Origin of the sequence: Erwinia sp. MMLR14_017, from assembly GCF_033657285.1 — a bacterium.
Taxonomy (GTDB): Bacteria; Pseudomonadota; Gammaproteobacteria; order Enterobacterales; family Enterobacteriaceae; genus Erwinia.
In genome coordinates, this window is record NZ_JAWVWP010000011.1 from 57,672 (window position 1) to 173,014 (window position 115,343).

General features: G+C 52.2%; 109 protein-coding genes, 3 tRNA genes and 1 pseudogene (2 of these 113 cut by a window edge). 61 read left to right on the forward strand and 52 right to left on the reverse strand.

What is annotated here, in order from left to right:
• From npr to SD961_RS17125, 11 genes are all read right to left on the reverse strand, one after another.
• On the reverse strand, positions 1–138 hold the 5' portion of the coding sequence (gene npr, locus SD961_RS17075; protein ID WP_318791543.1) for a PTS phosphocarrier protein NPr. The gene continues 135 nt to the left of window position 1, outside the view; 138 of the gene's 273 nt are visible here — the first part of the coding sequence; the start codon lies at positions 136–138; its stop codon lies beyond the left edge, outside the window.
• The gene (rapZ, locus tag SD961_RS17080) at positions 135–986 is read right to left on the reverse strand and encodes an RNase adapter RapZ (RefSeq protein WP_318791544.1); all 852 of its coding nucleotides are present in this window, start codon (positions 984–986) and stop codon (positions 135–137) included. The genes npr and rapZ overlap by 4 nt, the downstream gene beginning before the upstream one ends.
• A 100-nt stretch (positions 987–1,086) precedes the next feature.
• Positions 1,087–1,569: a PTS IIA-like nitrogen regulatory protein PtsN gene (ptsN, locus tag SD961_RS17085; RefSeq protein WP_318791637.1), complete on the reverse strand. Its 483-nt coding sequence runs from the start codon at positions 1,567–1,569 to the stop codon at positions 1,087–1,089.
• 195 nt (positions 1,570–1,764) lie between these two features.
• Positions 1,765–2,052 carry a ribosome hibernation promoting factor gene (gene hpf, locus SD961_RS17090; protein ID WP_318791545.1) on the reverse strand — a complete coding sequence of 96 codons (288 nt, stop codon included), beginning with the start codon at positions 2,050–2,052 and terminating at the stop codon, positions 1,765–1,767.
• 22 nt (positions 2,053–2,074) lie between these two features.
• On the reverse strand, positions 2,075–3,508 hold the full coding sequence (rpoN, locus tag SD961_RS17095) for an RNA polymerase factor sigma-54 (RefSeq protein ID WP_318791546.1): 1,434 nt from the start codon (positions 3,506–3,508) through the stop codon (positions 2,075–2,077).
• A gap of 48 nt (positions 3,509–3,556) precedes the next feature.
• Positions 3,557–4,282, reverse strand: a complete 726-nt coding sequence (gene lptB / locus SD961_RS17100) for an LPS export ABC transporter ATP-binding protein (protein ID WP_318791547.1) — start codon at positions 4,280–4,282, stop codon at positions 3,557–3,559.
• Positions 4,283–4,288: 6 nt separating this feature from the next.
• Positions 4,289–4,837 (reverse strand): lipopolysaccharide ABC transporter substrate-binding protein LptA, encoded by a 549-nt coding sequence (gene lptA, locus SD961_RS17105; RefSeq protein WP_306210170.1) that lies wholly within the window; start codon positions 4,835–4,837, stop codon positions 4,289–4,291.
• Positions 4,815–5,384, reverse strand: coding sequence for an LPS export ABC transporter periplasmic protein LptC (gene lptC / locus SD961_RS17110; protein WP_318791548.1), 570 nt, complete (start codon positions 5,382–5,384; stop codon positions 4,815–4,817). The genes lptA and lptC overlap by 23 nt, the downstream gene beginning before the upstream one ends.
• Entirely contained in the window at positions 5,381–5,947 is a 567-nt protein-coding gene (gene kdsC / locus SD961_RS17115; RefSeq protein WP_318791549.1) for a 3-deoxy-manno-octulosonate-8-phosphatase KdsC, read from the reverse strand. Before kdsC ends, lptC begins: the two co-directional genes overlap by 4 nt.
• Before the next feature lie 17 nt (positions 5,948–5,964).
• Entirely contained in the window at positions 5,965–6,951 is a 987-nt protein-coding gene (gene kdsD / locus SD961_RS17120) for an arabinose-5-phosphate isomerase KdsD (protein WP_318791550.1), read from the reverse strand.
• A gap of 15 nt (positions 6,952–6,966) precedes the next feature.
• Positions 6,967–7,947, reverse strand: a complete 981-nt coding sequence (locus tag SD961_RS17125) for a calcium/sodium antiporter (RefSeq protein WP_318791551.1) — start codon at positions 7,945–7,947, stop codon at positions 6,967–6,969.
• Between the two features lie 223 nt (positions 7,948–8,170).
• On the opposite strand from SD961_RS17125, the gene mlaF reads away from it, so the two are divergent.
• The 7 genes from mlaF (at position 8,171) to murA (ending at position 12,975) form a co-directional block, all read left to right on the forward strand.
• Positions 8,171–8,986 carry a phospholipid ABC transporter ATP-binding protein MlaF gene (gene mlaF, locus SD961_RS17130; RefSeq protein WP_318791552.1) on the forward strand — a complete coding sequence of 272 codons (816 nt, stop codon included), beginning with the start codon at positions 8,171–8,173 and terminating at the stop codon, positions 8,984–8,986.
• 3 nt (positions 8,987–8,989) lie between these two features.
• Positions 8,990–9,763, forward strand: coding sequence for a lipid asymmetry maintenance ABC transporter permease subunit MlaE (gene mlaE, locus SD961_RS17135; protein WP_306210182.1), 774 nt, complete (start codon positions 8,990–8,992; stop codon positions 9,761–9,763).
• Between the two features lie 4 nt (positions 9,764–9,767).
• Positions 9,768–10,316: an outer membrane lipid asymmetry maintenance protein MlaD gene (mlaD, locus tag SD961_RS17140; RefSeq protein WP_318791553.1), complete on the forward strand. Its 549-nt coding sequence runs from the start codon at positions 9,768–9,770 to the stop codon at positions 10,314–10,316.
• 11 nt (positions 10,317–10,327) lie between these two features.
• Positions 10,328–10,963, forward strand: a complete 636-nt coding sequence (gene mlaC, locus SD961_RS17145) for a phospholipid-binding protein MlaC (protein ID WP_318791554.1) — start codon at positions 10,328–10,330, stop codon at positions 10,961–10,963.
• Complete coding sequence (gene mlaB / locus SD961_RS17150) at positions 10,963–11,259, forward strand: lipid asymmetry maintenance protein MlaB (protein WP_318791555.1); 297 nt, start codon at positions 10,963–10,965, stop codon at positions 11,257–11,259. Before mlaC ends, mlaB begins: the two co-directional genes overlap by 1 nt.
• A gap of 124 nt (positions 11,260–11,383) precedes the next feature.
• Positions 11,384–11,638, forward strand: coding sequence for a BolA family iron metabolism protein IbaG (gene ibaG, locus SD961_RS17155; RefSeq protein ID WP_318791557.1), 255 nt, complete (start codon positions 11,384–11,386; stop codon positions 11,636–11,638).
• Between the two features lie 74 nt (positions 11,639–11,712).
• The gene (gene murA / locus SD961_RS17160; RefSeq protein WP_306210193.1) at positions 11,713–12,975 is read left to right on the forward strand and encodes a UDP-N-acetylglucosamine 1-carboxyvinyltransferase; all 1,263 of its coding nucleotides are present in this window, start codon (positions 11,713–11,715) and stop codon (positions 12,973–12,975) included.
• 51 nt (positions 12,976–13,026) lie between these two features.
• Here the strand turns inward: murA and SD961_RS17165 are convergent, their stop codons facing one another.
• Together SD961_RS17165 and ispB are read right to left on the reverse strand one after the other, a co-directional pair.
• Entirely contained in the window at positions 13,027–13,284 is a 258-nt protein-coding gene (locus tag SD961_RS17165; protein WP_318791558.1) for a helix-turn-helix transcriptional regulator, read from the reverse strand.
• A gap of 324 nt (positions 13,285–13,608) precedes the next feature.
• Positions 13,609–14,580 (reverse strand): octaprenyl diphosphate synthase, encoded by a 972-nt coding sequence (gene ispB / locus SD961_RS17170; protein WP_318791559.1) that lies wholly within the window; start codon positions 14,578–14,580, stop codon positions 13,609–13,611.
• 255 nt (positions 14,581–14,835) lie between these two features.
• On the opposite strand from ispB, the gene rplU reads away from it, so the two are divergent.
• From rplU to cgtA, 3 genes are all read left to right on the forward strand, one after another.
• Positions 14,836–15,147: a 50S ribosomal protein L21 gene (gene rplU / locus SD961_RS17175; protein WP_024966679.1), complete on the forward strand. Its 312-nt coding sequence runs from the start codon at positions 14,836–14,838 to the stop codon at positions 15,145–15,147.
• A 15-nt stretch (positions 15,148–15,162) separates the two neighbouring features.
• Complete coding sequence (gene rpmA, locus SD961_RS17180) at positions 15,163–15,420, forward strand: 50S ribosomal protein L27 (protein ID WP_306210199.1); 258 nt, start codon at positions 15,163–15,165, stop codon at positions 15,418–15,420.
• A 317-nt stretch (positions 15,421–15,737) separates the two neighbouring features.
• Positions 15,738–16,925 (forward strand): Obg family GTPase CgtA, encoded by a 1,188-nt coding sequence (cgtA, locus tag SD961_RS17185; RefSeq protein ID WP_318791560.1) that lies wholly within the window; start codon positions 15,738–15,740, stop codon positions 16,923–16,925.
• Positions 16,926–17,027: 102 nt separating this feature from the next.
• Here the strand turns inward: cgtA and pmrB are convergent, their stop codons facing one another.
• Genes pmrB through dacB form a run of 3 tightly spaced genes read right to left on the reverse strand, consistent with a single transcriptional unit; the run spans position 17,028 to position 20,181 of the window.
• Complete coding sequence (gene pmrB, locus SD961_RS17190) at positions 17,028–18,083, reverse strand: two-component system sensor histidine kinase PmrB (protein WP_318791561.1); 1,056 nt, start codon at positions 18,081–18,083, stop codon at positions 17,028–17,030.
• On the reverse strand, positions 18,080–18,742 hold the full coding sequence (gene pmrA, locus SD961_RS17195) for a two-component system response regulator PmrA (protein WP_318791562.1): 663 nt from the start codon (positions 18,740–18,742) through the stop codon (positions 18,080–18,082). Before pmrA ends, pmrB begins: the two co-directional genes overlap by 4 nt.
• A 5-nt stretch (positions 18,743–18,747) precedes the next feature.
• The gene (gene dacB, locus SD961_RS17200; RefSeq protein WP_318791638.1) at positions 18,748–20,181 is read right to left on the reverse strand and encodes a serine-type D-Ala-D-Ala carboxypeptidase; all 1,434 of its coding nucleotides are present in this window, start codon (positions 20,179–20,181) and stop codon (positions 18,748–18,750) included.
• A gap of 247 nt (positions 20,182–20,428) precedes the next feature.
• Between dacB and greA the strand changes: the two genes are divergently transcribed.
• Complete coding sequence (greA, locus tag SD961_RS17205) at positions 20,429–20,905, forward strand: transcription elongation factor GreA (RefSeq protein ID WP_306210207.1); 477 nt, start codon at positions 20,429–20,431, stop codon at positions 20,903–20,905.
• Positions 20,906–21,024: 119 nt separating this feature from the next.
• Here the strand turns inward: greA and yhbY are convergent, their stop codons facing one another.
• Entirely contained in the window at positions 21,025–21,318 is a 294-nt protein-coding gene (yhbY, locus tag SD961_RS17210; RefSeq protein ID WP_158782080.1) for a ribosome assembly RNA-binding protein YhbY, read from the reverse strand.
• 128 nt (positions 21,319–21,446) lie between these two features.
• Here yhbY and rlmE point away from each other — a divergent pair, with 128 nt between their 5' ends.
• The 17 genes from rlmE (at position 21,447) to SD961_RS17290 (ending at position 39,564) form a co-directional block, all read left to right on the forward strand.
• Positions 21,447–22,076, forward strand: a complete 630-nt coding sequence (gene rlmE / locus SD961_RS17215; RefSeq protein WP_306210211.1) for a 23S rRNA (uridine(2552)-2'-O)-methyltransferase RlmE — start codon at positions 21,447–21,449, stop codon at positions 22,074–22,076.
• Positions 22,077–22,131: 55 nt separating this feature from the next.
• A complete protein-coding gene (gene ftsH / locus SD961_RS17220) occupies positions 22,132–24,066 on the forward strand; it encodes an ATP-dependent zinc metalloprotease FtsH (protein WP_318791563.1) in 1,935 nt (644 codons plus the stop codon).
• Between the two features lie 111 nt (positions 24,067–24,177).
• Complete coding sequence (gene folP / locus SD961_RS17225) at positions 24,178–25,014, forward strand: dihydropteroate synthase (RefSeq protein ID WP_318791564.1); 837 nt, start codon at positions 24,178–24,180, stop codon at positions 25,012–25,014.
• Positions 25,015–25,018: 4 nt separating this feature from the next.
• Positions 25,019–26,353: a phosphoglucosamine mutase gene (glmM, locus tag SD961_RS17230; protein WP_318791565.1), complete on the forward strand. Its 1,335-nt coding sequence runs from the start codon at positions 25,019–25,021 to the stop codon at positions 26,351–26,353.
• A gap of 362 nt (positions 26,354–26,715) precedes the next feature.
• Complete coding sequence (gene secG, locus SD961_RS17235; RefSeq protein ID WP_013204019.1) at positions 26,716–27,048, forward strand: preprotein translocase subunit SecG; 333 nt, start codon at positions 26,716–26,718, stop codon at positions 27,046–27,048.
• A gap of 53 nt (positions 27,049–27,101) precedes the next feature.
• Positions 27,102–27,188: transfer RNA gene (locus SD961_RS17240), tRNA-Leu, on the forward strand.
• Between the two features lie 59 nt (positions 27,189–27,247).
• Positions 27,248–27,324: transfer RNA gene (locus SD961_RS17245), tRNA-Met, on the forward strand.
• A gap of 213 nt (positions 27,325–27,537) precedes the next feature.
• The gene (gene rimP / locus SD961_RS17250; RefSeq protein WP_306213042.1) at positions 27,538–27,990 is read left to right on the forward strand and encodes a ribosome maturation factor RimP; all 453 of its coding nucleotides are present in this window, start codon (positions 27,538–27,540) and stop codon (positions 27,988–27,990) included.
• A gap of 24 nt (positions 27,991–28,014) precedes the next feature.
• Positions 28,015–29,502 (forward strand): transcription termination factor NusA, encoded by a 1,488-nt coding sequence (gene nusA, locus SD961_RS17255; RefSeq protein WP_306210220.1) that lies wholly within the window; start codon positions 28,015–28,017, stop codon positions 29,500–29,502.
• 24 nt (positions 29,503–29,526) lie between these two features.
• Positions 29,527–32,214 (forward strand): translation initiation factor IF-2, encoded by a 2,688-nt coding sequence (infB, locus tag SD961_RS17260; RefSeq protein WP_318791566.1) that lies wholly within the window; start codon positions 29,527–29,529, stop codon positions 32,212–32,214.
• A 68-nt stretch (positions 32,215–32,282) separates the two neighbouring features.
• Positions 32,283–32,696 carry a 30S ribosome-binding factor RbfA gene (gene rbfA / locus SD961_RS17265; RefSeq protein WP_318791567.1) on the forward strand — a complete coding sequence of 138 codons (414 nt, stop codon included), beginning with the start codon at positions 32,283–32,285 and terminating at the stop codon, positions 32,694–32,696.
• Positions 32,696–33,640: a tRNA pseudouridine(55) synthase TruB gene (gene truB / locus SD961_RS17270; RefSeq protein ID WP_318791568.1), complete on the forward strand. Its 945-nt coding sequence runs from the start codon at positions 32,696–32,698 to the stop codon at positions 33,638–33,640. The genes rbfA and truB overlap by 1 nt, the downstream gene beginning before the upstream one ends.
• Positions 33,641–33,748: 108 nt before the next feature.
• Positions 33,749–34,018, forward strand: a complete 270-nt coding sequence (rpsO, locus tag SD961_RS17275; protein WP_024966694.1) for a 30S ribosomal protein S15 — start codon at positions 33,749–33,751, stop codon at positions 34,016–34,018.
• A 302-nt stretch (positions 34,019–34,320) separates the two neighbouring features.
• Positions 34,321–36,456, forward strand: coding sequence for a polyribonucleotide nucleotidyltransferase (pnp, locus tag SD961_RS17280; RefSeq protein ID WP_318791569.1), 2,136 nt, complete (start codon positions 34,321–34,323; stop codon positions 36,454–36,456).
• Between the two features lie 120 nt (positions 36,457–36,576).
• Positions 36,577–37,461 (forward strand): lipoprotein NlpI, encoded by an 885-nt coding sequence (gene nlpI / locus SD961_RS17285; RefSeq protein WP_318791570.1) that lies wholly within the window; start codon positions 36,577–36,579, stop codon positions 37,459–37,461.
• 104 nt (positions 37,462–37,565) lie between these two features.
• On the forward strand, positions 37,566–37,622 hold the full coding sequence (gene yrbN, locus SD961_RS21740; RefSeq protein ID WP_106382000.1) for a protein YrbN: 57 nt from the start codon (positions 37,566–37,568) through the stop codon (positions 37,620–37,622).
• Between the two features lie 16 nt (positions 37,623–37,638).
• Positions 37,639–39,564: a DEAD/DEAH family ATP-dependent RNA helicase gene (locus tag SD961_RS17290; protein WP_318791571.1), complete on the forward strand. Its 1,926-nt coding sequence runs from the start codon at positions 37,639–37,641 to the stop codon at positions 39,562–39,564.
• A 131-nt stretch (positions 39,565–39,695) separates the two neighbouring features.
• Here the strand turns inward: SD961_RS17290 and SD961_RS17295 are convergent, their stop codons facing one another.
• The 3 genes from SD961_RS17295 to ubiU form a co-directional block, all read right to left on the reverse strand.
• Entirely contained in the window at positions 39,696–40,703 is a 1,008-nt protein-coding gene (locus SD961_RS17295; protein ID WP_318791572.1) for a luciferase-like monooxygenase, read from the reverse strand.
• 227 nt (positions 40,704–40,930) lie between these two features.
• A complete protein-coding gene (locus SD961_RS17300; RefSeq protein ID WP_318791573.1) occupies positions 40,931–41,809 on the reverse strand; it encodes a U32 family peptidase in 879 nt (292 codons plus the stop codon).
• A gap of 10 nt (positions 41,810–41,819) precedes the next feature.
• Positions 41,820–42,815 (reverse strand): ubiquinone anaerobic biosynthesis protein UbiU, encoded by a 996-nt coding sequence (gene ubiU, locus SD961_RS17305; RefSeq protein WP_318791574.1) that lies wholly within the window; start codon positions 42,813–42,815, stop codon positions 41,820–41,822.
• 206 nt (positions 42,816–43,021) lie between these two features.
• On the opposite strand from ubiU, the gene ubiT reads away from it, so the two are divergent.
• Both ubiT and SD961_RS17315 read left to right on the forward strand, forming a co-directional pair.
• Positions 43,022–43,549: a ubiquinone anaerobic biosynthesis accessory factor UbiT gene (gene ubiT, locus SD961_RS17310; protein ID WP_318791575.1), complete on the forward strand. Its 528-nt coding sequence runs from the start codon at positions 43,022–43,024 to the stop codon at positions 43,547–43,549.
• Positions 43,543–44,049, forward strand: a complete 507-nt coding sequence (locus SD961_RS17315; RefSeq protein WP_318791576.1) for an N-acetyltransferase — start codon at positions 43,543–43,545, stop codon at positions 44,047–44,049. Before ubiT ends, SD961_RS17315 begins: the two co-directional genes overlap by 7 nt.
• Here the strand turns inward: SD961_RS17315 and SD961_RS17320 are convergent.
• A complete protein-coding gene (locus SD961_RS17320) occupies positions 44,033–44,332 on the reverse strand; it encodes a GIY-YIG nuclease family protein (RefSeq protein ID WP_318791639.1) in 300 nt (99 codons plus the stop codon). The genes SD961_RS17315 and SD961_RS17320 overlap by 17 nt on opposite strands.
• Positions 44,333–44,416: 84 nt before the next feature.
• Between SD961_RS17320 and SD961_RS17325 the strand changes: the two genes are divergently transcribed.
• The gene (locus SD961_RS17325) at positions 44,417–44,845 is read left to right on the forward strand and encodes a YhbP family protein (RefSeq protein ID WP_318791577.1); all 429 of its coding nucleotides are present in this window, start codon (positions 44,417–44,419) and stop codon (positions 44,843–44,845) included.
• A gap of 32 nt (positions 44,846–44,877) precedes the next feature.
• On the opposite strand, the gene SD961_RS17330 is transcribed toward SD961_RS17325, so the two are convergent.
• Complete coding sequence (locus SD961_RS17330; RefSeq protein ID WP_318791579.1) at positions 44,878–45,399, reverse strand: type 1 glutamine amidotransferase domain-containing protein; 522 nt, start codon at positions 45,397–45,399, stop codon at positions 44,878–44,880.
• A gap of 168 nt (positions 45,400–45,567) precedes the next feature.
• Between SD961_RS17330 and SD961_RS17335 the strand changes: the two genes are divergently transcribed.
• Positions 45,568–46,203 carry an NAD(P)H-binding protein gene (locus SD961_RS17335; RefSeq protein ID WP_318791580.1) on the forward strand — a complete coding sequence of 212 codons (636 nt, stop codon included), beginning with the start codon at positions 45,568–45,570 and terminating at the stop codon, positions 46,201–46,203.
• A 68-nt stretch (positions 46,204–46,271) separates the two neighbouring features.
• Here SD961_RS17335 and nrdG read toward each other — a convergent pair whose 3' ends face one another.
• From nrdG to SD961_RS17350, 3 genes are all read right to left on the reverse strand, one after another.
• The gene (gene nrdG, locus SD961_RS17340) at positions 46,272–46,736 is read right to left on the reverse strand and encodes an anaerobic ribonucleoside-triphosphate reductase-activating protein (protein WP_318791581.1); all 465 of its coding nucleotides are present in this window, start codon (positions 46,734–46,736) and stop codon (positions 46,272–46,274) included.
• Positions 46,733–48,865 carry an anaerobic ribonucleoside-triphosphate reductase gene (nrdD, locus tag SD961_RS17345; RefSeq protein WP_318791582.1) on the reverse strand — a complete coding sequence of 711 codons (2,133 nt, stop codon included), beginning with the start codon at positions 48,863–48,865 and terminating at the stop codon, positions 46,733–46,735. Before nrdD ends, nrdG begins: the two co-directional genes overlap by 4 nt.
• A gap of 213 nt (positions 48,866–49,078) precedes the next feature.
• Positions 49,079–49,819 (reverse strand): 3-oxoacyl-ACP reductase family protein, encoded by a 741-nt coding sequence (locus tag SD961_RS17350; RefSeq protein ID WP_318791583.1) that lies wholly within the window; start codon positions 49,817–49,819, stop codon positions 49,079–49,081.
• 106 nt (positions 49,820–49,925) lie between these two features.
• On the opposite strand from SD961_RS17350, the gene SD961_RS17355 reads away from it, so the two are divergent.
• Both SD961_RS17355 and SD961_RS17360 read left to right on the forward strand, forming a co-directional pair.
• A complete protein-coding gene (locus SD961_RS17355) occupies positions 49,926–50,552 on the forward strand; it encodes a TetR/AcrR family transcriptional regulator (RefSeq protein ID WP_318791584.1) in 627 nt (208 codons plus the stop codon).
• Positions 50,553–50,643: 91 nt separating this feature from the next.
• Positions 50,644–53,220 carry a DEAD/DEAH box helicase gene (locus tag SD961_RS17360; RefSeq protein ID WP_318791585.1) on the forward strand — a complete coding sequence of 859 codons (2,577 nt, stop codon included), beginning with the start codon at positions 50,644–50,646 and terminating at the stop codon, positions 53,218–53,220.
• Positions 53,221–53,225: 5 nt separating this feature from the next.
• Here SD961_RS17360 and treC read toward each other — a convergent pair whose 3' ends face one another.
• Positions 53,226–54,884 carry an alpha,alpha-phosphotrehalase gene (gene treC / locus SD961_RS17365; protein WP_318791586.1) on the reverse strand — a complete coding sequence of 553 codons (1,659 nt, stop codon included), beginning with the start codon at positions 54,882–54,884 and terminating at the stop codon, positions 53,226–53,228.
• A gap of 215 nt (positions 54,885–55,099) precedes the next feature.
• Between treC and SD961_RS17370 the strand changes: the two genes are divergently transcribed.
• Complete coding sequence (locus SD961_RS17370; RefSeq protein WP_318791587.1) at positions 55,100–57,490, forward strand: beta-N-acetylhexosaminidase; 2,391 nt, start codon at positions 55,100–55,102, stop codon at positions 57,488–57,490.
• A gap of 85 nt (positions 57,491–57,575) precedes the next feature.
• On the opposite strand, the gene ridA is transcribed toward SD961_RS17370, so the two are convergent.
• The 5 genes from ridA to argF form a co-directional block, all read right to left on the reverse strand.
• Positions 57,576–57,962, reverse strand: a complete 387-nt coding sequence (gene ridA / locus SD961_RS17375) for a 2-iminobutanoate/2-iminopropanoate deaminase (RefSeq protein ID WP_318791588.1) — start codon at positions 57,960–57,962, stop codon at positions 57,576–57,578.
• 94 nt (positions 57,963–58,056) lie between these two features.
• Positions 58,057–58,521: an aspartate carbamoyltransferase regulatory subunit gene (gene pyrI, locus SD961_RS17380; protein WP_318791589.1), complete on the reverse strand. Its 465-nt coding sequence runs from the start codon at positions 58,519–58,521 to the stop codon at positions 58,057–58,059.
• A 12-nt stretch (positions 58,522–58,533) separates the two neighbouring features.
• A complete protein-coding gene (gene pyrB, locus SD961_RS17385; protein WP_318791590.1) occupies positions 58,534–59,469 on the reverse strand; it encodes an aspartate carbamoyltransferase in 936 nt (311 codons plus the stop codon).
• 11 nt (positions 59,470–59,480) lie between these two features.
• Positions 59,481–59,678, reverse strand: a complete 198-nt coding sequence (locus SD961_RS17390; RefSeq protein ID WP_318791591.1) for a hypothetical protein — start codon at positions 59,676–59,678, stop codon at positions 59,481–59,483.
• 80 nt (positions 59,679–59,758) lie between these two features.
• Positions 59,759–60,766, reverse strand: a complete 1,008-nt coding sequence (argF, locus tag SD961_RS17395) for an ornithine carbamoyltransferase (protein ID WP_318791592.1) — start codon at positions 60,764–60,766, stop codon at positions 59,759–59,761.
• 159 nt (positions 60,767–60,925) lie between these two features.
• On the opposite strand from argF, the gene rraB reads away from it, so the two are divergent.
• Together rraB and miaE are read left to right on the forward strand one after the other, a co-directional pair.
• The gene (gene rraB, locus SD961_RS17400; protein ID WP_318791593.1) at positions 60,926–61,345 is read left to right on the forward strand and encodes a ribonuclease E inhibitor RraB; all 420 of its coding nucleotides are present in this window, start codon (positions 60,926–60,928) and stop codon (positions 61,343–61,345) included.
• A gap of 124 nt (positions 61,346–61,469) precedes the next feature.
• Positions 61,470–62,231, forward strand: coding sequence for a tRNA isopentenyl-2-thiomethyl-A-37 hydroxylase MiaE (gene miaE, locus SD961_RS17405; protein WP_318791594.1), 762 nt, complete (start codon positions 61,470–61,472; stop codon positions 62,229–62,231).
• A 26-nt stretch (positions 62,232–62,257) separates the two neighbouring features.
• Here miaE and SD961_RS17410 read toward each other — a convergent pair whose 3' ends face one another.
• The 4 genes from SD961_RS17410 to pepA all read right to left on the reverse strand — a co-directional run bounded on the left by SD961_RS17410 (position 62,258) and on the right by pepA (position 67,747).
• Complete coding sequence (locus SD961_RS17410; protein ID WP_318791595.1) at positions 62,258–62,761, reverse strand: GNAT family N-acetyltransferase; 504 nt, start codon at positions 62,759–62,761, stop codon at positions 62,258–62,260.
• Positions 62,762–62,912: 151 nt separating this feature from the next.
• A complete protein-coding gene (locus SD961_RS17415; RefSeq protein WP_318791596.1) occupies positions 62,913–65,768 on the reverse strand; it encodes a valine--tRNA ligase in 2,856 nt (951 codons plus the stop codon).
• Positions 65,769–65,773: 5 nt separating this feature from the next.
• Positions 65,774–66,229, reverse strand: a complete 456-nt coding sequence (locus SD961_RS17420; protein ID WP_306210280.1) for a DNA polymerase III subunit chi — start codon at positions 66,227–66,229, stop codon at positions 65,774–65,776.
• A gap of 6 nt (positions 66,230–66,235) precedes the next feature.
• Positions 66,236–67,747 (reverse strand): leucyl aminopeptidase, encoded by a 1,512-nt coding sequence (gene pepA / locus SD961_RS17425; RefSeq protein ID WP_318791597.1) that lies wholly within the window; start codon positions 67,745–67,747, stop codon positions 66,236–66,238.
• A 268-nt stretch (positions 67,748–68,015) separates the two neighbouring features.
• On the opposite strand from pepA, the gene lptF reads away from it, so the two are divergent.
• From lptF to SD961_RS17445, 4 genes are all read left to right on the forward strand, one after another.
• On the forward strand, positions 68,016–69,116 hold the full coding sequence (gene lptF, locus SD961_RS17430; RefSeq protein WP_318791599.1) for an LPS export ABC transporter permease LptF: 1,101 nt from the start codon (positions 68,016–68,018) through the stop codon (positions 69,114–69,116).
• Positions 69,116–70,192 carry an LPS export ABC transporter permease LptG gene (gene lptG / locus SD961_RS17435; protein WP_318791600.1) on the forward strand — a complete coding sequence of 359 codons (1,077 nt, stop codon included), beginning with the start codon at positions 69,116–69,118 and terminating at the stop codon, positions 70,190–70,192. The genes lptF and lptG overlap by 1 nt, the downstream gene beginning before the upstream one ends.
• A gap of 562 nt (positions 70,193–70,754) precedes the next feature.
• Positions 70,755–71,168 (forward strand): DUF2382 domain-containing protein, encoded by a 414-nt coding sequence (locus SD961_RS17440; RefSeq protein WP_318791601.1) that lies wholly within the window; start codon positions 70,755–70,757, stop codon positions 71,166–71,168.
• Between the two features lie 22 nt (positions 71,169–71,190).
• Positions 71,191–72,306 carry a YsnF/AvaK domain-containing protein gene (locus SD961_RS17445; protein ID WP_318791602.1) on the forward strand — a complete coding sequence of 372 codons (1,116 nt, stop codon included), beginning with the start codon at positions 71,191–71,193 and terminating at the stop codon, positions 72,304–72,306.
• Between the two features lie 10 nt (positions 72,307–72,316).
• Here SD961_RS17445 and SD961_RS17450 read toward each other — a convergent pair whose 3' ends face one another.
• Positions 72,317–73,618: a DUF445 domain-containing protein gene (locus tag SD961_RS17450; RefSeq protein ID WP_318791603.1), complete on the reverse strand. Its 1,302-nt coding sequence runs from the start codon at positions 73,616–73,618 to the stop codon at positions 72,317–72,319.
• A gap of 173 nt (positions 73,619–73,791) precedes the next feature.
• Entirely contained in the window at positions 73,792–74,106 is a 315-nt protein-coding gene (locus tag SD961_RS17455) for a helicase HerA-like domain-containing protein (RefSeq protein ID WP_412916698.1), read from the reverse strand.
• 141 nt (positions 74,107–74,247) lie between these two features.
• Between SD961_RS17455 and SD961_RS17460 the strand changes: the two genes are divergently transcribed.
• Positions 74,248–74,868, forward strand: coding sequence for a LysE family translocator (locus SD961_RS17460; RefSeq protein ID WP_318791604.1), 621 nt, complete (start codon positions 74,248–74,250; stop codon positions 74,866–74,868).
• A gap of 268 nt (positions 74,869–75,136) precedes the next feature.
• On the opposite strand, the gene SD961_RS17465 is transcribed toward SD961_RS17460, so the two are convergent.
• Positions 75,137–75,643, reverse strand: a complete 507-nt coding sequence (locus SD961_RS17465) for a DUF2501 domain-containing protein (RefSeq protein WP_318791605.1) — start codon at positions 75,641–75,643, stop codon at positions 75,137–75,139.
• Positions 75,644–75,964: 321 nt separating this feature from the next.
• Here SD961_RS17465 and SD961_RS17470 point away from each other — a divergent pair.
• Positions 75,965–76,049, forward strand: a tRNA-Leu gene (locus SD961_RS17470).
• Positions 76,050–76,181: 132 nt separating this feature from the next.
• Positions 76,182–77,879 (forward strand): annotated as a pseudogene (locus SD961_RS17475) (primase-like DNA-binding domain-containing protein); the annotation flags it as partial.
• A 344-nt stretch (positions 77,880–78,223) separates the two neighbouring features.
• On the opposite strand, the gene SD961_RS17480 reads toward SD961_RS17475, so the two are convergent.
• Complete coding sequence (locus tag SD961_RS17480; protein WP_318791606.1) at positions 78,224–79,282, reverse strand: ParA family protein; 1,059 nt, start codon at positions 79,280–79,282, stop codon at positions 78,224–78,226.
• Between the two features lie 495 nt (positions 79,283–79,777).
• Entirely contained in the window at positions 79,778–80,821 is a 1,044-nt protein-coding gene (locus tag SD961_RS17485; RefSeq protein ID WP_412916701.1) for a type I restriction endonuclease, read from the reverse strand.
• Between SD961_RS17485 and SD961_RS21745 the strand changes: the two genes are divergently transcribed.
• From SD961_RS21745 to SD961_RS17545, 13 genes are all read left to right on the forward strand, one after another.
• Positions 80,763–80,885: an AgrD family cyclic lactone autoinducer peptide gene (locus tag SD961_RS21745; protein WP_412916702.1), complete on the forward strand. Its 123-nt coding sequence runs from the start codon at positions 80,763–80,765 to the stop codon at positions 80,883–80,885. The genes SD961_RS17485 and SD961_RS21745 overlap by 59 nt on opposite strands.
• Positions 80,886–82,401: 1,516 nt before the next feature.
• Positions 82,402–83,334, forward strand: coding sequence for an HrgA protein (locus SD961_RS17490; RefSeq protein ID WP_318791608.1), 933 nt, complete (start codon positions 82,402–82,404; stop codon positions 83,332–83,334).
• Positions 83,335–83,709: 375 nt separating this feature from the next.
• A complete protein-coding gene (hsdR, locus tag SD961_RS17495; RefSeq protein WP_318791609.1) occupies positions 83,710–87,222 on the forward strand; it encodes a type I restriction-modification system endonuclease in 3,513 nt (1,170 codons plus the stop codon).
• 73 nt (positions 87,223–87,295) lie between these two features.
• The gene (locus SD961_RS17500; protein WP_318791611.1) at positions 87,296–88,885 is read left to right on the forward strand and encodes an N-6 DNA methylase; all 1,590 of its coding nucleotides are present in this window, start codon (positions 87,296–87,298) and stop codon (positions 88,883–88,885) included.
• Positions 88,882–90,363 (forward strand): restriction endonuclease subunit S, encoded by a 1,482-nt coding sequence (locus tag SD961_RS17505; protein ID WP_318791612.1) that lies wholly within the window; start codon positions 88,882–88,884, stop codon positions 90,361–90,363. The genes SD961_RS17500 and SD961_RS17505 overlap by 4 nt, the downstream gene beginning before the upstream one ends.
• A gap of 226 nt (positions 90,364–90,589) precedes the next feature.
• Positions 90,590–90,922, forward strand: coding sequence for an endoribonuclease SymE (symE, locus tag SD961_RS17510; RefSeq protein WP_318791613.1), 333 nt, complete (start codon positions 90,590–90,592; stop codon positions 90,920–90,922).
• Positions 90,923–91,059: 137 nt separating this feature from the next.
• Positions 91,060–91,383 (forward strand): DNA-binding transcriptional regulator, encoded by a 324-nt coding sequence (locus tag SD961_RS17515; protein ID WP_318791614.1) that lies wholly within the window; start codon positions 91,060–91,062, stop codon positions 91,381–91,383.
• A 68-nt stretch (positions 91,384–91,451) separates the two neighbouring features.
• On the forward strand, positions 91,452–91,658 hold the full coding sequence (locus SD961_RS17520) for a hypothetical protein (protein WP_318791615.1): 207 nt from the start codon (positions 91,452–91,454) through the stop codon (positions 91,656–91,658).
• A gap of 600 nt (positions 91,659–92,258) precedes the next feature.
• On the forward strand, positions 92,259–92,999 hold the full coding sequence (locus SD961_RS17525) for a carbonic anhydrase family protein (RefSeq protein ID WP_318791616.1): 741 nt from the start codon (positions 92,259–92,261) through the stop codon (positions 92,997–92,999).
• A 605-nt stretch (positions 93,000–93,604) separates the two neighbouring features.
• On the forward strand, positions 93,605–94,414 hold the full coding sequence (locus SD961_RS17530) for a winged helix-turn-helix domain-containing protein (RefSeq protein ID WP_318791617.1): 810 nt from the start codon (positions 93,605–93,607) through the stop codon (positions 94,412–94,414).
• Positions 94,411–94,905, forward strand: a complete 495-nt coding sequence (locus SD961_RS17535) for a FidL-like protein (protein WP_318791618.1) — start codon at positions 94,411–94,413, stop codon at positions 94,903–94,905. Before SD961_RS17530 ends, SD961_RS17535 begins: the two co-directional genes overlap by 4 nt.
• A 288-nt stretch (positions 94,906–95,193) precedes the next feature.
• Positions 95,194–95,760 carry a YfaZ family outer membrane protein gene (locus tag SD961_RS17540; RefSeq protein WP_318791619.1) on the forward strand — a complete coding sequence of 189 codons (567 nt, stop codon included), beginning with the start codon at positions 95,194–95,196 and terminating at the stop codon, positions 95,758–95,760.
• 478 nt (positions 95,761–96,238) lie between these two features.
• Entirely contained in the window at positions 96,239–96,457 is a 219-nt protein-coding gene (locus SD961_RS17545) for a hypothetical protein (RefSeq protein WP_318791620.1), read from the forward strand.
• Here SD961_RS17545 and SD961_RS21750 read toward each other — a convergent pair.
• The 12 genes from SD961_RS21750 to SD961_RS17600 all read right to left on the reverse strand — a co-directional run bounded on the left by SD961_RS21750 (position 96,410) and on the right by SD961_RS17600 (position 108,421).
• Positions 96,410–96,667, reverse strand: coding sequence for a DUF1090 family protein (locus SD961_RS21750; RefSeq protein ID WP_412916699.1), 258 nt, complete (start codon positions 96,665–96,667; stop codon positions 96,410–96,412). The genes SD961_RS17545 and SD961_RS21750 overlap by 48 nt on opposite strands.
• Before the next feature lie 91 nt (positions 96,668–96,758).
• Positions 96,759–97,193, reverse strand: coding sequence for a DcrB-related protein (locus SD961_RS17550; RefSeq protein WP_318791621.1), 435 nt, complete (start codon positions 97,191–97,193; stop codon positions 96,759–96,761).
• Positions 97,186–99,363, reverse strand: coding sequence for a peptidase domain-containing ABC transporter (locus SD961_RS17555; RefSeq protein WP_318791622.1), 2,178 nt, complete (start codon positions 99,361–99,363; stop codon positions 97,186–97,188). The genes SD961_RS17550 and SD961_RS17555 overlap by 8 nt, the downstream gene beginning before the upstream one ends.
• A 16-nt stretch (positions 99,364–99,379) precedes the next feature.
• Positions 99,380–100,639 (reverse strand): HlyD family secretion protein, encoded by a 1,260-nt coding sequence (locus SD961_RS17560; protein WP_318791623.1) that lies wholly within the window; start codon positions 100,637–100,639, stop codon positions 99,380–99,382.
• A 25-nt stretch (positions 100,640–100,664) separates the two neighbouring features.
• A complete protein-coding gene (locus tag SD961_RS17565) occupies positions 100,665–101,987 on the reverse strand; it encodes a TolC family outer membrane protein (protein ID WP_318791624.1) in 1,323 nt (440 codons plus the stop codon).
• A gap of 36 nt (positions 101,988–102,023) precedes the next feature.
• Complete coding sequence (locus SD961_RS17570) at positions 102,024–102,680, reverse strand: response regulator transcription factor (protein ID WP_318791625.1); 657 nt, start codon at positions 102,678–102,680, stop codon at positions 102,024–102,026.
• Positions 102,681–102,741: 61 nt separating this feature from the next.
• On the reverse strand, positions 102,742–103,575 hold the full coding sequence (locus SD961_RS17575) for a fimbrial protein (protein WP_318791626.1): 834 nt from the start codon (positions 103,573–103,575) through the stop codon (positions 102,742–102,744).
• Positions 103,576–103,808: 233 nt separating this feature from the next.
• Complete coding sequence (locus tag SD961_RS17580; RefSeq protein WP_318791627.1) at positions 103,809–106,400, reverse strand: fimbria/pilus outer membrane usher protein; 2,592 nt, start codon at positions 106,398–106,400, stop codon at positions 103,809–103,811.
• Between the two features lie 27 nt (positions 106,401–106,427).
• Positions 106,428–107,165, reverse strand: coding sequence for a molecular chaperone (locus tag SD961_RS17585; protein ID WP_318791628.1), 738 nt, complete (start codon positions 107,163–107,165; stop codon positions 106,428–106,430).
• A gap of 60 nt (positions 107,166–107,225) precedes the next feature.
• A complete protein-coding gene (locus SD961_RS17590; RefSeq protein ID WP_318791629.1) occupies positions 107,226–107,756 on the reverse strand; it encodes a fimbrial protein in 531 nt (176 codons plus the stop codon).
• A 113-nt stretch (positions 107,757–107,869) separates the two neighbouring features.
• Positions 107,870–108,094, reverse strand: a complete 225-nt coding sequence (locus SD961_RS17595; RefSeq protein WP_318791630.1) for a hypothetical protein — start codon at positions 108,092–108,094, stop codon at positions 107,870–107,872.
• A 9-nt stretch (positions 108,095–108,103) separates the two neighbouring features.
• The gene (locus SD961_RS17600) at positions 108,104–108,421 is read right to left on the reverse strand and encodes a hypothetical protein (protein ID WP_318791631.1); all 318 of its coding nucleotides are present in this window, start codon (positions 108,419–108,421) and stop codon (positions 108,104–108,106) included.
• A gap of 1,014 nt (positions 108,422–109,435) precedes the next feature.
• Between SD961_RS17600 and SD961_RS17605 the strand changes: the two genes are divergently transcribed.
• The 4 genes from SD961_RS17605 to SD961_RS17620 form a co-directional block, all read left to right on the forward strand.
• The gene (locus SD961_RS17605; protein WP_318791632.1) at positions 109,436–110,026 is read left to right on the forward strand and encodes a transcriptional regulator; all 591 of its coding nucleotides are present in this window, start codon (positions 109,436–109,438) and stop codon (positions 110,024–110,026) included.
• A 45-nt stretch (positions 110,027–110,071) separates the two neighbouring features.
• On the forward strand, positions 110,072–110,707 hold the full coding sequence (locus tag SD961_RS17610; protein WP_318791633.1) for a helix-turn-helix transcriptional regulator: 636 nt from the start codon (positions 110,072–110,074) through the stop codon (positions 110,705–110,707).
• Positions 110,708–110,844: 137 nt separating this feature from the next.
• Complete coding sequence (locus tag SD961_RS17615) at positions 110,845–111,825, forward strand: hypothetical protein (RefSeq protein ID WP_318791634.1); 981 nt, start codon at positions 110,845–110,847, stop codon at positions 111,823–111,825.
• A 40-nt stretch (positions 111,826–111,865) separates the two neighbouring features.
• Positions 111,866–115,343: part of an Ig-like domain-containing protein coding region (locus SD961_RS17620; protein ID WP_318791636.1), annotated on the forward strand (this coding region is incomplete at its 3' end). Its footprint extends 4,277 nt past the window's final position; the window shows 3,478 of its 7,755 annotated nt.

Here is a 115,343-nt window from a genome sequence, read left to right on the forward strand (position 1 = left end):
GGCTTCCGCTTCGGTGCCGCTTTCGTTTCTCAGCAGCACTTCGGCATCAAAACTTTGTACCAGCTCAAACAGTTTCATTGCCGGGCGCGCATGCATTCCCAGCTTATTTTGGATCTCTACAGTTTGCCTGACGGTCATTTGCGTTTTTCCAGCGTACGGTGACGGGACTGCACATTTTTTCCACGTGAACGGAAGTAATCAGCCAGCTGTTCGGCAATATAAACAGAACGGTGTTTACCGCCGGTACAACCGATGGCTACGGTAAGATAGCTGCGATTATTGGTTTCCAGCATCGGCAGCCACAGCTCAAGGTAGCTTCGCGTCTGGTAGATAAAATTATGGACTTCAGTATGACGATCCAAAAAAGCGGCTACGGGGCGATCCAAACCAGTCATCGGGCGCAGTTTAGGATCCCAGTGCGGGTTCGGCAGAAAGCGAACGTCAAAAACATAGTCAGCATCAATAGGGATGCCGTGCTTAAAGCCAAAGGATTCAAACACCATGGTCAGCTCACGCTCTCGTTTACCCAGTAAACGCGTGCGCAGCATCTCAGCCAGCTCATGTACTGACATCTCTGAAGTATCAACAATCAGATCCGCTCGCGAGCGTAAGGGTTCGAGCAGATCGCTCTCTTCATCAATGGCACTTTCCAGCGAGAGATTTTTGCTGGAGAGGGGATGCAGGCGGCGCGTGTCGCTGTAACGGCGGATTAACGTATTGCGATCGGCGTCGAGAAACAGCAGCTGAGGTGAAAAACTCTCCGGCAGGCTGGTCAGCGCTTTCTCAAAAACTTCTGGGGACTCAGGCATGTTGCGCACGTCGATGCTGACCGCCGCAGAGATATTTCTGTCTGCCAGAGAGTTCGCCAGCTCAGGGAGTAAAACTACGGGTAAGTTATCCACGCAGTAAAAACCCATGTCCTCCAGCGCTCTTAAGGCGACAGACTTACCCGATCCCGATCGACCGCTGACAATCATCAGCACCATGACTCTTTCTCCCGATTTTGCCTGTTCGCAGGCTTTTCACCCGGCACCCGTGTCGGCCAGAGGCTGCCATGATGAGCCGGTATCAGCCAGCCTGGTGGCATCAGTGGCTCTCTTCAGGGCTTTCCGCCATGATTTCGTAAAGTTCTTCATCCGTCTGTGCCGCACGTAAGCGACGGCAGATGGTTTTATCCGCCAGTCGTTTCGCCACCAGCGAAAGCGTGTGCAGATGGGTTTTGCACTGATCGGCTGGCACCAGTAAAGCAAAAAGCAGATCCACTGGTTGATTATCAATAGCATCAAAAGCAATAGGCTGATCCAGGCGTATAAAAACGCCCACCGCACGCAAGGTATCTTCAACCAGCTTGCCGTGCGGAATCGCAATGCCATTCCCAATGCCGGTACTTCCCATGCGTTCACGAGTCAGAATCGCTTCAAAGATGGTCTGGTGCGGAAGGTTCAGCTGCTTAGCCGCCAGCTCGCTGATGATCTCCAGCGCCCGCTTCTTACTCTGGCAATGTACGCCGCTGCGGGTGCAGGAGACGCTCAGGACCGAGCTCAGTTCCAGTGTTAATTCATTGTTCATCATAGTTTCACTTACGTGTTCACTTCTGCCTGGCAAAATGACTTAGCCTCTTTGCCACCCCATAAGGGTGGATGGAGCCAAGGCACGGCCGATTGATTAACGGCCCGCACCTGAAAGGAAGCGAGCCGGCTATCATACGTCACCACTAATCCTTAGATAAGGGTGACGAAGAAATAATCAATGTTTGAGTGAAATTTAGTGCTGCTTCAGCTTGTCTTTGTGTTTATTGAGTTGGCGCGTCAGCTTATCCAGCAGGCCGTCGATCGCCGCGTACATATCTTTTTCTTCCGAAGTGGCATGCAACTCACCGCCATTCACATGCAGCGTAGCATCCGCTATCTGCGTGACTTTTTCGACCTTCAGAACAATGTAGACCTGGTTAATATGGTCAAAATATTGCTCCAGCTTGGCAAATTTAGTGGTGACGAAATCCCGTAAAGGTTCAGTGATTTCCACATTATGGCCAGTGATATTGAGTTGCATATGCTCTTCCTTATCTGTTCGTTCAGACCAGCTGTTTACGCTGGTTTGAGGGCGGGATGGATAAAGACTCTCGGTACTTTGCGACGGTACGGCGCGCCACCATGATCCCCTGATCGGAAAGCAGTGTGGTGAGTTTACTGTCACTCAGAGGTTTGGCGGGATTCTCCGCCGAGATTAATTTTTTCACCAATGCCCGGATTGCCGTGGAGGACGCTTCGCCTCCTCCCTCGGTATTGACGTGACTGGAGAAAAAATACTTCAGTTCAAAAATACCGCGTGGGCTGTGCAGATACTTCTGCGTGGTCACGCGGGAAATAGTGGACTCATGCATCTCTACCGCGCTGGCAATGTCGGCCAGCACCATCGGGCGCATAAATTCTTCACCCTGTTCGAAAAAGGCCTGCTGCTGATCGACGATACAACGTGTGACTTTCAGCAGCGTATCGTTTCGACTTTCCAGACTTTTAATCAGCCATTTGGCTTCCTGCAGATTACTGCGAATAAACTGGCTGTCGCTGTCATTGCGGGTAGTACCGCTAAGAGCGGCATATTGCTGATTAATCTTTAGTCTCGGCACGCTCTCTGAATTGAGTTCAACCATCCAGCGATGACCCATTTTGCGTACCAGCACGTCCGGGATGACGTATTCCGGCTCGGTAGTATTGATCGACTGACCAGGGCGCGGGTCCAGCGTCTGGATAACCTGCATCGCCATTTTTAACACATCTTCTTTCAGCCGCGTGACGCGCATCAGGCTGCGGAAGTCATGATTTGCCAGCAGATCCAGGTGTTCGCTGACAATCAGCCGTGCCTCTTTCAGGCTTGGCGCGTCCGGAGCGAACTGTGACAGCTGTACCAACAGACAGTCACGCAGATCGCGGGCGCAAACGCCTACCGGATCAAAGCGCTGAACGCGTTTTAACACCGCCTCCACTTCGTCCATGCTCAGCTCATCGTTACCGATGCTGTCCAGGATCTCTTCCAGAGAGGCGGTGAGATAACCTGTCTCGTCTACGGCATCAACAATCGAGGTAGCTATCGCCCGATCGGTTTCGGTAAAGGGCGTCAGCCCAACCTGCCACATCAGGTAATCCTGTAGCGTTTGTGTGGTTTCGCCCTGATAGAGCGGAAGCTCATCATCATGGTAATCAGTGCCGGTGCCTGAAGGCGTGCCGGCGGTGTAGATCTCATCCCAGGTCGCATCCAAAGGAAGCTCTTCAGGCATATCCTTTTGTTCCAGCGCCTCCCGGGTATCCAGCGCCTCTTTCTCCTGATACTCGCGCGCGTCCACTTCCTCATGAATGTCGGTTTGTTCAAGCAACGGGTTACTTTCCAGCGCCAGCTGAATTTCCTGCTGTAGTTCAAGCGTAGAGAGCTGCAACAGACGGATGGCCTGTTGCAGTTGTGGCGTCATGGCAAGCTGTTGGCTAAGCCTGAGTTGCAAACCTTGCTTCATATTCAGGATACTGATTCCTCGAAAATCTTACCGGGTTTTAATACCTTATCAGAGTCTGAACTCTTCGCCCAAATAGACTCGCTTAACTTGTTCATCCTCCAGAATCTCTCCTGGCGAGCCGTGTGCGATCAAATGCCCCTGGCTGACGATGTAGGCCCGCTCACAAACCGCCAGTGTTTCACGCACGTTGTGGTCGGTTATCAACACGCCCAGCCCGCTGTCGCGCAGGTGCTCGATGATTTTTTTAATATCGATAACAGAGATGGGGTCGACGCCTGCAAAAGGCTCATCAAGCAGAATGAATTTCGGGTTGGCCGCAAGTGCGCGAGCAATCTCGACACGACGACGCTCTCCCCCTGACAACGCCTGCCCCAGACTATTGCGCAGATGCTCAATGTGGAACTCATTCATTAACTCGTTGGCACGGTCTTCACGCTGCTCAGTCGTCAGATCTTCACGGATCTGCAGCACGGCCATTAAGTTGTCGTAGACGCTCAGGCGGCGAAAAATCGACGCTTCCTGGGGCAAATAACCAATCCCACGGCGTGCACGAGCGTGCAGCGGCAGAATACTGATATCTTCGTCATCAATAATGATGCGGCCCGCATCACGCGGGACAATTCCTACCACCATATAGAAGGTGGTGGTTTTACCCGCACCGTTAGGGCCAAGCAGGCCAACAATCTCGCCGGATTTGACCTGCAGACTGACATCTTCGACCACGCGTCGGCCTTTGTAAGCCTTCGCCAGGTTTTCCGCAATTAAAGTAGCCATAGCTGATTAGTTACTCTTTTTTTGTCCGGAGGACTGGGTGCCTTTATCCTGCAGCTGAGAAGGAACCAGTACCGTCGTTACGCGCTTACCGCTGCTGCCGTAAGCCTGCATCTTCTGCTCTTTGACCAGATAGGTGATCCGGTCACCCTTCACGTTGCTGTCGAGCTGCTCCAGATAAGCGTTACCCGTCAGTTCGACGAAATCTTTTGCCAGTTCATAATGCATTTTCTGCGCATGGCCTTTCACCGGTTTACCATCATCCTGCAACTGATAGAAGGTGGCCGGGTTGCCATAGGCATCCACGATGGTTTTATTGCTGTCGCCACCAGGACGCGTGACAACTACTTTATCCGCGGTGATTTTGATCGAACCCTGGGTGACAATAACGTTACCCGTAAAGGTCGCTACGTTGCCCTGCATATCCAGAGCCTGATTTTCTGAGTCAACGTTTACTGGCTTTTCGGAATCTCCAGTCAGCGCCAGGGCGGGGAGGCTGGCAGCCAGCAGCAGGCCGAGCGTCAGAAACTTAAGATTATTTTTCATTTTGGATTTCATAAGAGGTTTTGACCTTTTCAATCAACTCGGCAGTTTTCTTCCGTAAATTTCCACGCATCTTCATCCCCGTAGAGTTAAAGCTACGGCCATAAAGCGTCACCTGATCTTCCGATGTGACATCCTGCGTCACGAGGTTTACTACGGCATTATCGGTCTTAATCCGCTCAAGTTGAGCGTCTTGCGTCAGGCTGTTGACCTCAACGTGACCATAGAGATAGAGCATACGATCGTTGGTCAGTTTGGCTTTGTCGGCGCGCACGGACCAGGTCGGGATCTTATTTTCATCGTAGGTCGTCATCACCGGGTTATCGAACCAGCTGACGGCCTCTGCGGAAAAATAGGTAACTTTATCGGAGACGAGCTTGTAACTCAGGGCGCCCTGCGGGTTATAAACCACCGTATCAGATGTCTGGCTGGTATAGGTGGGTTCCTGATCGTTGCTGGCGACCTGCGACCCGTTATCGTCCGGTCCCGCCAGATTCCAGCCGATCAGCACGATGGCCACCAGCGCCAGTAACAAGGTAATCCAACGTCTGGTTTTACTCATACAGACTGCCCTTTGGCTTCATCAAACTTGTCCTGTGCCATCAAAATCAGATCGCAAATCTCACGAACGGCTCCGCGTCCACCCGCAATGCGAGTGACGTAGTTTGCGCGAGGTAGCAGAACCGGATGGGCATCAGCCACGGCGACGCTAAGACCCGATTCTGCCATTACCGGCCAGTCAATCAGGTCATCGCCAATATAAGCCACCTGTTCGGGGCGAAGTGCTAGTGTATCCAGAAGTTCACGGAAGGCCAAAAGCTTATCGGTTTGTCCCTGGTAAAGATGCGTAATCCCGAGTGTTGCACAGCGATCTTCCAGCAGTTTTGCTTTACGGCCAGTGATAATAGCGACATCCACATCAGAGGTCAGCAGGCAGCGGATACCATAACCATCGCGAACGTTGAACGCCTTCAGCTCTTCGCCATTATTGCCCTGATAAATCACGCCATCGGACATCACGCCGTCAACATCACAGATCAGCAGCCTGACGTTGCGCGCGCGGCTCATGACTTCCTGGCTTACGTCGCCATAGCAGGTTTTAACCCAGCCTGTAACAGTACTCATTTCTCTCTTGTTCCTTGTTAAACCACGCCAGCGCGCAGCATGTCATGCATATGCACAACGCCCAGCAGCAGGTCGCCATCCGCCACCATTACCGCCGTAATGTTGCGGCTTTGCATCAGGTTCAGCGCATCCACAGCCAGCAGGTTAGGGCGCACCCGAATGCCGCCAGTAGTCATAACGCTGGCAATGCTGGCCGTCTGGATATCGATACCCATATCAAATACCCGACGTAAATCACCGTCGGTGAAAATGCCTTCAATTTTCATCAGGTCATTGCAAATTACGGTCATACCCATGTTTTTACGGGTTATTTCCAGCAGAGCGTCGCGCAACGAGGCATCCCGGCTGACATGGGGGATCTCGTCGCCAGTGTGCATAATATCATTTACGGTGAGCAGCAACTTACGACCCAGTGCGCCGCCCGGATGGGAAAGGGCAAAATCTTCAGCGGTGAAGCCTCGCGCTTTCAGTAAGGCCACGGCCAGGGCGTCACCCATCACCAGCGTAGCCGTGGTGCTGGAGGTGGGAGCCAGGCCCAACGGGCAGGCTTCCAGCGGTACTTTAACACAGAGATGGATATCAGCGGCACGGCCCATTGCGCTTTCGGGCTTGCTGGTCATGCAGATTAACGACACGCGCAACCGTTTGAGTACCGGGATCAGGGCCAGAATTTCTGAGGACTCGCCGGAATTGGAGATGGCAATCACGATATCGCCTGCGCTGACCATTCCCAGGTCGCCGTGGCTGGCTTCGGCAGGGTGGACAAAGAACGCTGGAGTGCCGGTACTGGCAAAGGTAGCCGCCATCTTTTTGCCGATATGACCCGATTTGCCCATTCCCATCACCACGACTTTCCCCAGGCAGCTGTAAATGCGTTCGCAAGCCTGAGTGAAATCGTCGTTGATGTATTGGTCGAGCTGCTCAAGTCCCTGACGCTCAATGGTCAGAACCTCTTTTCCAGCCTGCTGAAAGTCAAACCCAGGCTCAAGATTGCCAGGTGCCATATTTTCCATTCCTTTTTACCAGAGGGTAGCGGAGGGCAGCCAGTAGAGCAGGGCAACCCAGGCTACAAAACCAGAAAGCAGTAGTGCGCCAGCCACGCGGCCTATACAGCGGCTGCGTTGTAAGCAGATCAGGGCAAAGAGCGCGCTGACGCCAAGCATGACCCAGTAATCACGGGCAAAAGCGTGTATATCGATATCGCCCGGATGAATCAGTGCCGGAACGCCCAGCACAATGGCAATATTGTAGATGTTAGAGCCAATCAGATTGCCGATGGCGATGTCATCTTCACCTTTCAGCGCTCCCGCTATAACCGTGGCGAGTTCAGGCAGGCTGGTGCCCACTGAAATCAGCGTCAGACCGATAACCAGTTCGCTGATGCCAAAGAAGTCTGCAATCACCGTGGCATTATCAATCACCATCCGTGTCGACATCGGCAGAATAATTAAGGCAACCGCCAGCCACAGAAACGCTACCGTGTTGCCGCTGTCATCCTGTGGCAGTTCAGCCAGCTGCTCGCGCGTCAGTGAATCATTGTTTTCGCGCTCGGCTTTCCGCGCAATTTTAATAATAAACAATAAGTAAGCGATGGCGATAGCGATCAACGCAATACCGTCATAGCGACTGAGATTATTATCAAACAGCATAACGCCGCACAACAGCGTGACCAGCAGCATCAACGGCAGTTCACGTCTGACCAGATTGGAGTGGACAGTCAGCGGGTGAAGCAGCGCGGCCCCGCCAAGAATGAGCAGAATATTGGTGATATTCGACCCCATAGCGGTACCCACGGCGATATCCATCTGTCCATGCATCGCCGCAGAGAAAGAAACAATCAGCTCGGGTAACGAGGTGCCAATACCCACCACCGTCATGCCAATAATCAAAGGGGGAATGCCCAACGCCCGACTCAAAATGGCGGCGCTGAATACCAGACGATCTGCACCATAGACCAGCAAAACTAAACCGATAACTAATAGTGCTATTGCAACGAGCATGAAATGTCCTTTGATCGGGTATAATCGTCGGCTCGCCTTGCGCGACGTGTAAAGCAAGGGCGTTAAGATAATGTGCTGATTTTGACGGTCTGAAAGCAAAAAGTAAAACTTATGCCAACTTTAGCCACGTCTGCGAGGTAAGTTTCTGTAAAAGTGTCGTGCCTGATAGGTTTTACGTTACCATCAGAACTAAATATACGCCTGAAATCGTGGAGAGATAACTATGAGCCAGACGGAAACGAATTTGGTTGATGTTCGCGGCGTGAGCTTTGCGCGTGGCGATCGGCCGGTATTCGATAACATCTCGCTGACGGTTCCAAAAGGGAAAGTGACGGCCATTATGGGGCCATCAGGCATCGGTAAAACTACCCTGTTACGCCTGATTGGCGGGCAGTTACGCCCGGATAGTGGTGAAATCTGGTTCAACGGTGAAAATATTCCCAGCCTCTCTCGTTCGCGCTTATATGAAGCGCGAAAAAAGATGAGCATGCTGTTTCAGTCTGGCGCGCTGTTTACCGACCTCAGCGTCTTTGATAACGTCGCCTGGCCGCTGCGTGAACATACGCAACTTCCCCCGCAACTGCTGCGCAGTACGGTTATGATGAAGCTGGAAGCCGTCGGGTTACGCGGAGCCGCGCAGCTGAAACCTTCCGAACTCTCTGGAGGCATGGCTCGCCGCGCCGCCCTGGCGCGCGCTATTGCGCTGGAGCCAGACCTGATTATGTTCGATGAGCCGTTTGTCGGACAGGACCCCATCACTATGGGCGTGCTGGTTAAACTCATTGATGAGCTAAACCACTCCCTGGGCATGACCTGTATCGTTGTTTCGCACGACGTGCCGGAAGTGCTGAGCATTGCCGACTACGCCTATATCATTGCCGGGCAGAAAGTTATCGCCCAGGGCACGGCTAAGGCGCTGCATGAAAATGAAGACGCACGCGTGCGTCAGTTTATCGATGGTATCGCCGATGGTCCGGTACCGTTTCGTTTTCCTGCAGGGGATTATCTGCAAGACTTAACCGGTCAGGGAGTTAACTAACAGATGTTATTACGTGCACTGGGACGGCAGGGAATCAATACCTGCGCTTCCTTTGGCCGCGCAGGATTAATGCTCTTTCACGCGCTGGTAGGCATTCCACGCTTTCGAAAACATGCGCCGCTGGTGGTAAAACAGCTCTACAGTATTGGCGTGCTTTCGCTGCTGATTATTGTGGTATCGGGTTTGTTCATCGGCATGGTGCTGGGCTTGCAGGGCTATCTGGTATTGAACACCTATGGCGCTGACAGCAGCCTTGGCATGCTGGTGGCGCTTTCGCTGCTGCGCGAACTCGGCCCGGTGGTGACAGCGCTGCTGTTTGCCGGTCGGGCTGGTTCGGCGCTGACTGCGGAAATAGGGTTAATGAAAGCTACCGAACAGCTCTCCAGTATGGAGATGATGGCGGTTGATCCTCTGCGACGAATTATTTCACCCCGTTTCTGGGCTGGTTTCATCAGCATGCCGTTGCTGACGCTGATCTTTGTAGCGGTGGGCATTATGGGAGGCGCCATCGTTGGCGTGAGCTGGAAAGGGATCGACAGCGGATTCTTCTGGTCGGCAATGCAAAATGCCGTTGATGTTCGGGCTGACGTGGTCAACTGCGTGATCAAAAGTGCAGTGTTCGCCTTTACTGTCACCTGGATAGCCCTGTTTAACGGCTATGATGCTATCCCCACTTCAGAAGGGATTAGCCGGGCAACCACTCGCACTGTGGTACACGCCTCTCTGGCGGTACTCGGTTTAGATTTTGTGCTGACTGCACTGATGTTTGGGAACTGATTCAATGCAAACGAAAAAAAGCGAACTTTGGGTAGGGGCATTTTTACTGCTGGCGCTGTGTGCGGCGCTTTTCCTGTGCCTGCGCGTGGCGGATTTGAAATCTCTGGGCAATGAGCCTACCTGGAAGCTGTATGCCACCTTCGACAATATCGGTGGCCTGAAGACCGGCTCCCCGGTAAAAATTGGCGGCGTGGTTATTGGGCGCGTCACCGATATTGCTCTGGATGACAAAACCTATTCACCACGTGTGTCGATGGATATTGAAGAAAAATATAATCAGCTTCCCGATACCAGCTCGCTGGCGGTCAGAACTTCCGGCTTGCTCGGTGAGCAATATCTTGCGCTGAACGTAGGTTTTGATGACCCGGATATGGGAACGGCTATGCTTAAAGATGGCAGCACCGTACAGGACACCAAATCGGCGATGGTGCTGGAAGATCTGATTGGCCAGTTCTTGTATAAGAGCGGCAACGGTAACGATAATAAAGATGCAGCGTCGGCGGCACCGGAAACTAACGGACAACCTGCGCCGGCTGCAACCACTACTCCTTAAGAGGACAATCAATGTTTAAACGTTTCCTGATGGTGGCAATGCTGATTATTGCCCCGGTAGCAGCCAATGCCGCTGCAGATCAAACTAACCCCTATCAACTGATGAACGAGGCGGCAGGCAAAACCTTTACCCGTCTGAAAACCGAGCAGCCGAAGATTAAGCAGGATCCCAACTACCTGCGTCAGATCGTTCGTCAGGAGCTGCTGCCTTATGTACAGATTAAATATGCCGGCGCGCTGGTGTTAGGCCGTTATTACAAAGAAGCGACACCAGCCCAGCGTGAAGCTTACTTCACCGCCTTTGGTGATTACCTGGCGCAGGCCTATGGCCAGGCGCTCGCCCTGTATAACGGTCAGACTTACCAGATAGCACCAGAGCAGCCCTATGCGGATAAAAACATCATCGCTATTCGGGTCACCATTGTGGACCCCAATGGCCGCCCGCCCGTCCGCCTGGATTTCCAGTGGCGCAAAAACAGCCGTACCGGCGAGTGGCAGGCGTATGACATGATTGCTGAAGGTGTTTCAATGATCACCACCAAACAGAATGAGTGGAGCGATACGCTGCGTCAGAAGGGCGTTGAGGGTCTGACTCAGCTACTGAAATCCTACGCTAATCAGCCGATTACTCTGGATAAAAAGCAATAATGCGCGAACAACTGAGCTGGCACCTTGAGGCGAATCAGTTACATCTTACCGGCGAGCTGCAGCGGGAAACGCTGCTGGCGCTCTGGGATCAGCGCGAGACGGTCATGAAACAGATCGATACAATCGACGTTTCGGCGCTGGAGCGGGTTGATTCTGCCGGGCTGGCCCTTCTGGTGCATTTGCGTCAGATTGCGCTGCAGCAGGGCAAAGCGCCGCTGTTTACAGGCGTTAATGAGAAACTGCTTTCGTTAATCACCCTCTATAATTTGCAGCAGATTATTGTTTCTGACCGCTAAAAAGCCCGTCTGAAACTGAACAGAACGAGCCCCTGTCCCCGCAGGGGCTTTTTGCTTGTTTAAGATAGCGGCGCTTTCCACTAATATGTGTGCCTGTTTATCATTAACCTAATTTAGAAGCCTCATGGAAACTAGTGAAATTCAATCCGTGCTGATGGACGCGTTAGCTTTGCAGGAAGTCCACGTAACTGGCGATGGCAGCCACTTTCAGGTTATCGCCGTAGGCGAACTGTTCGCTGAACTGAGCCGGGTCAAAAAACAGCAGACTGTCTATGCTCCGCTGATGGCGTACATCGCAGATAACCGCATCCATGCCGTATCGATCAAAACCTTTACCCCGGAAGAGTGGGCGCGCGACCGTAAGCTGAACGGTTTTTAAGCTTCGCTGAGACCATCGCAGAGAGCTGCGGTGGGGCGGGCGGTACTTTATTGTTAAAAAAGAGAGCTGGTGCAATGGATAAATTTCGTGTGCAGGGTCCGACCCGTCTGAGCGGGGAAGTGACTATTTCCGGCGCTAAAAATGCAGCGCTGCCGATCCTGTTCGCCGCTCTGCTGGCGTCCGATCCTGTAGAGATTCAGAATGTCCCTAAACTCAAGGACATCGATACCACGCTGAAGCTGCTGGGCCAGCTTGGTGTGAAGGCGGAGCGCAATGGCTCCGTGCACCTTGATGCCAGCAACGTGGATATTTATTGCGCGCCGTATGAACTGGTGAAAACCATGCGCGCCTCTATCTGGGCGCTGGGTCCGCTGGTGGCCCGCTTTGGTCAGGGTCAGGTTTCTCTGCCCGGCGGATGTGCCATTGGTGCTCGTCCAGTTGATTTGCATATCACCGGCCTTGAACAGTTAGGCGCAGTGATCAAACTGGAAGAGGGCTACGTTAAAGCCTCTGTTGACGGCCGCCTGAAAGGGGCTCACATCGTAATGGATAAGGTGAGCGTTGGCGCTACCGTGACCATCATGAGTGCGGCTACCCTGGCAACCGGCGTTACGGTAATTGAGAACGCTGCCCGTGAGCCTGAAATTGTCGACACGGCTAACTTCCTGAATACGCTGGGTGCGAAAATCACCGGTGCAGGTAGCGACCGTATTACTATCGAAGGCGTGGAACGTCTGGGCGGCGGTGTTTATCGCGTGTTGCCCGATCGCATCGAGACCGGGACTTTCCTGATCGCAGCGGCCATTTCTGGCGGTAAGGTGGTTTGTCGGGCTACTCAGCCTGATACGCTGGATGCCGTTCTGGCAAAACTGCGTGAAGCGGGCGCTGAAATTGAGACCGGTGAAGACTGGATAAGCCTGGACATGCATGGCAAGCGCCCCAAAGCGGTCAACTTCCGTACTGCGCCGCATCCCGGTTTCCCAACGGATATGCAGGCACAGTTCAGCCTGCTGAATTTGGTGGCTGAAGGTACGGGCGTGATCACCGAAACGATCTTTGAAAACCGCTTTATGCACATCCCTGAGCTGATCCGTATGGGCGCTCATGCGGAGATTGAGAGCAATACGGCTATCTGTCACGGTGTTGAAAAACTCTCTGGTGCCCAGGTCATGGCGACCGATCTGCGCGCTTCCGCCAGCCTGGTTCTGGCGGGCTGCATTGCAGAAGGTACAACCATTGTGGACCGCATCTATCATATCGATCGCGGTTATGAGCACATTGAAGATAAGCTGAAAGCGATGGGCGCGAACATTGAGCGCGTTCGCGGCGAAGAGTAATCTTCCTGTTAAATCAGCCTGCAAGGCGGTAGGAAACTACCGCCTTTTTTATTATCTCATCAGCTTCTTACGATCGATCAGCTGCTGGGTGTGAGGATCGTAATATCGGCTTGGCCAGATTTCAGCAGGATGAATATTCAGCGCATTGGCAATCAGCCATTCGCCTTTCGGCCATGGACGGAAAAGGGCATTTGCCAGCGTAGATGAGCTCAGCCCCGCCTCTCTGGAGACGCCAGCAAGGCTGGTTCCCCTTTTGCGCAGGTTCGCGATAATGTCTGCGTTATGCCAATCTTGCTTATCTTTACACATATGTGTTTCCTCCTTGTACACACAACAAAATTGCTATGATGGGTCTCAAACCGGGCGGGCAGAGCGCTGTGCCGGAAGGGCAGTGTGCGATAATCCGCTACAGGAAACCCGGAGGTTTTATAACAATAATGGGCTAATAATTTCCAATAGTTTCTTAATGGGGATTTGGATTTGTGCCCAATCGCGCAAAAGTTACGCAACCCTTTAAGCCGTTACATTCAGGCAGAGCGCGCGCCAGGCGTCGGGGCGCAGAGGAAAAGGGAGAACAAAAAAGGGAGAGCAAAAAAGAGGTAAAAAAAGCGCGGCTGCCCGCGCTTGCAGATATCAGAACTCGCGTTGAACTGACATATGTGCCAGAGCTTCCAGGGCGCTGCGCCATGGCGATTCCGGGAGCGCCTTCAGCGCGGCAATAGCTTTGTCAGCTTCATTCTCTGCGGCCTGACGCGTCCACTCCAGAGAGCCACACTGGCGCATGGTTTCCAGAACGGGTTCCAGTAAATGGCGACCGTTACCCTGCTCAATGGCTTCTCTGATCAGTTGTGACTGCTCAGCATTTCCATTTCGCATCGCATGCAGCAGAGGCAGGGTAGGCTTACCTTCACTCAGATCGTCCCCGACGTTTTTGCCCAGCGTTTTGCCATCCGCGCTGTAATCGAGTAAATCATCAATCAGCTGGAAAGCGGTACCGAGATAGCGTCCGTAATCCTGCAGCGCTTTTTCCTGCTCTGAAGAGGCATCGGCAAGAATGGCTGAGGATTGGGCTGCCGCTTCAAACAGACGAGCCGTTTTACTGTAGATAACCCGCATGTAGCTCTCTTCAGTAATATCCGGGTCGTTGCAGTTCATCAACTGCAACACTTCACCTTCCGCGATAACATTCACCGCTTCCGACATCAGCGCCAGAACGCGGAGAGAGCCAAGGCTGGTCATCATCTGGAAAGCGCGGGTATAGATGAAGTCGCCCACCAGCACGCTGGCCGCGTTGCCAAAGGCCGCATTCGCCGTGGCTTTCCCTCTGCGCATATCCGATTCGTCCACCACGTCATCATGAAGCAGCGTGGCGGTGTGGATAAACTCAATCAGGGCGGCCACGGTAATATGTTGTTTACCCGTGTAATTAACGGCGCGCGCCGCTAACACAGCAATCATCGGGCGGATGCGTTTGCCTCCACCACTGATGATGTAGTAACCCAGCTGATTGATGAGGGAAACCTCTGAATTCAGCTGTTCGAGTATGGTTGCATTGACGTCCGCCATGTCTTGCGCGGTGAGTTCGTTTATCTGTTCTAAGTTCATCAGTCTGTTCAGCTATTGCTCAGTATGCTGCTATGATAAGCGTCTTTACCCGTGCCTGCGGCATATAATGTATAACAGATTGTACTGGAAAATCGCCGTAACGAAACAATTGCCTGTGCTATGTGTTTTTTTTCTGCAATACAGCGCATCAGGTACTTGTCATTACGAGGGAACTTGCGTAGAATTCGCGCCCTATTGTGAATATTTATAGCGCAGCCTGAAACCAAGACGGCAAGCGCGAGAGCGGAGTTTTATATGTACGCGGTTTTCCAAAGTGGTGGTAAACAACACCGAGTAAGCGAAGGTCAGACCGTTCGCCTGGAAAAGCTGGACATCGCAACCGGCGAAACGATTGAATTCGACCAGGTTCTGATGATTGCCAACGGTGAAGACGTGACAATTGGCGCGCCTTTAGTTTCAGGTGGCGTGATCAAGGCAGAAATTATTGCTCATGGTCGTGGCGACAAAATCAAGATTGTTAAGTTCCGTCGTCGTAAACACTACCGTAAGCAGCAGGGTCACCGTCAGTGGTTCACTGATGTGAAGATCACTGGCATCAGCGCCTAAGAGGAGATCTGACAAATGGCACACAAAAAGGCTGGCGGCTCCACTCGAAATGGTCGCGATTCCAATGCAAAACGTCTCGGCGTTAAGCGTTTCGGCGGCGAAGCCGTACTGGCAGGTAGCATCATCGTTCGTCAGCGTGGAACCAAATTCCATGCGGGTACCAACGTAGGCTGCGGCCGTGACCACACCCTGTTTGCAACTGCAGACGGCAAGGTCAAATTCGAAGTTAAAGGCCCGAACAACCGTAAATTCATCAGCATCGTTGCTGAATAAGGTTTTCGTGCCTGAAAGCGGTACCTGATACCGCTTTCTGCAGCGAATCTGAAAGCCCCGCTATGATTGCGGGGCTTTTTACATTCTGTCTTAAGCCCCCGGCGTAATTCCTCCTGTGGGTAGACAGTAAAGACGATTTTTACTGTACACTTTACACTCAGCTGCACAATGTCTTGAGGCGGATCCCCTTTCTGGAATTGACGCGAAGACAGTTTCTGCGGCGCCAGACGCTCCGTCACAGGCATCTTTGTTTGCCACGACGGATCACCCCCGGACAGGCATACCCGTGCCGGGCGAATGATTTACGGAGAAGTAACATGAAGTTTGTTGATGAAGCGACGATACTCGTTGCTGCGGGCGATGGCGGCAATGGCTGCGTCAGCTTCCGTCGTGAAAAATATATCCCAAGAGGCGGTCCGGACGGCGGCGACGGTGGTGACGGCGGCGATGTCTACATGCAGGCCGACGAAAACCTGAACACCCTGATCGACTACCGTTTTGAAAAATCTTTCCGTGCTGAGCGTGGCCAGAACGGCCAGAGCCGTGACTGCACCGGCAAACGCGGCAAAGACATCATTATCAAAGTGCCGGTGGGCACACGCATCATCGATCAGGGCACTGGCGAAACGCTGGGTGACATGATGACCCATGGTCAGGTACAGATGGTCGCTAAAGGCGGCTGGCATGGCCTGGGCAACACCCGCTTCAAGTCGTCCGTTAACCGCTCTCCCCGTCAGAAAACGATGGGGACGCCAGGCGAAAAGCGCGATCTTCAGCTGGAACTGATGCTGCTGGCCGATGTGGGCATGCTGGGCTTACCTAATGCCGGCAAGTCGACCTTTATCCGTGCCGTTTCTGCCGCTAAGCCGAAAGTGGCGGACTATCCGTTTACCACTCTGGTGCCAAGCCTTGGCGTGGTGCGTATGGACAGCGAGAAGAGCTTCGTCATTGCCGATATTCCTGGCCTGATTGAAGGCGCCTCTGATGGCGCGGGTCTGGGCATCCGCTTCCTGAAGCACCTTGAACGCTGCCGCGTCCTGCTGCACACCATTGACCTGGCCCCGATTGATGAATCTGACCCGGTTGAGAATGCGCGCATCATCCTGGGCGAGCTGGAAAAATACAGCGAGAAACTGTTTAACAAACCTCGCTGGCTGGTGTTTAACAAGGTCGACCTGCTGGATCAGGAAGAGGCCGAGGCGCGGGCTAAAGCGATTGCTGAAGCGCTGGGCTGGACCGACAAGTATTACCTGATCTCTGCCGCTAACCGCGTAGGCGTCACGCCGCTGTGCTGGGATGTTATGTCCTTCATTATCGCTAATCCTAAGGAAGCGGAAGAAGAGCAGAAGCAGCCTGAAAAAGTGGAATTCATGTGGGACGACTATCATCGTCAGCAGCTGGAAGAAGCCGAAGCAGAGTCTGCGATCGAAGTGGAAGATGATGACTGGGATGACGACTGGGATGAAGAAGACGACGAAGGCGTCGAAATCATCTACAAGCGTTAATTCTTAGGGACACCCAGTGTGTCCCTTTTTTATGGGCGTCGCGCGCGGGCCACTCTCTGAAACGATATCACGCTCATATCATTATGCGCCTTCCTCCGGCGGCTAATTCAGCTTCTGCGGCAGCCAGCAGGTAGCGTCAAGGCCAGGGCGATCGTGGCGATTGGTTAAGCGTAGCTCGCCATGATGAAGCTGAGTAATGCGCTGGACAATATTCAGGCCCAGCCCGCTTCCCCCAAACCGCTGATCCATCCTTCTGAAGGCTTTAGTCAACTCCTGCGAGGCTGCGGGATCGATGCCCGGCCCCTCATCCCTGACAGTAAAGCTGCTGCCCTCATTATCCTGCTGAGCCAGCAAGGTGATGTGGCTGCCTTCCGGACTGTAGCGTGAAGCGTTTTCGATCAAATTACGCACCATCAGGCGCAGCAAAACGGCATCGCCCTGAATCTCCAGCGACAGATCGCCCGTTACCTCCAGTGTCTGCTTACGGCTGGCAAGCATCTCATTCATTTCCAGTTCAAGCGGCTTAAAAACGGTCTCCCAGTTCACCACCTGATAGTGACCGCCTGCCAGCGCCTGACCGGCGCGGGAGAGCATCAGCAACTGTTCAATGACGTGCATTAACTGATCGATACGCTCAACCAGCATAGGTCCCTGGGCTACGCCTTGTTGTCCGAGCAATTCAAGGTGAAGCCGCAGGCCTGCCAGCGGTGTACGGAGTTCGTGGGCGGCATCGGCGGTGAAAAGCCGCTCCTGCTGCAAGGTGTGATCCAGCCTGCCCAGCAACTGATTAAGCGCCCGAGTCACGGCGGCAATTTCATCCATATCGGAGAAGTGGGGAAGGGGAGTGAGATTATCAGCGGAACGCTCTGAAAGGCTGTTTTGCAGCGACTTCAGAGGGCGGACAATCCAGCTTATCGCCCAGAACGAGAGCAGCAGGGTGAAGCAGACCATAACCAGGGAAGGCAATAACAGGGAGGCGATCGCTTCCCTGATTTCGCCTTCAACATGCTCGTTGCGGGAATGGGCAGAGAGCGTCTCGTTGACCAGGAAACCAATCTGTTCACGGCTTTCGTGCCACAGCCAGGCTGCACTCATCATCTGGCAGGAGAGCAGGATCAGCGCCAGCATAATCAGTAAACGCCGACGCATACTGTTCAAGAGCGGTTTTCCAGACGGTAACCCACGCCGCGCACCGTTTTAATCCGATCCTTACCCAACTTGCGGCGAAGATTATGAATATGCACTTCCAGCGTGTTGGAGCCGTTATCGTCCTGCCAGCTATAAAGATCCTGCTGCAGCGTTTCACGATGCACGGTTTGATCGATGCGCATCAGCAACCGGGTAAGCAGCGCAAACTCTTTCGGTGTGATTTCCACCGGCTGCGTGTCGAGCCAGACCTGTTGTGATGAGAGATTCAACGACAAATCGCCATGTTGCAGAAGATTGTCGCTGCGTCCCTGATAACGGCGGATCAGCGCGCGCACTCTCGCTTTGAGTTCCGCAAGGGCGAACGGCTTGACCAGATAGTCATCGGCTCCCGCATCCAGACCTCCAACCCGATCTTCCAGCGCATCACGGGCAGTCAGGATCAGGACCGGCAGGTCAATATGCTCTTTGCGCCACTGCCGCAACAGCTCTCCTCCATCACGATCCGGCAGGCCAAGGTCGAGCACTATCAGGCTGTACTGGCCAGATTGCAGAAGCGCGCAGGCCTCTGCCGCTTTGGTCGCGGCATCAACAGCATAGCCTTCACTGGTGAGCGCCTGAACCAGACCGCCCAGTAGCAGCGCATCATCTTCAACAATCAGCAGTTTCATCGGGATCAGTTGTTCTGGTAAACATCCTTATAGAGCCGGCTTTCAAAGCGCACCAGCGGGATACGGCGCTGACGCTGATCTTCCGGGGGAACAGCATAACCCGAAAGATACTGGACAAATGCCACGCGCTGCCCGCTGGCCGTGGTCATAAAGCCAGCAAGGTTATACACACCCTGCAGGGAGCCGGTCTTGGCCGATACCTTGCCGTCCACGCCTGCTTCATGAAGACCTCCGCGATAACGTAACGTTCCGTCATAGCCTGCAAGCGGCAACATAGAGATATAATTCAGCTCACGATCGTTTTTCGCAATGTACTGCAACACTTGCATCATGGTAGCAGGGGAAATCAGATCGTGGCGAGAAAGCCCGGAACCATCTACCTGGATGCTGTTACCTAAATCCACATTCGCTTTTTGACGCAGGATTTGACGAACAGCATCAGAACCGGCACGCCAGGTGCCCGGTACGCCAAAGCGCTCATGGCCTATAGTGCGAAAAACGGTATCGGCGATCATGTTGTCTGACTTCTTCAGCATAATCTTCAGCAGATCGTGCAGGGGGGCAGACTGCGTTTGTGCCAGCACCGTAGCGGGGGGCGTCACCAGAGTCTGACGAAGCAGATGGCCGGAATAATCGATATCCGCAGCCTGCAACTCTGCTTTAAGCAGTGCGCCCGCGTAACTGGCACCATCCTGTATGGCAAAAGCCAGCGGCAGCGGTTCTGATCGCTGGGTCATACAGCCAGTGAGCGTAAAGCGGTTCAGTTCACCCGGAACCACATCCAGTTCACAATACTGCGCCTCCGGCGAGCCCTTCGCCAGCGTACGTACCTGACTGAACATGTTCACCGGATAGAACGAAGCCACGCGGATAAACGCGTTATCCCCAGCCTTTGGCGCACTGTACAGCGAGACAGAGAAGCAGTTACGGTCAACGATAGCGGCAGCGGGTGGCGCGCTGAAGCACTGGGTCATATCGTTCCACGGCCAGCCCGGTGCTTTGTCATGGCTGGCAAACACCGAGGTGTCGATAACCAGATTGCCATCAATATGATTTACGCCCTGTTTTTTCAGGGTGGCGACCATATTGCGCAAATCCTGCCGCGTCAGAGTGGGATCGCCGCCGAACCGAGCTACCAGATCACCCTGTAAGGTACCATTACTCACCGAGCCTTTGCTCTCAAGCTGCGTATGGAAACGATAATCCGGGCCAAGCTGAAGCAGCGCCGCCAACGCAGTTATCACCTTCATGGTACTGGCAGGAAGTGCCATTTGTTGGCTGTGATAATCGATAGAAGGGTTAGTTGCGCCTATTTTTTGCACAATTAACGCCAGGTTCGCGCCATCCGGCAGATATTGGGTATAGTCTTCAACCGAACCCGCCTGCGCATTTAGTACAAATGCGCAGGCCAGACCGGAAACAATTCGTGAAAATCGCATAATCTCGCGTTTACTGACAGGTGATGCCGACATACTACGGTGCATCGTTGTGGAAAGTAAACGATGACCCATAAGGAACTCTGGGTTAAAATACGTATCAAAATGCAAAACCACCAGGCCCTGGGTCTCTCTCGGGTCAGGTTTATTTCGTTTGTAATTCAGTAGCAAGCGCCGCAGAACGCTTTTTCTGCATCAACCTGTCAGGATGACGAAATTTTGCACAGGACAGATTTTACGAGGTATTGAGATGAATCAGATTCCGATGACGTTAAGGGGCGCGGACAAACTGCGCGAAGAGCTCGAAGAGCTGAAAACCATTAAACGCCCCAGAATTATTGCCTCAATTGCTGATGCGCGTGAGCACGGCGACTTAAAAGAGAACGCTGAGTATCACGCCGCGCGCGAAGAGCAGGGCTTTTGTGAAGGTCGTATTCAGGAGATAGAGGCTAAACTCTCTAATGCTCAGGTGATCGACGTCACTAAAATGAACGCGAACGGTCGGGTGATTTTTGGTTCAACGGTCACCGTATTGAACCTGGATACGGATGAAGAGTCAACTTACCGCATTGTTGGCGATGACGAAGCTGACTTTAAGCAAAATCTGATTTCTGTCAACTCGCCAATGGCGCGTGGCCTGATTGGTAAAGAAGTGGATGATGTGACCATCGTCAAAACGCCCGGCGGCGACGTCGAGTATGAAATTCTGAAGATAGAATATCTCTGAATTCTGCTACGCTGGAAAGTGCAGGCGTATTGTAAAGAAAGGAAAAAGGCCGCTAAGCGGCCTTTTATCAACATCAGGAGCATGTCACCTTCTGCGCAAGCGTCAGTTTTTACTGCGCCTCAGCGTGGAAGTGCGATCTTGCGTTCCTTCGTTGGACGGTACAGTACCAGCGTCTTGCCGATAACCTGCACGTTTGCTGCTTTGGTTTCGCGCACGATAGCCTCAACAACCAGTGCTTTCGTCTCACGGTCTTCCGTAGCGATTTTCACCTTGATGAGCTCGTGGTGCTCCAGTGCTTGTTCGATCTCGGCCAGCACCCCTTCGGTCAAACCGTTGTTGCCCAGCATGACCACAGGCTTCAGCGGATGGGCCAGCCCTTTGAGGTGTTGTTTTTGTTTGGTACTCAGATTCATCGTATTTTTTACTTACATTGGGATTGAAAACGGGTCATTCTACCGCCATCTCTGGTGTATCACCAAATCGGCATTGCTGATTTGCGCGGTTTATTTATCGCATACGCTGAATCATAGTTGGAAATTGTATGACTGGTAAAAAGCGTTCGGCCAGTTCCAGCCGCTGGCTACAGGAACACTTTAGCGATAAATATGTGCTTCAGGCACAGAAAAAAGGGCTGCGTTCGCGTGCCTGGTTTAAACTTGATGAAATACAGCAAGGTGACAAGCTGTTCAAGCCTGGAATGACCGTGGTTGACCTGGGTGCTGCACCCGGCGGCTGGTCCCAGTATGTGGTGACACAGATTGGGTCACAGGGCCGCGTCATTGGTTGTGATATCCTGCCGATGGATCCTATCGCTGGTGTCGATTTCCTTCAGGGCGATTTTCGTGATGAACTGGTAATGAAAGCCCTACTGGAACGCGTTGGCGACAATAAAGTGCAGGTTGTGATGTCCGATATGGCGCCCAACATGACAGGAACGCCCGCGGTAGATATTCCCCGCTCGATGTATTTAGTTGAGCTTGCGCTGGAAATGTGTCGAGATGTACTGGCACCTGGCGGCAGTTTTTTAGTGAAAGTGTTTCAGGGAGATGGCTTTGAAGATTACCTCCGGGAAATTCGCTCCCTGTTTACGAAAGTAAAAATTCGTAAGCCGGACGCTTCGCGCTCTCGATCGCGTGAAGTGTACATTGTAGCGACAGGGCGCAAACTATAGTACCCTACGCTGTCTGTTAACACAGTTGTAATAAGAGGTTAATCCCTTGAGTGACATGGCGAAAAACCTGATTCTCTGGTTAGTCATCGCAGTCGTGCTGATGTCTGTATTCCAGAGCTTTGGGCCCAGCGAGTCGAATGGCCGTAGGGTTGACTACTCAACCTTCCTGTCGGAAGTGAACCAGGATCAGGTCCGCGAGGCACGTATTAACGGGCGTGAAATCAACGTTGTCAAAAAAGACAGTAACAAATACACAACTTATATCCCCGTCAACGATCCTAAGTTGCTCGATAACCTGTTGACTAAAAATGTAAAAGTCGTGGGTGAACCACCGGAAGAACCGAGCCTGTTGGCTTCGATCTTTATCTCATGGTTCCCAATGCTGTTACTTATCGGTGTCTGGATCTTCTTTATGCGCCAGATGCAGGGCGGGGGCGGCAAAGGCGCGATGTCCTTTGGTAAAAGCAAAGCCCGCATGCTGACGGAAGATCAGATCAAGACCACCTTCGCCGATGTTGCCGGTTGCGACGAAGCGAAAGATGAAGTGGCTGAGCTGGTGGAATACCTGCGTGAGCCAAGCCGCTTCCAGAAGCTGGGTGGTAAAATTCCGAAAGGTGTACTGATGGTCGGTCCTCCGGGTACCGGTAAAACGCTGTTGGCGAAAGCCATTGCAGGCGAAGCTAAAGTGCCTTTCTTTACCATCTCCGGTTCTGACTTTGTTGAAATGTTCGTGGGTGTGGGTGCATCACGCGTCCGTGACATGTTCGAACAGGCCAAAAAAGCTGCGCCCTGCATCATCTTTATCGATGAGATTGATGCGGTAGGTCGTCAGCGTGGCGCCGGTTTAGGCGGTGGTCACGATGAACGTGAGCAGACCCTGAACCAGATGCTGGTTGAGATGGATGGTTTTGAAGGCAACGAAGGCATCATCGTGATTGCCGCAACTAACCGCCCAGACGTGCTTGACCCAGCGCTGCTGCGTCCGGGCCGCTTTGACCGTCAGGTTGTTGTCGGTCTGCCAGACGTACGTGGTCGCGAACAGATCCTGAAAGTGCATATGCGTCGTGTGCCTCTGGCAACCGACATTGAAGCATCAGTGATTGCCCGTGGTACCCCTGGCTTCTCCGGTGCCGATTTGGCTAACTTGGTCAATGAAGCGGCGCTGTTTGCTGCCCGTGGCAACAAACGCGTTGTCTCAATGGTCGAGTTCGAAAAAGCGAAAGACAAAATTATGATGGGTGCGGAACGTCGCTCCATGGTGATGACAGAATCGCAGAAAGAGTCCACGGCTTATCACGAAGCGGGTCACGCGATTATCGGTCGCCTGGTGCCAGAACACGATCCGGTTCACAAAGTGACCATCATTCCTCGTGGTCGTGCACTGGGTGTGACGTTCTTCCTGCCTGAAGGCGATGCGATCAGCGCAAGCCGTCAGAAACTGGAAAGTCAGATCTCCACGCTGTACGGTGGCCGTCTGGCAGAAGAGATCATTTACGGCGTGGAACACGTTTCTACTGGTGCGTCTAACGACATCAAAGTAGCAACCTCTATCGCACGTAACATGGTGACGCAATGGGGCTTCTCAGAGAAACTTGGCCCGCTGTTGTATGCTGAAGAAGAGGGTGAAGTTTTCCTTGGTCGTTCAGTGGCGAAAGCGAAGCACATGTCTGATGAAACCGCACGTATCATTGACCAGGAAGTGAAATCTCTGGTTGAAGGCAACTACCAGCGCGCTCGCCGTATTCTGAATGAAAATATGGATATACTTCATGCAATGAAAGATGCGTTGATGAAGTATGAAACCATTGATGCTCCGCAGATCGATGACCTGATGGCACGACGTGAAGTACGTCCGCCACAAGGTTGGGAAGATCCGGGTAGCACCAATAATTCTGATAACAACGGTACGCCAAAGGCGCCGCGCCCGGTTGATGAACCGCGCACGCCTAACCCTGGCAATACCATGTCAGAGCAGCTGGGCGACAAATAGCACCTTTGTTCGTCTGAGCTCACTCCAAACCCCGGCCTTGACCGGGGTTTTTTATATCCTTAGATTGACCACCCTGACTGACCTGCAGAATACGTTTGGAGAGTAACCGTTATGAAGCTTTATGCCCGGGATACCGTGCTCGATTTGTCTCATCCTCATGTGATGGGGATCCTGAATGTGACCCCCGACTCTTTTTCGGATGGTGGAAAGCATAACGAGCTGGTACAGGCGCTGACGCATGCCAACGAAATGATTAATGCAGGCGCCACCATTATTGATGTGGGTGGGGAATCCACCCGGCCAGGCGCTGATGAAGTCAGCGTTGAGCAGGAGCTTGAGCGGGTCATTCCGGTGGTGGAGGCGCTGTCACAGCGTTTTGAAGTCTGGATCTCTGTGGATACCTCTAAGCCAGAGGTGATCCGCGAGTCTGCAAACGCGGGTGCGCATATCATCAACGATATACGCTCCTTACAGGAACCCGGTGCGCTTGAGGCCGCCGCAGAAACGGGACTGCCAGTCTGCCTGATGCATATGCAGGGCGAACCGCGAACCATGCAGCAGGCACCCAAATATACCCGGCTTCTGCAGGATATCGACGCCTTTTTCGTTCAGCATATCGCCCGCTGCGAAGCTGCAGGGATTAAAAAAGAGCAGTTGATCCTCGACCCGGGATTCGGTTTCGGTAAGAATCTCTCCCATAATTATCAGCTGCTGGCCCATCTGGCCGATTTTCACCGCTTTGGGCTGCCGCTGCTGGCAGGAATGTCCCGCAAGAGTATGATTGGTCAACTGCTGAACGTCGGGCCGTCACAACGGCTTACCGGAAGCCTGGCCTGCGCGGTGATTGCCGCAATGCAGGGCGCGCATATTCTGCGCGTTCATGATGTCAAAGAAACTGTCGAGGCGATGCGCGTCGTCGAGGCAACACTGTCAGCGAAGGAAGAGTAACGTTATGAGCAACCGTAAGTATTTTGGCACCGATGGTATCCGCGGCAAAGTAGGCGAGTCTCCAATCACGCCTGATTTCGTACTCAAGCTGGGCTGGGCTGCGGGGAAGGTGCTAGCGCGTAATGGCTCAAAGAAAATTATTATCGGTAAGGACACGCGTATCTCAGGCTATATGCTGGAATCAGCTTTAGAAGCCGGACTGGCCGCCGCAGGTCTTTCCGCTGCCTTTACCGGCCCTATGCCTACGCCAGCCATTGCCTACCTGACGCGCACCTTCCGTGCAGAGGCGGGGATCGTCATTTCCGCTTCACACAATCCTTTTGACGATAATGGCATTAAATTTTTCTCTGTAGAAGGCACAAAATTGCCCGATGACGTGGAAGAAGCCATTGAAGCAGAAATGGAAAAGCCGATCACCTGCGTGGAATCTGCGGAGCTGGGGCGTGCCAGCCGTATTGTCGATGCCGCTGGCCGTTATATTGAGTTCTGCAAAGGGACCTTCCCCAGCGAGCTTAGCCTTAATGGCCTGAAGATTGTGGTGGACTGCGCAAATGGCGCCACTTACCACATCGCGCCTAATGTGTTGCGTGAGCTTGGTGCCACCGTTATCACTCTTGGCGTGCAGCCAGACGGCATGAACATTAATAAAGAGTGTGGTGCCACCGACGTACGCCAGCTTCAGGCACGCGTACTGGCTGAAAAGGCAGATATCGGCCTGGCTTACGATGGCGATGGTGACCGCATCATGATGGTGGACCACCTTGGCCTCAAAGTGGATGGCGACCAGATCCTCTATATCATCGCTCGTGAAGGGCTTCGTCAGGGACAGCTGCGTGGCGGCGTGGTGGGGACACTGATGAGCAACATGGGGCTTGAGCTGGCGCTTAAACAGCTTGGTATCCCGTTTGCCAGGGCCAAAGTGGGTGACCGCTATGTGCTGGAGAAATTGCAGGAAAAAGGGTGGCGACTCGGTGCAGAAAACTCTGGTCACGTCATCCTGCTGGATAAAACCACCACAGGTGATGGTATTGTTGCCGGTTTGCAGGTGCTGACTGCAATGGTGCGTAATCATATGAGCCTGCACGACTTGTGCAGCGGTATGAAACTGCTACCTCAAATTCTGGTTAACGTTCGCTTTAGCGGCACTACTGACCCGCTTGAGGACGAAACGGTTAAAACGGTTACCGCCGAGGTGGAAAAGGAGTTAAAGGGCAGGGGACGCGTGCTGTTGCGTAAATCTGGCACGGAGCCGTTGATCCGCGTTATGGTTGAAGGGGAAGATGAAGCCCTGGTGACCGGTCTGGCTCACCGGATTGCGGATGCGGTAAAAGCAGTCTGATGCCTCTCTGGGGTGCTGATGACCCCCGGCTGCAGAAAAGGCCTGCATTGCCTCAGGGTAATGCGGGCGCAGAAATGTCTGCTGCGCCCGCCTTTTTCTGCCCCTTTTGGGGATCAAAAGACGCGCGCTATTATTTCTCTTTTTCTGCACAAATACTCACCAGATGAGTGATTTACGCGCAGATTATCGCTGCCTTTGCCGTTTTTTTCCGCAATCAGTAGCAGGGCAGTAAATTGCTCTTGCGCACTCAGGCGGCTTTGGTTAGTATTCACACCCGCTTCTGATGGGTAGTGAAGACGCTATCTCTCTAACTGGTTTGAAGCTTTTGATGTGCGGTTAACGCGCAAGGAAACAGGTTGATTATGTACGAAGCTCTCTTGGTAGTTTTCCTTATTGTGGCAATCGGCCTTGTTGGTCTGATTATGCTTCAGCAAGGTAAAGGCGCTGATATGGGCGCGTCATTTGGTGCAGGCGGTTCCGCTACGCTGTTTGGTTCTAACGGTTCAGGTAACTTTATGACCCGTATGACCGCAGTACTGGCGACATTGTTCTTCATCATTAGCTTGATTCTGGGCAACCTCAATAGCAACAAAACGCAGAAAGGAAGCGAGTGGGAAAATCTGACTCAGCCTGCACAGTCGCAGCAGAGCCAGCCAGCTAAACCGGCCACGCCGGGTAGCGATATCCCACAGTAAGCAGTAAGGGTGTGATTTCGACACGACAGAAATAAAAAAGTCGTCTCTTTAGTGCCGTGGTGGTGGAATTGGTAGACACGCTACCTTGAGGTGGTAGTGCCCGCATGGGCTTACGGGTTCAAGTCCCGTCCTCGGTACCAAACTTCAGTATTGCTTGCATTTTATGCAAGATCGGCGTAGTATTTGCCACGTTTTCGGACGCGGGGTGGAGCAGCCTGGTAGCTCGTCGGGCTCATAACCCGAAGGTCGTCGGTTCAAATCCGGCCCCCGCAACCACTTTCCCTTAGAGTTCTTTTTCAAATATACTGTATGCATCGCACGGCGCATTTTCAGCAGATTTTGAAAAAAATTCTTTTGGATTGTGCCGAACCGCCAGATTTTTGGCGTACAGGGTCCAGTCGCATTAAGCCCCGATTTATCGGGGTTTTTTGTTATCAGGAAACAGCATACTGGGCTATTAAGCCCTTTTTTTATGTCTTGGGGGTGGCCTTGTCCACATTAGAGCAAAAATTAACTGAGCTGATCACAGCACCGGTAGAAGCGCTGGGCTACGAACTGGTCGGTATCGAGTTTGTACGCGGTCGCACATCCACGTTGCGCATCTATATTGATAGTGAAGATGGCATCAATGTTGACGATTGTGCTGATGTTAGCCACCAGGTAAGTGCCGTATTCGATGTCGAAGACCCGATAACCGTCGCTTACAACCTTGAAGTCTCCTCACCAGGCCTTGAGCGCCCACTCTTTACCGCTGCGCATTACGCACAATTTATTGGCGAAGAAGTGAGCCTGGTGCTGCGTATGGCCGTTCAAAACCGCCGCAAATGGCAGGGCATCATTAAATCTGTTGAAGGTGAAATGATCACTGTTGCTGTTGAGGGTAACGACGAAGTGTTCGCGCTGAGCAATATTCAGAAGGCGAACCTGGTTCCCCACTTTTAAAAGTCCGGATTGAGGCATACCAGGATGAACAAAGAAATCTTAGCTGTAGTTGAGGCTGTGTCGAACGAGAAATCACTCCCGCGCGAAAAGATTTTCGAAGCGCTGGAGAGCGCACTGGCAACGGCTACCAAAAAGAAATATGAGCAGGAAATCGACGTGCGTGTCAGCATTGACCGTAAAAGCGGCGATTTCGATACGTTCCGCCGTTGGGTAATCGTCGACGAAGTGACTATGCCGACGCGTGAAATCACGCTGGATGCTGCTCGTTACGAAGATGAGTCGCTGAATCTGGGCGAGTACGTTGAAGATCAGATTGAATCAGTGACCTTTGACCGTATCACCACGCAAACCGCTAAACAGGTTATTGTGCAGAAAGTGCGCGAAGCTGAGCGTGCGATGGTGGTTGATCAGTTCCGTGAGCAGGAAGGTGAGATCATCACCGGCGTGGTTAAAAAAGTAAACCGCGACAACATCTCTCTGGATCTGGGCAGCAATGCTGAAGCCGTCATCATTCGTGAAGATATGCTGCCGCGCGAAAACTTCCGTCCGGGTGACCGTATTCGCGGCGTACTCTACGCAGTGCGTCCTGAGGCTCGCGGTGCTCAGCTGTTTGTCAGCCGTTCCAAACCGGAAATGTTGATCGAACTGTTCCGCATTGAAGTGCCAGAAATTGGCGAAGAAGTGATTGAAATTAAAGCCGCCGCGCGCGATCCTGGCTCTCGTGCCAAGATTGCAGTTAAAACCAACGACAAGCGTATCGACCCGGTCGGTGCTTGCGTAGGTATGCGTGGTGCGCGTGTTCAGGCAGTATCCAGCGAGCTGGGTGGCGAGCGTATTGATATCGTACTGTGGGATGATAATCCTGCCCAGTTCGTGATCAACGCTATGGCCCCGGCGGATGTTGCCTCTATCGTGGTGGACGAAGATAATCACACCATGGATATCGCTGTTGAAGCCGGTAATCTGGCTCAGGCGATTGGCCGTAATGGTCAAAACGTGCGTCTGGCATCGCAGCTGAGTGGCTGGGAGCTGAACGTGATGACGGTCGACGATCTGCAGGCGAAGCACCAGGCTGAAGCCCATGCTGCCATCGACGTCTTTACCAAATATCTCGATATCGATGAAGATTTCGCTACGGTTCTGGTTGAAGAAGGTTTCTCTTCTCTCGAAGAACTGGCGTATGTTCCGATTAATGAGCTGTTGGAAATCGACGGTCTGGATGAAGAGACAGTAGAAGCGCTGCGCGATCGTGCGAAAAATGCGTTAACCACCCTGGCGCTGGCGAAAGAAGAGAGCCTGGGCGTAAACCAGCCGGCAGAAGATTTGCTGAATCTGGAAGGTCTTGAACGTGAGCTGGCATTTAAGCTGGCCGCAAAAGGCGTCTGTACGCTGGAAGATCTTGCCGAACAGGGTGTTGACGACCTGACAGATATTGAAGGCCTGAATGATGAGCGGGCTGGTGAGCTGATTATGGCTGCACGTAATATCTGCTGGTTCGGCGACGACGCGTAATAAACTGTAGCAGGAAGGAACAGCATGACAGATGTAACTGTAAAATCGCTGGCCGCAGAGATTCAGACACCGGTAGAACGCCTGGTACAGCAATTTGCTGATGCAGGGATCCGCAAGTCTGAAACAGACTCTGTGACGCAGCAGGAAAAAGAAACGCTCCTTACCCATTTGAATCGCGATCATAATGGCGGTTCAGGTAAACTGACTCTGCAGCGCAAAACGCGCAGCACCTTAAATGTCCCCGGTACCGGTGGCAAAAGTAAGTCGGTACAAATTGAAGTCCGCAAAAAGCGCACCTATGTAAAAGGCGATTCTGCAGAAGCTGAACAGGCTGAAGCGGAAGAGCAGGCACAGCGTGAAGCGGAAGAACTGGCTCGTCGCGAGGCTGAAGAAAAAGCCCAGCGCGAAGCTCAAGACAAAGCGAAGCGTGAAGCCGAGGAGCAGGCTAAACGTGAGGCAGCTGATAAAGCCAAACGTGAAGCAGCGGAAAAAGACAAAGTGAGCAATCAACATACTGACGAAGTAACCCGGGCGACGCAATCTGACAAAGCCCGTCGCGAAGCAGAAGCTGCAGAACTGAAGCGTAAAGCCGAAGAAGAAGCGCATCGCAAGATCGAAGAAGAAGCGAAGCGCGTAGCGGAAGAGGCTCGTAAAATGGCTGAAGAGAAAGGCACCGAGTGGACCGAAGTGAAAGAAGTGGAAGACACTTCTGATTACCACGTGACCACATCAACGCACGCTCGTGCGGCTGAAGACGAGAACGATGCTAAGGTTGAAGGCGATCGTCGTACCCGTGCGGTTCGTCCGGCGAAAGCTCCTCGCTCCAAGAAAGGCAACAAGCATTCTGAAGCGAAAACTGACCGTGAAGAAGCGCGTGCGCAGGTTCGCGGCGGCAAAGGCGGCAAACGCAAGCCAAGCACCCTGCAGCAGGGCTTCAACAAGCCAGCTCAGGCTGTTAACCGTGACGTAATCATCGGTGAAACCATCACCGTAGCGGAACTGGCGAACAAAATGGCCGTGAAAGGTTCTCTGGTCATCAAAGCGATGATGAAAATGGGCGCTATGGCGACCATTAACCAGGTTATCGATCAGGAAACAGCTCAGCTGGTCGCGGAAGAGATGGGTCACAAAGTGACGCTGCGCCGTGAAAACGAGCTGGAAGATGCGGTAATGAGCGATCGTGATACTCACGCTACTCAGGAATCCCGCGCGCCAGTCGTGACCATCATGGGCCACGTTGACCACGGTAAAACTTCACTGCTGGACTACATTCGCTCCACCAAAATCGCCTCTGGCGAAGCGGGCGGCATTACTCAGCACATCGGTGCTTACCATGTAGAAACCGACACCGGTATGATCACCTTCCTGGATACCCCGGGCCACGCCGCGTTTACCGCGATGCGTGCACGTGGTGCTCAGGCAACGGATATCGTTATCCTGGTGGTAGCAGCTGACGATGGCGTGATGCCACAGACTATCGAAGCGATCCAGCATGCTAAAGCGGCGAAAGTGCCGGTTGTGGTTGCGGTGAACAAAGTCGATAAGCCTGATGCCGATCCAGACCGCGTGAAAAACGAGCTCACCCAGTACGGCATCATTCCGGAAGAGTGGGGCGGCGAGAACATGTTTGTTAACGTTTCAGCCAAAGCCGGTACCGGTATTGATGACCTGCTGAACGCCATCCTGTTGCAGGCTGAAGTTCTGGAACTGAGCGCCGTTCGTCAGGGTATGGCAAGCGGTGTGGTTATCGAATCCTTCCTGGATAAAGGTCGTGGTCCGGTTGCTACGGTGCTGGTACGTGAAGGCACGCTGAACAAAGGCGATATCGTGCTGTGCGGCTTCGAATATGGCCGTGTACGTGCGATGCGTGACGAATTAGGCCGTGAAGTGATGGAAGCGGGTCCTTCTATTCCTGTGGAAATCCTGGGTCTGTCAGGCGTGCCTGCAGCCGGTGATGAAGCGACCGTAGTCCGTGACGAGAAGAAAGCCCGTGAAGTGGCACTCTATCGTCAGGGCAAATTCCGTGAAGTTAAGCTGGCGCGTCAGCAGAAATCCAAACTGGAAAACATGTTTGCCAACATGACCGAAGGCGAAGTTTCCGAGCTGAATATCGTGCTGAAAGCTGACGTTCAGGGTTCTGTCGAAGCTATCTCCGACTCTCTGCAGAAGCTCTCGACTGACGAAGTTAAAGTCAAAATCGTGGGTTCCGGTGTGGGTGGAATTACCGAGACGGATGCCACGCTGGCAGCAGCGTCCAACGCTATCCTGATTGGCTTCAACGTTCGTGCCGATGCTTCTGCTCGCCGCGTAGTGGATTCCGAAAGCCTGGATCTGCGTTACTACTCCATCATCTATAATCTGATTGATGAAGTTAAGCAGGCGATGAGCGGTATGCTGGCGCCTGAGTACAAGCATCAGATCACCGGTCTGGCTGAAGTGCGTGACGTGTTCAAATCACCTAAGTTCGGCGCTATCGCGGGCTGTATGGTGACGGAAGGCAACATCAAGCGTCACAACCCAATCCGCGTCCTGCGTGACAACGTGGTTATCTATGAAGGCGAGCTGGAATCTCTGCGCCGCTTCAAAGATGACGTTAACGAAGTCCGTAACGGCATGGAATGTGGTATCGGCGTGAAGAACTACAACGATGTGCGTGTTGGCGATATGATCGAAGTATTCGAAATTATCGAAATCCAGCGTACCATCGATTAATGGTCGCCTGAAAATGTGACTTATTTGGGAGGCCGTCGTGCCTCCCGAATTATTTGGAGAGTATTAATATGGCGAAAGAATTTGGTCGCCCACAGCGTGTCTCTCAGGAACTGCAAAAAGAGATCGCAATCATTTTACAGCGTGAGATCAAAGATCCTCGTCTGGGCATGATGGTTACTGTCTCAGGCGTCGATCTCTCTCGTGACCTGGCCTACGCCAAAGTGTTTGTCACCTTTCTGAATGACAAAGACGAAGACGCTATCAAAAGCGGTCTGCGCGCGCTGGGTGATTCCACGGGCTATATCCGCTCTTTGCTGGGTAAAGCGATGCGTTTGCGTATCGTGCCGGAACTGACCTTCTTCTACGACAACTCGCTGGTTGAAGGGATGCGTATGTCTAACCTGGTCACTAACGTGGTCAGAAATGACGCCGAGCGCCGTGGGCCGGACGCAGAGCAGGAAGAAGACAAGAAGGAAGAGTAATGAGCCGTCCTCGTCGTCGCGGTCGCGACGTCCACGGTGTTCTGCTGCTGGACAAACCACAGGGGCTTTCAAGCAATGATGCCCTGCAAAAAGTGAAACGGTTGTTCACGGCTAACCGCGCCGGTCACACGGGCGCGCTGGATCCTCTGGCTACGGGCATGCTGCCGATCTGCCTGGGTGAAGCCACCAAGTTCTCTCAGTATCTTCTGGACTCCGATAAACGCTACCGCGTTATTGCCCGTCTGGGGCAGCGCACCGACACCTCTGATGCCGACGGACAGGTTATCAGCGAGCGTCCGGTTGCGTTTACGCAGCAGGAGCTGGATCGTGCGCTGGAGAGCTTCCGTGGGGAAACCCAGCAGGTACCTTCCATGTACTCTGCGCTGAAGTACCAGGGGCGCAAGCTGTATGAGTATGCCCGTGAAGGTATTGAAGTGCCGCGCGAAGCCCGTAGCATCACGGTCTATGAGCTGCAGTTTATCCGCTGGGAAGGGGATGAGCTTGAGCTGGAGATCCACTGCTCAAAGGGCACCTATATCCGCACCATTACTGACGATCTCGGTGAGATGCTGGGCTGTGGCGCACATGTGATTTACCTGCGTCGTTTACAGGTTGCCACTTATCCCATTACCAGTATGGTGACGCTGGAGCAGCTGGCCGCGCTGAGCGAAGAAGCGTTCCGTACTGAGCGTCCACCAGCAGAACTGCTGGACCCTCTGTTGATGCCGATGGACAGCCCGGCTGCCGCCTGGCCTGTAGTTAACTTGCCGGTAACCGTCTCCGCTTACTTTAAACAGGGCATGCCGGTACAGGCTGCTAATGCACCTACCTCCGGGCTGGTGCGGGTAACGGAAGGCGATGAGCATAAGTTTATTGGCATGGCGGAAATTGCTGAAGATGGTCGCGTCGCGCCTCGTCGGCTGGTTGTAGAATATTCCGACTAGTCATTTGCGTAAGCCTGTGGCTCAGAGTAGAATAGTGCGGCTTTACCATTGGGTTGCTGAATTAGAGATCGGCACCTGTACATTTATCTTATAATTTGGAGTTGTATCATGTCTCTAAGTGTTGAAACTAAAGCGCAGATCGTTGCTGATTACGGTCGTGATGCGAATGACAGTGGTTCTACCGAAGTTCAGGTTGCTTTGCTGACTGCACAGATTAACCATCTGCAGGGGCACTTCTCTGAGCACAAAAAAGACCACCACAGCCGTCGCGGTCTGCTGCGTATGGTTTCCCAGCGTCGTAAGCTGCTGGATTACCTGAAGCGTAAAGATGTTGCACGTTACACCAGCCTGATCGAACGTCTGGGTCTGCGTCGCTAAATCTTAGAGTCTGCCACGCCGCTTTCGGCGCATCACGGTGCGCCAAACAGGCACCAGGGCAGATTCGTGCGAGTTTCGCTAAAAAGGGGCCTTTATGGCCCCTTTTTTCAGGTGAACCGCAGCATTTCAGGCCAAACTATTGTATTGTTGCAGCGTGTGATCTTCAGTTGCAGAGATTCGCGCGGCTAATGAGAGGCTTTGTCCCATAAGGGATTAGGGTTGTCATTAGTCGCGAGGATGCAGATGAGGATTGAAAATTAACGGCAGGGTCAGTGCCTTGCCAGTACGTTAAGGACATAATTTTGCTGAACCCGATCGTAAGAAAATTCCAGTATGGTCAGCATACCGTCACCCTTGAGACCGGTATGATGGCTCGCCAGGCAACGGCAGCCGTAATGGTAAGCATGGACGACACCGCTGTGTTCGTTACCGTTGTAGGCAAGAAAAGCGCCAAGCCAGGCCAGGACTTTTTCCCGCTGACCGTTAACTATCAGGAGCGTACTTACGCTGCTGGTCGTATTCCGGGTAGCTTCTTCCGTCGTGAAGGCCGTCCGAGCGAAGGCGAAACGCTGACTTCGCGTCTGATTGACCGCCCGGTTCGTCCACTCTTCCCGGAAGGTTTTGTTAACGAAGTCCAGGTTATTGCAACCGTGGTTTCCGTTAACCCGCAGGTAAATCCAGACATCGTGGCGATGATCGGTGCTTCTGCAGCGCTGAGCCTCTCTGGCCTGCCATTCAATGGTCCTATCGGTGCCGCTCGTGTGGGCTACATTAACGATCAGTACGTTCTGAACCCAACCACCGATGAGCTGAAAGAGAGCAAACTGGATCTGGTTGTTGCAGGTACTCAGGGCGCAGTGCTGATGGTTGAGTCGGAAGCTGAAGTACTGAGCGAAGATCAGATGCTGGGCGCAGTGGTCTATGGCCATGAGCAGCAGCAGATTGTTATCGATCAGATTAACTCCCTGGTTGCCGAAGCGGGCAAACCTCGTTGGGACTGGCAGCCAGAAGCTGTCAACGAAGCTTTACATGCGCGTATCAGCGCCCTGGCCGAGTCTCGCCTGAGCGAAGCGTACCTGATCACTGAAAAACAAGAGCGTTATACTCAGGTTGGCGTGATCAAGTCAGAAACCACTGAAGCTCTGCTGGCGGAAGATGCCACCCTGGACGCTGGTGAAATCAACGACATCCTGCATACGCTGGAAAAGAACGTTGTTCGTAGCCGTATCCTGCGTGGCGAGCCGCGTATCGATGGCCGCGAAAAAGATATGATCCGTGGTCTGGACGTGCGCACTGGCGTACTGCCACGTACCCACGGTTCGGCGCTGTTTACCCGTGGTGAAACTCAGGCTCTGGTTACCGCGACGCTGGGTACAGCCCGTGACGCGCAGAATCTGGATGAGCTGATGGGTGAGCGCACCGATAACTTCCTGTTCCACTACAACTTCCCTCCGTACTCCGTAGGTGAGACCGGTATGGTGGGTTCGCCTAAGCGTCGTGAAATTGGTCACGGTCGTCTGGCGAAACGTGGCGTGCTGGCCGTGATGCCTAAAGGCGACGCGTTCCCGTACACCGTGCGTGTAGTGTCAGAAATTACTGAATCAAACGGTTCTTCTTCTATGGCGTCCGTGTGCGGTGCCTCTCTGGCACTGATGGATGCAGGCGTACCAATCAAAGCAGCCGTAGCCGGTATTGCGATGGGCCTGGTCAAAGAAGGCGAGAACTTTGTAGTTCTTTCCGACATTCTGGGTGACGAAGATCACCTGGGCGACATGGACTTCAAAGTAGCCGGTAGCCGTGAAGGTATCACCGCGCTGCAGATGGATATTAAAATTGAAGGCATCACCCGCGAAATCATGCAGGTGGCACTGAACCAGGCTAAGGGCGCGCGTCTGCACATCCTGGGCGTTATGGAACAGGCTATCAGCACTCCGCGTGGCGATATCTCTCAGTTTGCTCCACGTATTCACACTATCAAGATCAGCCCGGACAAGATCAAAGATGTGATCGGTAAAGGCGGTTCTGTGATCCGTGCGCTGACCGAAGAGACCGGCACCACTATCGAAATCGAAGATGACGGTACTGTTAAAATCGCAGCGACCGACGGTGACAAAGCGAAATTCGCTATCCGCCGTATCGAAGAGATTACTGCTGAAATCGAAGTGGGCCGCATTTACAACGGTAAAGTGACCCGCATCGTAGACTTCGGTGCCTTCGTGGCTATCGGCGGCGGTAAAGAAGGTCTGGTCCACATCTCTCAAATCGCTGACAAGCGCGTTGAGAAAGTGACAGATTATCTGCAGATGGGCCAGGAAGTGCCAGTGAAAGTGCTGGAAGTTGATCGCCAGGGCCGCGTACGCCTGAGCATCAAAGAAGCGACCGAGCAGACGGCTGAGCCGGAAGCAGGCGCGGCACCGGTAGCTCCTGAAGCAGAATAATGTCGGACGCTCTCCCTGTAATCAGGGAGAGCTGTATCATCGCGAGGGTAGGACGACACCTTGTGCACGGCAGGCGGATGAAAGGATAGTCATCCCAATGTTGGTATTTGGGAGTGGGAAATGAAGCCTTTTTTGCGCTGGTGTTTCGTTGCGACAGCTTTAACGCTGGCAGGATGCAGCAACTCGGATTGGCGTAAGAACGAGGTTCTGGCTGTTCCGCTTCAGCCTACGCTGCAACAGGAGGTTATCCTGGCGCGCATGGAACAAATTCTTGCCAGTCGATCCCTTAGCGATGATGAACGCGCACAGCTGTTATATGAGCGCGGAGTGTTGTATGATAGTTTGGGTTTGAGAGCACTGGCGCGAAATGATTTTTCATTAGCGTTATCTGTCAGACCAGATATGCCGGAAGTATTCAATTACTTAGGCATATATTTAACGCAGGCAGGCAATTTTGATGCTGCCTATGAAGCGTTCGATTCTGTACTTGAGCTTGATCCAACTTACAATTATGCGCATTTAAACCGCGGTATCGCGCTCTACTACGGTGGAAGGTTTAAATTAGCGCAAGATGATCTGCTGGCGTTTTATCAAGACGATCCTAACGATCCTTTCCGTAGCCTGTGGCTGTATCTCGACGAAAGAGAGATAGATGCCGACAAAGCTAAATTAGCGCTGAAACAGCGTTATGAAAAAGCGGTCAGAGACCAATGGGGATGGAATATTGTCGAGTTCTACCTGGGAAATATCAGCGAAAGTACGCTGATGGATAGTCTCAAGGCAGACGCAACGGATAACACCTCGCTCGCTGAACATCTCAGTGAAACCAACTTCTATTTAGGTAAACATTACCTGAGTCTGGGGGAGAAGGACGACGCAGAAGCGTTGTTCAAGCTGACGGTTGCAAACAACGTACATAACTTCGTTGAGCACCGATATGCATTGTTGGAGCTGGCGCTACTCGGCCAGACACAAGACGATTTATCAGAATCTGACCAGCAATAGCTGACGAACTTTTATTGCCCTTTTTTCTCGAATGTCATCATCTTAGCGGATGAGGGCTTTCTTGTTCGTCGAAACCACTAATTTGAGCCGGTTCACACTTTTTGATGAAAATGACTGAATGTTTTCACGACGAGTTATGTAGACTGGCCGCCGCAATCTAAGAGGCACGTGTACTACATGACTGATATTGAAACCACTTTTGCTGACCTTGGCCTGAACGCCGAACTCCTCGAATCTCTGAACGGTATGGGCTACGTTAAGCCTTCTCCAATCCAGGCTGAGTGTATTCCTCACCTGTTGGCTGGCCGTGATGTTCTGGGTATGGCACAGACCGGTAGCGGAAAAACTGCAGCGTTCTCGCTGCCACTGCTGAACAACATTGATAGCTCCCTGAAAGCACCTCAGATTCTGGTGCTGGCACCAACCCGTGAGTTGGCGGTTCAGGTAGGCGAAGCTATAACCGATTTTGCTAAACATATGAAAGGCCTTAACGTGGTCGCCCTTTACGGTGGTCAGCGTTATGACGTACAGCTGCGCGCTCTGCGTCAGGGACCACAAGTTGTTGTGGGAACTCCTGGTCGCCTGTTGGATCACCTGAAACGTGGCACGTTAGATCTCTCTAACCTGCGCGGCTTGGTGCTGGACGAAGCCGATGAAATGCTGCGTATGGGCTTCATCGAAGACGTTGAAACTATCATGGCGCAGATCCCGGAAGGTCATCAGACCGCACTGTTCTCTGCAACTATGCCAGAAGCGATTCGTCGTATTACCAAACGCTTTATGAAAGATCCGCAGGAAGTGCGTATCCAGTCAAGCATGACTACCCGCCCGGACATCAGCCAGAGCTACTGGACTGCGTTTGGTCGTAAGACGGATGCACTGACTCGCTTCCTGGAAGCGGAAGACTTTGATGCGGCTATCATCTTCGTGCGTACCAAGAACGCCACGCTGGAAGTTGCTGAGGCGCTTGAGCGCAGCGGTTACAACAGCGCCGCACTGAATGGTGACATGAACCAGGCTCTGCGTGAGCAGACTCTGGAGCGTCTGAAAGATGGTCGTCTGGACATCCTGATCGCTACTGACGTTGCGGCCCGTGGTCTGGACGTTGAGCGTATCAGCCTGGTGGTTAACTTCGACATCCCTATGGATGCTGAATCTTACGTTCACCGTATCGGCCGTACCGGTCGTGCAGGTCGTGCTGGCCGTGCTCTGCTGTTCGTTGAGAACCGCGAGCGTCGTCTGCTGCGTAACATTGAACGCACCATGAAGCTGACTATTCCAGAAGTTGAACTGCCTAATGCAGCATTGCTGGGTGAGCGTCGTCTGGCGAAGTTCGCCGCTAAAGTACAGCAGCAGCTGGAAAGCAGCGATCTGGAACAGTACCGCGCGCTGCTGAGCAAAATGCAGCCGGCAGAAGATGAGCTGGATATCGAAACGCTGGCCGCAGCTCTGCTGAAAATGGCTCAGGGTGAACGTCCTCTGATCGTTCCTGCTGATGCGCCACAGCGTCCGCGCCGTGAGTTCAAAGAGCGTGACGACCGTCGTGGCGATCGTCCTGAGCGTGGTCCGCGTGAACCACGTAGCGAAGCCGCTGGCGATCGTCCTCGTCGTGAGCGTCGTGACGTTGGCGATATGGAAGTTTACCGCATTGAAGTGGGCCGCGATGACGGCGTTGAAGTTCGTCACATCGTGGGCGCGATTGCCAACGAAGGTGATATCAGCAGCCGTTACATCGGTAACATCAAGCTGTTCGGTACCCACTCCACCATCGAGCTGCCGAAAGGCATGCCGGGTGACATTCTGTCGCATTTCACTCGTACGCGTATTCTGAACAAACCAATGAATATGCAGTTGATTGGCGATGCAGTGCCAAGAACTAACGAGCGTAGCGGTGGCGGTGAGCGTCGTGCTGCTCCGGGCGGGCGTGGTGGCTTTGGTGGCGGTAACCGTGACGGTGCTGTTCGTCCTGAAGGTGGTCGTCGCTTCAGCAACGATCGCAACGGCGGCGGTGAGCGTCGTAGCGGTAGCTTCAGCCGTGATGGCGGCAACAGCCGTGGTCCGCGTCCTGAAGGTTCTGCACCTCCACGTCGTCGTGATGCATAATCACTGACGTCTGAAAAAAAACCAGCCTTCGGGCTGGTTTTTTTATGTCTGCTATAAACTGAAACCTGCGCGCTGAGCGGGCAAAAGGGGCGATCTGGAAATCACTCCCGATCGCCCTGACTCACCGGGCTTCAGAGCGACTTATGGGCTTCCATGGTCAGCTCAAAGGAGCGGACGCGGGCTTGCTGATCAAAAATCTGACCATTCACCATGATCTCGTCAGCCTGGGTTTCGCGGATCAGCGTAATCAGACCCTGACGGACTTTTTCCACATCCCCCACAATCGACATGCTCAGCGCCTGCTGCACGCCATACTGTTCTGAAGGTGACCAGAGGTTATCCATATTTTCGACCGGTGCCGGAAGTGGGCCGGGCCTGCCGCGGCGCAGGTTAATAAACTGCTGCTGCATCGAAGTAAACATAAAGCGCGCATCCCGTTCGCTGTCGGCGGCAATCACGTTGACACAGACCATCGCATGCGGCTTCTCAAGGCGGGCAGAAGGTTTGAAGTTTTCACGATAGAGATGCAGCGCCTGATAAAGCATATCGGGCGCGAAGTGCGAGGCGAAGGCAAAGGGCAGGCCAAGCTGTGCGGACAGCTGTGCGCTGTACAGGCTGGAACCTAACAGCCAGACGGGAATTTTCAGACCCAGTCCCGGCACGGGTTGTACCGCAGGCTGCTCACCTTCTTTGGCGTCAAACCACGAAATCATCTCAGCCACGTCTGATGGGAAATTGTCGACGTGTCCGCCCATATGACGACGCAATGCCATCATGGTGCGCTGATCGGAACCCGGCGCGCGGCCCAGCCCCAGATCAATACGGCCAGGATAGAGGGATTCCAGCGTACCGAACTGTTCGGCAATCACCAGCGGCGAGTGGTTAGGCAACATTACGCCGCCGGAACCCAGACGCAAAGTGCTTGTATTGGCAGCCAGATAACCAATCAGCACCGACGTTGCGGCGCTGGCGATCCCGGTCATGTTGTGGTGTTCAGCCAGCCAGTAACGGTTATAGCCAGACTTTTCTGCCTGCTGCGCAAGAGCCAGCGAGGAGTGAAAAGCGTCACGCGCCGTTGCACCCTGAGGAATAGGGGCCAGATCGAGGACTGAGAGCGGAACATTTTTTTTATCAGACATAATTGCTCACTTATTCGAAGGGCGGGACTAGCGCCATTGCAAATCTCTATCCTGGACGAATTTTTAGCAGAAGGATTGGCAATTTGAAGCACTTTTCAGCTGATAAAGGCAGCCTGAAAGGCGCGCCAATCCCCTGCAAAAGCTCAGGACTTAGTGAGTCCAGTATACCCTTCGCAACCCATATTTAAACTCCATTTATTTTTAGGGGCATCAGGCGCGCGCGGCGATCAGTTAACCAGTTCCAGCCCCGCCACCTGCCACCAGTAGCCGTTGCAATTTTGCCCCGGAGCCAGCGGTAAAGGATGTTTTCCCGTTTCATTGGCCCGGTACGCCTCCAGCATTGTCAGCGTCTCTCTCCCTTCAGGTGAAAGGCGAACAATATCAACCAGACCCTGCATGGAAATAAGGTCATTACCCAGGTTATAGCAGTAACCGCTCATGGTCTGAATACCGTTCAGCACGAATACTTGCTGCTCCTCCTGAGAACGCAGCGCCCGGCCCTGAGGCCAGTTGATACAGCAGGTCTGGCAATCATCTTTCCCCCGATTTTCTGCTCTGGCGGTAAAGCAGCGGGCCGAGTAAGCCAGAGGCAGATGCCCGTAGCTCAGCACCTCGACCTCAAATTTATGCCGGATCCCCAACTCTGCACACTGTGTGAGCAAATTGGCCAGCCAGTCGCGGGAGAGTTCCACCGGCATGCACCAGCGTATCATGCCCAGTTTCAGCAGCAGCTTCAGCGTCACGGCGTTGTAGCAGTTCAGCGCATGGCCTGCCACAAAGGGAAGCCCGGCACGCGCTGCCATATTCACCGTGCCCATATCATTGGCTTCGATCAGAAACTCGCCGTTATCAACATACTTTTTCAGTTCGCTCAGCTCGGAAGATGACTGCAACAGCGCCAGCGTACTGAGAACCACCTGTTTTCCTCCCGCAGCCAGCTCTCTTGCCATTGCCAGCCAGTCGGCGCTTTTCGTGGCGCGGCGCTTGCTGCATACCGTTTCGCCGAGGTAGATGATGTCAGCCTGGCTTTCTGCTGCGGCGTGATAAAAATCCTGCAACGTCTCTTGCGGCCAGTACCAGAGCACCGGGCCTAATGCATATTTCATGGAATATCCTTTACTGCCATTCACGATGATAGGCGCCCAGCGTGGTTTGCGTGCCTTCGCTCAGAGCACTCAGGGCTTTCATCCAGTTGGGTTGCGCGGAGAAATGTTCAGGATCGGCTTTGCAGCTGTCGATTGCCTGGCGCCAGATGCGGGCGATCTGTGCCACATAAGCCGGGCTACGCTGACGACCTTCTATTTTTACCGACGCGATATTGGCTGCCAGCAACGTGGGAAGCAGCTCCAGCGTATTCAGGCTGGTAGGCTCTTCCAGGGCGTGATAAGGGGCCTCTTCAACTTTATAGCGCCCCTTGCAGAGCGTGGGATAGCTGGCATTTTCATCAGCGCCATAGCGATCGATCAGCACTTCATTCAACCTGGACTCCAGCCCGGCAGAGGTTTGCTGCCAGCGTACGAAGCGCGCCGGGGAGCAGGCTCCCACCGTATTAGGCGACTCGCCTGTAAGATAAGAAGAGAGATAGCAGCGCCCCTCCGCCATGATGCAGAGGCTGCCGAAAGCAAAGACTTCGAGAGGAACTGTTGTCGCCCGTGCAAGCTGGCGCACCTGATGAACAGAGAGCACGCGGGGCAGGACCACCCTGGCAACGTCGAAATGGCGCTGATAAAAATTCACCGCCTCTGCATTGGTGGCGGAAGCCTGGACGGAGACGTGGCGTTCAATGTGTGGGTAGCGACTGGCTGCATATTCCAGCATCGCAATATCTGCCAGAATCAGCGCATCCACTCCCGCCTGCGCCGCTATATCTACAGCGCGTTCCCAGCGTTGATAACCCTGCGGATGGGCAAATGTATTAATCGCAACGTGCAGTTTACGTCTATGCTGATGAACATAACGGACCGCTTCCTGCAGGCGTTTCTCTGTGAAGTTCAGACCGGCAAAATGGCGGGCATTGGTGTCATCTTTCAGGCCGATATAGACGGCATCTGCGCCGTTTTCAATCGCCGCTTTCAGGGCGGGCAGGTTACCTGCAGGACAAAGCAGTTCCATATAAAGAAATTCCGGATAAACAGAGGAAACGTTGAGTTTAGTCAGCCTTAAGACGACAACTTTTGATTTAAGGCAGCTAATGGCGTATTGATGGGAAGAAGATTTACCGACAAAAACCGGAACGTTCGCGCGCTTTTTTGATCCACCTGCCCGATCTGTTTTGCTGATATGGCAGAATAGCCGAAATTTACTCAAAAGGAGTCAGAATGGTGTTGAACCCATTACGCGCTCAACTTGTGCGAAAAGGCCCGCAATGGCTGCGAATTCCCGTACAATTTGCCCCTTTCATGCTGAAGAAACAGCTACTGCAGCAGATCCTCAACTGGCAATTTCATTATGCTCTGGCCGAAGGTGAGTTAGACTTTCTACAGGGACGCTGGTCAGGCATAGAGATCCGCGATCTGGGGTTGAGCTGGGCAACAACAGTTGAGCAGGGGAAATTGCGGGTAGCCGATCGCACCCAGGCGGACGTCTGGTTTCGTGGTGATGCGAACGATCTGCTGCTGGTGGCCGCACGCAGAGTGGATCCCGATACGCTGTTCTTCCAGCGCCGGTTAGTGATTGAAGGTGATACGGTACTGGGGCTTGAAGTGAAAAATCTGATGGATGCGATTGAGCTTGAATTCATGCCAGCGCCATTGCGCTTTGGCCTAATGCAACTGGCCGATCTGGTTGAGGCTGGACTGACCGAGGACGCGAATTCCCCAGCGGATCGCGCGGGTGTACCATGTTAATTCGTTCTGAAATAGGGGTAGATGCCGCCAGCATAGACAGCCTGTTGCGCCGCTGTTTTGCCACTCCGGCAGAGGCTGAGCTGGTCCAGCAGCTACGTGAAGATGGTCTGCTCACGCTGGGCGTGGTTGCCACAGACGATGAGGGACAGGTGCTTGGTTACGCGGCATTCAGTCCGGTTACGCTGAATGGCGAAGATAACCAGTGGGTTGGATTAGCGCCATTAGCCGTTGATGAAAGCGTTCGTGGTCAACAGTTGGGCAAACAGCTTATTTATGAAGGGCTGGATACGCTTAATGAGTTTGGCTATGCCGCCGTGGTGGTACTGGGCGACCCGGCTTATTATGGACGCTATGGATTTGAGCCAGCCGCCCGGCACCAGCTGCGCTGTCGCTGGCCGGGGACGGAAGCCGCTTTCCAGGTCTATAAACTGGCCGACAATGCCTTCACCGGCACCGAAGGGCATATCGAGTACGCTGAGCCTTTTAACCGTGTGCGTTAAGCCACAGGCTTAGCGAAACAGGCTGGTGCTCAATCAGCCTGATTTTGTCCTGCCTTTTTAACTGCTTTACCTGATACTCCAGGCGTGAGGCGCTGGAACGATCGCCCGCATCACACTGAAACAGCAGCTCCAGCGGCCCTTTGCCACGCAGCGCTTTCGCGCCTTTTCCACACTGATGCTGCACAAAACGCCGGGCCACATCGTTGCTAATGCCGGTGTAGAGCATACCGCTGGCGGTGCGCAGGATATAAAGCTGCCACGGCGCAGTTTCACTTTCACTCATTGGTTCAGCCACCTCAATTCCTCTCTGCGCAGCATAGCAAAACCCGCCGCAGATGTGGCAAAGTAACGTTTTCAGGGAGAAACCATGTTTGAAAACGATCAACTGAGCGCCATTGCCCGCTATTTGAAAAAACAGCATGTGCTGTCGCTTTGCGGCGGCAATCCTGTGTGGTGCGCTAACTGTTTTTATCTTTTCAATGCTGAAAAGGTCGCGTTCTGGCTGATGACGGAAACCACAACCCGGCACGGCGCGCAGATGAGAGAAGATGCGCAGGTGGCAGGCACCGTCAATGGTCAGCCCAAATCGGTGCTGCTGATTAAGGGCGTGCAGTATGCCGGACGAATAGCTTTGCTGGAAGGTGATGAGGAGCAGGCGGCGCGCACGGCGTACATTAAACGCTTTCCGATTGCAGCCAGAGTGACAGCGCCGTTGTGGGAAATTGAGCTGGATGAGTTAAAAATGACCGATAACGCGCTGGGCTTTGGTAAAAAACTGAGTTGGCTGCGGGAATAAAGGGCCGGGGGAGTACCCCGGCCAGTCTGTAATCAGGCAGTTTCGAGAATACGCAGTGATTCGCGGTTAAAGGCGGGCAGATCGTCAGGCGTACGGCTGGTGACAAATTGGTCATTGTCCACCACCACTTCTTTGTCATAGAAATCGGCGCCAGCGTTCTTCACATCAATCGCAATGGCCTTCACGGAGGTCATTTTGCGGCCACGTACGGCATTGGCGCTGATAAGCAGCTGCGGGCCGTGGCAGATGGCGAAAATCGGTTTTCCCAGTTCCACAAATTTTTTGGTGAAATTAACGAAACGGTCATCGCTTCTCAGGCTGTCTGGCGAATGGCCGCCTGGCAGCAGCAGAGCATCAAATTCTTCGGCGCTGACGTGATCGATATCTTTATCGATCTTCACGCTGGCCTTTCCCTGCTTACCGGTGACGGTAATCCCGGCTTTTTTCTCAATGGTCACCACCTGATGGCCTGCTTTGGTATAGGCTTCTGCAGGGGACGTAAATTCTGAGTCTTCAAATTCATCGGTAATCAGTACCGCAATCTTCTTGCTCATCTTTTCCTCCGGTGATTATGTTGTTCAACGCCCTTAAGTGTGGTTGGTGATCCTGAAAAATCAAGCCAGACTGAAAGTTAACGCTTAAGGTTACTGATCATACTGAGGATTTAACGGCATGGTTTGCCACCCCAACAGCGCATCATTTATCACTAAAGGGAGAGGTTTATGAGTCGGGTACTGCTAACCGGAGCGACGGGGCTGGTGGGGAAGCATCTGCTGCGTATGCTGATTGAAAAGCCAGAGGTCAGCGAAATTATCACCCCTACGCGCCGCAAACTTCCGGACTATCCTAAAGTCACTAATCTGGTTGAGGAAGATCTTACTGACGTCCTTGGTCCTCTGCAAACAGAGGTCGATATAGTGTTCTGCTGCCTGGGAACTACCCGCAAACAGGCGGGCAGTAAAGAGGCTTTTGTGCATGTGGATTACACGCTGGTGGTCGATACTGCCATTGCGGGGCAGCGTCTGGGGGCGCAACATCTGGTTGTCATCAGCGCCCATGGCGCTAATGCGCACTCGCCGTTTTTCTACAGCAAGGTGAAAGGCAAGATGGAGGAGGCGCTGCAAAATGAGCTGTGGCCGCGTCTGACCCTGGTTCGCCCGTCGCTGTTACTGGGCGAGCGCGACACCAAAAGAAGCGGCGAATCGCTGATAGCGCCCCTGTTCCGGCTGCTGCCGGGTAACTGGCGTGCCGTGTCAGCCAGAGATGTTGCCGCAGTGATGATGCGGGAAGGATTCTCTTCCACCGGGCAGGGGGTAAAAATTATCGAATCTGCTGAAATCCCACGAACCGAAGCCTGAAGTTGAGCCGCAATCAAATTATGGCAGAAGTAAGCGGCATACTGTGGCGGCACTGGGCGTAGCAGCTTTTAGCGTAAGTAGTGAATGATCTGGTTGCTGCTTCCCCGCCAGAGCAGCGCCGGATCGCGCAGCTCCTCGACATACCTGCCATCAATCAGCACATTGATCAGATCCACCGCCTGCCGCTGCTCTGCTGTCAGCTCCTGCAGACGATAGCCGGTCCACAGCCAGATATCCTTACCGGCACACTCACGCCGTACGCGTTTCAGCAGTCTTACTATCTCCGGTACATTGGCAGGATGCAGAGGATCGCCTCCCGACAGGGATAGCCCCTGGCGCGGGATACGCGTGTCGTTAAGGTCGGCAATCAGCTGCTCTTCCTGCTGAAGGGTAAACGGCCTGCCTGAGTTCAGGCGCCAGGTACTCTTGTTATAGCAGCCGGGACACTGATGCTCGCATCCCGCCACAAACAGCGTACAGCGGGTGCCCGGCCCGTTCACAATATCCACCGGGTAGTAGCGATGAATATTCATCCCAGCGGCCCGTCCAGGTGTTTAACGCGGCGTCTGACCTCTTCCTGCTTGCCGGCATTGAACGGACGCGCGTCCGGGCTGCCCAGATATCCGCATACCCGGCGGGTGACGGAGACCCGGGCCGCATCGTGATTGCCGCATTTCGGACAGGTGAAGCCTTTGCTGGTGCAGGAGAATTCGCCGGTAAAGCCGCAGTCGTAACATTCATCAATCGGCGTGTTGGTGCCGTAATAGGGGATGCGGCTGTAGCTATAATCCCAGACGTCTTCCAGCGCTTTCAGGTTGTGCTGAATATTGGGATATTCGCCGTAACAGATAAACCCACCATTGGCGATGGGCGGATAGGCGGCCTCGAAATCGATCTTGTCGTAAGGATTGACCTTTTTTTCCACGTCGAGATGGAAGCTGTTGGTGTAATAGCCTTTGTCCGTAACGCCCGGCACCACGCCAAACTCGGCCGCATCCAGCCGACAGAACCTGTCGCACAGGTTTTCGCTTGGCGTGCTGTAGAGGCTGAAGCCATAGCCGGTTTCGCTTTTCCAGCGATCCGTTGTCTGGCGCAGATGGCTGACAATAGCGATGGCTTTATCCTGTAACCGCTTGTCGTCATAAGGATGAATTTCACCCCCGCTCAGAGCATTCAGGGTTTCGTGCAGGCCGATATAGCCCAGCGAGATCGAAGCGCGTCCATGTTTGAATATCTCCGCCACGTCATCATCAGCTTTCAGCCGTACGCCGCAGGCTCCTTCCATATATAAAATTGGTGCCACGCGTGCTTTAACATTTTCCAGCCTGGCGATACGCGTCATCAGCGCCTTTTTCGCCAGCGCGAGGCGTTGATCCAGCAGCGTCCAGAAGCGCGCTTCATCTCCTTTTGCCTCCAGCGCGATGCGCGGCAGGTTCAGGCTGATTACGCCAATATTATTACGCCCGTCGTGGATCGTTTCGCCGTTTTCTTCCCAGACCCCTAAGAAGCTGCGGCATCCCATCGGCGTTTTAAACGAACCGGTAGTTTTCACCACCTGCTCGTAGTTAAGAATATCGGGGTACATCCGTTTGCTGGCGCACTCCAGCGCAAGCTGCTTGATATCGTAATTTATATCGCCCGGCAGGCGGTTAAGCCCCTCTTTGATAGCAAAAACCAGCTTGGGAAACACTGCCGTTTTATGATTTTTCCCCAACCCGGCAATACGATTGCGCAGAATAGATTGCTGCACCAGCCGGGCAGACCAACTGGTCCCCAGCCCGAAGCCGAAGGTGACAAACGGCGTCTGGCCATTAGCGGTATGCAGAGTGTTAACCTCATATTCCAGCGACTGAAAAGCGTCAAAGCACTCTTTTTCGGTGCGCTGCTGGGCATAGGCTTCCGCATCCGCTATCTGCCACTCCTGCGCCGTTCTGCGGTGCTTCTCCAGGCTGGCCTCAACGAAAGGGGCCAGCACTTCATCTATCCGGTTGATCGTGGTGCCGCCGTAGATATGGCTGGCAACCTGAGCAATGATCTGGGCGGTGACGGCGGTGGCGGTAGAGATGGATTTCGGCGGTTCGATTTCCGCATTGCCCATCTTGAAACCCTGGGTCAGCATCCCCTTCAGGTCAATCAGCATGCAGTTAAACATCGGGAAAAAGGGGGAATAGTCCAGGTCGTGATAATGCAATTCGCCACGCTCGTGGGCCATGACAATATCGCGAGGGATAAGATGCTGGGTGGCATAATGTTTTGCGACAATCCCTGCCAGTAAATCCCGCTGAGTGGGAATGACTTTGCTGTCTTTATTGGCATTTTCGTTCAGCAGCGCAGGGTTACTTTGCTCAACCAGGCCCCGGATTGCTTTATTCAGTTTGCCCCGGAGTTCCCGGGCGAGGTCGCGGTCGTGACGATATTCAATATAGGTGCGGGCAAGCTCCGGGTAACGTCCAGCCATAAGATGGTTTTCAACGGTTCGCTGAATATCGTTAATATCCAGGCTCTCGTGTTGCAGCAGCTGCCGACAAATCTCTGCGGTGGCTTCTGCACAATACTCCTCATCATCAATCGCCGCAGCACGGGCGGCGCCTTTAATCGCTTCGCCAATGCGTGACGCGTTAAATAACACGTTGCAGCCATCTCGTTTGATTACCCTGACCACTCGCCTTCTCCTTACTGATATCTATATATAGTTTGTTTAAGGCATGATAAGCCCTATATATAGTGATTGCGCGAGTTTAACTGGGGGTTTGTTGATCCAGGACATAGACTGGAAAACTCTGGAGAGTTCCTCGCCAGGCGGCCTTTTATAACGTCTCTTTTCAGGCGAAGAAGAGAAGGGGCCGACCACGGACGGGACGATCGGCGTTAGGGATCAGGCGTTGATGCCGCCATCCACGTTCAGACCGGTACCGGTGATCTGTCCGGCGGCCGGGCTGGCGAGGAAAGTGACCGCTGCCGCGACATCTTCCGCCTTGCCGTAATGTCCCAGTGCTATGTACTGACGCTGAGTCTCAGCGCCTTCACCCTCTGCAGGGTTCATATCACTGTCCGTTGGACCAGGATGCACCAGATTAACAGTTATGCCTTTCGGACCAAGATCTCTTGCCAGGCCGCGCGTAAAAGAGAGCAGCGCGGATTTGGTCATTGAGTAGATACTGATCCCCTGCATTGGCACGCGTTCTGCCAGACAGCTTCCGATATTGATGATGCGGGCGCCCTGACCTAAATGTGGCAGCGCCGCCTGGGTGGTGAGGACAACGCCACGAACGTTAACGTCCAGCATGAGATCAATATCCTCCAGCGACATATCCTCCAGCATGCCGCCGCGCGCTACACCGGCATTGTTCACCAGAATATCCAGCCCGCCAAGGGCGGTTACCGTCTCCTCTACTGCCCGGCGTGTCTCTTCCGGCACGGCGCTGCTGGCCTGGATGGCGACGGCGCGACGGCCCAGCGCTTCAATAGCGGCCACCACTTCGGCGGCTTTATCCGCTGATTTCTCGTAGGTGATGGCGATATTTGCGCCCTGGCTGGCGAGAGAGAGGGCGATAGCTTTGCCTAATCCACGGCTGGCGCCGGTAACCAGCGCACGTTTTCCTGCAAGTGCATTCATAGGTAACCTCTATTATGTGTCGATCGGTATGTAATTATCCTATGTGCGGTTGCAGCGTTCCGTCAACCCGATTATCATAACGATCGACACAAAAATTGAGGGTGCTATGGCTGTAAGAGGAAGACCAAGAAGTTTCGATCGGGAAAAAGCGCTGATCGCCGCGATGTGCCTCTTCTGGCAGAAAGGTTATACCGCGACCTCAATGGCGGATCTCTATCAGGCAATGGGGATCAATTCTCCCAGCCTCTATGCCGCTTATGGCAGTAAAGAGGATCTCTATCAGGAAGTGATTAACTACTACGTGCGGCAAATGGCACCACGCATCTGGTCGGTGTTGGCATCCGCCAGCTCTGCGTATGAAGGCGTGTCTGGCTGGCTGAACCAATCGGCTGAAGTACTGACCTGCAAGGATTACCCTCCGGGCTGCATGGTCACGCTCTCAACGGTCGCCAGTGAGGGTAACGAGAGGCTGGGCGCTTGCGTCAAACGTTGTCGTCTTGAAGGGCAGCAAATACTCGCGGACCGGTTGAAACGGGCCGTAGCGGAAGGTGAACTGCCGGCAGCGACAGATACCGGGGCGCTGGCACAGATGTATATCAGCCTGCAGCAGGGGATGTCGTTGCAGGCGCGAGACGGTGCCAGTCGGGAAGATTTACAGAAGGTGGCGCGGCTGGCGATGAATCTCTGGCCAGAGAACGCGCAGGATCGCATTTTTTGCTCCCTGAAAAGCTAGCTTTGGTTGCATTAGTGGCAGAGGAATTCATATTATTGCCTGTTATGCAGAGCAAACAGGGTTTGCTCAGGTCATCCCGGGATAGAGTCTGATGCCTTCTGTGACGTACAATGAGAAACAGGTTAGCCGATGGATCGGTGCGCGCACCGTTGCCAGGGCAAAAAGCCTGGTAGAAAAAGCGCAGAATATTCAATGGCAAAATAATTTGCTGACCGGTGAAGTGCCGGGCAGAAAGGTTGAACCGTTTCAGGTTATGGTGCATTTCAGCCGCCCGCAGGGCAAGCTCCATGCCAGCGGCGAATGTACCTGCCCGGTGAAGAACAACTGCCGTCATGTTGCTGCGGTGATGCTGGCTAACCTGCAGCACCCAGTTGCCGCAGCGCCGAAAGAACCGATAGCAAACAGCCTCTCTGTTCAGCCAGTTCCCACGCTCAGGCTGGAGTCTCGCGCAAAATTTGTCAGCGGGTTTGGTCGCTACGGCCACCGCCAGAAAAAGCTGGATTTCGCTGCGGTGCATTTTGACTATGGCGGGATCGCGGTGGCTGCTGGCAGCAGCGGCGAGCGCTTCACCGACCGCAAGGGCACGCCGTTCCTGATCCAGCGTCACTCTGCTCTGGAAGAGAGCTGGCTGAATGAGATCAATGCTGCCGGGCTGAACACTATCCCCGCAGGCCATATTTATACGCCGGAATCCGCGCCTTTACCGCCCTCTATATTTGCGCCCGATACGCCATCCGGATGGCGGGAGTTCATTCGTCTTCAGCTTCCCAAACTTCGCAGGCGCGGCTGGAAAGTGAGCATGGATGAAGACTTCACCTGGAACGTCACCGAGATTGCTGAAATTGCCGGGAAGGCTATTCAGGATCAGGATGGCTGGTTCAACCTGGAACTGGAAGCCAGCGTAGGTCGCCGCCAGGTACGCATGCAGCCGCTGCTGGCGGGGCTGTTTCAGAAAGACCGCCGCTGGTTTTCCGGCAATCTTAACCAGATCCCTGATGAGGAAGTAATCGAACTTAGAAGCGATCGTAACGAACGGCTGCATATCAACGCTGGCGTGATGAAACCGCTGGTGGGCAATCTGGTCGATCTGTTTGCAAAGGGGATGAGCACGCCGCTGCGCATTGCGCCTTATGAGGCTGGTCGGTTAACGGCACTGCATGACACCGGACGCTGGCAGTTCCACGGTGAGAGCAGCGTATATCAGCTGGCGGAGCGGTCAGGCGCCAGCGGAGGCATTCTGCCCGTTGAGCCGCCAAAGGGACTACAGGCCCAGCTGCGCGATTATCAGCAGCAGGGACTGAACTGGATGCAGTTTCTGCGCGCCCACGATCTCTCAGGCGTGCTGGCGGATGATATGGGACTGGGGAAAACGATCCAGACCCTTGCGCACCTTCAGTTGGAAAAAGAGGCGGGCAGGCTGGATCGTCCGGCGCTGATCGTCGTGCCTACCACGCTGGTCTATAACTGGACGCAGGAAGCGAGCCGCTTCACGCCAGAGCTGAAAGTGCTGGCGCTGACCGGGCCGGATCGTAAAGCCTTTTATGATGACATCCAGCACTACGACGTGGTACTGACCACCTATTCCCTGCTGTGGCGGGATCAGCCGCAGCTGCTGGGCCACAGCTATCACCTGTTGATCCTGGACGAAGCGCAATACGTGAAAAACAGCGCTTCCCGCGCCGCCTCGGTGATCCGCTCGCTGAAGTCACGCCACCGTCTTTGCCTGACAGGCACGCCGCTGGAAAACCATCTCGGCGAACTCTGGTCGCAGTTTGATTTCCTGTTACCCGGTTTTCTTGGCAGCGAAAAGGAGTTTACTCAGGAGTGGCGTATTCCAGTCGAACGTAACGGCGATCGGGTACGCAGAGAGCTGCTGGCGCGGCGCGTCAGGCCCTTTATGCTGCGGCGGCGCAAGCAGGAGGTGGCGAAGGAGCTGCCGCCCAAAAATACCATCGTACGTTCCGTGGAGCTGGAAGGCAGCCAGCGTGAGCTTTATGAATCGGTGCGCAGTGCGATGCAGGAGCGTGTACAGCTGGCGGTTCAGCAGCAGGGCGCGGGGCGCAGCCATCTGCTGGTGCTGGATGCGCTGTTAAAGCTGCGGCAGATTTGCTGCGATCCCCGCCTGGTGAAGATGGAGAAAGCGGCGAAGGTAAAACATTCCGCCAAGCTGGCGCTGCTGCGGGAAATGCTCACCGACCTGCTGGCGGAAGATCGCCGCATTCTGATCTTTTCTCAGTTCACCGCCATGCTTTCTCTGATTGCTGAGGAGCTGCAAAAGGCGCGGATCCCGTTTGTGACGTTAACAGGCAGCACCCGTGACAGAACCGAGCCGGTAAGACGTTTTCAGGAAGGGGAAGTACCGGTGTTTCTGATTAGCCTGAAAGCGGGCGGCGTCGGGCTGAACCTGACCGCCGCCGACACGGTGATCCACTACGATCCGTGGTGGAACCCGGCAGCGGAGAACCAGGCAACGGACCGGGCCTACAGACTGGGCCAGGATAAACCGGTCTTTGTCTATAAGCTGATTGTTGCAGGCAGCATTGAAGAGAAAATTGTGGCGATGCAGCAGCAGAAGGCCGAGCTGGCAGAGGGCATTCTGGAAGATGAGCTGAGCGAACCGGGCCAGTTCACCAGTGATGACCTGGCCGCGTTGCTTGCACCTCTCTGACATTCTCAGCGCTTTTGATACCACCAGACCGCTTCCCACGGACGCAGCATCACCTCACCAGGCGTGACGTGGGTATCGGGGTAGTTGCTGATCAGCACATCCCACTGGCCGCTGTAGGCTGGTGGGTGCCACACCTGCGTCTCCGCACTGAAATTGGTGGCGACCACCAGCGTTTCTTTTTCGTAGCGGCGACAGTAGCACCAGAGCCAGGGATGCTCCGGCAGCAGATCGAGATAATCGCCCCAGGTAAGGATCGCATACTCTTTTCTCAGCTGGATCAGCCGCTGATAGGTGTAAAACACCGATTCTTTATCCGCGACCGCCGCCTGCGCATTGATCGTCTCCATATTATCGCACATGCCAATCCACGGCGTGCCGGTAGTAAATCCGCCGTTTTCACTCGCATCCCAGGGAATGGGCGTCCGGCCATTATCGCGTGATTTACTGGCAAGGATCGCCAACAGGTTATCGCTGTCGCGCCCCTGCGAGCGCAGCTCCGCATACATGTTATGGCTTTCAATATCCCGGTAATCCAGAATGCGGGTAAAATGGGGATTGGTCATCCCCAGCTCTTCACCCTGGAAGATATAGGGCGTGCCCTGCATACCGTGGAGCACCAGCGCCAGCATTTTGGCGGACTGCACGCGATACTGTCCTTCATCTCCCCAGCGTGACACCACGCGAGGCTGATCGTGATTACACCAGAACAGCGCGTTCCACGCCTTGTTGTGCATTCCCTGCTGCCAGTGGGTGAAGATCGCTTTTTGCGCCACCAGGTCCAGCGGCGTCAGGGTCCATTTCTGACCGTTGTAAAAATCCACCTCTACATGATCGAAGCTGAACACCATCGACAGCTCTTCGCCTTCCAGCGAGCCGTAGCGCTGGCAATGCTCCAGCGTTGCCGAGGACATCTCACCCACCGTCATCAACTCGCGCGGGCGGAACACGTCGCGGCTCATCTCCTGCATATATTCATGAATGCGCGGCCCATCGGTATAGAGGCGCAGCCCGTCTCCGTTGGGATCGTCAGGAAAGTCCTGATGCTTGGAGACCAGATTCACCACGTCAAGCCGCAGTCCGTCGATGCCACGATCTGCCCAGAAATTGACGATTTGCTTGAGTTCCGCGCGAAGATTCTCGTTCTCCCAGTTCAGCTCCGCCTGTTCCGGCGCCCACAGGTGCATATAATACTGGGCGCTCTCCGGATGCCAGCGCCAGGCGCTGCCGCCAAATTTTGACAGCCAGTTATTGGGCGGCTGGTTGGGCGTACCGTCCCGCCAGATATAGTACGAGCGGTAAGGGCTCTCTTTATTCAGCGCTTCGTAGAACCAGTGGTGCTGCGTGGAGCTGTGGTTAAACACCATATCCAGGATAAGGCGCATTCCGCGGGCGTGCGTCTCCTCCACCAGCCGGTCAAAGTCGTTCAGCGTACCAAAAATGGGATCGATGGCGGTGTAGTTCGCCACGTCATAGCCGTTGTCTACCTGTGGAGAAATATAAAAGGGCGTCAGCCAGATAGCATCCACGCCCAGCTCCTTCAGATAATCCAGTCGCTGTATCACCCCCGCCAGATCGCCCATGCCGCTGCCGGTGGTGTCCTGAAAACTCTTTGGATAAATTTGATAGATAACGCCGTTCTGCCACCACGGTGGAATTTTTGTCATTGCTCAATCCTGATTCTCAGGTGAAAGGGTCTGGCTGCGCACAATACTGTTCTAAAGCCTTGTTGTTCTTCCTTAAGATTAGCCATTAACTCGCAAGGTGTCACAAAACAAGAAGCGGGTTGTTCCCGAAGCGATGTGTAACTTGATGTGTGAAGCGAATTATGTTTTATGGGTTTTTTGCTTTTTTTTGCCCGTCGCCCCTCTGGAGAAGTGTCATGATCGGAACCCTGCGTTTTACGTTGCTTGCCACCTCATTATTGGTCTCACTTTATGCTCATGCCACCCCTGCTGGCAACCTGCCGCTGATGCCCTGGCCTCAGCAGGTTGAACAGCCAGAAGAGGGCGAAAGCCTGGCGTTGAATAACCAGCTCTCTGTTAACATCAGAGGAGATGTACTGCCGGGTGCGGTGGATCGCTGGCGTCAGCGGATTGGCCTGCAAACCGGCTGGCAAATGCTGCCGCAAACCGGAGATGTGGCGAACGCTACCATCACGATAACCATCGCCAAAAGCGTCGATCCTCTTCCCCAGCCGGACAGCGATGAGAGCTATCATCTTCTGGTAAACAGCGAAGGCGTTAAGCTGGAGGCGGCTACCCGGTTTGGCGCGATGCGCGGCATGGAAACGCTGCTTCAACTGGTACAAAACAGTGACAGGAACAGCGCTATTCCTTATGTGGAGATCCATGACAGTCCACGCTTTCCATGGCGAGGGATCCTGATCGACTCCGCCCGCCACTTTATGCCGCTGGAGACGATCCGTAGGCAAATCGACGGCATCGCCAGTGCCCGCATGAACGTATTTCACTGGCACCTCACTGACGATCAGGGCTGGCGCTTCGCCTCCACGCACTTCCCCCAGCTCCAGCAGAAAGGCAGCGACGGTCTGTTCTATACCCAGGATCAGATGAAAGCGATCGTGCAGTACGCGGCGGATCGGGGCGTTCGCGTGGTGCCGGAGATCGATCTTCCCGGCCACGCTACGGCACTTGCGGCGGCGATGCCGGAGCTGATCAGCGCCCCCGGCCCTTATCAGATTGAGCGCGGCTGGGGCGTGTTTAAGCCGCTGCTGGACCCCAGCAACGAGCAGGTTTATGCCTTTATCGACACGCTGATTGGCGAAGTCACGGCAGTGTTCCCCGACCCCTGGCTGCATATTGGCGGCGATGAGGTAGATGCCACGCAGTGGAAGGAATCCAAATCCATTCAGGCGTTTATGCAGCAGAAAGGGCTGAAGGATGAACAGGCGTTGCAGACCTATTTCAATCAGCGGGTCGAGAAGATCCTGGAAAAACATCAGCGAAAAATGGTGGGCTGGGATGAGATCGCCCATCCCGATCTGCCCAAAAGCATCCTGATCCAATCCTGGCAGGGGCAGGATGCGCTGGGGGAAATCAGCAAGCAGGGTTATCGCGGTATCCTCTCCGCTGGGTTCTACCTCGACCAGGCGCAACCTGCCGCCTACCACTACCGTAATGAAGTCTGGCCGGTGGGGCTGAATGGACAGGACCGTCTGCAGAAAGAAGACATAGCCCAGAGCTGGCAGTTTATTCTGCCACGCCTGAAGGGAAGCGCGGTGAAGGGCAGCTTTACACTGGTGCAACGGGACGGGGAGTGGCGGGGCTTTATTGATTTTGCCGGCAAGTCGCGCCGCCTGGTGCGCAATGTGGCATGGCTGGCACCGCAGCAGGTCACCTTCAGCGTGGATACATGGATGGGCGAATTGCAGCCGGTAGTCACTCTGGCAGGAGAGAAACTCACGGGCTACATGCGGGTAGGCAACGTGCGCTATCCCACGCAGGGCAGCAAGCTGAAGGCCGTGCCTGAAGGCATCCAGCCCAGCGTACCGGACGAGCAGCAGATGAAGGATAACCTGCTGGGCGGCGAAGTGGCACTGTGGGCGGAAATTATCAACCCGCAGGTGATTGACGTGCGCCTGTGGCCGCGAGCCTATGTGGTGGCCGAGCGGCTCTGGTCGGCAAAAGATGTCACTGACGAGCAGAATATGACTCAGCGGCTGGCGCAGGTGGATAGCTGGTCCGCCGTTTCGGTGGGTTTACAGCAGCATACCCAGGCGCAGACCCAGATGATCCGCCTGGCAAACAGCAGCAGCATCGTTCCGCTGGAAATTTTTGCTGAAGCGCTGGAGCCGGCTCAGTATTACACCCGCCAGCACCTGAAGTTCCAGGCGGGACACTACAATCTCAGCGAGCCGCTGAACCGCCTGGCCGATCTCCTGCCCGCCAGCAGTAACAAGGTGCAAGAGCTGGACCGGCAGGTGGATGCGCTGATTGCCGATCGGGGTAACCAACGGGCAATGCAGGCGATTCGTCACCAGTTGCGGCAGTGGCAGCAGAATGTGCCAGAAGTGATGCCGCTGCTGGCGCAGAATTATCAGCTACAGCCGTTAAGGCCGGTGGCGCAGCAGTTGCAGGAGATCAGCAGCACGGGCTTATCTTTGCTGGATGCGATGGAGCAGAACCGGGCGTTTGGCGCAGCAGATGTCGCGGCAATGCAGGCGAAACTGGACAAAGCCGCCGCTGTTCAGGATGAAGTGGTGCTGGCGCTGGTTTATCCGCTGGAGAAACTTCTGCGGGCAGTACGATAAGCGTAAAACCCTCTCCTGCGTGCGGGAGAGGGAATGTCTGTCGCTTTACTTTTTACTGTTTAGCCGGTGCAGAAGAGGCAAGCGCTTAGCGACGAACGGCGATCGCTTCGATTTCGATTTTCACATCTTTAGGCAGGCGGGCAACTTCCACGCATGAACGGGCCGGGAAGCTGGCCTGATGCTCAGTGAAAAACGCTTCATAAGTGCTGTTGACGGTAGCGAAATCGTTAAGGTCTTTCACAAAGACGGTGGTTTTCACGATATCCCCAACCTTCAGACCGGCAGCTTCCACAATCGCCTTCACATTTTCCAGCGACTGGCGCGCCTGAGCAGCGATATCGTCGGCAACGGAGCCGGTTTTAGGATCGACCGGGATCTGGCCAGACGTGATGATCATGCTGCCCAGATCGACGCCCTGCACGTAAGGACCGATAGCGGCTGGTGCGTTTTCAGTGCTGATTTCGCGAGACATAATTTCTCCCTGTAAATGAAGTTGTAGGTGAGAGGGAGAAGCGTCTCTCCCGCTGTACCACCCGTCCGGCCCATTATAGGCTGCTGAAGGCTGATTACCAGTTCGCCAGCACCACGTGGTGAGCGAAGGATTTTTCACAATATTTGCAGGTCAGGCGCACGTCATCCTCACGCTTTTTCACCGCAAAGCTCGATTTAACCGGCTCGCTGCGGCTGATGCAGTTGCTGTTAGGGCAGGTCAGCACCTGTTCAATACGCTCCGGCAGCGCAGGGGCACTTTTTCCCACCACTTCATAATTATCGATGCGGTTAACGGTGGCATGGGGCGCATAGACCGCCAGCTGGTTGATCTGATCGTCGGTCAGAAAAGTGTTCTCGATCTTAATCAAATCTTTACGGCCCATCTCACCGGAAGGCAGGTTCAGGCCGATGGTGATGCGCTGGTCGGTTTCTGTCAGGCGGAACAGCGACAGCAGCTTAAAGCCAATCTGTGCCGGAATATGGTCGATTACCGTGCCGCGTTTGATCGCTTCAACCTGCAATTTGTTATCTTGCGTCATTATGTTTCCCTCTTACAAAACCGGTTCGCTGTTCAGGACCAGCGCAAGCAGCGCCTGGCGTGCGTAGATGCCGTTTCCGGCCTGCTGGAAGTACCAGGCGTACGGCGTTTTATCCACATCAGTAGCGATCTCGTCGATGCGCGGCAGCGGATGCATCACCTTCATGTTTTCACGGGCGGCGGCCAGATCGGCAGCGCGCAGCACAAACTGTGCTTTCACGTTGGCGTATTCAGAAGGGTCGAGACGCTCTTTCTGTACGCGGGTCATATAGAGAATATCAACCTGCGGCACGACCTCTTCAATGCTGTCGTGGCGGCTCCAGATGATGCCTTTCTCATCCAGCACGTCGGTGATATAGGAGGGCATCGCCAGCGCATCCGGGGCGATAAAGAAGAAGCGGTTGCCGTCAAATTTCGCCAGCGCTTGGGTCAGAGAGTGTACGGTACGGCCATATTTCAGGTCCCCGACCATCGCCACGTTGAGGTTGCTCAGACGGCCCTGGGTTTCCTGAATGGTAAACAGGTCGAGCAGCGTCTGGGTCGGGTGCTGATTGGCGCCATCTCCGGCATTCAGGATCGGGATGCCGTTGGAGAATTCCGTCGCCAGCCGCGCCGCGCCTTCCTGCGGATGACGCATGACGATGGCGTCCACGTAGGTGCCAATCACGGAAATCGTATCGGCCAGCGTTTCCCCCTTTTTACCGAGCGAGGTGTTGCTGCCGTCAGCAAACCCCACGACGGAAGCGCCCAGACGGTGTATCGCCGTTTCAAAGGAGAGACGGGTGCGCGTGGAGGCTTCAAAGAAGCAGCTCGCCACCACGATATGCTTCAGCAGTTCCGGCTGAGGAGTCGCCTTGAGGCTGGCGGCAGTGCGCAGCACCAGCTCCAGCTCTTCCCGGTTAAGGTCATTGATTGAAATGATATGTTTTTGAAACAAGGGATTAGCCATGATCTCTCCTCTTAACCTTCACCCTTCAGTGCCAACGAAGGCCTGAAAGCTGTCGGCATGCCAATGCTGCGAGCTGAAAAATGGGCAAAAAAAAGCCCCTCACTGAGGGGCTTTTTTTTATGATCGGCGGTGCCAGGGAAGAAGAAACGGCGCTGCCCGCCTGCGGACAGGCTGGTCACTCCAGCAATGTGAACGGTACTCAGTTTCATGCATCCTCCCGGCAAACGGTGGCGATTATACGCGTTCAGTTTGCGGCGGCAAGCAAAAATCCGCTCCTCTGAGCGCCTGATTACAGCCTGGCCAGCGTCGCAACCATTACCGCTTTGATGGTGTGCAGGCGGTTTTCCGCCTGGTCAAACACCACGCTGTGCGCAGATTCAAAGACATCATTGGTCACTTCCATGCCGCCGTGCAAATCGTATTGTTCAGCCATCTGCCGACCCAGCGTGGTCTGATCGTCGTGGAAGGCAGGCAGACAGTGCAGGAATTTCACCTTTGGGTTACCGGTTAATGCCAGCATCGCGCTGTTGACCTGATAGGGACGCAGCAGAGCAATACGCTCTTTCCACACCTCTTTCGGCTCGCCCATTGAGACCCAGACGTCGGTGTAGATGAAGTCCGCGCCGTAAACGCCTTCCGCAATCTCTTCCGTCAGGGTGATTTTGCCACCGTTTTTCTCTGCGGCCTGGCGGCACTCGGCCACCAGCGCCTCCTCCGGCCAGCAGCCTTTCGGCGCCACCAGACGCAGATCAAGGCCGACCAGCGCCGCCGCTTCCATCATCGTGTTGCCCATGTTGTTACGCGCGTCGCCCACGTAAGCAAAAGTCATCTGGCTGAAGGCTTTTTCCGGCAGATGTTCCTGCATGGTCAGCAGATCGGCCAGCAGCTGAGTGGGGTGAAACTCGTTGGTCAGACCGTTCCATACCGGCACGCCCGCATGTTCAGCCAGCGACTCCACCAGCGCCTGGCCATGACCGCGATACTGAATGCCGTCATAGATCCGGCCCAGCACGCGGGCGGTATCTTTCATCGACTCTTTGTGGCCAATCTGGCTGCCGCTCGGGCCGAGGTAAGTGACGTTAGCGCCCTGATCGTAAGCGGCAACTTCGAAAGAGCATCGGGTGCGGGTCGAGTCTTTTTCGAAGATGAGCGCAATATTTTTGCCTTTCAGGTGCTGAATTTCTTCGCCATTTTTCTTATCAATTTTAAGCGTTGACGCCAGCGCAAGCAGGCCGGTCAGCTCCGCAGGCGTGAAATCCAGCAGCCTGAGAAAATGGCGTTGATATAAGTGACTCATAAAGCACTCCAGGTGACATTTATTGAATTAAAATTCAATCTAACCGTATGAATATGCATTTTCAACCCCGCCGTGCAGAAACTTTTGTTTAAAGGTAGTGGCGGGAACGGCACTGTGGGAAAATACTCTCAAGAGATGCCACATACTGAGGAACGGATCATGGCAAACGAAGCCTTGCTGGAAGAGCAGCGTGAAGAGACGCGGCTGATTATTGAAGAGCTGTTAGATGACGGTAGCGACCCGGATGCACTCTATACCATCGAACACCACCTCTCCTGCGACAGCTTCGACGCGCTGGAAAAGGCGGCGGTAGAAGCGTTCAAAATGGGTTATGAAGTGACCGAGCCGGAAGAGCTGGAGCTGGAAGATGGCAGCAAAGTGATGTGCTGCGATATTCTCAGTGAAGGTGCGCTGAATGCAGAGCTGATTGATGCTCAGGTTGAGCAACTGGTGGATCTGGCCGGTAAGTTCAACGTCGACTACGACGGCTGGGGCACCTATTTTGAAGATCCTGATGCACAGGATGAAGAGGAAGATGGCGACTTCATCGACGAAGAAGATAACGGCATCCGCCACTGATTAAGTTTTATCAGGCCCGGCCCTGTGCCCGGCCTGTTTATTATCCGGGAGGCCCGTACGCGCTCCACAAGACTCCAGGGGTGAACGCCGCTTCGCCCTTATTCATTTTCCGGACTCTCTCTTCATGAATACCGAACCTCTTCTTGCCCCCATTCACGCTTTCCTGCACTGCCGCACGCCGCAGGCATGGATTGATGAAGCCCGTAAACCTGAGAACCTGCCGCTGCTGCTGACTGACCATCTGGTCTGCGAACTGAAAGCAGCCCAGACCGCCATGTGGCTGATCCGCCGTTACGTGGCAGACAAAGAGAGTAGCGAGGCGCTGCTGGCCTGGCTGAAGCCGTGGGAAGAGTTTATTCATCAGCAGACCAACGATCTGACCTTTCTTGAGCAACAGAAAGGGTTGTCGAAGGCGGTGATCAGCCGTGCTGACGTAAAGTACGGCGATGTGCTGGTGGACAAAATGGTACTGCTGATTAAAGAGGAGCTGCACCACTTTTATCAGGTGCTGGAGATTATGCAGGCGCGCGGTATTCCCTATATCAAAATTACTGCCAGCCGCTATGCCAAAGGGCTGCTGCGTGAAATCACCACTCACGAACCGCAGACGCTGGTGGATAAACTGATCTGTGGTGCCTACATCGAAGCGCGCTCCTGCGAGCGGTTTGCCAGCCTGGCGCCCCATCTGGATCGGGAGCTGGCGGCCTTTTACGTTTCGCTGCTGCGTTCAGAGGCCAGACATTATCAGGATTATCTGGCCCTGGCAGAACAGGTAGCAAAAGCGGATATCAGTGATCGCGTCAGGAAAATTGGCGAGACGGAGGCGCAGCTGATCCAGCAGCCCGACAGCCAGCTGAGATTTCACAGCGGCGTACCGGCCTTCTGACTAATGCAGCCCGCGCCCCGGCTGCATTAAAGCGTCTTCAGCATTGTGACTTCGCAGTCCACGTGACCGGTATTGCCCATCGGGCCGTCAATATGCTCAAAGCCAAGATGTTCATATAAACGAATAGCGCGGGTCAGTGACGCCGTTGTTTCAAGATAGCAGCGTCTGAAACCGCGCTCGCGGGCAAAATCCATCGCCTGCATTGCCAGCTCGCGCGCCAGCCCCATGCCGCGTACCGCAGGCATAAAGTACATCTTCTGCAGCTCGCATACTCCTTCTTCACTGCCATGCAGCGGCGCAACGCCACCGCCGCCCACAATCTTCCCTTCAAGCTCAATCACCCAGTAGGCGCTGTCCGGCTCGCTGTAAAGCTCAAACAGATGGTCAAGATTTGGATCGGCGACGGTAAAGCCTTTATCGGCGGTAAGGCCAAATTCGGCGGAAACGTCGCGGATCACGCGGGCGATATGCGGATTATCAGCGAGTTGCATCGGGCGCACCCGAAGAGAAGTCGTCGTAAAAATAGTCATAGCGGTGCCGTGTTAGTCTGTATAGAAGCAGTGTAATAATATTAAGCGGTGTGATGCAAACTTCACCTGCTCCGGCCTGCAATGTAGCCCGACAATAAAAAAGGCCCGGTGAGAAGCTCTCAGCCGGGCCTGTGGTACAGGGCGCTTATGCTTACAGCGCTTTGATGACTGCCTGTTGTTCAATCAGTTTCGCTTTCGCCTGGCCGAACTCGGTCATACGCTCGCGCTCTTTGGCTACCACCGCTTCTGGCGCGCGGGAGACAAAGCCTTCGTTCGACAGCTTGCTTTCGATCTTGCCGATTTCCACTTCCAGCTTGGTGACCTCTTTCGCCAGACGTTCCAGCTCAGCCGCCTTGTCCACCAGATCCGCCATCGGGATCAGCAGCTCTGCGCCGTCGATGATTTTGGTAACCGAAACCGGTGCTTTCTCATCAGCAGTCAGACAGGTGATGCTCTGCAGACGCGCCAGCGTTTTCAGGAAGTTGTGGTTATCGTTCACACGACGAACCACATCCGCGCTGGCACCGCGCAGCAGCACATCCAGCGGCTTGGAAGGGGAGAGATTCATCTCCGCACGGATATTACGCACGGCAACGATAGCCTGCTTCAGCCACTCGGTATCGCTCAGCGCGGCTTCGTCCACCTTAGCGGTGTCGAAAGCTGGCATCGGCTGCAGCATGATGGTGTCGTCGCTGATGTTTTTCAGCACTTTCACCCGCTGCCAGATGGTTTCCGTGATAAACGGAATAATCGGGTGCGCCAGGCGCAGCAGGGATTCCAGCACCTCAACCAGCGTATGACGGGTGCCGCGCAGCTGCGCTTCCGTTCCGCCCGTCATCACCGGCTTGGCCAGCTCCAGATACCAGTCGCAGAACTGGTTCCAGGTGAACTCATACAGGATGCCGGCCGCAATATCGAAGCGGAAGGTATCCAGCGCTTCGCGGTAGGCTTTCACCGTCTGATTGAACTCAGCAAGGATCCAGCGGTCCGCCAGCGACAGCTCCAGTTCACCGCCGTTGAAGCCGCAATCCTGCTCTTCGGTGTTCATCAGTACAAAGCGGCTGGCGTTCCAGAGCTTGTTACAGAAGTTACGGTAGCCTTCCAGGCGCTTCATGTCCCAGTTGATGTCGCGGCCGGTAGAGGCCAGCGCCGCCAGGGTGAAGCGCAGAGCATCGGTGCCGTGCGGCTCAATGCCGTTCGGGAACTGCTTCTCGGTGCGCTTGCGGATCTTATCGGCCAGCTGCGGCTGCATCATGTTGCCGGTGCGCTTGGCAAGCAGATCTTCCAGCGAAATGCCGTCAACCATATCCAGAGGATCGATGACGTTGCCTTTCGATTTCGACATCTTCTGCCCTTCATCGTCACGGATCAGGCCGGTCATATAGACCTTTTTGAACGGAACCTGAGGCTTGCCATCTTCATCCTTGATGAAGTGCATGGTCAGCATGATCATGCGGGCGATCCAGAAGAAGATGATGTCGAAGCCGCTCACCATCACGCTGGTGGGGTGGAAGGTGCGCAGCGCCTCGGTGTTTTCTGGCCAGCCCAGGGTGGAGAAAGTCCACAGGCCGGAAGAGAACCAGGTATCCAGGACATCTTCATCCTGGTTCAACGCCACGTCGGCGGCCAGATTGTTCTCTTCACGCACCTCTTCTTCGGTGCGGCCTACATAGACGTTGCCTTCGGCATCATACCAGGCCGGGATGCGGTGACCCCACCACAGCTGACGGGAGATACACCAGTCCTGAATATCACGCATCCAGGAGAAGTACATGTTTTCATACTGCTTAGGTACAAACTGGATCTCGCCCTGCTCAACGGCTTCCACCGCCACTTTTGCCAGCGGCGCGGTACGCACGTACCACTGGTCGGTCAGCATCGGCTCGATAACCACGCCGCCACGGTCGCCGTAAGGCACGGTAAGATCGTGTGGCTTAACCTCTTCCAGCAGGCCCAGCGCATCTACAGCGGCCACAATCGCTTTACGCGCGGCGAAACGCTCCAGATTCTGGAATTCAACCGGGATGGCGGCGTCGTAAATGTCAGACTCTTCGCCGTTGCAGTCATAGACCTGCGCCAGATCGCGAATATCGCCATCAAAGGTCAGAATATTGATCATCGGCAGCTTGTGGCGGCGGCCCACTTCATAGTCGTTGAAGTCGTGCGCCGGGGTGATTTTCACGCAGCCGGTGCCTTTCTCCATATCCGCGTGCTCGTCGTCCACGATCGGAATGCGACGATCAACAAATGGCAGCACCACAAACTTGCCGATCAGATCTTTATAACGCGGATCTTCCGGGTTCACGGCCACGCCGGTATCGCCCAGCACTGTCTCCGGGCGGGTGGTGGCTACCACCAGATAATCTTTGCCGTCGGCGGTTTTAGCGCCGTCAGCCAGCGGATAGCGGATATGCCACATCGAGCCTTTCGACTCGCGGTTTTCCACTTCAAGGTCGGAAATGGCGGTGCGCAGTTTAGGATCCCAGTTTACCAGGCGTTTGCCACGGTAGATCAGGTCTTCTTTGTACAGGCGCACAAACACTTCTTTTACCGCATGAGAGAGGCCATCATCCATGGTGAAGCGCTCGCGCTCCCAGTCCACGGAGTTACCCAGGCGGCGCATCTGACGGGTGATGGTACCGCCGGACTCTGCTTTCCACTCCCAGATTTTGTCGATAAACGCTTCGCGACCATAGTCCTTACGCGTTTTGCCCTCTTCAGCGGCAATTTTACGCTCAACCACCATCTGCGTGGCGATACCCGCGTGGTCAGTACCCGCCTGCCACAGGGTATTTTTACCCTGCATGCGCTGGTAGCGGATCAGAGTATCCATGATCGTTTGCTGGAATGCGTGACCCATATGCAAGCTGCCGGTAACGTTCGGCGGCGGGATCATTATGCAGTAGCTTTCCTGGCTGGTATCGCCATTAGGTTTGAAGTAGCCCTGCTGTTCCCAGTGCTCGTAAAGCGGCTGTTCGATCTCTTGCGGGTTATATGTCTTTTCCATTTCTGCTATGTCTTAGGCACGGGAGGCGGTGCCGTATTCAAGTGGAATCCAACGCTGCGATACGCTTTGTAGCGGTCGCGCGCCAGCTGTTTCAATGATTCTTCGTAAGGGACGAAGTCTACCACTTCATAGAAAGCGGTGGCAAAATCTGCAAACTGCGGCAGCAGGCTGATCAGCAGGTCACGCGGGGCGTTTCCCCGACGCTGTGGCCACGCCAGCTCAACCGGTGCGCCATACTTCGGTCCTTCACCCGCCAGATTATGCGGCACAAAGGCGTTCGCCGGACGCTGCCACAGCGCTTCGTCCAGCCGGACAGCCTGCGCTTCATCCTCACAGGCTACCAATACGCGTTTCCCCTCGCGCCAGCGCGCCTCTGCTATATCGCAGACCAGCGCCTCAAGGGCGCTGATCCCGTCAACCGGGGTATCGGTTTCCAGCAGATAGAAGGTTGCGGTTTTCATCAGTTTTTAATCGTCGCCGTTAAGGCCAGCACGGTTCAACAGGAACTGGGAGAGCAACGCCACAGGACGGCCGGTAGCCCCTTTGGCTTTGCCGGAGCGCCAGGCCGTACCCGCGATGTCCAGATGCGCCCAGTTATATTTACGGGCAAAACGCGCCAGGAAGCAGGCGGCGGTAATCGCTCCGCCAGGACGGCCACCAATGTTTGCCATATCGGCAAAGTTGGAGTCCAGCTGCTCCTGATACTCATCCGCCATCGGCAGACGCCAGGCGCGGTCACCCGCCTGTTCAGAGGCGCCAATCAGCTCATGCGCCAGCGGGTTGTGGTTCGACAGCAGGCCGCTGACGTGGTGACCCAGCGCAATCACGCAGGCACCGGTCAGGGTAGCGACATCAATCACCACGTCCGGATCGAAACGTTCCACGTAGGTCAGTGCATCGCACAGCACCAGACGGCCTTCCGCATCAGTATTCAGCACTTCCACGGTCTGACCGGACATGGTGGTCAGTACGTCTCCCGGACGGTAAGCGCGGCCACCAGGCATGTTTTCACAGCCTGCCAGTACGCCCACCACGTTCAGCGGCAGATTCAGCTCGGCCACCATACGCATAACACCGTAGACCGACGCCGCGCCGCACATGTCATACTTCATCTCGTCCATCGCTTCGCCCGGCTTGATGGAGATGCCGCCGGAGTCGAAGGTGACGCCTTTACCTACCAGTACGATGGGCTTGCTCTCTGCGTCAGGGCTGCCTTTATATTCGATAACCGACATCAGCGACTCGTTCTGCGAGCCCTGGCCCACGGCCAGATAGGCGTTCATGCCCAGCTCTTTCATCTGCTGCTCGCCAATCACGCGGGTAGTGATGTTCTTGCTGTAGGCATCGGCCAGCTGACGCGCCTGAGAAGCCAGGTAGGCGGCGTTACAGATATTTGGCGGCATATTACCGAGGTCTTTCGCGGCTTTGACACCGGCAGCCACGGCCAGACCGTGCTGAATGGCGCGCTCGCCGCTGGTGAGTTCACGGCGGGTAGGCACGTTAAAGACCATTTTGCGCAGCGGACGGCGCGGCTCGGTTTTATTGCTTTTCAGCTGATCGAAGCTGTACAACGTCTCTTTAGAGGTCTCCACTGCCTGGCGTACTTTCCAGTAAGTGTTGCGGCCTTTAACGTGTAGCTCGGTCAGGAAGCAGACCGCTTCCATTGAACCGGTATCGTTCAGCGTGTTGATGGTTTTCTGGATCACCTGTTTGTACTGACGCTCATCAAGCTCGCGCTCTTTGCCGCAGCCAATCAGCAGAATGCGCTCAGAGAGAATATTGGGCACGTGATGAAGCAGCAAGGTCTGGCCGACTTTGCCTTCCAGTTCGCCCCGGCGGAGCAGGGCGCTGATGTAGCCATCGCTGATCTTATCCAGCTGTTCAGCAATCGGTGACAGCCTGCGCGGTTCAAACACGCCAACCACGATACAGGCACTGCGCTGCTTTTCCGGGCTACCGCTTTTTACACTGAACTCCATGCACTCTCCTGAATCTTAAAGACAACGGCGCTTGCTGCGGCTAGAATGTAGCGCTTTCGTCAAGCTCGGTGCCAGGCATTACGCCACTGGGGTATCGGGCGTCTGAATGAGTTTTGGTGATAATACGTTTTTTTTTGCATCACCAGAACGCGATTGTTGTCATACTATTTTAGCTATGACGGAGGCCATTGATGAGAAAAAATGGCGTATAAGCGATGAAACTAGCGATTTTCCTGCAAAAAGACAAGTTTTCACAGGCGTACTCAGCGTGATCATCATTAGATATCTGGTTAGGGAAACGCTCAAAAGCCAGCTGGCTATCCTCTTCATCCTGCTACTGATCTTCTTTTGTCAGAAGTTAGTCAGGATTTTGGGTGCCGCGGTGGATGGCGAAATTCCAACAAATTTAGTCCTGACATTATTGGGCCTTGGCGTGCCAGAGATGGCGCAGCTTATCCTGCCACTGAGCCTGTTTTTAGCCATTTTGATGACGCTTGGGCGGTTATACACCGAAAGCGAGATCACGGTGATGCATGCCTGCGGCCTGAGCAAAGCGGTGCTGGTGAAGGCTGCGATGGTGCTGATGCTGTTCACCTCGGTGGTGGCTGCCGTCAATGTCGCCTGGCTTGGTCCCTGGTCTTCCCGCTATCAAAGCGAAGTTACGCAAAACGCAAAAGCTAACCCAGGCGCCGCCGCGCTGGCTGCCGGACAGTTCCAGCAGTCGGGGGACGGCCAGTCGGTGATGTTCATTGAGAACGTTAAGGGCAACACGTTTGGCAACGTCTTCCTGGCGCAGCTGCGGCCTAAAGGCAATGCCCGTCCTTCTGTGGTGCTGGCTGATAAAGGCCACATGACCCAGCGGCCAGACGGCTCGCAGGTAGTGACGCTGGAGAAAGGTACCCGTTTTGAAGGCACGGCGATGCTGCGCGACTTCCGCATCACGGACTTTGTGAACTATCAGGCGATTGTCGGGCATCAGGACGTGGTGCTGGACCCGAACGATGCCGAGCAGATGGATTTCAAAACGCTGGCGCAGTCCAGCAAGCCGGAGTTCAGAAGCGAGTTCCACTGGCGCATCACGCTGGTGTTCTCGGTGCTGGTGATGGCGTTAATGGTAGTGCCGCTCAGCGTGGTTAACCCACGTCAGGGCCGCGTCCTGTCGATGCTGCCCGCTATGCTGCTCTATCTGATCTTCTTCCTGCTGCAGAGTTCGCTGCGCTCCAGCGGCCAGAAAGGCCGCCTCGATCCCGCAGTCTGGATGTGGGTGGTGAATATCTCTTACCTGGCGCTGGCCGTGCTGCTTAATCTGTGGGATACCGTGCCCATGCGGCGTTTCCGTGCCCGCTTCAGCAAGGGAGGCTCCGTCTGATGTTTGGCGTACTCGACAGATATATCGGTAAAACGATCTTCAACACCATCATGGCGACGCTGTTTATGCTGGTGTCGCTCTCTGGCATCATCAAATTTGTGGACCAGCTGCGCAAAACCGGGCAGGGCGAATACACCGCGCTGGGTGCCGGGTTGTATACCGTGCTCAGCGTGCCGAAGGATATTGAAATCTTCTTCCCGATGGCCGCCCTGCTTGGCGCGCTGCTAGGGCTGGGGACGCTGGCACAGCGGAGTGAGCTGGTGGTCATGCAGGCTTCCGGCTTTACGCGGATGCAGATCGCCGCCTCGGTGATGAAAACGGCCATCCCGCTGGTACTGCTGACCATGGCAATTGGTGAGTTTGTGGCGCCGCAGGGCGAGCAGATGGCGCGTAACTACCGTGCGCAGCAGCTGGTGGGCGGTTCGCTGCTCTCCACGCAGAACGGCCTGTGGGCAAAGGATGGCGATAACTTTATCTTTATTGAACGCATCAAGGATAACAGTGAGCTGACCGGCATCAGCATTTACAGCTTCAACAAAGAGCGCCGCCTGCAAAACGTGCGCTACGCGGCTTCCGCTAAGTACAATGCGGATAAAAAGTCCTGGGATTTGGCGCAGGTGGATCAGTCTGACCTCACCAATCCTAAGCAGGTCAGCGGTAGTCAGACGCTGAGCGGCGAATGGAAAACCACGCTGACGCCAGACAAGCTGGGCGTGGTGGCGCTGGACCCGGATGCGCTCTCTATCAGCGGCCTCTATAACTATGTGAAGTATCTGAAGCAGAGCGGTCAGGTTGCCGGACGTTACCAGCTGAACATGTGGAGCAAAATCTTCCAGCCGCTGTCGGTGGCGGTGATGATGCTGATGGCACTGTCGTTTATCTTTGGCCCGCTGCGCAGCGTGTCGATGGGGATGCGGGTAGTTACCGGTATCAGCTTCGGCTTCCTGTTCTACGTGCTGGATCAGATCTTCGGGCCGCTGAGCCTGGTGTATAACATCCCGCCGATCCTCGGCGCGTTGCTGCCAAGCGCAGCGTTCTTCGCCATCAGCGTCTATATGCTGCTGAAACGGCGTTAATCAGGCCTGGCAGGCAGCACATACGCTGTCAGCCTTCAGCCATACTGAAACCGCATCAGAACTCAGGCTCATCAGCGAAAGCTGGCGAGCCTGAGTTGTTTTTATCGCCCGCAAAGCGTGTCGATATCATTCCCGCTTATTGCAGAATGTCACTTTCAGCGGACTGCAAGGTCTGATGAAACAGACGCAGGAGGGCCAGGCGCGCATCGCTTTTATCTCTGTGGTGTCACTTTTCCAGCCCGGCGTTGACATAACCTCTGCTACCAGGTGGCTCAGAGAAAAACAGTAATATAATGACCTTGCCTGCCGCTTCGCTTATTGCAATTACCTGTGTTGGTTATATTTATTTAAAAATTAAAAACAGGCTCGAAGAGAATAAACTGACGCCGTTATCGCTGAAGGTAATTTACGTTAACAATAAGGGCCAGCCTTTATTTAGCTTTGTCAGTGAAAAAAAATTTCCATTACATTTTATTTTCCTTCCCACCGCTAAAGCGTTCCGGCTGCGCTAAGATCTAATCACTTTGCGTCATTAATCTCTTGCCTTATTAAAGGAGTCGCTATGGGCGGCAAATCCGATCCCCTGAGGCCAGCTTCCGGTGAGGAGCAACGGCTGCCGCTGTCGGAGGAACATGCCACTCTCACTAAGGCTCGCGTGCTGGACAGCCGCATCAAAATCGAGCGAACCACTACCTCTGCTGCCGAGCTGCTTGAAACCGAATTAGCGCGCGATGAAGTAGAGATTAAGCATATCGCTAAGAACCAGCTGGTAGAGGATGACTACTCTGCTGAAGTTCGTTATGAAGGCGACCTCTTAATTATTCCGGTTATAGAAGAGCGCGTTGAAATTATCCGCCGGAAAATCCTGAAAGAAGAAGTGCATATCCGTAAAGTCAAAAAAGTAGAGCCTTATCAACAAAACGTTTTGATAAGAAGCCAGGAGGTGAAGATTCGTAAGGAGAAAGGAAAACCCTAAACCCATTTACGAGGAATCTGTTATGGCACATGAAAAAATCGTTACCGCATTCAACCAGGAACAGCAGGCGCAGGTTGCCCGGGAAAAGCTGATTGCCGAAGGCATTGCCGAGAAAAATATCGATATCATCTCCGGTGAGCGCCTGCGGGTGGAAGACAAAGAGATTCGCCATCCCAGCTTCTGGCAGCGCATTTTTGGCGACGATGTGGATGAAAGTTACGCCAGCGAATATAACCGTGCGCTGCAAACTGGCGGGGTATTGCTGACCGTTCGCGTCTCGAAAGAGGAAGCAGGTAACGTCGAGATGCTGCTGGATCAATATTCCAGTGATTACTCAAGCCTGACGCCAGGCGACGGGCAGGGAACGGATCGTCAGTTGCTGGGGGACACGGATGACCGGCTTTCCAGAGGCGCGGGTGGCAGCTACGAGACGGGAAAAGATGACTCTCTTGCCGCTACATTGGGTGGCAGTCCGGTGAGGGATAATAACGATCCTCTTACCACCACCTCAGGCGGAGGCTATGAGACGAATACGGACGATCGTCTTACTACCGGGGCGGACAGCCGTCTGGGCACGGATACGGACGATCGTCCTACCAGCGGAACGGACAGCCTTCTTGGTACAGAGAGTGATGACCGTTTCGCCACCGACGAACCGCTGTACAATGAAGAGGCAGACCGCCCACTGGCCAATGAAGGCGTAGCGCCGCTCACCAGTGGCGGACTCCAGCGTGATGATCAGCGCGAAGGGCTGACGCTGGCTGAGGAAGAGGTGGAGATTGGTAAACGTCAGGTCAGCGACGGCTTTGTTCGCCTGCGCCGTTACACAGTAGAAGAGTCAGTCTCTGAAGACATTTCGCTCTACGATCAGCATGCCGAAGTGTTTCGCCATGCGGTAGATGAACCCTCCTATCTCAACGATGTTGACTGGTCTGACAAAACCATTGAGGTGGAAGAGTCCCACGAAGTGCCGGTGGTCAGTAAAACGGCCCACATCCGCGAAGAGGTGGGCGTACGAAGCGAAGGCACCGAGCGCGTGGAAACGGTGAAGGACAGCGTGCGTCGCCAGGAAGTGAAGGTGGAAAAAGAGGGCGACACGGAGCACGATCTGTCGCGCCTTGATGACGACCGTAAATAACCCTCTGCCTTTATAATGCTCCCGCGCGGATCCAGTCGATCAGCGCGGGAAGCTGCGTCACTCCCCATAAGATCAGGCCAATCACGCCACCTACCACCGTGCCGTTAATCCGGATGCGCTGTAAATCCTTGCCGATGTTCAACTCAACCTGATGGGACATATCTTTTGCATCCCAGCTTTTCACCGTGTCGCTGATATGGCTGCTAAGAAAGGCGGAGAACTCCGGCGCGGCGCTGGTGGCGGCCTCTTCCATATGCTGATTCAGCGAGGCGCGCAGGCTGGCGTCCTGCATCAGCGTTTCGCCCAGCCACTGACCGGCCGCGCTGACTTTCGCATGCAGCACAGAGTCTGGCTTATCCAGATCCTCCTTCAGCCAGTTGCGCAGGTCGCCCCACAGCTGGCTGATATAGGTGTTCAGCGCCTCATCCTGCTTAAGATAAGCTTTGATCTCTTCCGCTTTGTCCACCATCTCCGGATCGCTGCGCAGCCGCTCAATCAGCCGTTGTACCGCACGGTTAAAACCCTGACGGATCTCGTGCGCGCCATCCTGCTCAATATCGCTAAGAATCGACTTCACCGCGTTGGCGGCCAGCTCCGCGCTTTTTTCTCCTACCCATTCCGTCGGCAGCATCTTCTCTTTCAGAGGATGCTCCCGCTTCAGCCAGCGCATCACCTGCTGGGCGATAAAGTCGTGCGTGCCGGGTTTGTTCACCAGATGCAGCACCTGCGCGATGGCGTCATCCAGCAGCGCCTGATGCCGGTTATTTTTGGTCAGGCTCTCCAGCACCATCGCGGCGGACTGCGTCAGATCGACCTTATCAATCGCCTTGTGGATAGCGCGGCGCATAAACGCCTGAATACGCGTATCATCGGCCAGGTCCAGAAAGCCGCGAACAATCTTCAGCAGATAGCCGCCAAGCCGTGCAGCGTTGTCCGGCTGGCTCAGCCACCTGGCGATGATCTGCGCCGGATCATGACGTCGGATCAGCGTCAGCAGGGATTCGGTATTGAGAAATTTATCCTGGACAAACATCGCCAGGTTATCGGCGATGCGATCTTTATTGCGGGGGATAATGGCGGTGTGGCGGCCCACCAGCGGGATCGGCACGCGGCGGAACAGTGCGCTGACCGCAAACCAGTCCGCCAGTGCGCCGACCATTGACGCTTCCGACACCGCTTTCAGGGCGCCAACCCAGTGATTTGTGGGATACCACAACGGGTAAAGTACGGTGGCAATAAAGAGAAGGGCGGCGCCGCACAGCAACAGCAGCGGCGTCCGTTTTGCTCTGATTAGTTCTGATTCTTTATCCATGGATGCTCTGCTCTCCCGGTTACTGCTTTCCCTAATCCAGCCCATTGCCGGGCTTGTCCCTGTTGGCGCGTTTAACGCAGCCTCTGACTGTAGCAGGGCTGACGACAGATTGTTAATCTCCTTTGGCTGGTGCTGAGGAGTAGTGACTTACCAGAGATCGCGCAGCCAGCGGCTCAGCGCTTTCTGCCGCCCATAATGCTGCCCAGCACGCCGCGAATAATCTGGCTGGTGACCTGACGCGGCGCGCTTTTCGCCACGCTCTGCACTATGCCGTCGCGCTTGCCGCCGCGCGGGCCGGTGCTGCCAAAAAGAATATCCTTCAGCCCGCCCAGAATACCGTCATCCACCGCAATTTCCGCCCGCTTTTGCAGCGTGACGATTTTGCCGGTTCCGGTTACGCCGGTAATCAGCCCGTGGCGGTTAGCCATGCCGGACAGTAAATTAACCGGGAGGCCGGCGGATTTGGCAATCAGCAGTGATTCGGTCATTGATGTAATCCCTGAAGTAAACAAATGGGCAACTTATTCTTTAAGCGTAGCGCCCGGTACGCAGCGAGGCGAGAAGGGGATTGCCCTTTTTAGCCTGGCGTGCGTATGTTATATCGGGATAGTTCTCAGGAGGCGAGAAAAATGGAAACGGCAATTCTGTCGGTGGCAACGATTGGTGGCGCGCTGTTGCTGGGCGCGATGAGTCCTGGCCCAAGCTTTATTTTAGTGGCAAGAACGGCGGTGGCCTCTTCACGGCGGGCAGGTATGGGCGCGGCGCTGGGCATGGGCGTCGGCGCAGTTATTATTTCTCTGATCGCGCTGATGGGGCTGCACACGCTGCTGGCGGCGGTGCCGTGGTTGTGGCTGACGCTGAAGACCGGCGGCGGGCTCTATCTGCTGTGGATGGCGTACAGGATGTTCAAAGGCGCGCGTGAGCCGCTGCATGTGGAAGGGGGAAGCAGCTCTGGTAAAAGTTTCCGTAAGGCTTTTCTGCACGCCTTTATCACCCAGATCAGTAACCCGAAAACGGCGATCGTCACCGCCGGGATATTCGCCGCGCTGCTGCCTGCGCACATCTCTCCGATGATGTATGTGGCGCTGCCTGTCGTATCATTGCTGGTGGATGGCTTGTGGTATGCGTTTGTGGCTTATGCGCTCTCTTCGCGCGGCCCGCGTACCACTTATCTGCGCTATAAGGCGATGTTTGATCGTCTGGGCGGAAGCGTAATGGCGCTGTTGGGCCTCAAGCTTATGGTGAAATAAAAACGAGCCGCACAGTGGCGGCTCGCGGGAAGACGGTGAGGGGACAGCCTCACCGTTTTAGAGAGAGTGAGGAGAGAGCCTTACTGTGATCAGTACAGGTTCAATCTGCTAATCATCAACAGTGACGCTCGCCTTTACTGTAAGAGAGAAAATCTCTTCATGAGCAACAGGCTCGCCTTTTCCATGATAAAAACAATCTCATTATGATCATTTGCCTGGTCTTATCACAAGTGAGGAGATCTTGTGATAATCAACAGGCTCGCCTTTATCAGGAGATAAAGTTTTTGCCCTGCTTCAGCACCAGGTCACAGGCTTTGGTTTTCACCTTCTTGCCCATAGCGGTGTCGCCCAGACTGCTCAGGTTCACCTGCTGGTTATTGCCGGTATTCAGCAGCCCCATCAGACCCTGTTTGTAGTCGGTGGTTTCCTGCTGTTTGGTGGTATCAGTCAGGCCCAGCTTGCCCAGCAGCTGATCTTTCACCGAGCTGACGTTGTTATCCACCAGGTTATTCTTCATGCAGTACTGCAGCACGCCCGTGGCGTTGGTCATGGTGCTGGAGCTGAGCGACTGATTACCGCCGTTCAACAGCCCGGTCAGCGCACCCAGAGAGGTGCCTGTCGGCTGCGGTGAAGTGGTAGAACTGGAGGAGTTAGAATTCTGGCTGAGCGAAGAAGCCGCGCTGCTCAGCTGATCCTGCCAGCTGGCCGCCGAGGCCACACCAGCGAACAAGGAAGTAGAAACCGTCAATGCCAAAACCATCTTAGAAGCTTTCATAGTTAACCCTTTACGTTTGTTATCCGGCGCGCGCCCTCCTGGCATCACGCTTTATCTTCCTTTGGGACTGCCGGAATGCAAGGGAGTTCCGCTGTTGCGGGACAGAGAAGGGCAGGAGGCGGGCTTTGAGATTTGTCTTAAGGAGCAAGGTTGCCCGCTGAGCATTTTATCGATTTCAGGAGAAGGCCAGAACTTCTGTTTATGCTTATGAGAGAGCTGGGCGATGGATTTTTCAGCACTTGCATCACATCGGTGCGGATAGTAGTTGCGTGCTGAGAGGGTAACGGTATAATCCACAACGTTTTCCGCATACCCTTCAGTGCCGAAGTGGCGAAATCGGTAGACGCAGTTGATTCAAAATCAACCGCCGCGAGGCGTGCCGGTTCGATTCCGGCCTTCGGCACCAGTATCCTGTCCAACCCCGTCCGGGGAAGTCCAAAAAAACCTTAAAAATCATTGTGTAGGATGATTTTCTCATCCGGCATCGTCCGAGCACATCCGTTTCAATCCGTTCCACCGCCTGGGCGAACCGGGCGACGTCCTCTGGCTGACCGAAGGCTACGCCACCGGCCTGACCGTGCACCGGCTGACCGGCCAGGCCGTTTACGTCGCCCTGAGCGCCAACAACCTTCCCGCGCTTGCCGGGCGCCTGCATGCCGAATACCCGGAGGCAATGATACTGATTGCCGCCGACCACGACGAGAACGGCACCGGCCAGCTGCGCGCTGAAGCCGCCGCAAAACGCTGCAACGGCAGGCCCGCATTACCGCCCGTCACCGGCGACTGGAACGACGTCTTTCAGGCAGAAGGAGAAATGACCACTCAGGCGATGCTGACCGCCTTCACGCAGCCGGAAGCGCTCAGCCCGTTTGAGTCGGTAAGCGAGGCCGACCTTAAGGCGATGAGCGCCAGCCAGAAGGCAGAGCTGCTGGCCGCGCACTACCTCAACACGCTGGCCGTGCCGGTCGTAGGGGAAGACCTGTGCCGGTATGAGGGCGGCGCGTGGCAGGTGCTTCCTTACCGTGTGCTCAGCCGGGAAATCGCCGCGCTGTTTCAGAAGGTGCGCGCGCCGTTCTCGGCAACCGGTATCGGCGGTATCGTGGATACCCTCAAGCTGATGGTGCCGCAGATGGGCACACCGGCCCGCCGGCTGATTGGTTTTCGTAACGGCGTGTTTGACACCGCGACCGGTACCTTTGGCCCGCACAAAAAAGAGCACTGGCTCAGAACCATCAACAGCGTCGACTACACCACGCCGAAAGCGGGCGAGAATCTGGCGGACGATGCGCCGCACTTCTGGCAGTGGCTGACGCGGGCGGCAGGACGTAATGAGGTGAAGCAGGAGCGTATCCTCGCGGCGTTATTTATGGTGCTGGCAAACCGCTACGACTGGCAGCTGTTCCTCGAGGTAACCGGCCCCGGCGGCAGCGGTAAAAGCGTGATGGCCTCGATTGCCCGCCTGCTGGCCGGAGAGGACAATACCACGGCCGCTACCATCGACACGCTGGAATCGTCACGGGAACGCGCAAGCGTGGTTGGCTACTCGCTGATTATTCTGCCCGACCAGGAGAAGTGGAGCGGTGACGGCGCGGGCATCAAGGCGATAACCGGCGGTGACGCCGTGGCGATTGACCCGAAGTACCGCGACGCCTACTCAACCCACATCCCGGCGGTGATACTGGCGGTGAACAACAACCCGATGCGCTTCAGCGACCGCAGCGGCGGCGTGTCCCGTCGCCGGGTAATCCTGCCGTTCCCGGACGTGATACCGGCAAACGAGCGCGACCCGCAGCTGCTGGAGAAGATTGCCGGTGAGCTGGCGGTTATCGTGCGCCACCTGATGCGGCGCTTCACACGCCCTGACGATGCCCGCGAGCTGCTACAGGCGCAGCAGTCATCGGAAGAGGCGCTGGAAATCAAGCGCAGCGCCGACCCACTGGTTGACTTCTGCGGCTACCTGACGCCGCTGAGCACCCCGAACGGGTTGTTTATCGGCAACGCCAATATCCGGCCCATGAATCCGCGTCGCTACCTCTATCACGCTTATCTGTCCTTTATGGAAGCAAGGGGACATCAGCACCCCATGAGCCTGACGGCATTCGGGCAGGCGGTGCCACAGACGCTGAAGGAGTACGAGATTGAGCTGCTGAAGCGCAAAACGAAGAACGGCTTTCAGACCAGCCTGGAGCTGAGTGAAGAGTGCGAGGCAGACTGGCTGCCCCGTTGTGATGCATAAGCCAGACGACAGACAACAAACCGGCTCCGGCCGGTTTTTTTGCGTCTGGCAGAAGGTGCCTGATAAAGTTAAATCATTCTTTCGTTTATATTTCACTTTTTCCTAAGTTCGTTAATTACCGAGCCAATATCAGCATTAATTACGGGCTGATTCATGCCTTCATGATCTTAAAAAACATAATCAGGTAGTCCGCTATGTGCTAGAAACGGGCGTTGCTAACAACTAGATGCATTAATCAACTGGGAGAAGCTCAGTGCCCCTGCCGTGTCAGTGAGGATTTTAGAAAAACTATTAAATAAAACGCATCAAAAAAGTGCATCTTATAAAAGATGCACATTTCAAAGTTAAAAACTATTTATTATGTGATCAGCCAACTTATCATACTCATCAGCCATCTCATTCATAAGATCAACTTGATTAACCGCCCATTGTCCTCTTCCGCGAAGAGCATTCGTTGGTCTGACTCGAGACAGATAGCGAATAGGTATGTTTTGAATAATACTATCAGGAGCCATAACGTTGAGATCTTCAATCTTTCCTACGGGCTCATAATCAGTAAAATCAGGAACAGCTTCATAAGATGAAATTCGGGAAAGCTGAGGGATCATGTTTTCTTCAATAGCTTTTCTTATTGAACGATGATGAACAGCATCTGCACCAACCTCTTGTTTGATACCATTTTGCTTTCTTGTATCAAATCCATTGAATATCCAGCCACCAAATTTAGGCATTCCTTTGTGGGACACAACTTTATCGCGGGGATTACCACTCAGATACCTTTCCTTGCCTTGTTCCCAATCCCGTATAAATGATGGCAACATCTCGCCAATCAACCCTACGCAATAGGAAGAGAATAAATCAGGTGTGCATGGAACTAAGAAATAGTCTGAGCAATACAATGATGACCTGACAAGAGTATTGAATGAGGGCGGCAAATCTATTAGAACATAATCATAATCAATTTCATTTTTTTCTGATGCTTTTTGAGTTATCAATGCTGGTAAAATAAAACGATATAAACCTGCACCACTTATAACATCAGTACCAACGTTTAAAATATCGGAAAATGTATTGAGCCAAAAATCGCCAGGGACAATATGTAAAACCCCTGCATCTGTTTTAGTTTTTGGTTCAGTTGTATATACTTCACCTATAGCATTTTGTTGTATGTAAGGCAATGCAAATGCTTTGACTGTTTTTCCAAAAGGAAATGCATCAGAAGGTACTAACAACTCAGAAAACTCTTCATCGCCAATACACGCAATCGAAAGATTACATTGTGGGTCGAAGTCGATTAATAAAACACTTTTTCCTTTATCTGCTAGCGACACAGCTAGATTCCAAATTATAGTGGTTTTACCAACACCACCTTTGTTATTAAAAACTGATATAGTTTTTGCCATTTTTAATCCTTATTTTAATTTCAATGGAAAATTATATTTTATGAGAGTCAGATTATATTATTAAGATGTAAAGTTTGATTTTTTTTTGAAACTAGCACGTATTTTGTGATGATTCATGGAATTTCAAGACTAATGATTTGGTTCAGAAACTCCCGTAAATAGTGCAAGCATCCCACTTAACATGAGCATCCACTCTCAGATTTTTTTTACTTTCTGTAGAGCCAACTTCCGCACCCCGCTCATAGCCGCCCTTGCTCCTGCTGAGAGCGCCTTAGTGCCAGAATCTGAAAAGTGGGCATTCACAGCATGTTAGTCAATGGGGAAAGATCACTGCATCCTTGACACTTTATATTCCGAAGCCAAAGCTTCGGGAAATTGTGCAAGCGCAGCTATAATTCCGCATGCATTTTTATTTAGCCTTAATATTAAAATATCCAACCACGTTTATAAAATATTGTATTATTTACAAATAAATATAATATGGTATCTAGAAATTTATAAGTATAATTTAGCCGCCTTCAGCAACCCTTCTGAGAAATTGAATATATCATCAATACAAATCAATGGATGCCTTATCTCCTTCTTGTTATCATCAAATAATCCTATATACATTTGACTTCTGTTTAAATGGAGTCGACATATAGGTTTTCTGTTATTATCATCAATAAGGATACCAAAATAACTTTTATTATCCCTATATCCAATTCTTTCTGGAGAAAGGGTGGTTCTAATTATAGATTTAACTATGTGATAACCTTCGATTTCCTCAGGTGTAGTTACAATATCATTATTCTCGTCACTAATTAATAGAGCCTCATCATCTTTAATTGGTTCGAAACCAGTTTTAGTATCAATGACTTTAGTACTGTTAATAGCTGATTTCAACCTCTCGTTGACTTGATCAGTTAGCCATTGTGTCAGCGATTTTTTTGTAAGGACTGAGAAAAGTTCTCTAACTTTCTGTGTTTGTACACCTTCATATACCCGAGAAGCAATTAACTTTACAAAGTCATCATCTGGGCTTATAAATTGAGATGAAATTATTTTCTTAATTTGACTTACGTATTTTAGTTCACCAGCAGCGTTTACAATAGAGTCGACATCAAAGGCACTTTTAGTTAATTTGAAAATTTCTGGGACTACATTTTCATCAATATTGTCCAAGTCCAATTCTAAAAAAGGTTTTTCATCCATTTTATTAGGCGCATCAAGGTCTGTGAAGAATTTATACACCTGACCATTAGTAAGTATAGAAATCCGGGCTGTCGTTACGTGGAAATATCTAAAAAGCTGAGATGCATGATTGATATTTAGAGGCTCGCCGATTTTCTTACACTCGATAAGTATTTGTATTTGTTCATTCTTAATTATTGCAAAATCGATTTTTTCACCTTTTTTTGTTCCAACATCACAGATAAATTCGGGTATAACTTCTGTTGGATCAAAAACATCATAACCAAGGACTTTATTTATAAATGGCATTACGAAAGCACTTTTAGTTGCCTCTTCAGTTTTTATTAACGAAGCCTGCTGTTTTATTTTTTCAGAAAGAGAATTAAGCGTGTCTAAAATTTCCATTATTCACCCATACTTGTTATCTTGACTATAAAGATTAATGTTTAAATTTAGATATTTTTTTATTAATTTTAAATAATCACGTAAATAATTTATAAAACCTCAATCACATTAGGAGAAAGAAATTGAAGATTACATCCGAGCTCACTTAAAATGATGAATCATAAAATATATTTAGGAATCATCTCATCCCGTACTAACATTATCTTATTAAGGCTCGCTAATCAATACTATGGGAAAAATTTCGCAAAGAAAATAACCCTTTGATTTAATTTGTTTTTTACAAGAACATTCCTTTAGCATTGGTGAGCGGTTACTTAAAAACAGTATCTTTTGACTAAATCTTACTTTTGACCTTAACCAGATCAGATCATCTGGTCATGCCTTCAATGTTCTATATTTGGCTATTAGCATGCCCTTGATGATAATCATACAATCTTTGCAAATTACAATGCTACTTTTCGCCTATCGCTCATCATTGCATGAAAGGATAGATGATAAATGGTTTATGGACTTCTTCGCCTAAGTCATCAGCCTTAAACAAAACGTTAAACCATGAGTTTATGCAATTCGACGATGATAGTTGTGGTGACCGTTTACCTTTTATGAAGGCTGTCTTAACCGCATCAAGGTCAACGTTGATCTGACTAAGAGTTGTGAGGCCGCCTAACTGCAATGCATAAACTACGGGATAAACATCAAACCGCCCCAGCCAGTTTTTTATAACTGAAGATGAACAGTGTTCACCCCGAGTGAAGAGTGGTGAAGACTAGTCGCACAAGTGATCATCATTTAATGCCTTGATAATAAATGTTAAATTTGAAAGGTGAATAGGGTGAACACTTTTCCTTAAAATCTTTTTTTCTGAGTTGATGCTAAAATTTTAGGGTCAGCAGCGTTGGTAAGGATCTACAGTACGGAACCAAACTGAGAGAAAAATTTCATCAAAAATTGATGATTGATCTTTGCGCGATTTCATAACTCTCTGTTTTTAAAATGATAGCCACAAATTATTATGGGGGCACAATTGGGGGCATTCTTAGGTTGCCCTTATTAAAAAATAAATAAAAACATAAAGTTGTATGGTTGTTTGAGGCCGGCCTTCGCACCAACAGTATGCAATTAAGTCGCTCAAGGGCGGCTTTTTGTGTCTGGCATTCAGTATTCACCTCACCTTCTCTTTATAACCTTATCTGGTATTACTTTTCTGTCAGCCAATAAATATCTGAAGCAGATAAAGATGTTAGTGGTAATTATGAGCTGATCTTTATTGCAAGTAGTATCCTCGCATATTGATGAGTAAAAACACGATTCACCACTTTTTACAGGTAACAGGAGATGACATTCAAGTTGAAGACTGTGGTCACGGTTTCAGGACTCTAGCCTGGAGCTTATCAATTGAATCTGGATTGTGGTTGAGCGATACGGTTGAACGAGAAATGAGCCATAAGATTTCGTACTGAGATCTTGGTTTGAGCATTAGGGAGCTTTACACTGTGTCATATTAAAACCCGCGTTCTTACTGTTATATCAAGGCAGGAGCCATGACTAGTCGCCCGCAGATGATTATTAATGTTCTTCAGGCCAACCCTGATGAACAATTCACAGCTCGTCAGCTTGCCCAAAAGATCATCGATCATTACAGCGCAGAGCTTGCCAGTAAACGTCAAAATCCTCGTTTTGCCAGTGATGAAGATTTCTTAAGTCAAATAGCAGCTGAAGTCGGTGGGAGCAGAACTGTTCAGGCAAAAGCAATGTGTCCTAAGGTTATGACTCGTGACAAGCCGCGGCCCAGGCTATTTTACTGGGCAAAAGAGATGGATGATAGCGTTCAGCAAGAGTCATCTTTTGACGTCGCTCCCACGCCCTCTGCTGAGACAGTAAGCCTTTCTGAGCATGCCCTTTATCCGCTTCTGATTGAATACCTTTCTGAAGAAGAGGAACTACTCTGCCGCCGTATTGATGAAAAGCGTTCAAGCAATAATAAAGGGCTTGGAGCAAACCATTGGCTTTACCCTGATATTGTTGCTTTACAGCCACTTGATAAGGGGTGGGATAGCATTGTGCAAAACTGTGTACGCTATAGCGAAGGGCGTTTGACCCGCCTGTGGTCGTTTGAGGTAAAACGCCAGCTTAACCGCAGCAATGTTCGGGAGAGTTTCTTCCAGGCAGTGAGCAATTCAAGCTGGGCTCACTTCGGCTATTTGGTTGCGACCGAAATAAACGAAGACAGGCAGCGTAGCGTTGAAAAAGAGCTGCAGATGCTATGTGCATTGCATGGCATTGGAGTGATCCTGCTTAATCCGCTAGATCCCGGTAATAGTCAGACTCTTATTCCGGCGCGGGAACGAACCAGTATTGACTGGCAATCTGTCAATCGTCTGGTGGTAGAGAACAAAGATTTTAAAGAATTTATCGATCTGGTGTCTGATTATCACCAGACAGGGAAAATACACAAAGCACTATGGAACAGGTAGCACAGCTCAGGACGTTATTACCTGTATAAGAATTTAAAAAATACAATTGAAAGATTCGGGCATAGCGCTGACTTGCTACAGGCCCATGCTTTGCATTCTGTTTGTAGAATATGGCAAAACTGATGCCGCCCGTTCTCAAAGTACAAAGCGATCATCCTGTACAGCGTTAAATTCTGGTAGATAATGCCTTTCATGCATTCGATGCGCGGAATAAAGCTAAATGGAAAACGCGCATTCTGATTGTATCAGACTATTCGATAAGAATTAGCCTGTTGCATTGATGTTAGCCATTGTTCAAAACAATATGAAAAGTTAAGATAAAGAGTTACAGGTCTTAATGTATGGGCAGGCCTGCACAGTGATGGATTGATACTGATGATGACTAAATCCAGTTTTGAGTTTCTTAAGGGCGTCAACGACTTTACCTATGCTATCGCCTGTGCGGCGGAAAATAACTACCCCGATGACCCCAATACCACGCTGGTTAAAATGCGTATGTTTGGCGAAGCGACTGCCAAACATCTTGGCCTGCTGCTGGGCATTCCTGCCTGCGAGAATCAACACGATCTTCTGCGTGAGCTGGGCAAAATCGCCTTTGTTGATGACACTATCCTTTCTGTATTCCACAAATTGCGCCGTATTGGTAACCAGGCGGTGCATGAGTACCATAACGATCTTGATGACGCCCAGATGTGCCTGCGGCTCGGCTTCCGTTTAGGTGTGTGGTATTACCGTCTGGTCACCAAAAATTATGACTTTGCGGTGCCTGTTTTTACTTTGCCTGAGCGTGGCGAAAATTTTTATCACCAGGAAGTGCTGACGCTAAAACACCAGCTTGAACAGCAGGCACGCGAAAAAGCGCAGAGTCAGTCAGAACTGGAAATACAGCAGCAGAAGCTGATTAGCCTGAACGGCTATATCGCTATTCTGGAAGGTAAGCAGCAGGAAACCGAAGCACAAACGCGAGCACGGCTTACGGCGCTGGAAGCCCAGTTAGCCGAGAAAAATGCGGAGCTGGCGAAACAGACCGAGCAGGAACGTAAGGCATACCAGAATGAAATCACCGAGCAGGCCATCAAGCGTACGCTCGACCTCAGTGAAGAAGAGAGCCGCTTCCTGATTGATGCACAGCTGCGTAAAGCAGGCTGGCAGGCCGATAGCAAAGCTTTGCGCTACTCCGAAGGCGCGCGCCCGGAGCCGGATGTCAATAAAGCTATTGCTGAATGGCCAACCGGTAAAGATGAAACGGGCAAGCAGGGCTTTGCGGACTATGTTTTGTTCGTCGGTCTGAAGCCCATCGCAGTAGTTGAAGCGAAGCGTAAAAATATCGACGTTCCCGCCAAACTCAATGAGTCCTATCGCTACAGTAAATACTTCGATAACGCATTCTTACGCGATACGTTGTTGGAGGAGTACGCTCCCGACGAAGTACACGAAACTGTGCCAGTGTATGAAATCAGCTGGCAGGATACCAGCGGCGAACAGCGCTTTAAAATTCCCTTCTGCTACTCCACTAACGGGCGCGAATACCGCGCGGCAATGAAGACCAAAAGCGGCATCTGGTATCGTGACGTCCGTCATACTACCAACATGTCAAAAGCATTGCCGGAGTGGCATCGCCCGGAAGAGCTGCTGGATATGCTCGGCAGCGATCCGCAGAGACAAAATCAGTGGTTTGCTGAAAACCCCGGAATGAGTGAGCTGGGCCTGCGCTACTATCAGGAAGATGCCGTGCGCGCGGTAGAAAATGCCATCGTTAATGGGCAGCAAGAGATCCTGCTGGCGATGGCGACCGGTACCGGTAAAACCCGTACCGCGATCGCCCTGATGTTCCGCCTTATCCAGTCTCAGCGTTTTAAGCACATTCTCTTCCTGGTTGACCGTCGTTCTCTGGGTGAGCAGGCGCTTGGCGCGTTTGACGATACGCGTATTAATGGCGACACCTTTAACAGCATTTTTGATATCAAAGGGCTGACGGATAAATTCCCGGAAGACAGCACCAAAATTCACGTGGCCACGATTCAGTCGCTGGTCAAACGCACCCTGCAATCGGATGAACCCATGCCGGTTGGCCGTTACGACTGTATCGTCGTGGACGAAGCACACCGTGGCTACATTCTTGATAAAGAGCAGACCGAGGGTGAACTGCAATTCCGCAGCCAGCTTGATTACGTCTCTGCCTATCGTCGTATTCTCGATCATTTTGATGCAGTAAAGGTTGCACTGACCGCCACGCCCGCTCTGCATACGGTGCAGATTTTCGGCGATCCGGTTTATCGCTACACCTACCGTACTGCGGTAATCGACGGTTATCTGATCGACCAGGATCCGCCGATTCAGATCACGACCCGCAACGCGCAGGATGGCGTTTATCTTGCTCAGGGCGAGCAGGTCGAGCGTATCAGCTCGCAAGGTGAAGTGATTAACGACACTCTTGAGGACGAGCAGGATTTTGAGGTCGCCGACTTTAACCGCAACCTGATTATTCCTGCGTTTAACCGCGCCGTCTGTAACGAACTGACCCACTACCTTGATCCGACGGGGCTGCAAAAAACGCTGGTATTCTGCGTCACCAATGCCCATGCCGATATGGTGGTGGAAGAGCTACGGAACGCGTTTAAGAAAAAGTATCCGCAGCTGGAACACGACGCGATTATTAAGATTACCGGTGATGCCGATAAAGACGCGCGTAAAGTGCAGACTATGATCACCCGCTTTAACAAAGAGCGGCTGCCGAATATCGTCGTGACCGTCGATCTGCTGACCACCGGCGTGGATATTCCATCGATTTGTAATATCGTTTTCCTGCGTAAGGTTCGCAGCCGCATTCTGTACGAGCAGATGAAAGGCCGTGCGACGCGTCTGTGTCCGGCGGTGGCAAAAACCAGCTTTAAGATTTTCGACTGTGTCGATATCTATAGCTCGCTGGAAAGTGTCGATACCATGCGCCCGGTGGTTGTGCGTCCTCAGGTTGAGCTGCAAACGCTGGTCAACGAAATCACCGATTCCGAGACCTACAAAACCATCGAGGCGGATGGCCGCAGTTTTGCCGAGCACAGCCATGAACAACTGGTTGCCAAGCTCCAGCGTATTATCGGTCTGGCCACGTTTAACCGTGACCGCAGCGAAACAGTAGATAAGCAGGTGCGTCGTCTTGATGAGCTATGCCAGGACGCAGCGGGCGTTAATTTTAACGGTTTCGCTTCACGTCTGCGGGAAAAAGGATCGCACTGGAGTGCCGAAGTCTTCAACAAACTGCCAGGCTTTATTGCCCGTCTGGAGAAGCTCAAAACTGATATCAACAACCTCAATGATGCGCCAATCTTCCTCGATATTGACGATGAAGTGGTGAGCGTTAAATCGCTCTATGGTGATTACGACACGCCACAGGATTTCCTCGAAGCCTTTGATTCGCTGGTGCAACGTTCTCCAAATGCGCAGCCAGCCTTACAGGCGGTGATCAATCGCCCGCGCGACCTCACCCGCAAAGGGTTGGTCGAATTGCAGGAGTGGTTTGATCGCCAGCACTTTGAGGAATCTTCCCTGCGTAAAGCGTGGAAAGAGACGCGCAATCAGGATATCGCCGCCCGGCTGATCGGCCATATCCGCCGTGCGGCGGTGGGTGATGCGCTGAAGCCGTTTGATGAGCGTGTCGATCATGCGCTGGAGCGCATCAAAGGCGAAAACGACTGGAACAGCGAGCAACTGACCTGGCTCGATCGTTTAGCCACTGCGCTGAAAGAGAAGGTGGTGCTTGACGACGACGTCTTTAAAACGGGCAATTTCCATCGCCGCGGCGGCAAGACAATGCTGCAAAAAACGTTCGACGATAATCTCGACAACCTGCTCGATAAGTTCAGCGATTACATCTGGGACGAGCCTGCTTAACGCGTTATCATCCCCGGCAATGTCCTCTTCTGCGGCCCCAATAAGGGCCGCTGTTTATTTACGGAAAACGCATATGAACAATAACGATCTGGTCGCAAAGCTGTGGAAGCTGTGCGACAACCTGCGCGATGGCGGCGTCTCCTATCAAAACTACGTTAACGAACTCGCCTCGCTGCTGTTTCTGAAAATGTGTAAAGAGACCGGTCAGGAAGCGGACTATCTGCCGGAAGGCTATCGCTGGGATGACCTGAAATCCCGCATCGGCCAGGATCAGCTGCAGTTCTACCGTAACCTGCTGGTGCATCTGGGTGCCGATAACCAAAAACTGGTGCAGGCGGTGTTCCAGAACGTCAACACCACCATTACTCAGCCCAAACAGTTGACCGAACTGGTCAGCAACATGGATTCGCTGGACTGGTACAACGGCACACACGGCAAATCCCGCGATGACTTCGGCGATATGTACGAAGGGCTGTTGCAGAAGAATGCGAACGAAACCAAGTCTGGTGCCGGTCAGTACTTCACCCCACGTCCGCTGATCAAAACCATTATTCACCTGCTGAAACCGCAGCCGCGTGAGGTAGTACAGGACCCGGCAGCGGGTACGGCGGGTTTTCTGATTGAAGCCGACCGCTACGTTAAGTCGCAGACCAGCGATCTGGATGACCTTGATAACGATACTCAGGATTTCCAGATCCATCGTGCCTTTATTGGCCTGGAACTGGTGCCGGGCACTCGCCGCCTGGCGCTGATGAACTGCCTGCTGCACGATATTGAAGGGAACCTCGATCACGGTGGCGCTATTCGTCTGGGTAACACGCTGGGTAGCGATGGTGAAACATTGCCGATGGCGCATGTGGTCGCTACCAACCCACCGTTTGGCAGCGCAGCGGGCACTAACATTACCCGCACTTTCGTTCACCCGACCAGCAACAAACAGCTCTGCTTTATGCAGCATATCGTTGAAACCCTGCTTCCTGGTGGTCGTGCGGCAGTAGTAGTGCCGGATAACGTGTTATTCGAAGGCGGCAAAGGCACCGAAATTCGTCGTGACCTGATGGATAAGTGCCATCTGCATACTATTCTGCGCCTGCCGACCGGTATTTTTTACGCCCAGGGCGTGAAGACCAACGTGCTCTTTTTCACCAAAGGCACAGTGGCGAAACCGACACAGGATAAGAACTGTACCGATGACGTGTGGGTGTACGATCTGCGAACCAATATGCCGAGCTTTGGCAAACGCACGCCGTTTACCGACGACCATCTACAGCCGTTCGAACGCGTATATGGTGAAGACCCGCACGGCTTAAGCCCGCGTAGCGAAGGGGAGTGGAGCTTTAACGCGGAAGAGACGGAAATTGCCGACAGCGAAGAGAACAAAAATACCGATCGGCACCTGGCTACCAGCCGCTGGCGCAAATTCAGCCGCGAGTGGATCCGTACGGCGAAATCCGATTCGCTGGATATCTCCTGGCTGAAAGATAAAGACAGCATTGATGCCGACAACCTGCCGGAACCGGATATTTTAGCGGCAGAAGCGATGGGCGAACTGGTACAGGCGATGGGCGAACTGGATGCGCTGATGCGTGAACTGGGTGCGAGCGATGAAGCCGATGCACAGCGTCAGTTGCTGCAGGAAGCGTTTGGTGAGGTGAAGGGATGAGTATGGGGAAATTGCCAGAGGGGTGGGTTGACACTCTATTAGGTAATGTCGTCGAGTATGGTAAAACCTCTAAAAAAGACTTATCTAATGTTAATGGCGATACATGGGTACTGGAACTTGAAGATATCGAAAAGGACTCATCAAAACTACTTAATAAAGTAGTCGCCAGCAATCGTCCTTTCAAAAGTACTAAAAATAGTTTTAAGAAAGGCGATGTTCTTTACGGTAAGCTTCGTCCCTATCTTAATAAAATAATTATTGCAAACGACGATGGCGTATGCACTACTGAAATAATTCCAATAAATGCAGAGCCAATTTGCTGCAATAAATATTTTTTTTACTGGCTAAAAAGCTCAGCCTTTCTTGGATATGTGAATGACGTTAGCTATGGCGTAAATATGCCTCGTTTGGGAACATCTGATGGTATTAAAGCACCATTACGATTAGCACCACTAGCCGAACAAAAAATCATCGCTGAAAAACTCGATACGCTGCTGGCGCAGGTAGACAGCACCAAAGCACGTCTTGAGCAAATCCCAAAAATCCTGAAACGTTTTCGTCAATCAGTAATTGATGCCGCAGCTACAGGAAGATTAACTGGAAATTGGCAATCTAATCATTCGTGTACGGCTTTAGATGTAATTAAGATAGATGAAATCAGTAGAAATAAATTATATGAATTAGAGCCTTGGTTAAAAAACAAAAAATCGTCAATTGAAAGTAATATTGATCAGCGCTATATCTTTAAAATCCCGTCGAATTGGAAATTTACTTCATGGGGAAAAGTATCCGAATGGATTACTTATGGATTCACGCGCCCTATGCCAAAGACTGATGTGGGGATAAAGTTACTGACAGCAAAAGATGTAAAAAATTTTACAGTACGTATTGATGAGGGAAGCCATACTTCAGAAGAAGCATTTAATAATTTGTCTGAAAAAGACAAACCTAATGAGGGCGACTTATTAATAACAAAAGATGGTAGTATTGGACGAGCTGCTTTAGTCAGAACAAATGAAAAATTCTGTATAAATCAGAGTGTAGCTGTTTGTTGGTTACGAACAACATCTATGAATAAATATTTTCTTGAGATTGTAGCTAACTGTACTCTTACGCAAGCTTTTATTAAAGATAAATCCCAAGGGATGGCAATTCAACATTTGTCTATTATTGATTACGCAAAATGTCCTCTTCCTGTCCCTCCTCTCCCAGAACAACACGAAATCGTCCGTCGCGTAGAACAACTCTTTGCCTACGCCGACACCATTGAAAAACAGGTCAACACTGCGCTGGCCCGCGTCAACAACCTGACACAATCCATCTTGGCGAAGGCATTCCGTGGTGAACTCACCGCACAGTGGCGGGCAGAAAATCCGGAACTAATCAGCGGTGAAAACAGTGCTGCCGCATTACTGGAAAAAATTAAAGCCGAGCGTGCAGCCAGTACAGGTAAAAAAGCCACGCGTAAAAAATCCTGATTCTTATTTTATTGCGCACCTTGACGGTGCGCTTCTTATTATTTCCTGCCAGATAAACCTTACGCTTTATATTCAAATGATTTTATAAATGGCTTATTTTACTCTGTTTTAAGCTGGACTTTTCTTCTCTTTCCTGATGATATATACAGGTATTTAGCGCGGCGCGGATGTGCGCCAACACACCCGCGCCGCTAATCACAATCACTATTTATAGGGAATAGTAATCATGACTGACGCCCATTCTATTGCACAACCCTCTGAACCAGAAGTCTTCCCGGCAAATAACCGCAAATTAACTGTTAGCTATGTAAGCCGCTATCCGGATTACAGCCGGATTCCCGCTATCACCATGAAAGGACAATGGCTGGAAGCTGCCGGTTTTGCCAGTGGTACAGCAGTAGAAGTAAAGGTAATGGAAGGTTGTATTGTGCTCACCGCCCGGCATGAGGAGAGCGAACTGATGCAGTCGCTGCGCCAGGTGTGCAAGCTGTCGGCGCGAAAACAAAAGCAGGTGCAGGAGTTTATTCAGGTCATTGCCGGTAAAAAGAAAGTCGCCTGAATGCAAAACCGCTCCCGGCATCGCATCGGGAGCGGTTAAATATCAGGAAGCGATCGCTTCCACCAGCACATCCGCTGCCCTTGTTGACGTAAAGATTACGGCGCTGATTAAAAGTAAGGAACTGGTGGAGATTTGCCATGACCGCAAAAAGTAAATTCAAGAGTCCTGCATTAGAAGCCATCCACAGTGCGGCTTCTGGATTATTCAGCATTGATGCTATCCCGCAGGAAACGATGCGCAACTTTGATAAAGCATGCCTCAACAACGTGGATGAACTTCAACCCAGTGAGATTAAGGCACTACGCGAGAAGCTGAACGTCAGCCAGCCAGTTTTTGCCAGTTACCTGAATACCAGCGTTTCAACGGTGGAGAAATGGGAAAGTGGCGTAAAGCGTCCTGGCGGATTGGCGCTGAAATTGCTTACCATAGTGCAGAAGCATGGGTTGAAGGTGTTGATTTGATTAAGTTGTACGGGCTTTATACCTCCTGTCGTCTAAAATTATATCTCCCACTAAAAGGAGAATATTAAATGAGCACTAAATTCAAAATCACTTATGAACATAAAAGCGGTGATGAAACTCATTCTGAAGAAGTTTTCTTACATAGTGAGGGTGAACCTTCACAGAGCGAAGTGCATGAAGCCGTGTTGCAGGATACCGCCCGGTTTAACCGTCCGGGCGCGGGAGTAGCAGGAGTTGCTGATTTCACCGTGATTTCAGTCGTACCCGATCCCTGAAAGAAGGGGCTGAGGCCCCTTCAATTAGCACCCATGCCCCGTCATACCAGCTACAACCCCCTTCAGCCTGGCTGCATATCCTGGCAACCGGCAGATTGCGCGACCCATTCAGACAAAGGCATTCAACCCAATGCGGAATAGAAATGACGCTGGTTCCGTTAAGCGCAGCGTCTGCCCCGTGCCAATCCTCTGACATTCACGCGTGAATAGACCAATCATTCTCAGCCGCCGTCCATCAAACAACGCGTCAGAGATAAAATTCCTGCCCCGGATATCACCGCTGAGGCTGAAGCTGCCGCACAGAATTATTGCGGTATGGAGGTTTAAGGCGCAGCCGCACTTCAGGATGCTCTTAGGACAATGCTGGCTTTTTTATCGGCATAACCTCCGTTCAGGGGGAATTATCATGCCGGAGTTCTGTTGCTGAAGAGATCAGATTGCGGGTCAGAGGCAGTTACTGGTTAGCCCCTCCATCAGCTAATCCAACGCTGTCGTGCGCCCAGGCATTTACACTGAAAAAAATTGTGGTTGCAGTTTTATTAACCTTTGCCTGGGTATTATCGCCGCAATTTGAATTAACTCAGTAATAAGGATCGCCTCATGCAACAGAACCAGCCAGTCCAGCTTTCACGCCGGAACATCCTGAAACAAACTCTGGCAGTTTCCGCCTTGTCGGTCACTGGCCTGACAGCCTTATCGTTACCTACCATCTCTTTCGCCGCCTCACTGAGTCAGCAGGAGCGTGATGCTATGACCCCGGATGCAGTGATTGAGCATTTTAAACAGGGCAACCTGCGTTTCCGGGAAAATCGTCCGGCAAAACATGATTACCTTGCACAGAAACGTTCAAGCACCGCCAGCCAATATCCTGCGGCAGTGATCCTCAGTTGCATTGACTCACGCGCGCCGGCGGAAATTGTGCTGGATGCGGGTATTGGTGAAACCTTTAACTCCCGTGTAGCGGGCAATATCAGCAATCGCGATATCCTGGGCAGCATGGAGTTCGCCTGCGCTCTTGCTGGCGCGAAATTGGTGCTGGTGATGGGACATACCCGCTGTGGTGCAGTGCGTGGTGCTATTGATAATGCTGAACTGGGCAATCTGACAGGGCTGCTGGATGAGATTAAACCGGCGATCGATAAAACAGAATACAGCGGAGAACGTAAAGGGAGCAATTACGACTTTGTCGATGCGGTAGCGCGAAAAAATGTCGAGTTAACCATCGAAAATATTCGTAAAAACAGCCCGGTGCTAAAAAATCTGGAAGATCAGAAAAAAATCAAAATCGTTGGCAGCATGTATCACCTTGCTGGCGGCAGGGTCGAGTTCTTCACGGTATAGCTGCCCCCCTGTTTTTAAATAACCGGACCAGTGGTTATCTTTAAGCAACAGTGGCATTTTCCCTTGATGTTGCTGTTGCCTTTAATGAGTTCACAATGGACTATCGTAATTTCCTCCAACTTAAGGCCCTGTAATCTTCCCGCTCTGCGCAACGGGAGAGTGTTTGCGATGCACTTTCGGTGAATATCCCCGGCGGCATGGCTTTTCTGCATCAGGAGCGGTTTATGCCGTTATCCTTCTCATAGTAACGCCAGCTGGAGGTATCACAATGGTCATAACAGGCCGTATGCCCGGACAGCTGTTTAAACGCTGGCCGGGCATGGATCTTTGCTGAAGAGATGTTCTGGTCAGGCACCTGCTTGTCATTTCAGAGCCACCTGGCATGGCCATTGCTGGCCATAAGTCATTCTTAAACTGAATCAAAATCATCATATTTTCGCCTGCGTTCAATCGGTTGAACTGTTTTTACTGTGCTATTCTTCATTTTTCAGCTGGTAATGATCAAAGCGTCAACAACAGATTGTCTGGACGAGATCAACTGAGCAAGGCTGGAGGTAAGCGGCCTTATATGGCTATAGCGATGGCGAAAATTTAGTGATTTCTTAATGATTTATATAATCGATGGCACTATTGCTTACAACTCAGAGGATTGCTCCCTGAGTCATCTGCCCACCCAGGAATCGCTAAGCCTTAGTATCTCTTCGGGCCGTCTCTTCGAGCGCCTGTTGAATTCTGCCGGGGAGATCCTGCCTCGGGATACTTTACTGACGGAAGTGTGGGATAAGTATGGACTGCGCGGCTCCAACAGCAATCTCAACCAGTATCTGAGTATCCTGAGAAGGGCGCTGGCCGCTTATGGTTGTGAAAATCTTATTATCACCATTCCTAAAGTTGGCATTCGCCTTAACACCGAGATACCGGTTGAGCGAGAACCCGGGCCAACAGAGTTAATACCGGAAGCGACGCCGGTAATTGCATCAAACCAGCAAAACGACAGCCCTATCTCCGTCCCCACAGAAACAAAACGGCCTGAGAGAGGCTGGCCTGGCACCTGGCTGTTGCTGTCACTGCTTATGGCTCTCCTGAGCGTCAGCGCAGGCTGGTATTATCTGAAGCTGAATGCCAGCGAGCAGGAGATTTCCCCCGTTTCTGCCACGCTGCCGGGTGGTTGCAGTGTGGTGTTTTTAGAGGGGCTGAACGTAAGTGAGAGCCAGAAGCTGGATAAACAAATCCTGCAAATGCTCAGTGAAAATCATCAAACCTGTGATTCCAGCCGTCGCCTCTATTTTGATAAGAACACCGCCTTTAGTTCGCAAAATTACGGCCGAACCACTCTTTCATCCTGTAAACTCAACGATCGCGGGCAGGTCATTTCCTGCGACAATTTTTATTATCTTGACTGGAGACTGGATTGAAACGGCGCATTAGTATTGCTTTGGCTGTTATACCCGCTGCACTGGTTGTGCTGTTTATTGGCCTGAAATATTTCACGAATCGGGAAGAAGCATTTCCTTTTCGTTGCGCGACGTTCACCCGTTACGATCTCAGCCGGACAGAGGGGAAACATCTGGACTTTGCCGTTACTCAGGATCTGCGCTTTCAGAATCGTGACTCCGGTTATCTGTTACTTAACGGGCAAGTGACCAGTGGTGAAGAGACGACCTTGCTCAACAGAAGAATTATTCTCACCAGCGGTGATAAAGTCGATTACGATACCTATCGCTATCGGATCGGTAAAATCATAACCTCCGCAACCGATACTACGCCCGATGCAACATTTAATATGCTGTTAGCTGAACTGACGCTGGACCCTTCTTATTTGCAACTTGATAGGATTAAAGTTGATGAAAAGTCCTATCTCATTGGCGGCCCGCTCTCCTACTTATTTACCTGCCAGCGTTATTAATTGCCCGCGTATTACATTGCCTGTTGCCAATGTCTGCCAGGAACTAAAAATCGTTCTTTAGTTCCCTTGCTGTTCTCCTGACCAGCAAGCCAGTTGATCATCGCCAGACTCTCTCCAGTATAGGACGACAAATCCTTATCAGTATTTAACTCCATAAATAAGATAAACGTCAGAGCAAAAAACTAAATATATCCTTTTTATGGATTTAAATTGTGGAAAGAGCGCAAGAGTAGTGTTATAGGCGACATCAGGGATATGCCCTGAAATCTAAATTCTGGAGATCATGTCATGCGTATCTTGAAAAAAACCGTTATGTTTACCGTGGCTTCTGCACTGATGGCAGCTTCCGTTATTCCCGCAGCGATGGCGATTGATGGTGGCGTGAATGTAGGTAAAAACTTCACTGACGTTACTGTCGGTATGGGTCAGGAGAGTGAAGGTCTCTATATTAACGGTAACTGGATTAAAAATACCGAGAATGGCCGGGAAAAAACCGGCGCTGAGGCGGGCGTAAATATGAAAGCAGGTGCGGTGGACGTCAATGTCGGCATCCAGGCTGACTATGTAAAAGGCGCCACAGGCAATAGCGAAGGCGTGGTATTCCCGGTCGGCGTTGGCGTTAAAATCCCCGTTATTTCCCAGGTTGGACTGTATGGCAGTATGTACACCGCTCCGCGCCAGATGAGCAATACCACCAAAAGCTATCTGGATGCTGACGCTGGCGTAAGCTGGCAGCCTGTTGATCTGGTCACGCTTAAAGCGGGTTATCGTTATATCGGTATGGATGGAAAAGGTACGCGTGAGAATCAGCGTCTGATTGAAGGCCCTTACATTGGCGGCCAGGTGAATTTCTGATTTATCTCTGTATGGCTGCCGCGAGCAGGGATTATCCGGCAGCCGCCCACGAAAATATCGTAAAAAAAAGCCGCTGATTAGCGGCGAACGGTAAAAAAGTCCGAAAAACTACATTTCTGATTATTATACATTATCGGGTTTTTGTATCGCTGTTTTTACGAATTAATAGTTTGTTATTCTCAGTGCTGGCTTATTAAAACATCGTGAATATCTTAATTTTTAAGTTCTTTGAGTTTAACAGGTGACTTAATGTGATAATTGTGATTCAAAAACGTAACGGTATGAAGTGAAATTTCATGCATTATTAGCGCAGACTGTTATATTTGGCAGTAACAGGAAAGCTGAGGGTTTTATTTTAATAAGTCGAAATAACTTCTGACATTATCGGTGAAAAAGAAGATTACCTGAGCAATCTTCTTTAAGGTATAACAATGCTGAACCGGGTTTTACCGGCACGGGCGAAGAAAATAGCAGAATAATGCTGTTACTTGCTCAGCTCAGCCAGGTCATCTTTGGCCATTTGCAGTTCCGACTTCGCTTCCTCAAGTTTAAATCTCTTCTCCGCCAACTTCCGCTGGTACTTTGCCATTTTCTGTTCATTTCCGTTGTTAACGGCGTTATTGTAATCTCTTTGCGCTTCCAGGATATGTTACTGAATTTCATCTATTTTACGCTGTTTATCCGCTATATCCTGTGAGGCACGTATACGTTGATCGCCATCATTGCAGTACGTTTTTACTTTATCCCTGGCAAGCTCCAGCCCGGAAATCTGATAGGGATTTCCTGCTGACCTGGCTGCAGCCAGTTTTGACGATATTGCAGCGAGTTGCTCAGCACAGGATTGCGTACCGGCAAAGGTCATCATTGAGCATGAAGATAATAATAAAGCAGCGACTATTCTGTACATTTTATTTCCTTTTAAAATGAATGCGCCAACAGGCGCAAACGTGCAGAAGGCTGTAAAAATCCCATTTTCCCCGGCCTTATGCCGGGGCTTTTCACGAACAAGGTTGGAAGCTTTTCAGCGTATCCCTGAAATGCTGAATATCCTCCGCAGTCAGCAGAGAGGCTTTAGAGATGGAGAAAATCAGCAGATTCTCCATATCCAGGGTGAAAATTGCCTGTTTTTGATAAAGGCGAACATTATCAGGACGCATAAAGTCATAAGTTATCATTACGCCAGAGGCATAATTGTCTCCCAGCAAGGCGGCTTCGTGTGGCCCCTGTTTCCAGTTTTTCATCTGCTTTTGCAGCAGACCGATCTGACTGGCAATATACTCTTCCACATTGTTATGGTTGCCTAACTTATCACGGGAAATAGTGATCGGCGGCAGAACCGAGCGCGTATCAACCAGCGTATTTAACGTTCGTTCGCAATAGCCCTTCGGCAAAGTAATCTCCCCTTCGCTAAAGCGACAAAGCTGCTTATCCATATGTAATCTCCATTTCTTTACTGGGTTCTCCACGGGCGAACAGTTGTTCGGCCGTGACTTCGCTAAGCGTACCGTTATGCAGCATCACGATCTTATCTGCGCTGCGTATGGTTTCCGGACGGTGTGCGATAATAATGCGGGTAATATTCATCCGCTTGATGGCGGTATTAATCTGCGCTTCGTTATAAATATCCAGATGGCTCGTCGCTTCATCCAGCACCAGGATTTGCGGCTCGCGATAAAGCGCACGGGCCAGCAAAATACGCTGCAGCTGGCCGCCGGAAAGGAACGAACCCATATCACCCACCAGGCTTTGATAATTCATCGGCATTTTCATGATATCGCCATGAATTTGCGCCAGTCGCGCTACGCGGGTAATTTTTGCGTGATCAGGATCGTTATCAAAAAAGCTGATGTTCTCGCTGATAGATCCTGAAAAGAGAATATCGTCCTGCATCACGCAGCCGATGCGGTTACGATGATGTTGCAGGCCTGTCTGGGTAATATCCATGCCGCCAACCGTGATGCTGCCGCCTTCTGGATGCAACAGACCAAGAATAATTTTGGCTAACGTCGTTTTACCCTGGCCGGAGGGACCAACAATCGCAATACTTTCGCCAGCCGAAATCTTCAGGCTGACGCCGTCAATAACCCAGGGTTCAGTAGGCGCATAGCGAAAACGAATATCAGTCAGTTCAATATCCGGCACCGGTTGCGCCTCATCGGTTTTATGGACCAGGGCTGGATTGGCCCCGGCACTCGGTTCGGTTTCAGAAAGCACGATATCAGCCAGGCGTTCGCCATGCATACGCAGCATGCGAAAGTCGATAATCGCATTAATAAGACCTGCGCCGCGGCTCATAAACTGATCGGAAAAACTGATAAATGCCGTGAGCATCCCGGCGGAAAAATTACCCTCAAGCACCTGTAATGCAGCCAGCCACACCAGCACTACCCGTCCGACGGAGGTAAGTAGACCTTGCGCCGAACCAAACAGGATATTGAGCTTTTGCATCACGATGCCTTTATTGGTGCTGTCCACCAAAAAATTCATATAGGCGGAAAGGCGCGGCATCTGCTTATTGTTGGTTTTAACAGCCTGAATACCGCGCAGTGTTTCCAGCAGCGATGACTGGGTTCGCGCCGAACTGATAATCTGCTCTTCGTTAGCGCGACGTACCGGGTCATAGGCCATAAAGCGCAGCAGGGCATAAGCCACGAACAGAGCAATCACCAGCCAGGCAAGCTTCGCATTATAGATAAACAGCATGGCCACGGTGACTATCGACATTACCCCATCCAGCACCGTACTGATAAACCGGGTAGTGAGGGTGCTTTGTATCGTATTCAGCGAGCCGTAACGTGAGAGAATATCTCCAACGTGGCGCGACTCAAACCAGTCAAGCGGTAGCTTCAACATGTGATGACAAACGTTGATGGTCCACTGCACGCTCAGCTGGCTGGAGAACCAGCTCATTACCCAGGAGCGCAACGCGGTAATCATCGTCTGAAACAGTGCAATCAGGATAAAGCCGACGCCGAGCATGGTGAGTAGCGAATAGTCGGCGGAAACCAGCACCATATCCATCACCCATTGCATAAAGAATGGTGAGAGCACGCCGAACAGTTCCAGCGCTACCGACAAAATCAGTACCTGGACAAACGCGGACTTTACGCCCGTGACGCTTCCCACCAGTTTTCGCATCGAAATACGCGCTTTCTCTTCTTTTGCTTCAAAGGTGGAAGAGGGGATCAGCTCCAGCGCGACGCCGGTAAAGGCGGTAGAGGCTTCCTTAAGAGTCATTACCCGGATGCCGCGTGCGGGATCGTGCAGAGTAATCTTATTGCCGCGTACCTTTTTCAGCACTACAAAGTGGTTGAGGTCCCAGTGAAGAATGCAGGGCGTGCGCAGTTTAGACAGCTCTTCGAGATCAATTCGCAGCGCGCGCGAACTCATATTAAGCTGTTGCGCCATAGCAATGACATCGGCAAGCGTGGCGCCTTTAAGCGAGGTGGCAAATTGCCGGCGCAGGGTGATCATATCGATCTCATGCCCGTAATAGTTGGCAATCATGCCCAGGCATGCCAGCCCACACTCAGCCGCCTGGGACTGACGAATCAACGGCAGGCGGTTAAACCATTTAAAATTGAGTTTCTCTTTTAACAACACAGCAAAGACCTTTTAATCAGAGAGAAATTTTGTGTCCCAGCGCGAATAACGGCTCCAGCACCCACTCATAGAGATGGCGCTTGTCGACGATAAAGTCAGCATCCAGCGCCATACCCGGTTTGAGCGGCTCGTTTTGCGTATAAGCTTTGATAGTTTGCTTATCCAGCGCCACCAATACCCGGTACTGCTGCTCCTGGACATTGTTTTTGCCGGTTAAGTTCGTTACTTCCTGTGGCGTAAGCGCGGTGCGAGAAACCTCGATCACTTTGCCATATTGCTGACCGAATTTTTGATAGGGGAAGGCTTTGTAACGCAGCACAACGCGTTGTCCCGCCTGAATAAAACCAATTGATTGCGTGTTCACCATAATGCGGGCCACCAGCTCACTGTCGCTGGGCAAAATCGCAATCGCAGACTGACCGGCATTCAGCATCTGACCATTTTTGACCATAATCATGCCGATATAACCGCTTTTTGGCGCACGCAGTTCGAATGAGCGGCGGGCCTCATTTTCAACCAGCGCCTGGCGGTTATCTGCCAGCTGACGTTCGATATCGTTACGTTTTTTCTCATCATCCAGCGGTTTTTCATGCAACTGCTGCTGCGCCTGAACGATTTTCTGGGTGATATCCAATAGCTGACGCTGATACTCCTGATAGCGTGCCTGGCTATCGAGCAGATTGGATTCCTGCTCTTCCAGTTGACGATTGGAGGCATAGCCCTGGCTTTGCATCGATGTCAGCTTGTTGAGTTGCAGTCGCGCAAGGGCAACCTGCTTTTTACGATGGGCCAGTTGCAGCTTTAACTGCTCCTGCTGCAATTTCAGACTGTCTATCGTGGCGTTAAGTCCCTGCATCTCCACTTCATGCAACTTACCGAGAGTAAGGAGATCCTGTTGCAGGCGTTCACGCTGCGCGGCCAGGTTTTCGGCAATGACCTGGCGTGTTTGCCCCAGCTGCGTCGAAACTTCTGACGACAGCACCATGACCACATCACCTTTTTCAACGTGCTGGCCCTCTTTAACCGGAATATCGATAACGGTCGCGCTGACCGGCGGCGGAATAATCAACATGCCGTTCTTCGGCAGCAGTTCGCCGGTTGAGGATTCATACTTGGTGTAACTGCCAAAAATAAAAAAGAGGGCGGTTGCCGCAGTGATAATGATCACCACGCTAATAACCAACCAGCGATAGGGCGGGCAATAGAGCGCCACGGTACCCAGACTGCCACGGTTGGCCGCATCAAGGGCTTCCTGGCGGAAAAGTGACTGTTCCATTTATATATTCATCATAAGTGGGGGATTAACGGCACTGAAAAAAATTCAGCATCTCAGGGGATAAGGAGCCGGTGCTCTGCGCCAGACTGACCAGCGCATTCAGGTAGTTCAGCCGCGCTTCAGCCTGATCTTTAAGCGCGCTGTAATATTTCTGCTGGGCATCCAGTTCATCATTCACCGTGCGGAAACCCATTTCCCGGCCATATTGAACGGAAACCACCTTCTCATGGGCTGATGCCACCGCATTTTTCTCAGCTTCAATCAGCGCTTTACCATTGGTAAGACTGAGCCAGGCGGAGCGCGTATCCTGAACCGCTTTACGCTGTGCTTCTACAATGGAGTACTTTGCGGCTTCGCGTCGGTAAGCGGCTTCGAAGGATTGTGAAAGCTGGCTGCCGCCGGCAAAAAGCGGAACAGTGACGTTGACGCCGTATTGCAGATTATTACTCTTGGATTTGGTGCCGAAAATGGCGTCATACAGAATGTTGTCGTCGTTATCATTCCGGCTCCAGTTTTTACCATAGCTGGCGTAAAGCGAGACGACCGGCATATGCGCGCCGTCCGCTGCCAGCACATCAGCATCCGCCTGATCATTCTGAAACAGGGCGACCTGAATATCGGTGTTACGCCGCTGACTGGCGTTTATCGCTTCTGTTAACGACGCATAAGGCGTGGCGTTCAGACACTGAAAATTAACCGGTTCCAGCGTATCAGGATTAATACCTGATATACGACGCACGGCTTCGCCAGCTAACAGCAGCTGGTTGCTGGCTTCAATCTCTTTTGCCTGAGCGATGGCGTAGTTTGCTTTCGCTTCGTCCAGTTCAGTGCGGGTATTCTGGCCATTGCGTAAACCGGCCTGAAGCTTTTCCATTTGCTGCTTGAAATTATGGCTGGCCGCCTGGGCTGCCTGCAAAACCTCCTGCTGATAAAGCACCGAGAAATAAGCGTTGGCAATGGAGTTTAGCAGTTTCTCTTCAGCCAGACGCGCCTGGGCCTGGGCGGTATCAGCAATAGCAACGCCTTTACGCCAGCCCGCATATTTGCTCATATCAAACAGGGGTTGCCTGACGCGCACATCGTAGTTATGCGTGGTTACGCCGCTCTGATATCTTTTATCGGGTTGCTCCTGACGATCCCAACTGCCCTCCAGCGTCAGCGTCGGCAACATGCCTGCCATGCCTTGCCAGTATTTCTGCCGATCGGCTTCGCTGGTCTTTTTACTGGATTGCAATGCCGAATCATAGGTTAAGGCAGCCTGCGCGGCCTGCTGTAACGTTGTTGCCTGCGTGGAGAGAGGGACGCAAATAAGCGCCAGCAATGCACGACTGATGTTATGGAGTTTCATGGTTTTCGCTGTTTCGGACAATAAATAATGCCAGGGTTAAATTAATTCCTGGGAAAATACATATTTAATTAAATCAGTATTGGAATGCAGCTGGAGTTTATGCATCGCATTATATTTTTGTGTTGCAACCGTACTTACGCTACGTTCACGTAATTTGGCGATATCCATTAAGCTGTAACCCATGGCAAAAAGCCTGATGACTTCAATTTCTGACGACGATAAAAGCGTGTCTGCTGAACCGGCCAGACTCTCCTGCGCCAGCTTTTTCATTTGCCTGGAGTAATAGATGCCTGGATTAGCTGAACAGATCCATTGGACAGCCTCAATCAGCTCACGCTGGTCGTCGCGTTTGCTGACAATAGCCTTGACGGGGATTTGCAGTATTCTTTTTAAAATGGCTTTGCTGGTCTGCGTGGTAAACACAATAATATTCAGCTCGGGTAGCTGTTTATGAATTTCTTCAAGCTTCTTTACGCCATTTAAATCGTTTCGTTCAAAGCTAAAACTAAAATCGGTGATAAGTATCTCGGGAGTTTGCTCCTTCAGCCGTATAAGGAGATACTCCGCCTCAACCGGATAGGCACAAATTTCCTGACGGGTGATCTCAGCCGCCAGTATCGACTGGATTGAATAGATGATGAATGGGCTCTCATCAGATACACCAATCCGAAGCATCCTTTTTTTCTGGAGCATATCGTCTGAAAAATCCTTTAATCAGTTTTATATGGAGCAGGGCTCTGCAGAGCCCTGCATATTACTGGTAGCTGATAGTATAAGTAGCTACCGCATTAGCCGTTCCCGGATTTACGGTGGCTGCCGTCTGGTAATAACGCGCATACAACGGCACCGTAACCAATGCGGCAGATAACGGATAAGAAGCGACGCTAAAGGGCGCAGCCAGCGCGATCGGTTGCTGATTTTCATTCAGGATCTGCACGCCAACGCCGCTGGCGGTTGAGGTGCTGTTCAGCGCGACAACCCCCATATCCGACAGGCCGCTGGAGGCATCGCCGTCGAACTGCATCATGACGTCAAAAGTCCCTGAGAGTAATGCTTCGCAGTTCAACTGCACATTAAACGCAATTGCACTGCTGGTCTGACCGATTCCGGCGCCTAATCCGCTGCTTGTACTGGCCGAATAGCTCCCCAGAGGAACTTCCTGATTAGTATTACTGGCGACCGTACAGGTTTCGTCTTTTACGGTGACGGCATTATTTCTGAGATTAGTGACTACATATGTCTCATCACTCCCGACCACTAAGGAGCCAACCTGGAACAGATCCAGGAAAGTACGCGTAATCGGGGTCAGTGAAGAAGAGGTTCGCACGATCCTGAAAGGTACGTTCAGGCTAAACTCCGTGTAATCGTTCAACACCCCGCCAGTAGTGATACCTGCATAGGTCGTGATCATTTGTCCTGTGGGCACGCTCCCCGCTTCGTTCGAATATTCGCCGCCATAACCCAGATACATGGTTAGCCCATAGCCTAACGATCCTTCCGCAATAGCCATTCGTTTAAAATAGACTTCTGCGCTAAGGCCATCGCTATAATCGAGGAAATTAAGGCCACATTTTACATCAACCGTCATCGTACCCTCATAAACCACTGTACCAATGGGAACGGCGGCTGAAAGGGTCAGTCCCAGCGTTCTCAGATCTAAAGCTGCGGTTGTCTGGGGAGCCTTACATATTAATTCAGTATCCGCAGCGGCGCGGGCGGCGGTTGTCGTCATTATGATGATATTGATTGTTAATATGACCAGAGCGAAAATTTTTCCCGCTGTTTTTAAAGCTTTAAAAAATGTCATAACGGTTCACCTGATTAACCCTGATTTTCATTATCGCTTACGCTGTTTGAGACATAACGAACAGGCTGGCTCCGATCGCTACTACATATTGTATTGAGTCTTGCCAGGGATTTATTTTCACTGGCCTGCACAACACCGGACTCAAGGTTAACCAGACAATTATCCGCCGGCGTTTTGCCCCAGGAGACATGCAGGCGACTAACATCTTTGTTCAGCCTCACATAGATCTGTCCGCCCTGCGAAACGGTCGTAATAAGATTGCCATTTTCATCATTCACCGATGCGCCAAAAGGCAATGCATTCCCGTTCCGTTGATTAGCACGAATCAAAAGCGGCTGACCTTTACTGGTTTTGTAATCAAGTCTGACGACGGCACCTTCAACAGGGATCACCCGCTGCTGCGTCGCTTCCAGTTCAACATCAAGCGGAATACCTTTTGGGTCTATTGCCAGTTCGTTTATCCGGTAAGGATTAAGATTTGGCACAATGGCCCGTCCGCTGCCGTTTAATACAATATTGGGATAGCCAAGCACCCGCGCACCGCCTGCATCTTCTGCGCTAACCACGGCATAAGTGGTTGACTGGTAAGCACTGAAGGTCAGGCTGTCGGGTAATGCTACGACGGTGCCGCTGGCGCCGCCTGAAGCAGAATAGTAACCCTCTCCTTTGGTATAAGAGGCTGTCAACGTACTGTAAGGCGAACGATATTGCCCGCTAATCGATCCAGACGTATTGTTATCAACATCACGCGCTGCGCCAACGTTATAATTATATTGGTCATGATCGCCCAGAACCCCATTAACCGCTGTTTGTGCACTGACGCCGTCTTTAGTGTGGGTCGCACTGCCAGTAATGTAGTGTTTATTATCACTGCCTAAAGGAATGGAGAAATCGAGTGATAGCTGCGTATCGTGACCGCCGGTTGAGTATAATAATCGGTTCGCGGAAAATGTATAGGAGACCCGACCGATTGTATTATTATATCCGAGCTGAAATTGGGTGTTTGTACCGGCAGCATCCCAGTAGTTCTGAACGAAACCAGTAAGATAGATATTCCCAAATGAGTCTCCAAAATTTTGGCTGGCGGTCATCGAAAAACGTTGTTTTGGCCGTGAGAGATAATTACCTTTGCCATCGCCGCCATGTTTTTTGTAATAGTTGTTAATTTGCAGCGCATTATCAAAACTGTAGTAACCGGACGATGAGAAGCGATATGCCGCCAGAGTAAAGTTAGTATTGGTTTGCGTAACTTTCTTACTGTAAGTTGCCCGATAACTCACGCCCTGTTTTTTCTCATCACCATATTTCGTTTGTGCACCAGTGATATCCAGTGAAATAGCCCCAATCGGCAACCCAAAAGCGCCGCCCAGTAACACGGATGTATAGTTGTCTGAGCCCAAAATACCTGAATAACCAGTAAGGCTGTTGGTAAAACCGTGCTGAATAGTGCCCTGGTAAACGGAAGGGGTGTAAACCATGTTATCGCGACGCGACACACCACCAGTCAAAGAATAATAGGTCATGCCCGGACGTTTTAGTCTTGCCATAGCAGCGTAAGGCACGGAGAAATGGGTTTCACTGCCGTCCGCTTCTTTCACCGTCACATCCAAATCACCGCCGTAACCGGTGGGATAGAGGTCAGTGATATTAAACGCGCCAGGGGAAACGGTAGTTTCATAAATTTTGCTGCCATTTTGCGATACGGTAACCTGGGCATTAGTCCGGGCAACGCCGCGAATTTCTGGCGCATAGCCGCGCTGCGAGTCTGGCCACATTTGATCGACTGTTGAAATCTGCGCGCCGCGAAAGGAGAGGGTATCAAAAATCTCACCACTGGTATTACCTTCACCCAGCAGTAAACGTGATTTCAACTGCGGAATATCGCGTTGTACATAGGTGTTGATGTCATCGTAATGATGATATTCGCTGCCCTGTTGGCGCCGCCAGCTTAACGCGCCATCATGGCGGAACATCCAGCCGCCCAGGTTGAAACCCGCCAGCGCATGACCATAGAAAGAGTCATACTCGCGTCCACTGTACACAGAGCGGTAGTAGTTAGTGTTATAATTTAGCGTAAAAGCGGTTTCACCTTTATCCCAGAATTCTGGTGCGACATAACCACGCGCCGAACGCAGCAGATAGATTTGCGGAATAGAGATATCCATCTGCATATCGGCACTGTTGATTGCAGCGTGACTTCCTTCTACAACATCTTCAAGAGCGAGACACTCTTTTCCCGTGCGAAGATTTTCTGCCTGCTGTGAATTAAAAACGCTGTCTTTAATTGACAGACTTTTTACCAGGTCATATGAGAGACATGCCCTGGTTTCCTCTCCTTCACGTATAACGCGAACATTGTCGCGGCTGACCTGACGGCCATTAAGAAAAATATCGAGGGTATAAATGCCAGGATCAATAGGGTTGCCATTTGCATAGCGGGAAACATCAACTTTTACGCCTGGCATATTTTTTACAAAGGATTCGTCGAAGTCATAATAATTTTCAGCCCAGGCTGAAGTTGTTGCAGCGGTAAGAAAAAGCGCTAATAAAGAGCGACTAAAATGTCGGCCCGCTGACTTATCTACAGAGACTGTCCTTGCCATCATGATTCCCCTTAATTATCACCATAAAAATTACTGGCTGATCTGGCCTTCTGCATTACGTGCTGCGCCAAAATCATCCAGAAACTGGTAATGAAAATTCGCTTTTATTTGATTTATATTCGTTCCTTTCAGGGTGAAATCTTTGCTTCCACCCGGCACTAACATATCACCCTTTTCACTCATTATTTTTCGGCCTGCACTATCCTCTGCAGTGATTTGTGCTACGTTGATGTAGTAAGGTGAATTATTAACAGCTGTCAGCTGGTTGCTATTTTTCCCTTTATGCCATACCAGTTCGGCGGCGGCAGTACTGGCATCCTGACTATTAAGTTTTCCTGGGCGATAAAACAATTTAATACGACTACGAATAGCCATCTGTAACTGGTTTTTATTCACCAGACTTTTATCTCGTGGGGGAATATCCAGCACGTTCAGCCAGAATATGGATTCTTTATCGGTGGGAAGGTTACTACCGGTATAAACGATACGTAATGTTTGCCCTTTGTTTGCTTCCATGCGGAAAACGGGCGGCAACAGAACAAAAGGGACGTTGATTTTATCCAATGCCTGATTAAGAACGCCATCGTCAATCCACGCCTGAACCAGTGCAGGTCGGTCGCTACGATTATCCAATCGCACCGTTATCTCTTTTTCAGAAGCAGGATAAATTACCCTGGTACCAATGATGGTGACGCTGGCAAAAGCAGACGATGAAAAAACGCATGCAAGCAGAAAACAGGCTATAAAGTTAAAACTTTTTTTTTTCATAATATTACTGGAATAGATAAAAGTGAAAGAGAGGTGGGAGCAGGCTCCCACCCTAATCAATTACAGATAATTGATAGAATAAGTCACAGATGAAGCAACAGTACCTGAGGTCGCTTGCGCAGTAGCGTAGTACTGTGCGGAATAGCTCAGGGTTGCGGCACCAGCAGTCAGTGCTTCGGTAGTTGGTGAAGTTGTCTGATCGGTGCTGCCAGCGTTCAATACATTGTTTGCGCCGTCCAGCAGTTGCAACTCAACGTTTGTCGCAGTACCCGTGTTGTTCAGACGACCATTAGCATTGACGTTGGCACCCTGTTCAAAGTAGGCATAAACCTCACCAGTTTCAGTCGAGCATTCGTTAAGTTCGACGGTAAAACGCGTGTTACCCGCAATCTGACCAGCGCTGCTCAGTACGCTGGAAGAGACTGATGGCAGGGTGACAGTTGCGGAACTGCTACCACCGTTAATGCTAACGGCACAGGTCTGGCTGTCGATGCTACCCGTAAAGGTGATCGTGCCATCAGATGCTTCTGCTGCATTAACCTGAGCCGCTGCCAGCAGCACACCAAGAGAAACCATAGTTACCTTTTTCATATACTTTCCTTTGTATAAATTAAAGAATGTTGAACCCTAACTACAATGAGTGACGGCCATTACTTGCCATCATTCATAGAGTTTTTTAGGAAGAGATCACTCTTCCCTGAAAATTAAAAAATCAGCAGGCCAAAGGCCACAGCAGCCACTATGCCCACAACGCCCATACCAAATGCCTCGCCACTTATGGTATTTGCGGCTGGAATATTTTCCGGGCGCGTCCATTCGGTGGTTTCTTTCTGAGAAGAGGCATTTAAGTTTTTAAAGAAATCGAGAATCAGCGAGGTCAATGAGCCGCCGCTGATGCTTGAAATTTCACTTTCTTTAAGTTCACGCATAGTTTCTCCTTACGCGGTGACTGGTGTTGCATTCATATCAAATTGATTTTCTGCGATTTGGTTGAACCAGGCAGAAGTTGTATCCCAGCCGTTCATCGCACCGTACAGAGCGCCATCAACCAAGCCAACCACGGCACCAACAATTAATCCGACACCGGCAGAAACAATACCTGCACCCACCAGGCCGCCTGTACTGCCGCCGCTCATTGCCCATTTCAGGCCAAAAGCAGTAATACCAGTTACGGCGCCAACAACTACAGAACCAATAAAGTCAAAAAAACCTGCACCTGAAACGTTTTGCATTTCAAAAGACGTTAACTCTCTCATTTTACTCTCCATCATCCTATAGTTAATTGCCGATTCAAGCAGGCATCGCTATTTAATAGATAAACCGTAGTGAGCGGAATAGTAAAAAATCCATAATTTATCTGTGGATTGCCAGTTTTTAGTAAAGAGTATGTTTTTTTTTTACATGATTTTAACTTTCATTATAATAAGACACTTGTTTTGCGTGAAAAGAGGGTGTCTGGAGGTCAGAAAGCAGAGGGTAGGTTAACTAAGTTCGTTTTTGAATGTATTAATAATAATTAGCATTAAACAAAGGTAAAGAAAATGCCCGCGAGATTAAGTCTCCCCCAAAAAACTTACTGGATGTTGTTAAGGCAACTGTTAATGACTCTGTCAGTTACAGGTTCAGCTAATTTTTAAATCCATCTCTGATGAAATGCTGCATTAGATCATTAATCTAATAATATTTATCTTTTCAGAATAAAAAACTATATTTCTCGTTTTTTTATATTTAATTATCTGTTTTTGGCGCCGCATGTTTTAATTTTATGCAGAAGGCCAGCCGAAGGATGATAAGCAGTAACATCGGCTCCAAAATAAAAATCCATGTTTCATGTCTGGTCATGTTTTTTGTTTTATTGTACGAATAGTAGTTTTGGAGAAGGTATGTATAACATTTAATTTCAAATGAGAATGGAAAAACCTATTTTTCAGAAAAAAGTTATAACACAGTCAGAATGGTTCTGTTTGCTGATCACATCAACTAAAAAAATGAGAGTTTACGGTGTAAAGTCCTGCTTTATGGTATTTAAATGGCATTTTATTCTTTCTTTTCACCGGTTTATGGGATTGAATTTTACTGGTATGGCTCTATTATTGCGAGGCAAGTAAGTCACTTAATTATAGTCCATAACCAGGAGGTGGTCAGTCTCAGACACAGTGCATCAGGGAAAGTAAATAGATCATAACAAAACAAGCCTTTTATTATTTTTATACTACTTACTGACTACGACGCACATAGCTACGGATGTTGGTTAGATTGAGTTTATTGATATGTATAGAGTGACTGAGAATCATGAGCGAATCATCGACGCATTGGCCGGCTATACGCAAGTTGCAAATCCGGATGAAATTTCGCGAGGCAAGCGTCGCTATCACTTAACTAAAGATAACGTACGTCGGGTGATGTTTATTCTGGATGGCGACTTTTTGTTAAAGCTAAAAGGTGAGCATAAAGTACTTAATATTCTTTCTGCGCCCTCTGTGGTCGGCGTTACGCCAGCGCTGGATGAACCTCCGGTTTATCTGGAAAGGATAGATTATGGCAAAGTAAGTTTTATTGACTATGAGACATTCTGGCGTTTGATCTTTGAAAAAGATCTTTTTCACGACGCAATGTCAATTCTATCAGGCCAATATTCTGATCTGATGAATTATATTCAGTTGCCAAAAGGAAATTCCCATGATGAGGTCCTTTCCTTAATAGGACGTTGGGGGAAGCTGCCACCACATCTGAAAAAACGGTTTTCTGCTCTTTATCTGATAGAACACAGCTCTCATCTATCTAAAAGTTCTATTTGTCGGGTATTAAAAGAACTGAAAGAGAAAGGAGAGCTTGAACTGGTGAATGGAAAATTTGTTTAGCACTATTTTGCTCCCTCATTTTGGGGATGCTTAAGGGGGAATAGTATGGATGTTAAGGTAATTTGCACGGATGATAATTATTACTTCAGACTAGGCATCTCCGGAGTGATTGAAGCGGCATTTTTATGCACTGTCAATGTTGAATTTTTAGCAAACTATGATAGCAAAAATATTCAGCAAGCAGATTTTATACTGGTCCATGTTTCACAGTGGCGACTCTTTATGTGTCAGCCAGCGTTTCGGCACCGTAAGCCTGGCAGTGTATTACTGGTCTTTGTCGATCGCACTGATAGCATTAGTTCGGAACAGTTGCCGGTATGTTATCAATCTTTAACCCTGATCGCTCCTACTGAAATCGTCAGTAAGATCAGAGATAAGATCGCTAACGCCTGGCTAATGGCGCAAAAAAAGACAAGCACCTTTATGCCGTCAGATTGTTTGCGATGTAAATTTTCCCGTATTTCTCTGGTGCAACTGCAGGTGATTTCTTTTATTAAAAAGGGGAGCTCAGTCCGACAGATTGCTAAAAGTCTCGGGTTATCAATTAAGACTATATATGCTCATAAGTACAATGTCATGAAGAAATTTAATATCAAAAGTGATAGCGATTTCTGTTTTTTTCTTAACGATCTGTCTTTAATTGAATTATATAAAGGGGTGGTGAATGATAATGAGAGCTAGATAAAAGTAAATTTAGTAACGAGCCTTTCTAAAAGGCTAAGTACAATAATTACATCTTTATTAAAAGCGGCCTGGTGGCGCGCATGTAGCCAGGAAGAAATTCCATTTTTTTTTGTTTCTGCTTGTTAGAGGCATTTATGAATAACAAATATCAACACAATACCGCCAGTCTGGTTATTCCCTCTAAAGTTGTAACGGGAATCATAACAGGCCTTATGGTTGTTTTATCAACCTTTATTATCAGCAATTATGCTGCCGCTGTGCCGTTGCAACCTACGCCTGCGCTTTCCCAGGCAGCTTATATGCCACAAGAGCAGAATCACTGGCAAACGCTGGACACCCATGCACATGTCATTGTCTACCGTGATGATGACGGTGCGTCTTTGCCGTCAAAAACGATTATCAACTTTTTTGTTAATGATCAATACCATACCAGCATACTTCCACGCACCCGCGCGGTAGAGCTGGTTCTTTGTCCGGGTAAAAAAGAAGTAAACGCCGCGTTCAGTCATCTTGACAAACATCGTTTTGTGCAGCCAACAAAATTTGCAGGAATTTCGCCAACACTACAGGCTGGCAAGCGTTATTACGTTGAGATTGCCTTAGATAAGTTGGGGGAAATTAACGCACGTTGGGTAGCTGAAGAAGAAGCAAAATCCGTGCTTGCCAATTTTAAGCCGCAAATGCACACATTGTCACGGGTGATGAATGAACGTTATTGCCCTGAAGTCACCTATACCATTAATACGGCAGAAATATTTACACAGCACAAAAATTCAATGTCATTAAGCAGTGAGGGGGCGCACGCACTGGCGGCGTTGATCAAAACCATTAAAGAGCAATTTAAAGAAATCGACAAGGTAGTCGTTAAAAATTACAGCGACGTTGATGACCCTAAGATTACTGCTCATCCGCTTTCTCAAATGCGCGCTAATAGCGTTACAACGTGGTTAGTAAATTCTGCTTTACCATCGCCTTTATTTACAGCGCAAGGGAAAGACCTGAATTGCTCCGCAATTTCTGCCAGTAAGCATGACCGCCAGGCTTGTCTTGATTTTAAGAAAAGCGTGGACGTAGAGGTTTACGGTGCCAGAAGAAGTCTGCGTTTTACACAATAATTAGTCTCATTTTATCGATCCTCGTTTACAGAAGGTTGCCATGCTAAAAATTAATATGCGCAGTGTTAAGGGAATTATCTCTTCTTACACCGTTGATACCAAAACCGATCAGGCTACAGTAATTAAAGTTCCTCATCATGGGGCGCTGAATATAGAGCTGACCGATAGCGCTACTGGCCATGCGCCGCAAATCGTCATGACTAAGCGCGTCGGTAATCATCTGCTTCTCGTCATTGGCCAGGATGATTTCGATCACCCTGATGTCGTGCTGGAAGACTATTACGCAAACGAAAATGTCCACTTAATTGGTCTGGGCGAAAATGGCCAGTATTATGAATATGTTCCCACTTCCGGTGATGTCACAGAATATCCGCCGGCTTTAACTGAAGGAAAAAGCGGTGAGCTGGTATTGGGTGGCGAAGGTTATGCCAGTGCCGACCCGGTTGCCGCTGGAGATAATAGCTTTGGCTGGCTGCCCTTCCTGCTGCTGGGTGGTGCCGCTGCAGCAGGCGGCATCGCCGTTGCGGCTTCTCAGGGTGGCGGCGATCACCACTCCTCGGGCAAATCCATTTCAACAACGATGAATCCGGTCACTGATTTGGATAACGATGGTTGCCCGGAATTCTCAGGCTCCTCAAACAGTCCTGATTCACAGGTTATTATTCAGTTGCCTGATGGCACGCAAATAACAACGCAAACTGACAGTAACGGCAACTGGACTGTAGAGGCACCTGCATCACAACCAAATGGGACTCTCACCGTCACCGTTACCGATAATGCTGGCAACAGTGGCAGCATAACCGAAGAATATCGCGATGTAACGCCACCTGATGTCGCCGTCATTAACGTAAATGACGATGAGCAGATCGCCGGTAAAGCTGAACCAGGCTCGACGGTAATTATTAACGACGGCACCACTGGCGAAAGTATTAGGGTTGATGTCGATGAGAACGGCGACTGGAGCGTTCAGCCCAACCCTGTCAATGAAGGGGACAGCGATGTCAGCGTCGTTGTGGTTGATCCTGCCGGCAACGCCTCTCCGGCAGCTGATGCTTCGCGCCCGGATACTACAGCTCCCGACAATATTAGTTCCGGTATTATCGCTGATTCCATCAGCCTGGCTGACGACGTAGGCTCCGTTACCGGCGAGATTGCCCACGGCGGCGTCACCGACGACACACGTCCAACCTTCTCGGGCAACGCCACGGCAGACATCGACCACGTCAATATCTACGACAAAGGCGAGCTGGTCGGCAGCGCAACCGTTGATGAGAACGGCAAGTGGAGCTGGACGCCGGAGCAGGATTTGGCCGACGGCACAGAGCATGAGCTGACCGTCACGGCGGTGGACGCGGCGGGCAACGAAGGCCCGGCGGCTGGCGGCAGCTGGAGCTTCACCGTCGACACCAGCACCATGACACCGGAAATCACCACCAATACCGAAGCGGAGCTGGCCGGTAATGCCGAGCCGGGCGCGGTGATCGTGATCACCGATCCCTCTGGCGAAAGCGTGACCGAAACGGTGGCCGACGCCGACGGGCACTGGAGCATTCAGCCGAACCCGGCAGGGGTAGGCGACAAAGAGGTGGGGGTGGAAGCCACCGACGGGGCGGGCAACAGCAGCACCATCATTATTGACGGCCCTGCCGACGGTACGGCACCGGACAACCAGACCTCCGGCATCGTGGTTGACTCCGTCAGCCTGACTGACGACGTTGGCCCCCTAACCGGCGAGATCGCCGACGGCGGCGTCACCGACGACGCACGGCCAACCTTCTCGGGCAACGCGACGGCAGATATCGCTCACGTCAATATCTATGACAACGGCGAGCTGGCTGGCAGCGCAACCGTTGATGAGAACGGCAGCTGGAGCTGGACGCCGGAGCAGGATCTGGCCGACGGCACCGGGCATGAGCTGACGGTCACGGCGGTGGATGCGGCGGGTAATGAAGGCCCGGCCGTCAGTGGCACCGCTGACGGCGGCTGGAGCTTTACCGTTGATACTTCCGCCCCGGACAACCAGACCTCCGGCATTGTGGCTGATTCCATAAGCCTGACTGACGACGTTGGCCCCGTTACCGGCGAAATCGCCGACGGCGGTGTTACTGACGACGCACGGCCAACCTTCTCGGGCAACGCGACAGCAGACATCGATCACGTCAATATCTATGACAATGGCGAACTGGCCGGCAGCGCAACCGTTGATGAAAACGGCAAGTGGAGCTGGACGCCGGAGCAGGATCTGGCCGACGGCACCGGGCATGAACTGACCGTCACGGCAGTGGATGCGGCGGGTAATGAAGGCCCGGCGGCTGACGGCAGCTGGAGCTTCACCGTCGACACCAGCACCATGACACCGGAAATCACCACCAATACCGAAGCGGAGCTGGCTGGCAATGCCGAGCCGGGCGCGGTGATCGTTATCACCGATCCGACCAACGACAGCGTGACCGAAACGGTGGCTGATGCCGACGGGCACTGGAGCATTCAGCCGAATCCGGCAGGGGTGGGCGACAAAGAGGTGGGGGTGGAAGCCACCGACGGGGCGGGCAACAGCAGCACTATCATTATTGATGGCCCTGCCGACGGTACGGCACCGGACAACCAGACCTCCGGCGTTGTGGTCGACTCCATCAGCCTGACCGACGATGTGGGGCCGGTAACCGGTGAGATCGCCGACGGCGGCGTTACTGACGACACGCGTCCGACCCTCTCGGGCAACGCGACCGCCGATATCGACCACGTCAATATCTACGACAACGGCGAACTGGCCGGCAGCGCAACCGTTGATGAAAACGGCAAGTGGAGCTGGACGCCGGAGCAGGATCTGGCCGACGGCACCGGGCATGAGCTGACCGTGGCTGCCGTTGATGTCGCCGGTAACGAAGGCCCGGCGATCAGCGGCACCGCTGACGACGGCTGGAGCTTCACCGTCGACACTTCCGCACCGGACAATCAGAGTTCTGGCATCGTCACTGACGCCATCACGCTGACTGACGATGTTGGCCCGGTGACCGGTGAAATCGCCGACGGTAGCGTCACTGACGATGCCCGTCCGACCTATGCAGGGCAGGCCACTGCCGATATCGACCACGTCAATATTTATGACGGCGGCGTCCTGATCGGCAGCAGCGCAGTGGATGCCGAAGGCCGCTGGAGCTGGACGCCTGAAAGCGCGCTGGCGAGCGGGGCGCACGCCCTGACCGTGGCGGCGGTTGACGCGGCGGGTAACGAAGGCCCGCAGGTGAGCGGCACCGCGGATGCGGCGTGGGACTTCAGCATTCTGACCAGCGCCCCGGCGCAGCCGGCAATTGAGAACGTGGTGGATGACTACAGCCAGGGCGAGGACGCCGACACCGGCTTCCTGCAGAAGGGACAGTCCACCAACGACAGCATGCTGACGGTGAACGGCACCGCAGGCGCGGGCCTGACGGTGATGGTGTGGGCCACGGACGCCGCAGGCAACCGGGTGAACGTGGGCGAGGGCGTGGCGGACAGCGAAGGCCGCTGGAGCATCA

What these genes read in the sequence shown, in the direction of transcription:
- kdsC (WP_318791549.1), bottom strand. Translation starts at nt 5,947, where the DNA reads ATGAGTACTGTTACAGGCTGGGTTAAAACCTGCTATGGCGACGTAAGC.
- greA (WP_306210207.1), top strand. Translation starts at nt 20,429, where the DNA reads ATGAATCAGATTCCGATGACGTTAAGGGGCGCGGACAAACTGCGCGAA.
- SD961_RS17540 (WP_318791619.1), top strand. Translation starts at nt 95,194, where the DNA reads ATGCGTATCTTGAAAAAAACCGTTATGTTTACCGTGGCTTCTGCACTG.
- nrdG (WP_318791581.1), bottom strand. Translation starts at nt 46,736, where the DNA reads ATGAATATTCATCGCTACTACCCGGTGGATATTGTGAACGGGCCGGGC.
- rlmE (WP_306210211.1), top strand. Translation starts at nt 21,447, where the DNA reads ATGACTGGTAAAAAGCGTTCGGCCAGTTCCAGCCGCTGGCTACAGGAA.
- symE (WP_318791613.1), top strand. Translation starts at nt 90,590, where the DNA reads ATGACTGACGCCCATTCTATTGCACAACCCTCTGAACCAGAAGTCTTC.
- SD961_RS17355 (WP_318791584.1), top strand. Translation starts at nt 49,926, where the DNA reads ATGGCTGTAAGAGGAAGACCAAGAAGTTTCGATCGGGAAAAAGCGCTG.
- SD961_RS17545 (WP_318791620.1), top strand. Translation starts at nt 96,239, where the DNA reads ATGCTGTTACTTGCTCAGCTCAGCCAGGTCATCTTTGGCCATTTGCAG.
- SD961_RS17325 (WP_318791577.1), top strand. Translation starts at nt 44,417, where the DNA reads ATGTTTGAAAACGATCAACTGAGCGCCATTGCCCGCTATTTGAAAAAA.
- SD961_RS17330 (WP_318791579.1), bottom strand. Translation starts at nt 45,399, where the DNA reads ATGAGCAAGAAGATTGCGGTACTGATTACCGATGAATTTGAAGACTCA.
- dacB (WP_318791638.1), bottom strand. Translation starts at nt 20,181, where the DNA reads ATGCGATTTTCACGAATTGTTTCCGGTCTGGCCTGCGCATTTGTACTA.
- SD961_RS17290 (WP_318791571.1), top strand. Translation starts at nt 37,639, where the DNA reads ATGACTGATATTGAAACCACTTTTGCTGACCTTGGCCTGAACGCCGAA.
- SD961_RS17465 (WP_318791605.1), bottom strand. Translation starts at nt 75,643, where the DNA reads ATGAAAGCTTCTAAGATGGTTTTGGCATTGACGGTTTCTACTTCCTTG.
- SD961_RS17350 (WP_318791583.1), bottom strand. Translation starts at nt 49,819, where the DNA reads ATGAATGCACTTGCAGGAAAACGTGCGCTGGTTACCGGCGCCAGCCGT.
- SD961_RS17605 (WP_318791632.1), top strand. Translation starts at nt 109,436, where the DNA reads ATGTATAGAGTGACTGAGAATCATGAGCGAATCATCGACGCATTGGCC.
- rpmA (WP_306210199.1), top strand. Translation starts at nt 15,163, where the DNA reads ATGGCACACAAAAAGGCTGGCGGCTCCACTCGAAATGGTCGCGATTCC.
- secG (WP_013204019.1), top strand. Translation starts at nt 26,716, where the DNA reads ATGTACGAAGCTCTCTTGGTAGTTTTCCTTATTGTGGCAATCGGCCTT.
- mlaF (WP_318791552.1), top strand. Translation starts at nt 8,171, where the DNA reads ATGAGCCAGACGGAAACGAATTTGGTTGATGTTCGCGGCGTGAGCTTT.
- SD961_RS17580 (WP_318791627.1), bottom strand. Translation starts at nt 106,400, where the DNA reads ATGATGGCAAGGACAGTCTCTGTAGATAAGTCAGCGGGCCGACATTTT.
- SD961_RS17460 (WP_318791604.1), top strand. Translation starts at nt 74,248, where the DNA reads ATGGAAACGGCAATTCTGTCGGTGGCAACGATTGGTGGCGCGCTGTTG.
- rraB (WP_318791593.1), top strand. Translation starts at nt 60,926, where the DNA reads ATGGCAAACGAAGCCTTGCTGGAAGAGCAGCGTGAAGAGACGCGGCTG.
- miaE (WP_318791594.1), top strand. Translation starts at nt 61,470, where the DNA reads ATGAATACCGAACCTCTTCTTGCCCCCATTCACGCTTTCCTGCACTGC.
- lptB (WP_318791547.1), bottom strand. Translation starts at nt 4,282, where the DNA reads ATGGCTACTTTAATTGCGGAAAACCTGGCGAAGGCTTACAAAGGCCGA.
- hpf (WP_318791545.1), bottom strand. Translation starts at nt 2,052, where the DNA reads ATGCAACTCAATATCACTGGCCATAATGTGGAAATCACTGAACCTTTA.
- mlaB (WP_318791555.1), top strand. Translation starts at nt 10,963, where the DNA reads ATGCGCGAACAACTGAGCTGGCACCTTGAGGCGAATCAGTTACATCTT.
- SD961_RS17585 (WP_318791628.1), bottom strand. Translation starts at nt 107,165, where the DNA reads ATGAAAAAAAAAAGTTTTAACTTTATAGCCTGTTTTCTGCTTGCATGC.
- SD961_RS17565 (WP_318791624.1), bottom strand. Translation starts at nt 101,987, where the DNA reads ATGAAACTCCATAACATCAGTCGTGCATTGCTGGCGCTTATTTGCGTC.
- SD961_RS17370 (WP_318791587.1), top strand. Translation starts at nt 55,100, where the DNA reads ATGATCGGAACCCTGCGTTTTACGTTGCTTGCCACCTCATTATTGGTC.
- argF (WP_318791592.1), bottom strand. Translation starts at nt 60,766, where the DNA reads ATGAGTCACTTATATCAACGCCATTTTCTCAGGCTGCTGGATTTCACG.
- nusA (WP_306210220.1), top strand. Translation starts at nt 28,015, where the DNA reads ATGAACAAAGAAATCTTAGCTGTAGTTGAGGCTGTGTCGAACGAGAAA.
- yhbY (WP_158782080.1), bottom strand. Translation starts at nt 21,318, where the DNA reads ATGAATCTGAGTACCAAACAAAAACAACACCTCAAAGGGCTGGCCCAT.
- SD961_RS17440 (WP_318791601.1), top strand. Translation starts at nt 70,755, where the DNA reads ATGGGCGGCAAATCCGATCCCCTGAGGCCAGCTTCCGGTGAGGAGCAA.
- SD961_RS17530 (WP_318791617.1), top strand. Translation starts at nt 93,605, where the DNA reads ATGATTTATATAATCGATGGCACTATTGCTTACAACTCAGAGGATTGC.
- SD961_RS17125 (WP_318791551.1), bottom strand. Translation starts at nt 7,947, where the DNA reads ATGCTCGTTGCAATAGCACTATTAGTTATCGGTTTAGTTTTGCTGGTC.
- SD961_RS17550 (WP_318791621.1), bottom strand. Translation starts at nt 97,193, where the DNA reads ATGGATAAGCAGCTTTGTCGCTTTAGCGAAGGGGAGATTACTTTGCCG.
- SD961_RS17455 (WP_412916698.1), bottom strand. Translation starts at nt 74,106, where the DNA reads ATGACCGAATCACTGCTGATTGCCAAATCCGCCGGCCTCCCGGTTAAT.
- SD961_RS17315 (WP_318791576.1), top strand. Translation starts at nt 43,543, where the DNA reads ATGTTAATTCGTTCTGAAATAGGGGTAGATGCCGCCAGCATAGACAGC.
- SD961_RS17295 (WP_318791572.1), bottom strand. Translation starts at nt 40,703, where the DNA reads ATGTCTGATAAAAAAAATGTTCCGCTCTCAGTCCTCGATCTGGCCCCT.
- pyrB (WP_318791590.1), bottom strand. Translation starts at nt 59,469, where the DNA reads ATGGCTAATCCCTTGTTTCAAAAACATATCATTTCAATCAATGACCTT.
- ispB (WP_318791559.1), bottom strand. Translation starts at nt 14,580, where the DNA reads ATGAACTTAGAACAGATAAACGAACTCACCGCGCAAGACATGGCGGAC.
- SD961_RS17360 (WP_318791585.1), top strand. Translation starts at nt 50,644, where the DNA reads ATGCCTTCTGTGACGTACAATGAGAAACAGGTTAGCCGATGGATCGGT.
- SD961_RS17520 (WP_318791615.1), top strand. Translation starts at nt 91,452, where the DNA reads ATGAGCACTAAATTCAAAATCACTTATGAACATAAAAGCGGTGATGAA.
- SD961_RS17165 (WP_318791558.1), bottom strand. Translation starts at nt 13,284, where the DNA reads ATGTGTAAAGATAAGCAAGATTGGCATAACGCAGACATTATCGCGAAC.
- rapZ (WP_318791544.1), bottom strand. Translation starts at nt 986, where the DNA reads ATGGTGCTGATGATTGTCAGCGGTCGATCGGGATCGGGTAAGTCTGTC.
- ubiT (WP_318791575.1), top strand. Translation starts at nt 43,022, where the DNA reads ATGGTGTTGAACCCATTACGCGCTCAACTTGTGCGAAAAGGCCCGCAA.
- mlaE (WP_306210182.1), top strand. Translation starts at nt 8,990, where the DNA reads ATGTTATTACGTGCACTGGGACGGCAGGGAATCAATACCTGCGCTTCC.
- SD961_RS17420 (WP_306210280.1), bottom strand. Translation starts at nt 66,229, where the DNA reads ATGAAAACCGCAACCTTCTATCTGCTGGAAACCGATACCCCGGTTGAC.
- murA (WP_306210193.1), top strand. Translation starts at nt 11,713, where the DNA reads ATGGATAAATTTCGTGTGCAGGGTCCGACCCGTCTGAGCGGGGAAGTG.
- ibaG (WP_318791557.1), top strand. Translation starts at nt 11,384, where the DNA reads ATGGAAACTAGTGAAATTCAATCCGTGCTGATGGACGCGTTAGCTTTG.
- SD961_RS17525 (WP_318791616.1), top strand. Translation starts at nt 92,259, where the DNA reads ATGCAACAGAACCAGCCAGTCCAGCTTTCACGCCGGAACATCCTGAAA.
- SD961_RS17595 (WP_318791630.1), bottom strand. Translation starts at nt 108,094, where the DNA reads ATGCGTGAACTTAAAGAAAGTGAAATTTCAAGCATCAGCGGCGGCTCA.
- SD961_RS17500 (WP_318791611.1), top strand. Translation starts at nt 87,296, where the DNA reads ATGAACAATAACGATCTGGTCGCAAAGCTGTGGAAGCTGTGCGACAAC.
- SD961_RS17570 (WP_318791625.1), bottom strand. Translation starts at nt 102,680, where the DNA reads ATGCTCCAGAAAAAAAGGATGCTTCGGATTGGTGTATCTGATGAGAGC.
- folP (WP_318791564.1), top strand. Translation starts at nt 24,178, where the DNA reads ATGAAGCTTTATGCCCGGGATACCGTGCTCGATTTGTCTCATCCTCAT.
- SD961_RS17415 (WP_318791596.1), bottom strand. Translation starts at nt 65,768, where the DNA reads ATGGAAAAGACATATAACCCGCAAGAGATCGAACAGCCGCTTTACGAG.
- lptA (WP_306210170.1), bottom strand. Translation starts at nt 4,837, where the DNA reads ATGAAATCCAAAATGAAAAATAATCTTAAGTTTCTGACGCTCGGCCTG.
- SD961_RS17450 (WP_318791603.1), bottom strand. Translation starts at nt 73,618, where the DNA reads ATGGATAAAGAATCAGAACTAATCAGAGCAAAACGGACGCCGCTGCTG.
- pepA (WP_318791597.1), bottom strand. Translation starts at nt 67,747, where the DNA reads ATGGAGTTCAGTGTAAAAAGCGGTAGCCCGGAAAAGCAGCGCAGTGCC.
- truB (WP_318791568.1), top strand. Translation starts at nt 32,696, where the DNA reads ATGAGCCGTCCTCGTCGTCGCGGTCGCGACGTCCACGGTGTTCTGCTG.
- SD961_RS21750 (WP_412916699.1), bottom strand. Translation starts at nt 96,667, where the DNA reads ATGTACAGAATAGTCGCTGCTTTATTATTATCTTCATGCTCAATGATG.
- rbfA (WP_318791567.1), top strand. Translation starts at nt 32,283, where the DNA reads ATGGCGAAAGAATTTGGTCGCCCACAGCGTGTCTCTCAGGAACTGCAA.
- SD961_RS17575 (WP_318791626.1), bottom strand. Translation starts at nt 103,575, where the DNA reads ATGACGGTTGATGTAAAATGTGGCCTTAATTTCCTCGATTATAGCGAT.
- treC (WP_318791586.1), bottom strand. Translation starts at nt 54,884, where the DNA reads ATGACAAAAATTCCACCGTGGTGGCAGAACGGCGTTATCTATCAAATT.
- rplU (WP_024966679.1), top strand. Translation starts at nt 14,836, where the DNA reads ATGTACGCGGTTTTCCAAAGTGGTGGTAAACAACACCGAGTAAGCGAA.
- SD961_RS17320 (WP_318791639.1), bottom strand. Translation starts at nt 44,332, where the DNA reads ATGAGTGAAAGTGAAACTGCGCCGTGGCAGCTTTATATCCTGCGCACC.
- SD961_RS17515 (WP_318791614.1), top strand. Translation starts at nt 91,060, where the DNA reads ATGACCGCAAAAAGTAAATTCAAGAGTCCTGCATTAGAAGCCATCCAC.
- pmrA (WP_318791562.1), bottom strand. Translation starts at nt 18,742, where the DNA reads ATGAAACTGCTGATTGTTGAAGATGATGCGCTGCTACTGGGCGGTCTG.
- cgtA (WP_318791560.1), top strand. Translation starts at nt 15,738, where the DNA reads ATGAAGTTTGTTGATGAAGCGACGATACTCGTTGCTGCGGGCGATGGC.
- SD961_RS17560 (WP_318791623.1), bottom strand. Translation starts at nt 100,639, where the DNA reads ATGGAACAGTCACTTTTCCGCCAGGAAGCCCTTGATGCGGCCAACCGT.
- SD961_RS17590 (WP_318791629.1), bottom strand. Translation starts at nt 107,756, where the DNA reads ATGAAAAAGGTAACTATGGTTTCTCTTGGTGTGCTGCTGGCAGCGGCT.
- ftsH (WP_318791563.1), top strand. Translation starts at nt 22,132, where the DNA reads ATGGCGAAAAACCTGATTCTCTGGTTAGTCATCGCAGTCGTGCTGATG.
- ridA (WP_318791588.1), bottom strand. Translation starts at nt 57,962, where the DNA reads ATGTCTCGCGAAATCAGCACTGAAAACGCACCAGCCGCTATCGGTCCT.
- SD961_RS17480 (WP_318791606.1), bottom strand. Translation starts at nt 79,282, where the DNA reads ATGGCAAAAACTATATCAGTTTTTAATAACAAAGGTGGTGTTGGTAAA.
- infB (WP_318791566.1), top strand. Translation starts at nt 29,527, where the DNA reads ATGACAGATGTAACTGTAAAATCGCTGGCCGCAGAGATTCAGACACCG.
- mlaD (WP_318791553.1), top strand. Translation starts at nt 9,768, where the DNA reads ATGCAAACGAAAAAAAGCGAACTTTGGGTAGGGGCATTTTTACTGCTG.
- nlpI (WP_318791570.1), top strand. Translation starts at nt 36,577, where the DNA reads ATGAAGCCTTTTTTGCGCTGGTGTTTCGTTGCGACAGCTTTAACGCTG.
- mlaC (WP_318791554.1), top strand. Translation starts at nt 10,328, where the DNA reads ATGTTTAAACGTTTCCTGATGGTGGCAATGCTGATTATTGCCCCGGTA.
- kdsD (WP_318791550.1), bottom strand. Translation starts at nt 6,951, where the DNA reads ATGGCACCTGGCAATCTTGAGCCTGGGTTTGACTTTCAGCAGGCTGGA.
- ubiU (WP_318791574.1), bottom strand. Translation starts at nt 42,815, where the DNA reads ATGGAACTGCTTTGTCCTGCAGGTAACCTGCCCGCCCTGAAAGCGGCG.
- hsdR (WP_318791609.1), top strand. Translation starts at nt 83,710, where the DNA reads ATGATGACTAAATCCAGTTTTGAGTTTCTTAAGGGCGTCAACGACTTT.
- SD961_RS17490 (WP_318791608.1), top strand. Translation starts at nt 82,402, where the DNA reads ATGACTAGTCGCCCGCAGATGATTATTAATGTTCTTCAGGCCAACCCT.
- SD961_RS17615 (WP_318791634.1), top strand. Translation starts at nt 110,845, where the DNA reads ATGAATAACAAATATCAACACAATACCGCCAGTCTGGTTATTCCCTCT.
- glmM (WP_318791565.1), top strand. Translation starts at nt 25,019, where the DNA reads ATGAGCAACCGTAAGTATTTTGGCACCGATGGTATCCGCGGCAAAGTA.
- SD961_RS17610 (WP_318791633.1), top strand. Translation starts at nt 110,072, where the DNA reads ATGGATGTTAAGGTAATTTGCACGGATGATAATTATTACTTCAGACTA.
- rpoN (WP_318791546.1), bottom strand. Translation starts at nt 3,508, where the DNA reads ATGAAGCAAGGTTTGCAACTCAGGCTTAGCCAACAGCTTGCCATGACG.
- SD961_RS17600 (WP_318791631.1), bottom strand. Translation starts at nt 108,421, where the DNA reads ATGAGAGAGTTAACGTCTTTTGAAATGCAAAACGTTTCAGGTGCAGGT.
- lptC (WP_318791548.1), bottom strand. Translation starts at nt 5,384, where the DNA reads ATGAGTAAAACCAGACGTTGGATTACCTTGTTACTGGCGCTGGTGGCC.
- SD961_RS17410 (WP_318791595.1), bottom strand. Translation starts at nt 62,761, where the DNA reads ATGACTATTTTTACGACGACTTCTCTTCGGGTGCGCCCGATGCAACTC.
- SD961_RS17505 (WP_318791612.1), top strand. Translation starts at nt 88,882, where the DNA reads ATGAGTATGGGGAAATTGCCAGAGGGGTGGGTTGACACTCTATTAGGT.
- SD961_RS17335 (WP_318791580.1), top strand. Translation starts at nt 45,568, where the DNA reads ATGAGTCGGGTACTGCTAACCGGAGCGACGGGGCTGGTGGGGAAGCAT.
- lptG (WP_318791600.1), top strand. Translation starts at nt 69,116, where the DNA reads ATGTTTGGCGTACTCGACAGATATATCGGTAAAACGATCTTCAACACC.
- SD961_RS17300 (WP_318791573.1), bottom strand. Translation starts at nt 41,809, where the DNA reads ATGAAATATGCATTAGGCCCGGTGCTCTGGTACTGGCCGCAAGAGACG.
- pyrI (WP_318791589.1), bottom strand. Translation starts at nt 58,521, where the DNA reads ATGACGCAAGATAACAAATTGCAGGTTGAAGCGATCAAACGCGGCACG.
- SD961_RS17445 (WP_318791602.1), top strand. Translation starts at nt 71,191, where the DNA reads ATGGCACATGAAAAAATCGTTACCGCATTCAACCAGGAACAGCAGGCG.
- rpsO (WP_024966694.1), top strand. Translation starts at nt 33,749, where the DNA reads ATGTCTCTAAGTGTTGAAACTAAAGCGCAGATCGTTGCTGATTACGGT.
- SD961_RS17390 (WP_318791591.1), bottom strand. Translation starts at nt 59,678, where the DNA reads ATGAAACTGAGTACCGTTCACATTGCTGGAGTGACCAGCCTGTCCGCA.
- ptsN (WP_318791637.1), bottom strand. Translation starts at nt 1,569, where the DNA reads ATGAACAATGAATTAACACTGGAACTGAGCTCGGTCCTGAGCGTCTCC.